68 protein-coding genes, 3 tRNA genes and 1 pseudogene (1 of these 72 running past the window's edge) are annotated in these 87,718 nt (G+C 72.8%); 37 read left to right on the top strand and 35 right to left on the bottom strand.

Going from position 1 to position 87,718, the window contains the following annotated elements; translation table 11 throughout:
* A partial coding sequence (locus QNO07_RS13680; RefSeq protein ID WP_349636831.1) for a DUF3662 domain-containing protein occupies positions 1–444 on the bottom strand: 444 nt, incomplete at its 3' end.
* A 254-nt stretch (positions 445–698) separates the two neighbouring features.
* Here QNO07_RS13680 and QNO07_RS13675 point away from each other — a divergent pair.
* Both QNO07_RS13675 and QNO07_RS13670 read left to right on the top strand, forming a co-directional pair.
* A complete protein-coding gene (locus QNO07_RS13675) occupies positions 699–1,034 on the top strand; it encodes a hypothetical protein (RefSeq protein ID WP_283992175.1) in 336 nt (111 codons plus the stop codon).
* 607 nt (positions 1,035–1,641) lie between these two features.
* Positions 1,642–2,025, top strand: a complete 384-nt coding sequence (locus tag QNO07_RS13670) for a hypothetical protein (RefSeq protein ID WP_283992174.1) — start codon at positions 1,642–1,644, stop codon at positions 2,023–2,025.
* 347 nt (positions 2,026–2,372) lie between these two features.
* Here the strand turns inward: QNO07_RS13670 and QNO07_RS13665 are convergent.
* Positions 2,373–2,445, bottom strand: a tRNA-Arg gene (locus tag QNO07_RS13665).
* Positions 2,446–2,752: 307 nt separating this feature from the next.
* On the opposite strand from QNO07_RS13665, the gene QNO07_RS13660 reads away from it, so the two are divergent.
* From QNO07_RS13660 to QNO07_RS13635, 6 genes are all read left to right on the top strand, one after another.
* Complete coding sequence (locus QNO07_RS13660) at positions 2,753–4,438, top strand: dynamin family protein (protein WP_283992199.1); 1,686 nt, start codon at positions 2,753–2,755, stop codon at positions 4,436–4,438.
* A gap of 5 nt (positions 4,439–4,443) precedes the next feature.
* Positions 4,444–6,765: a GTP-binding protein gene (locus tag QNO07_RS13655; RefSeq protein WP_283992173.1), complete on the top strand. Its 2,322-nt coding sequence runs from the start codon at positions 4,444–4,446 to the stop codon at positions 6,763–6,765.
* Positions 6,766–7,289: 524 nt separating this feature from the next.
* Positions 7,290–8,723: a Cys-Gln thioester bond-forming surface protein gene (locus QNO07_RS13650; RefSeq protein WP_283992171.1), complete on the top strand. Its 1,434-nt coding sequence runs from the start codon at positions 7,290–7,292 to the stop codon at positions 8,721–8,723.
* 139 nt (positions 8,724–8,862) lie between these two features.
* Positions 8,863–10,527 (top strand): energy-dependent translational throttle protein EttA, encoded by a 1,665-nt coding sequence (ettA, locus tag QNO07_RS13645; protein WP_283992170.1) that lies wholly within the window; start codon positions 8,863–8,865, stop codon positions 10,525–10,527.
* A 2-nt stretch (positions 10,528–10,529) separates the two neighbouring features.
* Positions 10,530–10,967 carry an acyl-CoA thioesterase gene (locus QNO07_RS13640; protein ID WP_283992168.1) on the top strand — a complete coding sequence of 146 codons (438 nt, stop codon included), beginning with the start codon at positions 10,530–10,532 and terminating at the stop codon, positions 10,965–10,967.
* Positions 10,939–11,598 carry a DUF8185 domain-containing protein gene (locus QNO07_RS13635; RefSeq protein WP_283992165.1) on the top strand — a complete coding sequence of 220 codons (660 nt, stop codon included), beginning with the start codon at positions 10,939–10,941 and terminating at the stop codon, positions 11,596–11,598. Before QNO07_RS13640 ends, QNO07_RS13635 begins: the two co-directional genes overlap by 29 nt.
* 65 nt (positions 11,599–11,663) lie before the next feature.
* Here the strand turns inward: QNO07_RS13635 and QNO07_RS13630 are convergent, their stop codons facing one another.
* The 3 genes from QNO07_RS13630 to QNO07_RS13620 all read right to left on the bottom strand — a co-directional run bounded on the left by QNO07_RS13630 (position 11,664) and on the right by QNO07_RS13620 (position 14,042).
* Positions 11,664–12,068 (bottom strand): globin, encoded by a 405-nt coding sequence (locus tag QNO07_RS13630; protein ID WP_283992163.1) that lies wholly within the window; start codon positions 12,066–12,068, stop codon positions 11,664–11,666.
* A 70-nt stretch (positions 12,069–12,138) separates the two neighbouring features.
* Positions 12,139–13,311 (bottom strand): ABC transporter permease, encoded by a 1,173-nt coding sequence (locus tag QNO07_RS13625; RefSeq protein ID WP_283992161.1) that lies wholly within the window; start codon positions 13,309–13,311, stop codon positions 12,139–12,141.
* Positions 13,308–14,042, bottom strand: a complete 735-nt coding sequence (locus QNO07_RS13620) for an ABC transporter ATP-binding protein (RefSeq protein WP_283992159.1) — start codon at positions 14,040–14,042, stop codon at positions 13,308–13,310. Before QNO07_RS13620 ends, QNO07_RS13625 begins: the two co-directional genes overlap by 4 nt.
* A gap of 117 nt (positions 14,043–14,159) precedes the next feature.
* Here QNO07_RS13620 and QNO07_RS13615 point away from each other — a divergent pair, with 117 nt between their 5' ends.
* Entirely contained in the window at positions 14,160–15,110 is a 951-nt protein-coding gene (locus tag QNO07_RS13615; protein WP_283992158.1) for a methyltransferase domain-containing protein, read from the top strand.
* Positions 15,111–15,133: 23 nt separating this feature from the next.
* On the opposite strand, the gene QNO07_RS13610 is transcribed toward QNO07_RS13615, so the two are convergent.
* The 4 genes from QNO07_RS13610 to QNO07_RS13595 all read right to left on the bottom strand — a co-directional run bounded on the left by QNO07_RS13610 (position 15,134) and on the right by QNO07_RS13595 (position 21,775).
* On the bottom strand, positions 15,134–16,375 hold the full coding sequence (locus QNO07_RS13610) for an FHA domain-containing protein (protein ID WP_283992157.1): 1,242 nt from the start codon (positions 16,373–16,375) through the stop codon (positions 15,134–15,136).
* A gap of 23 nt (positions 16,376–16,398) precedes the next feature.
* A complete protein-coding gene (locus QNO07_RS13605) occupies positions 16,399–17,763 on the bottom strand; it encodes a vWA domain-containing protein (protein WP_283992155.1) in 1,365 nt (454 codons plus the stop codon).
* A 104-nt stretch (positions 17,764–17,867) separates the two neighbouring features.
* Complete coding sequence (locus QNO07_RS13600; RefSeq protein WP_283992196.1) at positions 17,868–19,304, bottom strand: protein phosphatase 2C domain-containing protein; 1,437 nt, start codon at positions 19,302–19,304, stop codon at positions 17,868–17,870.
* A 2-nt stretch (positions 19,305–19,306) separates the two neighbouring features.
* Positions 19,307–21,775, bottom strand: coding sequence for a serine/threonine-protein kinase (locus tag QNO07_RS13595; RefSeq protein ID WP_502961837.1), 2,469 nt, complete (start codon positions 21,773–21,775; stop codon positions 19,307–19,309).
* On the opposite strand from QNO07_RS13595, the gene QNO07_RS27685 reads away from it, so the two are divergent.
* Positions 21,678–22,034: a hypothetical protein gene (locus tag QNO07_RS27685; RefSeq protein ID WP_502961839.1), complete on the top strand. Its 357-nt coding sequence runs from the start codon at positions 21,678–21,680 to the stop codon at positions 22,032–22,034. The genes QNO07_RS13595 and QNO07_RS27685 overlap by 98 nt on opposite strands.
* Positions 22,035–22,080: 46 nt before the next feature.
* Here QNO07_RS27685 and QNO07_RS13590 read toward each other — a convergent pair whose 3' ends face one another.
* The 8 genes from QNO07_RS13590 to QNO07_RS13555 all read right to left on the bottom strand — a co-directional run bounded on the left by QNO07_RS13590 (position 22,081) and on the right by QNO07_RS13555 (position 31,782).
* A complete protein-coding gene (locus QNO07_RS13590; RefSeq protein WP_283992152.1) occupies positions 22,081–23,382 on the bottom strand; it encodes a hypothetical protein in 1,302 nt (433 codons plus the stop codon).
* A 79-nt stretch (positions 23,383–23,461) separates the two neighbouring features.
* Positions 23,462–24,460, bottom strand: coding sequence for a glutamate ABC transporter substrate-binding protein (locus QNO07_RS13585; protein WP_283992150.1), 999 nt, complete (start codon positions 24,458–24,460; stop codon positions 23,462–23,464).
* A 14-nt stretch (positions 24,461–24,474) separates the two neighbouring features.
* Positions 24,475–25,878 carry a GlnX family signal transduction membrane protein gene (locus tag QNO07_RS13580; protein WP_283992148.1) on the bottom strand — a complete coding sequence of 468 codons (1,404 nt, stop codon included), beginning with the start codon at positions 25,876–25,878 and terminating at the stop codon, positions 24,475–24,477.
* 305 nt (positions 25,879–26,183) lie between these two features.
* Positions 26,184–26,915: a TSUP family transporter gene (locus QNO07_RS13575; RefSeq protein WP_283992147.1), complete on the bottom strand. Its 732-nt coding sequence runs from the start codon at positions 26,913–26,915 to the stop codon at positions 26,184–26,186.
* A gap of 9 nt (positions 26,916–26,924) precedes the next feature.
* Positions 26,925–27,968, bottom strand: a complete 1,044-nt coding sequence (locus tag QNO07_RS13570) for an N-acetylglucosamine kinase (RefSeq protein ID WP_283992195.1) — start codon at positions 27,966–27,968, stop codon at positions 26,925–26,927.
* 44 nt (positions 27,969–28,012) lie between these two features.
* Entirely contained in the window at positions 28,013–29,347 is a 1,335-nt protein-coding gene (locus tag QNO07_RS13565; RefSeq protein WP_283992146.1) for a 6-phospho-beta-glucosidase, read from the bottom strand.
* Positions 29,348–29,522: 175 nt separating this feature from the next.
* A complete protein-coding gene (locus tag QNO07_RS13560) occupies positions 29,523–30,737 on the bottom strand; it encodes an ROK family transcriptional regulator (protein ID WP_283992145.1) in 1,215 nt (404 codons plus the stop codon).
* A 91-nt stretch (positions 30,738–30,828) separates the two neighbouring features.
* Positions 30,829–31,782 (bottom strand): mechanosensitive ion channel family protein, encoded by a 954-nt coding sequence (locus QNO07_RS13555; RefSeq protein ID WP_502961836.1) that lies wholly within the window; start codon positions 31,780–31,782, stop codon positions 30,829–30,831.
* A 205-nt stretch (positions 31,783–31,987) separates the two neighbouring features.
* Here QNO07_RS13555 and QNO07_RS13550 point away from each other — a divergent pair, with 205 nt between their 5' ends.
* The gene (locus QNO07_RS13550) at positions 31,988–32,536 is read left to right on the top strand and encodes an HNH endonuclease (protein WP_283992143.1); all 549 of its coding nucleotides are present in this window, start codon (positions 31,988–31,990) and stop codon (positions 32,534–32,536) included.
* Between the two features lie 110 nt (positions 32,537–32,646).
* On the opposite strand, the gene QNO07_RS13545 is transcribed toward QNO07_RS13550, so the two are convergent.
* Complete coding sequence (locus QNO07_RS13545) at positions 32,647–35,967, bottom strand: beta-N-acetylglucosaminidase domain-containing protein (protein ID WP_502961835.1); 3,321 nt, start codon at positions 35,965–35,967, stop codon at positions 32,647–32,649.
* A gap of 441 nt (positions 35,968–36,408) precedes the next feature.
* Here QNO07_RS13545 and QNO07_RS13540 point away from each other — a divergent pair, with 441 nt between their 5' ends.
* The 3 genes from QNO07_RS13540 (at position 36,409) to QNO07_RS13530 (ending at position 39,048) form a co-directional block, all read left to right on the top strand.
* Complete coding sequence (locus QNO07_RS13540; RefSeq protein WP_283992142.1) at positions 36,409–36,696, top strand: hypothetical protein; 288 nt, start codon at positions 36,409–36,411, stop codon at positions 36,694–36,696.
* Positions 36,696–38,807: a 4-alpha-glucanotransferase gene (gene malQ / locus QNO07_RS13535; protein ID WP_283992141.1), complete on the top strand. Its 2,112-nt coding sequence runs from the start codon at positions 36,696–36,698 to the stop codon at positions 38,805–38,807. Before QNO07_RS13540 ends, malQ begins: the two co-directional genes overlap by 1 nt.
* Before the next feature lie 61 nt (positions 38,808–38,868).
* Positions 38,869–39,048, top strand: coding sequence for a hypothetical protein (locus QNO07_RS13530; protein WP_502961838.1), 180 nt, complete (start codon positions 38,869–38,871; stop codon positions 39,046–39,048).
* Between the two features lie 289 nt (positions 39,049–39,337).
* Here QNO07_RS13530 and pepN (QNO07_RS13525) read toward each other — a convergent pair whose 3' ends face one another.
* Positions 39,338–41,914: an aminopeptidase N gene (pepN, locus tag QNO07_RS13525; RefSeq protein WP_283992139.1), complete on the bottom strand. Its 2,577-nt coding sequence runs from the start codon at positions 41,912–41,914 to the stop codon at positions 39,338–39,340.
* Positions 41,915–42,196: 282 nt separating this feature from the next.
* Between pepN (QNO07_RS13525) and QNO07_RS13520 the strand changes: the two genes are divergently transcribed.
* Entirely contained in the window at positions 42,197–43,927 is a 1,731-nt protein-coding gene (locus QNO07_RS13520; RefSeq protein WP_283992138.1) for a TIGR03767 family metallophosphoesterase, read from the top strand.
* 82 nt (positions 43,928–44,009) lie between these two features.
* Here the strand turns inward: QNO07_RS13520 and QNO07_RS13515 are convergent, their stop codons facing one another.
* Together QNO07_RS13515 and pepN (QNO07_RS13510) are read right to left on the bottom strand one after the other, a co-directional pair.
* The gene (locus QNO07_RS13515) at positions 44,010–45,017 is read right to left on the bottom strand and encodes a putative endonuclease domain-containing protein (RefSeq protein ID WP_283992137.1); all 1,008 of its coding nucleotides are present in this window, start codon (positions 45,015–45,017) and stop codon (positions 44,010–44,012) included.
* Between the two features lie 102 nt (positions 45,018–45,119).
* Positions 45,120–47,720, bottom strand: coding sequence for an aminopeptidase N (pepN, locus tag QNO07_RS13510; RefSeq protein WP_283992136.1), 2,601 nt, complete (start codon positions 47,718–47,720; stop codon positions 45,120–45,122).
* A 149-nt stretch (positions 47,721–47,869) separates the two neighbouring features.
* On the opposite strand from pepN (QNO07_RS13510), the gene QNO07_RS13505 reads away from it, so the two are divergent.
* Positions 47,870–48,499 (top strand): mycothiol-dependent nitroreductase Rv2466c family protein, encoded by a 630-nt coding sequence (locus tag QNO07_RS13505; protein WP_283992134.1) that lies wholly within the window; start codon positions 47,870–47,872, stop codon positions 48,497–48,499.
* Positions 48,500–48,660: 161 nt separating this feature from the next.
* On the opposite strand, the gene QNO07_RS13500 is transcribed toward QNO07_RS13505, so the two are convergent.
* Positions 48,661–49,302 (bottom strand): superoxide dismutase, encoded by a 642-nt coding sequence (locus QNO07_RS13500; RefSeq protein ID WP_283992132.1) that lies wholly within the window; start codon positions 49,300–49,302, stop codon positions 48,661–48,663.
* 201 nt (positions 49,303–49,503) lie between these two features.
* Complete coding sequence (locus tag QNO07_RS13495; RefSeq protein ID WP_283992131.1) at positions 49,504–50,862, bottom strand: FAD-dependent oxidoreductase; 1,359 nt, start codon at positions 50,860–50,862, stop codon at positions 49,504–49,506.
* 163 nt (positions 50,863–51,025) lie between these two features.
* Here QNO07_RS13495 and QNO07_RS13490 point away from each other — a divergent pair, with 163 nt between their 5' ends.
* Entirely contained in the window at positions 51,026–51,397 is a 372-nt protein-coding gene (locus QNO07_RS13490; RefSeq protein WP_283992130.1) for an ArsR/SmtB family transcription factor, read from the top strand.
* A 40-nt stretch (positions 51,398–51,437) separates the two neighbouring features.
* Here QNO07_RS13490 and QNO07_RS13485 read toward each other — a convergent pair whose 3' ends face one another.
* A complete protein-coding gene (locus QNO07_RS13485) occupies positions 51,438–52,853 on the bottom strand; it encodes an amino acid permease (protein WP_283992129.1) in 1,416 nt (471 codons plus the stop codon).
* Positions 52,854–53,108: 255 nt separating this feature from the next.
* Between QNO07_RS13485 and QNO07_RS13480 the strand changes: the two genes are divergently transcribed.
* On the top strand, positions 53,109–53,708 hold the full coding sequence (locus QNO07_RS13480; RefSeq protein ID WP_283992128.1) for a biotin transporter BioY: 600 nt from the start codon (positions 53,109–53,111) through the stop codon (positions 53,706–53,708).
* 77 nt (positions 53,709–53,785) lie between these two features.
* Here the strand turns inward: QNO07_RS13480 and QNO07_RS13475 are convergent, their stop codons facing one another.
* Complete coding sequence (locus QNO07_RS13475; RefSeq protein WP_283992127.1) at positions 53,786–56,425, bottom strand: valine--tRNA ligase; 2,640 nt, start codon at positions 56,423–56,425, stop codon at positions 53,786–53,788.
* Positions 56,426–56,561: 136 nt separating this feature from the next.
* Here QNO07_RS13475 and QNO07_RS13470 point away from each other — a divergent pair, with 136 nt between their 5' ends.
* The gene (locus QNO07_RS13470; RefSeq protein ID WP_283992126.1) at positions 56,562–57,575 is read left to right on the top strand and encodes a hypothetical protein; all 1,014 of its coding nucleotides are present in this window, start codon (positions 56,562–56,564) and stop codon (positions 57,573–57,575) included.
* 101 nt (positions 57,576–57,676) lie between these two features.
* Here the strand turns inward: QNO07_RS13470 and clpX are convergent, their stop codons facing one another.
* The 5 genes from clpX to QNO07_RS13445 form a co-directional block, all read right to left on the bottom strand.
* Entirely contained in the window at positions 57,677–58,963 is a 1,287-nt protein-coding gene (gene clpX, locus QNO07_RS13465; RefSeq protein WP_283992124.1) for an ATP-dependent Clp protease ATP-binding subunit ClpX, read from the bottom strand.
* Between the two features lie 170 nt (positions 58,964–59,133).
* On the bottom strand, positions 59,134–59,808 hold the full coding sequence (locus tag QNO07_RS13460) for an ATP-dependent Clp protease proteolytic subunit (RefSeq protein WP_283992123.1): 675 nt from the start codon (positions 59,806–59,808) through the stop codon (positions 59,134–59,136).
* 64 nt (positions 59,809–59,872) lie between these two features.
* The gene (locus QNO07_RS13455) at positions 59,873–60,490 is read right to left on the bottom strand and encodes an ATP-dependent Clp protease proteolytic subunit (RefSeq protein ID WP_283992120.1); all 618 of its coding nucleotides are present in this window, start codon (positions 60,488–60,490) and stop codon (positions 59,873–59,875) included.
* A 237-nt stretch (positions 60,491–60,727) separates the two neighbouring features.
* Positions 60,728–62,161, bottom strand: coding sequence for a trigger factor (tig, locus tag QNO07_RS13450; RefSeq protein WP_283992118.1), 1,434 nt, complete (start codon positions 62,159–62,161; stop codon positions 60,728–60,730).
* Between the two features lie 110 nt (positions 62,162–62,271).
* Positions 62,272–62,348: transfer RNA gene (locus tag QNO07_RS13445), tRNA-Pro, on the bottom strand.
* A gap of 119 nt (positions 62,349–62,467) precedes the next feature.
* On the opposite strand from QNO07_RS13445, the gene QNO07_RS13440 reads away from it, so the two are divergent.
* Positions 62,468–62,541, top strand: a tRNA-Gly gene (locus tag QNO07_RS13440).
* Positions 62,542–62,686: 145 nt separating this feature from the next.
* On the opposite strand, the gene QNO07_RS13435 is transcribed toward QNO07_RS13440, so the two are convergent.
* The gene (locus QNO07_RS13435; protein ID WP_283992116.1) at positions 62,687–62,881 is read right to left on the bottom strand and encodes a hypothetical protein; all 195 of its coding nucleotides are present in this window, start codon (positions 62,879–62,881) and stop codon (positions 62,687–62,689) included.
* A gap of 578 nt (positions 62,882–63,459) precedes the next feature.
* On the opposite strand from QNO07_RS13435, the gene QNO07_RS13430 reads away from it, so the two are divergent.
* Positions 63,460–64,626, top strand: a complete 1,167-nt coding sequence (locus QNO07_RS13430; RefSeq protein ID WP_283992115.1) for an acyltransferase family protein — start codon at positions 63,460–63,462, stop codon at positions 64,624–64,626.
* 51 nt (positions 64,627–64,677) lie between these two features.
* Here the strand turns inward: QNO07_RS13430 and QNO07_RS13425 are convergent, their stop codons facing one another.
* Entirely contained in the window at positions 64,678–65,832 is a 1,155-nt protein-coding gene (locus QNO07_RS13425) for a SpoIIE family protein phosphatase (RefSeq protein ID WP_283992114.1), read from the bottom strand.
* Positions 65,833–65,944: 112 nt separating this feature from the next.
* Between QNO07_RS13425 and QNO07_RS13420 the strand changes: the two are divergent.
* Positions 65,945–67,111, top strand: a pseudogene (locus QNO07_RS13420) (GNAT family N-acetyltransferase); the annotation flags it as partial.
* Here QNO07_RS13420 and QNO07_RS13415 read toward each other — a convergent pair.
* From QNO07_RS13415 to QNO07_RS13405, 3 genes are read right to left on the bottom strand one after another with little or no spacing between them, the layout of a single operon-like run.
* Positions 67,042–68,085 carry an Fpg/Nei family DNA glycosylase gene (locus QNO07_RS13415; RefSeq protein ID WP_283992113.1) on the bottom strand — a complete coding sequence of 348 codons (1,044 nt, stop codon included), beginning with the start codon at positions 68,083–68,085 and terminating at the stop codon, positions 67,042–67,044. The pseudogene QNO07_RS13420 and the gene QNO07_RS13415 overlap by 70 nt on opposite strands.
* 51 nt (positions 68,086–68,136) lie before the next feature.
* Positions 68,137–68,625: a ribose-5-phosphate isomerase gene (locus QNO07_RS13410; protein ID WP_283992112.1), complete on the bottom strand. Its 489-nt coding sequence runs from the start codon at positions 68,623–68,625 to the stop codon at positions 68,137–68,139.
* A gap of 42 nt (positions 68,626–68,667) precedes the next feature.
* The gene (locus QNO07_RS13405; protein ID WP_283992111.1) at positions 68,668–70,287 is read right to left on the bottom strand and encodes a serine/threonine-protein kinase; all 1,620 of its coding nucleotides are present in this window, start codon (positions 70,285–70,287) and stop codon (positions 68,668–68,670) included.
* Positions 70,288–70,618: 331 nt separating this feature from the next.
* Here QNO07_RS13405 and QNO07_RS13400 point away from each other — a divergent pair, with 331 nt between their 5' ends.
* The 15 genes from QNO07_RS13400 to QNO07_RS13325 form a co-directional block, all read left to right on the top strand.
* Positions 70,619–71,308, top strand: coding sequence for a hypothetical protein (locus tag QNO07_RS13400; RefSeq protein ID WP_283992110.1), 690 nt, complete (start codon positions 70,619–70,621; stop codon positions 71,306–71,308).
* A 95-nt stretch (positions 71,309–71,403) separates the two neighbouring features.
* Positions 71,404–72,942, top strand: coding sequence for a bifunctional tetrahydrofolate synthase/dihydrofolate synthase (gene folC / locus QNO07_RS13395; protein ID WP_502961834.1), 1,539 nt, complete (start codon positions 71,404–71,406; stop codon positions 72,940–72,942).
* Positions 72,942–73,277: a DUF4233 domain-containing protein gene (locus QNO07_RS13390; RefSeq protein WP_283992109.1), complete on the top strand. Its 336-nt coding sequence runs from the start codon at positions 72,942–72,944 to the stop codon at positions 73,275–73,277. The genes folC and QNO07_RS13390 overlap by 1 nt, the downstream gene beginning before the upstream one ends.
* A gap of 156 nt (positions 73,278–73,433) precedes the next feature.
* A complete protein-coding gene (ndk, locus tag QNO07_RS13385) occupies positions 73,434–73,847 on the top strand; it encodes a nucleoside-diphosphate kinase (RefSeq protein WP_283992108.1) in 414 nt (137 codons plus the stop codon).
* A gap of 293 nt (positions 73,848–74,140) precedes the next feature.
* Positions 74,141–75,160 (top strand): rod shape-determining protein, encoded by a 1,020-nt coding sequence (locus tag QNO07_RS13380; RefSeq protein ID WP_283992190.1) that lies wholly within the window; start codon positions 74,141–74,143, stop codon positions 75,158–75,160.
* A 107-nt stretch (positions 75,161–75,267) separates the two neighbouring features.
* Positions 75,268–76,338 carry a rod shape-determining protein MreC gene (gene mreC, locus QNO07_RS13375; RefSeq protein ID WP_283992107.1) on the top strand — a complete coding sequence of 357 codons (1,071 nt, stop codon included), beginning with the start codon at positions 75,268–75,270 and terminating at the stop codon, positions 76,336–76,338.
* A gap of 4 nt (positions 76,339–76,342) precedes the next feature.
* On the top strand, positions 76,343–77,041 hold the full coding sequence (gene mreD / locus QNO07_RS13370; RefSeq protein ID WP_283992106.1) for a rod shape-determining protein MreD: 699 nt from the start codon (positions 76,343–76,345) through the stop codon (positions 77,039–77,041).
* Positions 77,042–77,054: 13 nt separating this feature from the next.
* Complete coding sequence (mrdA, locus tag QNO07_RS13365) at positions 77,055–79,190, top strand: penicillin-binding protein 2 (protein WP_283992105.1); 2,136 nt, start codon at positions 77,055–77,057, stop codon at positions 79,188–79,190.
* Positions 79,187–80,371, top strand: a complete 1,185-nt coding sequence (locus tag QNO07_RS13360) for an FtsW/RodA/SpoVE family cell cycle protein (protein WP_283992104.1) — start codon at positions 79,187–79,189, stop codon at positions 80,369–80,371. The genes mrdA and QNO07_RS13360 overlap by 4 nt, the downstream gene beginning before the upstream one ends.
* A gap of 269 nt (positions 80,372–80,640) precedes the next feature.
* Positions 80,641–82,206: a CYTH and CHAD domain-containing protein gene (locus QNO07_RS13355; RefSeq protein ID WP_283992103.1), complete on the top strand. Its 1,566-nt coding sequence runs from the start codon at positions 80,641–80,643 to the stop codon at positions 82,204–82,206.
* Positions 82,207–82,349: 143 nt separating this feature from the next.
* The gene (locus tag QNO07_RS13350) at positions 82,350–84,278 is read left to right on the top strand and encodes a TIGR03960 family B12-binding radical SAM protein (RefSeq protein WP_283992102.1); all 1,929 of its coding nucleotides are present in this window, start codon (positions 82,350–82,352) and stop codon (positions 84,276–84,278) included.
* 449 nt (positions 84,279–84,727) lie between these two features.
* The gene (locus tag QNO07_RS13340; protein ID WP_283992101.1) at positions 84,728–85,252 is read left to right on the top strand and encodes a DUF6879 family protein; all 525 of its coding nucleotides are present in this window, start codon (positions 84,728–84,730) and stop codon (positions 85,250–85,252) included.
* A gap of 18 nt (positions 85,253–85,270) precedes the next feature.
* The gene (locus tag QNO07_RS13335) at positions 85,271–86,119 is read left to right on the top strand and encodes a helix-turn-helix domain-containing protein (protein WP_283992100.1); all 849 of its coding nucleotides are present in this window, start codon (positions 85,271–85,273) and stop codon (positions 86,117–86,119) included.
* A gap of 267 nt (positions 86,120–86,386) precedes the next feature.
* Positions 86,387–87,571, top strand: a complete 1,185-nt coding sequence (locus tag QNO07_RS13330; RefSeq protein ID WP_283992099.1) for a methyltransferase domain-containing protein — start codon at positions 86,387–86,389, stop codon at positions 87,569–87,571.
* 87 nt (positions 87,572–87,658) lie between these two features.
* On the top strand, positions 87,659–87,718 hold the beginning of the coding sequence (locus QNO07_RS13325; RefSeq protein WP_283992098.1) for a GNAT family N-acetyltransferase. Its footprint extends 516 nt past the window's final position; the window shows 60 of its 576 coding nt (coding positions 1–60); the start codon lies at positions 87,659–87,661; its stop codon lies beyond the right edge, outside the window.

The following is an 87,718-nucleotide window of genomic DNA, read 5'->3' as shown; positions in this document are numbered from 1 at the left end:
CGGGAAGGCGAGGCGGAGGGGCGGACACCCGCGGGTGTCCGCCCCTCCGCCTCGCCTTCCCGCCTCGCCGGCCCGCACGTTCGGCGTCGCGCTGCTGCGGATCCGGTACCGGCCGTTCGCCGCCTCGGTGCAGCGCGCCACGTGGACGGTGAGCGGACCGGCCCACTCGTAGCGCTTCAGCTCGCCGTGGCGAGCAAGTACGTCCGTCAGCTCCTGGCCCACCTCGCCGCCCTGCCGGACCAGTTCGTCGTGCACCTCCTCCACGAGTTCCACGTCGTAGCAGTTGGGCACGACCACGCGGCTCTGGCTGCACACGACCGCGCGGTCGTCGCACTCCTGCCGGAGGGCGTCCAGCAGTTCGATCGGATCACTGCCGGTGATCCGGGCCACCACGGCGTCCTCCCAGCGTTCCACTGCCTCTTCCCATCGCTTCAGTGTTCCCATCACCTCCGCCTGCCCGACGGCACCGGTGCCATGCCGCGAGCCCCCGCCACCGCACGGCCGCCGATCCCTCGCCGACCTCCTGAGCCCCACCGGACCTCTGGTGCCACCCGGGCGGCCCGCAGACCCGGGCCTGCCACGACTGCTCGGCGGCGCGGCGCATGGGTGGCGGCGGGGCGGATAGGCGTTACCGCAGACCCGTACGCGCGCCCGGCCAGGGGTGTCAGCGGCGTACGCACAGAAGGAGGGCGGGAGAGATGGTGGGGGTACGAGACCGGAACCAGGCCGAGGAGGCCTTCCGGCGGCTTGAGACGGCATCGGCGGGACCGGACCGGCAGACGCAGTACACACGGGGTGCGATGGCGGGGCTGCTGTGGGCGCTGGGACGAGGCGACCCGTCGCCCGTCACCGCCTGGACCACGGAGGGCGAGCCCACCATGGAAACGCTCACCGCCGAGGCCGACGCCGCGACCGTGCAGATGGAGGACGCGACCCAGCGCAATATCCCCCGCGACTACCTCCGGGGAGTGAGCGACGCTCTCGCCTGGGTCTGCGGCCACACCGACAACCGGCCCTCCCACCCCGTCCACTGACCCGGCCCCGGGGGTGCCCCTCCCGCCAGGGTCATCCTGGCTTGGTGGCCCGTACGGGAAGCACGCGCGCGAGCTGGGTATCCAGCGCGCTCGACAGCGGGGACGCAGAAAGCGACTACTGACCGCGGAGGAGATCGACGCGGTCGGGGGTATCGAGGAGTGAGCGGACCGGTCCCGCTGTTACCGGCCCGCCCGACGCTGCGCTGCCCGCGCGAGGATCTGGGCCTCGCGGTGCCGCCGATCACGGCGCCTCTGGACGAGGTCGACCACCCGGTCCTGGCCAAGGCTTCCGAGCAGTTTGCGGACGAGGGCCGCAAGCACGGGCGCATTCGTTCCGTGGACGACAGGGTGCTGTTCAAGGTCAAGGTGCAGCGGTGGCGCGGCGCGGTATGGCTGGACGCCGACCTGCCGTGGCTGGTCGCGGCGGGTCGGCGCGAGGACGGTTCGGGCGATGACTTCTACGCAGCCCTGGAGGCCGAGGGACGCGCCGCCCGGGCGCGCTACAACGCGGGACATGGTGACGGGCTGAAGACGCGACGCACACCGCTCACCTCCTCCCGCACGCGAGGACCACGTCCGGTACCGCGCCGAGGCCGGTGTCCGCTTCGTGCGCCGCCTGCGGACGGCTCTGCTGGACCTGGCGCATGCCACGCTGCGCGACGGCCGTGAGCACACACGCGAGTTCGACACCTTCGACCTTGGCCTTCAGGTGCGTGCGGATGACGGCCACGAAACCTACCTCGCCGTCCGGATCACCGGCTCCGGCTCCGTACCGTCGAACCTGACTGTGCTGATCCTGCGCAACGTCCCCGGCTGCGAGGCTGAAGGCTGGTACCCGGAGTACGCCCTGCCCGAGCGGGACCTGCTCCCGGCCGAACAGGCTTGGTCCAATCTCATGGACCCACGTGCGGCTGCCCAGGTGTTGGACGAGGACTGGCAGCCAGGCATCCGTCAGTCGAGACTGGAACCCCGCTGTCGAGGGTGTCTGTGAACGATCGTGGACAGCAATGGGCGCTTGCCTGGCGATGATGTGCACAGGGGCAGCGCGGAACGCTCACGCGTTTGCGTCGAGCGCGGGCTCGTCATCGTCCGGAACCTTCATGTATGCCCCCACGGGCCACGAGTAGGGCTGCCAGCTTCGCCGCATCGTTCCGGCACACGAACCCTGGCCGGACTTGAACCTGCGGCCAAGCGCTTGCCGGACAGTGCCGGACCGGTCTCGTGGTCGCCCGGGGCCGGTCCGGCGCTTACGCGGCTGCTACGCCGGGTTCGCTAACGTGCCGCTGACCAGCAAAAAGACCCTCCGGGACGGAGGGTCGCCGGGTGCTGCGGTGTGGGCGCCCCCGGCAGGACTCGAACCTGCGGCCAAGCGCTTAGAAGGCGCCTGCTCTATCCACTGAGCTACGGGGGCTGGTCTCGGTCGCGGACGGGCGGAGCCCCCGGGAGGACCTTGCTCGCAACAGGATAAGGGTCTGTGCGGTCGCTCCCGTTTGCTTCACGCCCGCGACGACCTGTGGAGGTTCAGTGAAGCGCTCCGATAATCGCAGGCTAGTGCGAGCGGTGCACCGGTTTGCGCGGCGACCCGGGCGGGTGTTGTGCACTCGTTATGCCCGCAGCCGCTACGGCCCCATCTGCCGCACGGGGCAAAACGGGTCGTTCTTGCCGGAATGCGCTTCAAAAACGCCTCATTATTGGGCATTCTTCACTATGTGGCGATCTTGGAAGCACGCACCGAACTGCTCGACGCGCTCGTCGCGCTCCACGACCGCGTCGCCGCTGCCCGCTTTCCGCTGCCGCTGACCGGCGCCGGACGTGCGCGCCGGACCCGGGCCGAGCTGCTGGCGCAGCTCGACGACTACCTCGTTCCGCGGCTGAGGGAACCTGACGCGCCGCTGCTCGCGGTGATCGGCGGGTCCAGCGGCGCCGGCAAGTCGACGCTGGTGAACTCGCTGGTGGGCAGGCGGGTCACGGCAGCCGGCGTGCTGCGGCCCACCACCCGTACCCCCGTACTGGTGTGCCATCCCGACGACCGGCACTGGTTCACCGGCGGCTGGCTGCTGCCGCGCCTGGAACGGGTGCGCACTCCACTGCCCGAGGACGGCCACCCGGTCGGCGGGGACGAGCAGGGCGCGCACGGCGACCCCCGCGACCTCGACCCCCGCGACCTCGACCCGCGCCGGACCGGCCTCGACACCGAACCGGCGGCCGACGGGGAGGAGTCCACGCTCGCGCTTCGAGTGGAGACCGACGAGTCGGTGCCCGCCGGGCTGGCCCTGCTGGACGCGCCTGACATCGACTCGCTCGTCGCCGACAACCGGGACCTGGCGGCCCGGCTGATCTGCGCCGCGGACATCTGGGTGCTCGTCACCACCGCCGCCCGGTACGCCGACGCGGTGCCCTGGCACCTGCTGCGGTCCGCGAAGGAGTTCGACGTCACCCTCGCCACCGTGCTCGACCGGGTCCCGCACCAGATCGCGGTGGAGGTGGCCCGCAGCTACGCGGCGCTGCTCGACCGGGCCGGTCTGGGCGACATCCCGCGCTTCACCGTTCCCGAGCTGCCCGAGTCGGCGAGCGGCAACTCCGGTCTGCTCCCGGCCAGCGCGGTCGGGCCGCTGCGGGTGTGGCTCACCCACCGGGTGACCGACCCCAACGCACGGGCCGTCGCCGGCAGCCGCACCGCCTACGGCGTGCTGGACTCGCTGGGCCGGCGGGTGCCCGCCCTGGCTGCGGCGGTCGCCGCCCAGCACGCGGCGGCGCTGCGGCTGATGCAGCACGTCGACGAGGCATACGACGAGGCCACCGTCCGGGTCCGCCGCCAGCTCGCCGCCGGCGAGCTGCTGGCGGGCGAGGCCGACGCGCACTGGCGGGGGTTCCCCGTCGACAGCGGCGGCGACGAGCTGCTGCGGGCCTGCACCGACGGCCTGGTGGCCCTGCTGTCGGGTGCCGTGTCGGCAGCCGAGGAGCGCATCGCGGTGGCCTGGCGGGACGAGCCGGGCGCCGCCGGGGTGCCGGACGACGTGTGCGGGGACGTCGTCACCACGCAGGAGCGCATCGGCCTGCTGGTGCGCCGCTGGCACCGCTGCGTCGAGGAGTTCGCCGAGGAGGCGTACCGGGAGAGCTGCGGGGGTCCGGAGACGGCCGAGGAGACGGCGGCGCTGCTGGCCGCGGCGCTGCTCGGCGGGCCGCGCCGGCTCGGCGCGACGCAGGCACTGACCGAGGCACTCGGCTCGACCGCCGCCGCCCGGCTGTGCGCCCGCGGCACCGAGGTGCTCAACGACTGTGTGGCCCAGGTGCTGCAGGCCGAGCGGGACCGCCGGCTGGCCCCCCTGGAGGAACTGGAGACCGGCCCCGAGCAGCAGGTGGAACTCATCGCCGCGCTGTCGCGACTGCAGAAGGAGAGGTGACCGAGGTGACCGGAACGCCGGGTGACGTCCGTGCCGGTAACACGCCCGAACAGGCACCGGAGGGCGGAGACCGTACCTGGGACGACGGCCTCATCGCGCGCCGGTCACGACCGCGGGAACGCGCCGAGGAACCGGTTCTGCCGCTGCTCCCGCCGGACGGCCGGGGAGCGGTCGCGGAGCCGGAGCTGTCCGGCCCGCAGGCCGACGGCGACCAGGACGCGGTACTCGCCGCGCTCGACCTGGTGCCGCCGCTGCACCCCGTGGCCCCGCCGCCCACGCCACCGGAGCTGTACCCGCCGCCCGTACCGCACGCGGGAGCGCCCCCCGCCCACGCCGACCCACTCGGCCGCTCCGGCACGCTCGACCACACGGGCACGCTCGACCACGTACGCAGGCTCGACCACACCGAGGCGCCGGCCGGTACCGGGCCCCGCCTGCCGGAGTTCGCCGCGTTCCCCGACGCGCCCCCCACCGGAGAGCCCGAGTACCTACTGGACCCAGCCCCGACGCCAGCCCCAGCCCCGACCCCAGCCCCGGTCCCGGTGGCCCCCGACCCCCTGCCGCCGCCCACGCCGTCGGCCCCCGCACTGCCCGCCCCCGCGCCGTCGCGCACCGCCGAGCCGTCCCCGCTGCTCCCGCCCCTGCCCGTGGCGCCTCCGCCGTCGGTGGCTCCGGGCCGGGAGGTCGGGCTGGGGGAGCGGCTGACGGCACTGCGGGAACTGGTCGGCCTGTCCCGCACCCGGTTGTCGCCGGAGACGCTCCAGGAGGCGACCCGGGTCCTGGAGGAGGCCGCGGCGCGCGGCCGGCTGTCCCGCGCGCACACCACCGTCGCCATCGCGGGCGCCACCGGCAGCGGCAAGTCGACCCTGTTCAACGCGCTGGCCGGCGCCCAGCTGTCCGAGGCGGGCGTGCGGCGGCCGACGACGGCCGCACCGGTGGCCTGCGTCTGGGAGGCCACCGAACGGTCCGGTGGCGCGGACGGCCTGCTGGAACGGCTCGGTGTGCCGCCGCGCTCGCGGCGCCGGGCCCACCTGCGCGACTCCCACCACCTGGGGCTGCGCGGACTCGTCCTGCTGGACCTGCCCGACCACGACTCGACGGTGGCCGACCACCGGGTGCAGGTCGACCGCATGCTGAGGCTGGTGGACGCGGTGATCTGGGTGGTGGACCCGGAGAAGTACGCGGACGCCGCCCTGCACGAGGACTACCTCAAGCCCTACGCGGGCCACGCCGAGGTCACCCACGTGGTGCTCAACCAGATCGACCGGTTGCCGGGGGACGCCACAGACGAGGTGGTCGCGGACCTGCGCAGGCTGCTCGACGAGGACGGCATGGCGCTGGGCGAGCACGGCGAGCCGGGCGCCCAGGTGCTGGCGCTGTCCGCACTCACCGGCGACGGGGTGCCGGAGTTGCGGGACGCCCTCGCGGAGCTGGTGGACGGCCGGGTCGCGGCGGCGCGGCGACTGGCCGCCGACGTGGACGCGGTACTGGCCGAACTGCGCCCGGTCTACGTCAAGGACGATCCGCACGGCCCCGAAGGGCTGACCGAGGAGGTCCGCGAGGCGTTCGAGGACCGGTTGGGCGACGCCGCCGGGGCCGGTGCGGTCGGGCAGACCGCGGAACGGCTCTGGCTGCGGGAGGCCGACCGGGCCTGCGGCACGCCGTGGTCTGCGTTGGTCCGGGGCCACGCGCGGCGGCAGGCCGCCCGGCGCGGTGAGCTGCCGGCACCGGCAACTGCCACCGACCCCGACCCGCAGGCCCCGCACCCCGCAGCCCGCCCGGTGGTCGAACAGGCGGTGCGGACCCTGGCCTCCGACGCGACCCGGGGACTGCCCGAGCCGTGGGCGCGGGCGGTACGGGAGGCGGCGTGGCGGGGCGCGGCGAGCCTGCCGACGGCACTGGACGAGGCGATCGCCGGCGCCGCCCAGCCGCAGGGCCCGCCGCGCCCGCGCTGGTGGGCGGCGGCAGCCGCCGGGCAGGCGGCCCTGACCGCCCTGCAACTGCTGGGCCTGGGCTGGCTGCTGACGATCCTGCTGGGCGTGGTCGGCTCCGGGCCGTGGCTGCCGTTCACGCTGCTGGCCGGCGGCGCGGTGGTGTCGCCGTTGCTCGCGTGGGGCTGCCGGGTCGCCGCCGGGGCGCCCGCCCGTGCCTACGGGTGGGAGCAGGAACTGCGGCTGCGGCGCCGGGCTGCCGGGTGCGGGCGGGCCCGGGTGCTGGAGCCGGTGGCGGCGGAACTGATGCGCTACGGCGAGGTGCGCGGCCAGTACGTCGTGGCGGTGGGCGGCCCCGAGCGCGGCATGAGCCCCTGCGGCGGCGCCTCCGGCTGACGCGTACGTCGGGCCGCCCGCGACCGGCCGTGCGCGGCCCCCGGCACATCCGGGCGGCTGCGCACGGCCGGTCGCCAACAGCCGGACGGTTGCCAACAGCCGGTCGCGCACGCGCATCCGGTCGCCGAGTGCCGAGTGCCGAGTGCCGAGTGCCGAGTGCCGGGTGCCGGTCGCCGGGTGCGTCCGAGCATGGACGCGTCCGGGCGCCGACTGGGTCCGGGCGCGGCACGTCCGCTTGAACAGGCATCCTGTGCAGGCCCGTTGCCTGTCCGGTGTCGCACGCCAGGGCACAACCACCGCGAAGGCGGGTGGCGGTGAACACCGCACTGCCGGGTACACGTATCCCCATGGTGTGACGGAGCGTTTCGACGAGTGCCGCAACTGGTCCCCGATGTCCGGCTTCTGGCCATTCGACGATAACGATTCCGAGTCGGTACGCGTGGCAGCTGTGAAAGTTGGGGATCGTGGTCCGCCTGCCTCCATACGATCCCGAGCAGACTCACGGGGTTGACGAGGAGACACGCATGATCTTGATACGCGGACGGGCGACCACCCGGCGCGTGGCTGCCGCGCTGGCCTCGGGGCTGCTGGCGGCGGCCGCGATGGCTGTGGGCGCCGCGCCTGCGTCGGCCGGCCCGTCGACGGGTGCCGGGCCGCAACCCGGTGGCGCGCTCGCCACCCTGGACGGTCTCAGGATCTACGACCAGGCGATCATCCGTGAGGGCGGCGAGACGACCGAGACGGGCGCCGGCCTGTTCGAGATGTCCGTCGCCGGTGGTGGCAGCCTCCAGTCGTACTGCATCGACATGCACAACCCGACGCAGGAGCAGGCGCGTTACCAGGAGGTGCCCTGGAAGACGTCCTCCCTGCACGACAACCCCGACGCGGGCAAGATCCGCTGGATTCTCCAGCACTCCTACCCGCAGGTGAACGACCTCGCCGCGCTCGCCAAGGCGTCCGGCGCCCGCCACCTGACCCCGCAGACGGCCGCGGCCGGCACGCAGGTCGCCATCTGGCGCTACTCCGACGGCGCCGACGTCTCCGCCGCCGACCCGAACGCCGAGAAGCTCGCCGACCACCTGCACGAGGCGGCCCGTGACACCGCCGAGCCGAAAGCGTCGCTGACCCTGGACCCGCCGGCCGTCTCCGGGCAGCCCGGCGGCAGGCTCGGCCCCGTCACCGTCCGTACCGGTGCGCGCAGCGCCGGCCTCACCCCGGCGCCCGACGCCGCCGCCCGCGGGGTGCGCGTGGTCGACGCGGACGGGGAGCCGGTCACCTCGGTGCGCAACGGCACCCAGGTGTGGTTCGACGTCCCCGAGGACACTCCCGACGGCTCCACCTCCGTCACCGTGGAGACGGTCACCCCGGTGCCGGTCGGCCGGGCCTTCACCGGCATCGGCGAGAACGCCACCAGCCAGACGCAGATCCTCGCCGGGTCGAGCGACGCCACCGTCACCGCGACGGCCACCGCGAACTGGGCGGCGAGCGGCCCGGTCCCGGCCGTGTCGGCGCAGAAGAACTGCGCCGCGCAGGGCCTGGACCTCACCGTCGCCAACCAGGGCGACGAACCCTTCACCTTCACCATCGGCGAGGACGACCACACCGTGGCCGCCGGTGAGACGGGCACCGTCACCGTGCCCGTCGGGGAGGACCAGGCGTACCGGATCACGGTCGAGGGACCCGGTGGCTACCAGCAGACCTTCGCGGGTGTGCTGGACTGCGCCACGGTCAGCACCGGGACCGGCGACGCCGAGGGGGAGGGGCCGTCGGTGCAGACCGCGCCCGTCACCGTCGGCGGCAACACCGGGCCGGTCAACCTGGCGGAGACCGGCGGGGGCAGCGACGCACCGCTGCTGATCGGTGTCGCGGTCGGCCTGCTGGTGCTCGGTGCCGGCGCCGTCTACATGGTCCGCAGCAACCGCGGCGGGGAGCCGCAGGCGGCGTCCGACCAGGAGTGAGTGGCGGCTGAGCGGCGGCGGTGCCGGGTTCCGGTGCCGCCGCCCGGCCGCCGCCGGGCGGCTCCCGGTTTCCGCCGGAGGCGTCCGGTACGGCAGGATGGGTTCATCTGCCCACCTCCACATAGCCGGACGGTTTCTCTTGGCTGAGTACATCTACACCATGCGCAAGACGCGCAAGGCGCACGGCGACAAGGTGATCCTCGACGACGTCACCCTGAGCTTCCTGCCCGGCGCGAAGATCGGTGTGGTCGGACCCAACGGCGCGGGCAAGTCCACCGTGCTGAAGATCATGGCCGGTCTGGAGCAGCCCTCCAACGGCGACGCCTTCCTCTCACCCGGTTACAGCGTCGGCATCCTGCTGCAGGAGCCGCCGCTGGACGAGTCGAAGACGGTCCTGGAGAACGTGCAGGACGGCGTGGCCGGCATCAAGGGCAAGCTCGACCGGTTCAACGAGATCGCCGAGCAGATGGCGACCGAGTACACCGACGCGCTGATGGAGGAGATGGGCAAGCTCCAGGAGGACCTGGACCACGCCAACGCCTGGGACCTCGACGCCCAGCTGGAGCAGGCCATGGACGCCCTGGGCTGCCCGCCCGGCGACTGGCCGGTGGTGAACCTCTCCGGTGGTGAGAAGCGCCGCGTCGCGCTGTGCAAGCTGCTGCTGGAGGCCCCGGACCTGCTGCTGCTGGACGAGCCGACCAACCACCTGGACGCCGAGTCCGTGCAGTGGCTGGAGCAGCACCTGGCGAAGTACGCCGGCACCGTCGTCGCCATCACCCACGACCGGTACTTCCTGGACAACGTCGCCGAGTGGATCCTGGAGCTGGACCGCGGCCGTGCCGTCGGCTACGAGGGCAACTACTCGACGTACCTGGAGAAGAAGCAGGCCCGGCTGAAGGTCGAGGGCCAGAAGGACGCCAAGCGGCAGAAGCGCCTCAAGGAGGAGCTGGAGTGGGTCCGCTCCAACGCCAAGGGCCGCCAGGTCAAGTCCAAGGCGCGCCTGACCCGCTACGAGGAGATGGCCGCCGAGGCGGAGAAGACCAGGAAGCTGGACTTCGAGGAGATCCAGATCCCGCCGGGCCCGCGCCTGGGCAGCGTCGTGGTGGAGATCGACAACCTCTCCAAGGCGTTCGGTGACAAGGTCCTCATCGACGACCTGTCCTTCACCCTGCCGCGCAACGGCATCGTGGGCGTCATCGGCCCCAACGGCGCCGGCAAGACCACGCTGTTCAAGATGATCCAGGGCCTGGAGGAGCCGGACTCCGGCTCGATCAAGGTCGGCGACACCGTCAAGATCTCCTACGTCGACCAGTCCCGCGCCAACATCGACCCGAAGAAGACGCTGTGGGCCGTCGTCTCCGACGAGCTGGACTACATCAACGTCGGCCAGGTCGAGATGCCCTCCCGCGCCTACGTCAGCGCCTTCGGCTTCAAGGGCCCGGACCAGCAGAAGCCCGCAGGTGTGCTCTCCGGCGGTGAGCGCAACCGCCTGAACCTGGCGCTCACCCTGAAGCAGGGCGGCAACCTGCTGCTGCTCGACGAACCGACCAACGACCTCGACGTCGAGACGCTGTCGTCACTGGAGAACGCGCTGCTGGAGTTCCCGGGCTGCGCTGTGGTCGTCTCCCACGACCGGTGGTTCCTGGACCGCGTGACCACGCACATCCTCGCCTACGAGGGCGAGAGCCGGTGGTTCTGGTTCGAGGGCAACTTCGAGTCGTACGAGAAGAACAAGGTCGAGCGCCTCGGCCCGGACGCGGCACGTCCGCACCGGGCGACCTACAAGAAGCTGACCCGGGGCTGAGCGTGCGGCATCTTTACCAGTGCCCCCTGCGCTGGTCGGACATGGACGCCTTCGGGCACGTCAACAACGTCGTCTTCCTGCGGTACCTGGAAGAGGCGCGCATCGACTTCATGTTCCGGCTGGCGCGGGACGCCCGGTCCGACGCGTTCACCGGCGGGTCCGTCGTGGCCCGGCACGAGATCGAGTACCTGCGCCCGCTGGTCCACCGCCACGAACCGGTGACGGTGGAGTCGTGGGTCTCCAAGATGGGTGCGGCGTCCCTGACGATCTCCTACGAGATCAAGGACGCCGACACCGTCTACGTCCGAGCGGCGACGGTCGTCGTGCCCTACAACCTGAAGGAGGAACGTCCCCGCCGGCTCACCGCCGAGGAGAAGTCCTTCCTGGAGACGTACCTGGATGACACGGTCCATGAGCGCCCAGCGACTCGTATTCGCTGACCCCGGGGGCGCGGCGGGCCTCGCCGCGTTCCTGGAGCGGCTGCTGCGCTGGGAGAAGAACGCCGCAGTGCGCATCCAGGCGGGCGGGCAGGTCGCGGGTGTCTTCGCGCGGCCCGCGCGGTTCGAGGTGCTGGCCATCCGGACCGCGCGGCTGCGCACGCCCGTCGAGCTGGACACCACCGTGTCGGCGGGGGAGCTGCTGGAGGCCGTCGACGAGCGGCGCGGCACGCTGACCGCGCCCGCCGCCGTCACCGGCCCGCCCTGGGCCGGGGTGCTGCCCCCGCGCAGCGGCTGGAGCCGGGTCGGTGAGCTGCCCGCGGACGCGGTCCGCACCGTGGCGACCGCCGCGGTGGCCGAGTTCCGCGAGCGCACCGAGCAACTGGACGCCGAGGACCGCACCCGGGACCGGCTGGACGCACTGGCCGAGGAGATCTGGTCCCGCCCGCTGGGCCGCACCGGGCTGCCGCTGCGCGCGGTGCACGCGGCGCACGCCCTCGGTTTCCTCACCGGCGACGAGCCTGCCGGACTGTTCGCCACCGGCACCTGGCTGCGGCTGCACACGCCCTACGGCTCGGTGGCGGTGCGCTCCGCGCCGTCGCCCGCCGCGGGGCTGTCCGTCACCCCGCGCTGACCGCGCCTGCCGCGCCGATGCGGGGGCGGGCGCCGGAACCGTGAGTTCCGGCGCCCGTCCCCGGATCAGCCGTCAGTGTTGATCATGGAGGCCGCCGCGTAGACCAGGTAGTCCCACAGCTGCTTCTCCAGCGCCGGTTCCAGACCGAGTTCACCGACGGCGTCGCCCATGTGCCTCAGCCAGGCGTCGTGCGCGGCCCGGTCCACCCGGAACGGGGCGTGGCGCATGCGCAGCCGCGGATGGCCCCGGTCGTCGCTGTAGGTGCGCGGGCCGCCCCAGTACTGCATCAGGAACAGCGCGAGGCGCTCCTCGGCGGGCCCGAGGTCCTCCTCCGGGTACATCGGGCGCAGCACCGGGTCGCCCGCGACCCCCTCGTAGAAGCGCCGGACGAGCCGCCGGAACGTCTGCTCGCCTCCGACCTGCTCGAAGAACGTCTGCTGGGACAAGCTTCCGCGCGGAATCTCCATCACGTCCCCCATGGTGTCAGATCGCCGGGCGGTCCCGGGGCCCGCCGGCGGACCGCCGGGACCACCCGGCCGCTCAGGCGTCGTTCCAGCGGAACAGCCACCGGGCGACGGCCGTGAGCACAGCGGCGAACAGCAGCAGCCCGCCCATCACCGGCAGAGCGGTGCCCCAGCCCTCCCCGCGGGACATGACCCCCTGCATGGCCTCGGCGAGGTACTTCAGCGGCATGAAGCCGGCAATGGTCCGCAGCCACTCGGGGGCGGCGTCGAACGGGATGAACGCACCGGACAGGAACGCCATCGGCAGGACGACAAGCTGCGCGGCGCCGTTGGCCGCCTCCTCGGTCCTGGCCCAGGCGCCGATGACCAGTCCGATCGACAGGAACGCCAGGGTGCCGCACATCACCAGCGGGACCACCAGCCACCACGACCCGCTCAGCCGCAGCCCGTAGAAGGGCAGCGAGGCCACGGAGAGGAAGAGCGCGGTCTGCACGAGCGCCAGCGCCAGCGCGGTGCCGACCTGTGCCGAGATCACCGAGGTGGCACCTACCGGTGCCAGCCGGAGCCGGCGCAGGACACGCTTGCGGCGCCAGCCGACGAGGGTGATCGCGGTGCTGAAGACGGCACCCATCGCCACCGCCCAGCCGAGCAGGCCGGGCGTGAGGAACTGGATCGCCTGCACCGACTCGTCCTCGACCTGGCCGGTGCTGAGCCGGAACGCGGGCGGCTGGCCGGTGGCGGCCTGGTTGGCCTGCTGCACGACCGAGTTCAGCAGGCCCTGCACGGTGCCCGCCCGCACCTGGTCGGCCACCGAGACGCGCAGCACGACCTCGTCGCCGCGCTGGAAGACCACCGCGTGGGTGTCGCCGGCCCGCAGTTCGTCGAGCGCCTCGCGCATCGCGGTGCCGGAGTCGTCCGTGCGGTCGATCCGCAGCACCTCCCGCAGCCGCTCCCGCTCGCTGCCGGGCAGCTCGTCCAGGACGGCGACGCCGCCGACCTGCACCACCTTCGCCTGCGGGGCCCCGGAGTCCTTGAACAGCGCCCCGAACAGCAGCAGGAACATCAGCGGGAACAGCAGCATGAAGAAGACCGCCGCCCGGTCCCGCGCCATTCCCAGCGCCATCGCCCGGGACAGGCTGAGGAACGGGCCCAGCCGCGCGGCCACCGTCCGCCGCGGCGGAACCGGCCGGGCCGAAGGGCCGGAGGCGGCGCCGGCGGCCTTCCCGCTGTCCTTCTGCGCGGCCGTCATTCGCGGTACTCCCGTCCGGTCAGCTGGAGGAAGACGTCCTCCAGGGACGCGGCGCCCAACTCGTCCCGCAGCTCACGCGGCGGACCGGTGCGCAGGATGCGGCCCCGGTCCATCACCGCGACGCGGTCGCACAGCGTCTCGGCCTCGTCCATGGCGTGCGTGGTGAGGACCACGGTCCGCCCGTCGGCCTGGATGTCCCGCAGCAGGTCCCACAGGTTGTGGCGGGCCTGCGGGTCCAGGCCCGTGGTCGGCTCGTCGAGGAAGACCAGCTCCGGGTCGTGCACCAGGGCGCAGGCGAGGGACAGCCGCTGCGCCTGCCCGCCGGACAGCTTGTCCACCCGCACGCCCGCCTTCTCGGTCAGGCCGACCCGCTCCAGCATCGTGTCGGCCCGGGCTGCGCCCACGCCGTACAGCGAGGCGAAGGTGCGGATCTGCTCGCGGGCGGTCAGCTTCTCGAAGAACGCCGAGGTCTGGAGCTGCACACCGATCCGCGAGAGCAACCGCGTGTCGCGCGGCCACGAGGGGCTGCCCAGCATCTCGGCCCGGCCCCCGTCGGGCTCGCGCAGCCCTTCGACAAGTTCCAGAGTGGTCGTCTTCCCCGCGCCGTTGGGCCCGAGAATGCCGAAGAACTCGCCGTGCCGGACCTCGAACGAGACCCCGTCGACCGCCTGCACATCCCCGTACCGTTTGCGCAGCTTCGAAACCGCTATCGCGGCGCTGCTCAAGGTCATGCCACCTGACGCTACCCGCCGTTCCGGCAGCGGCACAGGGGCGTTCGCGCCCGTATCCGATCATCGGACGCCTCGTGGCCCGTCGCCCGTGGGCCGGGGGTGAGAGAGAGTGGAGACATGCGACGCGATGCCTTCCTGCGGGAACTGGTGGCAGCCGGCGCGCTGCCGGACCCGGCCTGGCGGGCCGCCTTCGCCGAGGTGCCCCGGGAGACGTTCGTGCCGTACTACTTCGTGCCCACCCGGACCGCGTACGAGCGCAGATGGCGGGAGGACCCAGATCCGGAGGCGCGGCGGCGCTGGCTCGACGGGGCCTACGAGGACGTGCCGCTGGCCACCCGGCGGCGGGACGGTGAACTGATCTCGTCCAGCAGCCAGCCCTCGCTGATGGCCGGCATGCTGCACGCACTGGACGTCGAGGACGGCATGTCGGTGCTGGAGATCGGCACCGGCACCGGCTGGAACGCGGCGCTGCTCTCGCACCGCCTCGGCGACGACCGGGTGACCACCGTCGACCTCGACCCGGACATCACCGAGCCGGCCCGCAGGCACCTCGCCGAGGCGGGGTACCGGCCGGTGGTCGTCACCGGGGACGGCGCCCGGGGCTGCCGGTCCCGGGCGCCCTTCGACCGGATCATCGCGACCTGCGCGATCAGCTCGGTGCCCCGGGCCTGGGTCGAGCAGTGCGTCCCGGGCGCGGTGGTGCTGGCGCCGCTCGCCACCGGGCTCATCAGACTGCGGGTGGCGGACGGCGTCCGCGCCGAGGGCCGGTTCCTCGGCACACCGGCGTTCTTCGTGCCGCTGCGCGGCACCCCCCGGCAGGACGAGGCGCCGCAGCAGCCGGCCCCCGCCGGGCGCGTGCCGGAGGAAGCGCTGCGGTACGACTCGTTCCGGTTCCTGCTGGAGCTGGCCGCCGGACACCAGGACCCCTGGGACGCCTACGCCCTGTGGCGCCGGGAGGACCGGCCCGCCCGCACGCGGTACGGCGTCACGGTCGGCCCGGACGGCCAGTGGGCGTGGCTGGACGACCCCGGTGGCCCCCACCGCTGGCCGCTGCCGGGCGCCTGGTGAGCTGCCGGTGAGCTACCGGCGCGTCAGGCCCGGTGGACGGTGAGCGTGGTCCAGGCGCCGACGTGCACCCGGTCGCCCTCGTTGAGCGGGACCGGCACGAAGGGCTGGATGGGGTCCTCGGCACCGTTGAGCGTGGTGCCGTTGGTCGACTCCTGGTCCATCACCGCCCAGCCGCCGTCCTCCTGCTGGACGAGCATGGCGTGCTGGTGCGAGACGCCCGGGTCCTCCGGCGGACGGGACAGGTCGATGGTCGGCGCCTCCCCGGTGGAGTGCCGGCGGCGCCCGATGGTGACCTGGTCGCCGGTGAGCGGCACCTGCAACTCCGGTGAGTAGGCGGGCAGGTTCAGCTCGGCGCCCTCGGGGCCGCTGCGCTGCATCATCGCGGTGAAGTACTCGCGGTCGGTGGCGACCGTCACCGACCAGCTCCCGGCCCGGGAGGAGGTCTCCGGCTCCCCGCCGCCGGCCTGAGGGCCCGGCGGGTACGACGACTGCTCGGGATAGGACTGGTGGTCCGGGTAGCCCTGCTGGTCCGGGTAGGGCCGGTGCTGGTCCGGGTAGGCGGGCGCGCCCCCGTAGGGCTGCTGCTCCTGCTGCCCCTGGTAGGACTGCGGTCCGCTCTGGTAGGCCTGCGCGCCCTGGTAGCCCTGCGGGCCCTCGGCGTAGGGCTGCTGCTGGTCGGGGTAGGACTGCTGCTGCTCGCCGTAGGGCTGCGGCCGGCCGGAGTACTGGCCCTGCTCGTCGGGGAACGACTGCGGACGGCCCGGGTAGGACAGGTGCTCGCCGGGGAACGACTGCCCGCTCCCTGGGTAGGGCTGCTGGCTCTGCGGGGACTGCTGGCCGTGCTGGGACTGCTGGGACTGCTGGTAGCCGTTGCTTCCGCCGGGCGGCGCGAGGTTCCAGTCGTCGTCACCGGACGGCGTCGGTATCGGCTCCGCCGGGCGGTTCACCTGCGACGGCCGGGAGCCCTCGAAGCCGAGTGAGGCGCCGGCCGGCCGGGGCTGCTGCCCGAACGTCGGATACGAGGTGGGGGACTGGGTGAGGAAGTTGTAGCGGCACTCCTCGCAGAACGGGCCCTGCGCCTCGCGCGGGGTGTGGCACTGCGGGCACAGCTCGGCCTGCTGGGTGGGAGGGCCGGGGTAGCCGTATCCGGAACTGGGCGCACCGGCCGAGGAGGGAGCCGTACCGGACGTGCCGGACATGCGGTGGCCGCACACCTCGCACCAGTCGTCGGCCGCCGACCGGTGGCCGTTCGGGCAAGTCGGCATCTCGGGCTTCCCCCTCCGTACAACTACTTCTTCACTCGGACCGTCTTGGTGGAGCGTGTCTCCAGCGTCATCTCGTCGGCGTCGGTGACCCTTGCCTTCAGCCGAACAGTACCCGCCGCCGCGTCGACCACGTCCACCACCTTGGCGAGCAGTTTCGCGGTGTCCGCGTTGCCCGAGACGGCGGCCAGCTGCACCGCGCGGCCGAGCCGGGCGGTCGCCCCGTCCTCGTCCCCGGCCTTGCGCAGATCGAGGCCCTGCTGGATGGCCCGGGCCAGTTCCGCCTGCCCGGTGTAGTGCGCGACCTGGGGGTTGATGGTGGTCGTGGCGCTCATGTCGTCCGTCCACACCGCCCGCACCAGGCCCTGGGACAGCGGCAGCGAGCCGCCGTCGGGCTGCGGCAGCACCAGTGACACCCTGGCCGCCAGCATCTCCTGGCCGACACCGGCCGCCGGCACCTCCACACACACGTGGTAGTCGCGCGACTCGTCACCCCAGGAACCCGTCGGGTAGTCCCCGGACCGCGGCCCGGCCTCGGTACGGCGGCCGGTGAGGTCCTCCACCGCCGGCGCGACCTGCTTCACGAACCGCACCCGGGCGCCCTGCGGTGTCCACAGCCGCAGCGCGACGTCGGCGACGGCCTTGCCCAGCGCCGCGGCCATCATGGCGGTGAAGTCCGCCGACAGGCCGGACGGGTCGGCGACGATGTCGGCCGTCCCCAGCAGCGCGGAGGCGACGCCGGTGACCTCCTCCACCTTCCAGTCGGTGCCCACCCCGCGGGCGTCGCAGGTGAAACGGCCGGCGCAGGCGTCCAGCGCCTCGCGGAGGGCCTCGGGGGTCTCGTGCTCGTTGCGCCCGTCGGTGAGCAGGATGCCGTGCCGGATGGGGGCGTCGGCGGTCGCCAGCAGCCGGTCCGCCGCTATCAGCCAGGTCCCGATCGCGGTGCCGCCGCCGGCGGTCAGCCGGCGCAGCGCCTCCTTGGCCTCCTTCCTGGTGGTGCCGTCGGCGACCGCGAGCCGGCCGCCGCGCGGATAGACCTCCCGGGCCACGTGGGTGCCGGCCACCACGGCGAACGCCGTCCCGTCCGGCAGGGTCTCCACCGCTGCCGCCGTCGCCTCGCGGGCGGCGCGCATCTTCGTCGCCGGGTAGTCCATCGACCCGGAGCAGTCCACCATCAGCACCACGGCGGCGCCCGGCCCGGCGGGCAGGGCGCCGCCCGCACCCGGGTCGGTGACGGGCGCGGGTATGCCCTCGGGCCGGCCGGCGGTGCCCCCGCCGGTCGAGGTGACGGTCACGATGGCGTCGACCTCCCGGCCGTCCTCCGGGAGGAACGGGTTCTGGTAGACCTCGACCGAGAACCGCGGCACGTTCGTCTTGGCGAATCTGGCCATCGTCTGCTTCCACTCGTCTCCACGGCGGTGCCTGCCGGCGGCGGGACGCCGCCGGCAGGACAGCAGGCCGTGCGGAGCTGACGCGTCCCCCGGCCCCGCCTTCGTCAGGCCGATCCTGCCCGCGCGGCGGTGGCCGGGAACGGGATGACGGCCACTGTTACGTTGTCGTGGCCCCCGCCGGACAGGGCGTACTCGACGAGGAAGCGGGCCGCCGCCATCGGCCGCGCCCGCGCGTCCGCCGGTACCACGGCCGCCAACTGCTCTGCGGCCTCGGCGTAGTTCCACAGCCCGTCGGTGCACACCAGCACGACACCCGCCCGGTCAGGGGTGAACGAGGCGGTGTGCGGGTCGAGTTCGTAGGAGTCGGCGCCCAGCCAGCCGGTGATGGCGTGCGCCCGCGGATCGGCGTACGCCTCGGCCTCCTCCATCAGTCCCGCGGCGACCATCTGGGCGGCCCAGGAGTCGTCCTCGGTGAGCCGTGCGGCGGGCGCGGCCCGGTCCTCCGGGATCCAGTAGGCCCGGCTGTCGCCGATCCAGCCCACCGAGAGCAGCCCGCCGGCCACCACCGCGCTCACCATCGTGCAGGCCGGGGCGTTCTGCTCGGGGGAGTGTCCCTCGGCGGCCAGCGCGGACACCGCGCGGGCCGCCACCTCCAGCGACTCGTGCAGTGCCTGCTGCGGCTGCGCGCCGCGCGGCAGCACCACGTTGAGGTGCCCGCACGCGGCCTCCGCCGCCGCCGCGGACGCCTCCTCGGGGCGGCTGGAGGAGGACACGCCGTCGCACACCACGGCGACCACGGCGGGTGAGCCGTCGGCGAGCGGCACCACGTCGACACCGTAGGCGTCCTCGTTGCGGTGGTGCCGCAGCCCGCGGTCGCTGGCCGCGGCCACACCGTGCAGTTCGGTCTCCATGTGGTCCCGCTCCCTGGGTTGTGCGTGCCCGCACGTCTCGCAGTACCCGTCCCGGTCCACCGCACCCGCACCGCAGGCCGCGCATGCGCGCTGCCCGGCGGGCACGGCCGGGGACGGTGCCGCGGCGGCCTGCGCACCGGCGCGGGTGCGCAGCCCGGCCCGCGGGTCCGGCGGGGACAGGGTGAAGTCGGCCAGCGTCGGCGTCGGCACCGGCTGCGCGGGCGCGGGCGGCGGCGGGCCGGGCGGCGGCGGGCCCCCGGCAGCGGCGGGCGGCGTGGGCGGCACCGCGGGCGGCGGGGGCGGCGGGCCGCCGGCCGGGGGGTTCGGCGGCTCGGCGGGCGCGTACGGCCCGTGGGCCGGCGGCGGGCTCGCGGCGGGCGGCGCGGGTGCGGGAGGTGCGGGAGGTGCGGGTGCGGGCGCCGGTGCGGCGGGTGGTGCCGGAGCCGGTGCGGCGGGTGGAGGAGGAGGCGGCGGGACGGGCGCCTGCTCGCCGCAACCGATCACCATGGTGGGCCGGTCCACTCCGGCGGCAGCCGCCAGGTCGGTCCCGCACACGCCGCAGAAGCGGTCGCCGTGCTCCAGCGGCTCGGCGCAGCTGGGGCAGGCGGAGAGTTGGTCGAGCTGCGGCATCGTCACACCCATGTCCTGGGGCGGAGACGGTTCGCCCGCTCCACCCATTCGATCCTCTCGGCAGCCGTCCCGGCGAGCCGGGCCAGCCTGCGGCAGCAGCCCTCCAGGCCGATGCGCAGCCCCTCCTCGGTCAGCGCGCAGCCCAGCAGCGGCCGGATCTGGCCCGGTGCCGGGTTGGGCGGCGCGCCGTGCCGGCCGCGGAGGGTCCAGTCCAGCGCGCTGCCCAGCACCTCGGTGGACAGCAACTCGCGTCGCGGAGCGTCCAGTCCGGCGTCGGCCAGGCGCGTGACCTGGTCGGCGGCAGCGTACAGGTCGTCCAGCAGCGCTTCACCCGGATCGCGGTCGCGCAGCCGGGCCCGCACCGCCGCGACCCGGGCCGCGGTGCAGTGCACCGACGTCTCCGGGACCGACTCCAGCACCTCGACGGCACCGGCGCGGTCGCCGGACGCCAGCCGAACCCGGGCCAGCCCGAACGCCGCACTGACGTGGTTGGGGTCGGTCGCCCAGACCAGGCGGTAGTACTCGGCGGCGTTGTCGAGCTGCCCCAGCACCTCCGCGCACACGCCCAGCGCCAGCTTCGGCGCCGACTCGCCGGGGAACGCGTCGTACACCGCGTCGAAGGCCAGCGCCGCCGTCTCCCGGTCGCCGCTGACCAGGGCGGACAGGCCGCGGTACCAGATGACGCGCCAGTCGTCGGGATAGTCCGCCGCCAGCCGGGCGACGGCCTCCGCGGCGCGCTCGGCCTGCCCGTCGGGCTGCGGCTGCCGGGCGGCGGCCGCGCCGAGGGCCGGTTCCAGCAGGGCCCGCAGCTCCCGCAGCCGCAGTTCCACCGAGTCGGTGGGAGCGGCGCGCAGCGCGGCGGTCAGCTCGGCCGGCTCGACGGCGAGCAGACCGGCCAGGAAGCTGGCGTTGGGGTCACCGGGGTCGACCCGCGGCACCGGTAGGGCGAGTGCCGTCGCCGTCACGTCCAGCGGGGCGATCAGCGTGCTGCCGCCGCCCCCGGCGGGGCCGGCGCCGTCCGGGAGCGGCACCGGCTCGGCGGTGAGCTGAGCGGGCAGCCGCACATGGGTGGGCGTGTGCCCGTAGGTTGCCCCCGCGGTGGGATGCACCGCCGCCGCGACAGCCGACCCGCCGACCGGTCCGGCCGCCGGGACGTTTCCGAGAGCGGGGCCCGCGGGCCCCGCGAGCGCCGGCGCCCCGGCGGACCGGCGCCGGGCGGCCCGGGTGAACCGCCCCGGAGCCGGGACGCGGACGCCCAGCCGTGAGACGGGACCGTCCTGTGCGGGCAGCAGCTCCGAGCCGACGACCTTCGCCTCGGGTCCGAACAGGGTGGACAGGGCCGGCCGGGGCCGACCGGTCTGGAGCGCGACGACCTCCCGCAGCACCCCCGTCAGCTGCTCCGCCATCTCCTCGGCGGAGGAGAACCGGCGCTGCGGGTCGGGGTCGGTGGCCCGCACCAGCAGCCGGTAGAACGACTCGTACTGCTGGAAGACCTCGATGCTGCCCGGGTCGGGCAGGCTGTCGGCGTAGACGTTGGTGTATCCCTGGAAGTCGAAGGTCAGCACGGCCAGTGTGCGCGCCACCGTGTACAGGTCCGACGCGACCGAGGGGCCCGCCTCCGCCACCTCCGGCGCCTGGTAGCCGACGGTGCCGTAGACGGCGCTCACCTCGTCGTCCATCCGGCGCACCGCGCCCAGGTCGATCAGCTTGAGCTGGTCCTGCTGCTGGATGGCGTTGTCGACCTTGAAGTCGCAGTACAGCAGGTTGCGGCTGTGCAGGTGCCCCAGCGCGTCCAGCGCCTCTATGCCGTAGGCGCAGGCCTGCTCCACCGGCAGCGGGTCACGGCGTCCGGTGGGCGTGCGGCGCTCGTTGGCGATCTCCTTCAGCGACTTGCCGCCGACGTACTCCATGACGATGTAGCCGTCGAGACTGCCCGTGCGCTGGTCGAGGTGCTCGACGAAGTTGTAGATCCGCACGATCGTGGAGTGCTCGATCTCCGCGAGGAAGCGGCGCTCGGAGATGGCCGCGGCCATGGCGTCCTGGTCGCCGGTGTCCAGCAGGCCCTTCAGCACCACCCAGCGGTCCGACACCGCCCGGTCCACCGCCAGGTAGACCCAGCCCAGGCCGCCGTGCGCCAGGCACCCGGCCACCTCGTACTGGCCGTGCACCACGTCGCCGGCGGCCAGCTTCGGCGAGAACGAGTACGGCTGCCCGCACTTGGTGCAGAAGCCCTCGGTGCGGCCCGGCCGGTCGCCGCGGGACCGGCCCACCGGGCTGCCGCAGTCGCTGTTGGAGCAGTAGCGCTTGCGCTCGGGCACCTCCGGGTTCGCCAGCACCGCCGACGCCGGGTCGGGGCGCGGCACGGGCGGCACGGTGACGAGCCCGGCGCCCAGCCGGTGCCGCCCCGACGAGGAGGTGCCCCGGTGGGAGCTGCGCACCGACACCGAACGGCCCGAACCGGACCGGGCCATCGACAGCCGCCCCGACACCGACCGCCGCGACGACTGCGAACGCGCCGAGCGTGACGACCCCGAGGACCGCGCCGACCCCGCCGACCCCGACGCCCGCCCGGAAGCCGCCGACGCCGACCCCCGCCCCGCGGTGGAGCCGTCCGGGCCGCGCCGACCGGTCGGCCCGGTGGGCGGTGAGGAGAGCGCGCCGCCGGGCGGCACCACCGGCGACAGCCCGCAGACGTCGCAGTACAACTCACCGCCACCGAAGTCCTCGTAGGTGCCTCCGCAGTCCGGGCGCTGGCACCCCACCTGCTGCTCGGCCATCAACTGCCTTCCCCCCTGCGGTCCTCGGGCTCTCCGCCCCGCTGAGGCACCAGTGCCTCCGCCGCCGCGCGCTGGTACCGCAGCACCGCCTGCTCGGCGGTGCGCAGGTCGCACGGCGCGCTCCACAGCAACCGGCGGGCCGCGTCGTAGCGTTCGACCAGCAGCGGCTCCTCGGCCATGCCGTGCCGTGCCACCTTCGCCCGGTAGGCGTCCAGCCGGCCGCGCAGCTCCGCCCGGACCGCCAGCGGCGCCGTCACGGCCGACAGCGATTCGCGGGCCCGCTGCAACTCGTCGTCGGCGCGCTGCTCCAGACTCTCCAGCAGTGGCGACAACCGGTGCCACTGGGCCCTGCGGCGGTAGTCCGCGGCGGTCGCCAACTGCTCGTGCAGGGCCGTGGGAGGGCCGTTGACGGCGGGCACCTCGAACGCGGCGATCTTCGCCAGCACCTCCCCGCGGGCGGTGCGGGCCTCGGCCAGCGTCCGGTCGGCCCGCGACAGCACGTCCCGCAGCCGCAGCAGCCGCTGCTCGGCGTCCTGCCGCACGCCGAGCACCGCGTCGATCTCCCGCCGGACGTCCTCCAGCGCGCGGGCCGCCCGGTCGTAGCGGGCGGTGTCGGGACGGCCGCCGCCGGGTGCGCTGCTTCCGCCGGCCGGCACCCAGAACGCCAGCGGGTCGGTGATCACCTCGGCGCGCAGCGTGCTCAGTTCGGCTGTGACGCTGTCCAGCTCGTCGCCGGCCGGGTGCTCGCCCGGCCGCACGCCCACGGAGTGCGCCAGGGAGCGGATGCGCTGGAGTTCGGCGGCCAGCAGGTCTATCCGGGCCGGCAGCGCCGACCACACCGCGTCCGCCGCGACCACGACGTCGAGCGCCCGGGCGTAGCCGGTGTTCATGCGCTCGACCAGTTCCTCCAGGCTCAGCTGCTCCGCGAGGCGGCCCGCCGAGCCCGGTCCCTGCTGCCCGGCCGAGATCGTCACCCCCGTGCCGCGCAGCACCTCGGTCAGCTCCGCCAGCTCCTCCCGGCCCGGCCAGCGCCGCGCGCCGCGCAGCTTGCGGGCGGAGTGCAACGCCGCCGTGTACGTGTCGAACTGCGTCCACAGCAAGGTGATGGCCTGCTCGGCGGAGGACCAGCGGTGCCTGGTGGTGCCGGTGAGTTCGGCACCCTCCAGCAGCCGGCGTCCGGCGTGGTCCTGGAGCGCGAGCAGCGACGACTCGATCGCCTCGTGCTCCGCGCCGAGCCGCGCCAGGGCACGGTCGACCTCATCCCGGCTCATCACCGGACGACTGGACCCGACGGACCCCATCGATCACCTCGCTGCTCTCGTTCGTGCGCTGTCCGGCTGCCGGGGGCGGCGCCGCCGACTCGGGTGGGACGTGCCCGGGTCAGTCCCGGTACTTCGGGGCCGGCGGGCGCGGGTCGGTGTCGGTCATCACCGGGGCGAGCCACTTGTCGAACGAGGAGCGCCACTGACCGGCACGGCCGCCCTTGCGGAAGTCGTCGAGCACCTTGTTGACCCGGCGCACGAGGTCGGTGTCCCGCAGGTTCATGGCGACACCGTACGACTCCCTGGTGAACGGCTCGCCCACCAGCCGCACCGACGGGTCCTGGGCGGCCTGGCCGGCCGCCAGCGCGTTGTCGGTGACGACCGCGTCGACCTGGCCGAGCTGCAACCGCACCAGGCAGTCGAGCTGGTTGGGCACGGTGACGATGCTCGCACCATGGCTCTCCCCGCGCAGTGACGTCTCCCCCGTGGAACCCTTCGCCGTGCACACCTTCCTGCCCCTGAGCGAGGCGTCGTATCCCTCGATCGTGGACCGGCGGGGCGCCAGCACCTGCTGGCCCGCCTCGAAGTAGGACGTGGAGAAGGCCACTTCCTCGCGGCGCTCGCAGTTGATGGTCATCGTGCGCACCACCATGTCCACCTCGCGCCCCTGGATGGCAGGGATGCGCTGGTCGGTGGGGATGGTCTTGTAGACGATCTTCGCGTCGGCGCCCAGCAGGTCCCGGGCGACGGCGCCGACCAGGTCGATGTCGAAGCCGTCGATCTCGCCGGTGTGCGGGTTGCGGTAGCCCCACAGGTAGCTGTTCTGGTCGACGCCCACCACCAGGTGCCCGCGCTTGCGGATGCGTTCCACCGCCGTGCCCGCCGCCCCGGACGGCCGCAGGCTCGCCGCCGGGTCCTCGCCGTCGTCGCACTTGGCGGGCGCCGGCGCGGCCGGTCGCACGGCCGCCGGTTCGGCGCGGGCCGGCGCCTCCACGGCCTCCGCCGTCACGTGCGGGGCGTCGCGCACGGACAGCAGCACGGAGGCGAGGACGGCGAGGACGAGTCCGAGCCCGGCCAGCGCCGTGACGAGCGAACGCCGTTCGTGTGTGCGTGACATGCCCCTGGCCCCCGTCACCGGTACTCCGACAGTCTTCGGCCGATGCCGCCCACCACACCGGCGGCACCGAGCAGCACGGCGACGCCCGCTCCGGCGGCCAGCCCGGTGAGGGCGGCCCGGCCCGCGCGGGCCGACTCCTGGAACTGGCGCTGCTCGTGCGCGATCGCCTTGCGCAGACCGGCGTCCAGCCGGTCGAAGATCTCCCCGGTGCTGCCGGTGGAGCCGATCGCCAGGTCCACGGCGGTGGCGTACTCGCCGGTGTTCTCGGCCTCGCGGACCTCACCGTGCCGGGCGTGCCAGTGGCCCGCCTCGCGCTGCGCCGCCAGCACCGGCTTCCGGCCGCCGGAGTCGTCGGCCAGTTCCACCGCCCGCTGCAGCAGACCGCCCTCGGCGGCCTCGGGGTCCTCGCCGGCCAGCTTGCGCATCCCGGCGAGGTACGCCTCCTCGTATCCGGCGCCCGCCCCGCGCGCCACCAGCGTCATGTTCTCGTCGCCGCGCGCCTCCAGCGCGGCCACCAGCGACTCGTTCAGCGTGTGCAGTGAGCGGGCGGCGTCCCGGTCGGCGGCGCCCAGCTGCGCCCGCGCGACGGCGTGCCCGCCGGCCAGCCACAGCACCAGCACCCCGGCGGCGGCGGTGGCGGCCAGCAGCCCGCGGTTGAACACCCGGTTGGTGCGCAGGTAGTGGCGCCGCTGCGCCCAGCCGAGTGCGGCGAGCGTCAGCACGCCCAGCGCCAGCGCCGCCCAGGGCCAGGTGCCGGCCTCGCGGTGGTCGCGGTCGAGCTGCGCCGACTCGGTGTCGTACAGGGCGCGGGCGGCGGGCAGCAGCTTCTCGCGCATCTGCTCGTCGGCGTAGCGCAGGTAGGCGCCGCCGATCGGCAGCCCCTGCCGGTTGTTGGTGCGCGCCGACTCCACCAGCCCTGTGTACACCGGGAGTTGCTCGTTGAGGACGGCCAGGTGCCGCCGGGCGGCGGGGGAGCCCTCGCTGTTGCCGGCGGCCTTGGTGATCAGACGGGCGGCGGTGCGGATGTCGTCCTCGTAGCGCTTGCGCACCTCGGGGGACTCGTCGTCGCCGGCCAGGAACCCGACGGCGGCCGTGGTGTTGGCGTCGGCGAGCGAGCGGTGGATGCTGGCCGCGTCGGCGCTGAGCGGCTGGCTGCGGTGCAGCACCGCGTCGGCGCCCGCCGCCCGGTCGGACACCTGCCACACGGTGACCACGCCGAGAGCGAGCAGCAGCGCGACCAGCACGGCGCCGATGACCCGCAGCCGGCCCGGCTCGGTGACGACGGCGGCCCTGAGCCTGTCCACGCCCTCCGCCCACGCGGTACGCCGAGGCGGCGAGGCCTGCTCCCGCACGGCCGGTGGTGCCGGTGGCGGCGCCGGCACGGCGGACGGCGGCGGCACGGTCGACGGCTGCGTCACGGGCACGGACCTCCCCCTCGGTCACTGACCGGAACCGTCCCCCGTACCCGGGAACGACCCCTCGGCCAGCAGTATGGCTGCCGGGGAGCCGCGCCGTACGTCTTTGGCCGGGATCTTGTTCGGATCGCGATCTGCCGCCGCACCCCGCGGCGGGTGGCGCCTCCCCGGTCGCCCGCCGGTGCCCTGGGCGGGCGCCGGACGGGTGGCGGACCCGCCGTGCGCGGACCCGCTGCCTACCGACACGCCTGCCGCCGCCGAACGGTTCCCCCCGCCCCGGGCCGGCTGCGCACCTTGGCTCAGAACGCTCAGAACGCCAGTAGGCCCTTCGTCGCGGTGAGCAGGCCGCCGCCCATCGCGAGACCGAGGACCACCTGGCGGGCGCGGTGCTCGGGGGTGCGGGCGGCGAGCAGGTGGCCGGCGACCAGGCCGACGGCCATGGCGGCGGCGCTCAACGCCCACGCCGGTGCGGGCAGGTGCGGCACGCCCTTCGCGGCGAGCGAGAACAGGTTGACCAGCAGCCCGTAGAACTGGGCGTTGGGCAGGAACTCCCGGGCCGTCCAGCCGGCGTTCACGGCGTACAGCGACACGGCCGGGCCGCCGAGCCCCGCCGAGGAGTTGAGGAAGCCGCTCGCCGCGCCCGCAGCGGCGGCACCGCCCCGGCCGCGCAGCGCCGGCACCCGCACCCCGCGCACCAGCAGCAGGACGGCGACCGTCACCAGCAGCCCGACGGCGGTGAGCAGCACCGGTTCGGGCAGCCGGCGGGCCACGTGGGCGCCGAGCGGCACGGTCAGCGCGGCGGCGGCGACCAGCGGCACCATGGACCGCAGCCGTACCCGCCGCCAGGTGGCGAGCAGCCCGACGCCGCTGATCGCGATGCCCGCGCAGTTGGCGAGCGCCACCCCGTCCAGCGGCCCCACCAGCAGCACCAGGCCGGGCGCCGCGACCAGCCCGAACCCGATGCCGACCATGCGCTGCACCGACGAGCCGAGGAACACGACGCCGCCGAGCAGGGGCAGGAAGTACCAGGTCGACGTCACCGGTCGAGGCTATGCCGTGGCCGCGCCGCCCCGGGCACCCGCCCTGCCCGGGTGCTCCGGCCGGCGCCCGGGGCGGCCGTAGTGCCGCCGCAGCGCGCGGTGCGCCGACGCGGGCGCGCCCAGGCCGTCCAGGGCGAGCAGCGCCGCGCCGAGCACCGGTGGCTCGGTGATCACCGAGACGGCCGCGTGCGGCGCGCAGGCGCCGAGCCCGCCGACGATCCGCCGGTGCAACTGCGGGTGCAGGGCGGCGACGACGCTGCCGCCGAGCAGGACCGGCACCGGCTCACCAAGCAGCCCCAGCCGGTCCAGGGTGACCCGGGCCAGCGCCACGATCTCGTCCGCCTGCCGGTCGACGAGCCCGCGGGCGACCGGATCGCCGTCCGCGGCGACCGCGAACAGCACCGGGGTGAGTTCGTGGCAGCGCGACTCGTCGAGGTCGCCCAGGTGCAGGGCCTCGATCAGCGCGTACATCGAGGGCAGCCCGAAGTGCGCGGGGAGCGCCGCGGCGAGGGCCGTCGGCTCGCCGCGGCCGTCGGCCGCACGGGCGGCGTGCCACAGTGCCTCGGCGGCCAGCCCGCCGCCACCGCCCCAGTCGCCGGAGAGCCGGCCGACGGCGGGGAAGCGGTGGGTGCGGCCGTCCGCTGCGAGGCCCACGCAGTTGATGCCCGCACCGCACACCACGGCAACGCCCTGCCTGGCCGAGCCGTCGTCGGGCAGCCCGGCACGCAGGATCGCGAAGGTGTCGTTGGCGACCTCGGTGACGCGTCCCCACTCCCGCTCGCGCAGCGCGGCGGCCAGCTCCCGCTCCTCACGCGGCAGGTCGGCGTTGGCCAGGCACGCGGTGACGTGCCCGACGGCGGGGGAGCCAGCCGCCTCCAGCGCCCGGCGCACAGTCCCGGCCAGGGCGGTGACAGCGGGGCCGACGCCGACCCGCGGCGGCTGGAAGCCGCCACCGCGCGCCGCGCCGAGCAGCCGGCCGTCGGCGGCGACCACCGCCACGTCGGTCTTGCTGTTGCCGGCGTCCACCGCCAGGCAGGCGCCCGTCCCCTGCACGCCGGCGGTCCCGGGTGTTCCGGCGGTCCCGGGTGCGCCGGACGTCAGAGCCACGCCAGGTGCTCCCGGTTGTGGGCGAGCAGCCGGTCGGTGAGCTGGTCGGCCAGGTCGTACTGCCCGACGAGCGGGTGGGCCAGCAGCGCTCGGAACACCCGTTCCCGGCCGCCGTTCAGGGCCGCGTCCAGTGCCAGCTGCTCGTAGGCGGTGACCCCGGAGATCAGGCCTGCGTACAGCGGGTCGACGGTCGGTGCGGGCAGCGGCCGGGCTCCGGCGCGGGTGATCCGGGCGGGCACCTCGACCACGGCGTCCTCGGGGAGGAACGGCAGGGTGCCGTTGTTGCGGATGTTGACCACCTGCACCTCGCCCTCGTCCGAGCCCGGTTCGCCGACCGCGCCGAAGTCGTCGCGGGCCTCGGCGTCCGCTGCGGCGTCCCCGGAGGCGCCGCGCAGCAGCGAGGCGGCGAGGTCCACGGCCGCCTCCGAGTAGAAGGCCCCGCCGCGTTCGGCGAGCAGGGCCGGCTTCTCCGCCAGCGCGGGGTCGGCGTACATCTCCAGCAGTTCCTTCTCCATGGCGGCGACCTGTGCGGCTCGCGAGGGCTTGCCGCGCAGCTCGTCCACGACCGCGTCGTGCGCGTAGAAGTACCGCAGGTAGTAGGACGGCACCACACCGAGCCGGTCGAGCAGGTCCCGCGGCAGCCGCAGGTCCTCGGCGATCCGGGCGCCGTGGTCGGCGAGCAGGCCGGGCAGCACGTCGATGCCGTCGGGCCCGCCCAGCCGCACGCCCAACTCCCAGCTGAGGTGGTTGAGCCCGTAGTGGTCCAGGTGCACCTGGTCGGCGGGCACGTCCAGCAGCGCGGCGAACCTGCGCTGCAGGCCGATGGCGACGTTGCACAGGCCGACGGCCCGGTGCCCGGCGTCGAGCAGTGCGCGGGTCACGATGCCCACCGGGTTGGTGAAGTCGATGATCCAGGCGTCGGGGTTGCTGCGGCGGACCCGCTCGGCGATGTCCAGTACCACCGGCACGGTCCGCAGCGCCTTGGCGAGTCCGCCGGCCCCGGTGGTCTCCTGGCCGACGCAGCCGCACTCCAGCGGCCACGTCTCGTCGCCGTTGCGGGCCGTCTGGCCGCCCACCCGCAGTTGGAGCAGGACCGCGTCGGCGTCGGCCACCGCGGCGTCCAGGTCGGAGGTGGTGGTGACCCGGCCGGGGTGGCCCTGCTTGGCGAAGATCCGCCGGGCCAGGCCGCCCACGAGTTCCAGCCGGTCGGCCGCCGGGTCGGCGAGCACCAGCTCGGACACCGGCAGGGTGTCCCTCAGCCGCGCGAAGCCGTCGACGAGTTCGGGGGTGTAGGTGGATCCGCCACCCACCACTGCGAGTTTCACGGGTTTGACTCCTGTCCGAGTGACGTTTTCGACGAAGGCCCGGTTGAGCGAGGAGCGGGAAGTGCTCCGGGGGACGGGTGCCCCCGGGACGGTCGGGGAACGCTTCCGCGGGCGGGTGGCTCCAGCGGCGTGAGGCGGGGCGGCGAGGGGGAGCGGCGACCGGGCGCGGGCCGGGTCAGCGGGAGGTGTCGAACACCTCGTCGCGGGTGGTGGCCAGGGCGCTCTCCAACGCGCCGATCAGCACGGGGTCCTCGGTGACCTCGCCGAGCAGCAACCGGGGCCGCGGCACCGCGAGTTCGGCCAGTTCCTCCTGGACGAGGGCGCGCAGCGGCTCGCCACCGGTGGTGAGCAGGCCGCCGGCGGTGACGATCAGCTCCGGGTCGAGTGCCGCGACAAGCGCGGCCAGCCCGGTGGCGAGACCGGTGGCGAACTGCCGCAACAGCTCGCCGTACGGGCCGCCGGCCGGCTCCTCGCCGCTCACCGCGCGGGCCAGCAGCGCGGCGGCGACCTCGGCGTGCGGGCCGGGCGGCGGGCGCAGCCCCAGGTCGCGCGCGAGGCGGACCAGGGCGTGCGCGCCGGCGAGTTCCTGGAACCCGCCGCCGCCGGAGCGCGCCACCCGGCGGACCAGGGGTGCGCCGGGCACCGGCATGAAGCCCACCTCGCCGGCGCCGCCGGTCCAGCCGCGGTGCAGCCGCCCGCCGAGCACGAGGGCGGCGCCGATGCCCTCCTCGTTCCACAGCAGCACGAAGTCCTGGTGGTCGCGGGCCGCGCCGCGGCGCTGCTCGGCGACGGCGGCGAGGTTCACGTCGTTGTCGTAGCCCAGCGGCATGGGCAGGGCGGCGGCCAGTTCGTCGAGCAGGGTCGGCGAGTGCCAGCCGGGCAGGTGTGAGGCGTAGCGCAGGCGGCCGGTGCCGGGGTCGAAGGCGCCGGGCGTGCCGATGACCACGCGGTGCAGTCCGTCGCGGGTCAGGCCCGCCTCCTTGGTGGCGCCGTCCACGGCCGACACCACGTGCTCCAGGGCCGATCCGTCCGGTCGCTGGCGACCTGGGGTACCGATCTCGCAGGTGCCCACGATCCGGCCGGTGAGGTCGGCGACGCCGGCCCGGACCCGGGCCGGGGTGACGTCGACGCCGGCCACGTGGGCGGCTGCCGCGTTGACGGCGTAGAGCTGGGCGCTGGGCCCGGGGCGGCCCTCGCTGGTGCCGGTGCCGACCACGAGCCCGGCGGCCTCCAACCGGGCCAGCAGTTGGGAGGCGGTGGGTTTGGACAGCCCGGTCAGCTTGCCGATCCGGCCGCGGGAGAGCGGGCCGTGGGTGAGCATCAGGTCGAGCGCGGCGCGGTCGTTCATGGCCCGCAGCACTCGCGGCGTACCGGGTGTGGTGCCGGCCATCACTCATCCTCGGCTACTGTTAGGAAGCTTTCCTGTTGCTGGTGGGTGACAGTAGACCCCGCAACACCGCACGTCAATGCAAGGCACAGCGTCAGGCGGGCGCCGACTTCGTCAGCTTCACGTCGCCGTCGGCACCGGCAGTGGCAGTGGCGGTGTCGTTGTCGACGAGGCGGATGCCCTGGGCGTCCAGCGCGCTCTTGATGCGCCAGCGCAGCTCCCGCTCGGCGGGCTTCGCCGCGCCCGGCATCGTCTTCACCGCGACGCGCACGACCATCGTCTCCATGGTCACCTCGTCCAGGCCGAGCACCTCGACCGGCTCCCACAGCTGCTCGTCCCACGGGGAGGACCGCGCCATGTCCGCGCCGGCCGCGGCCAGCGTCTCGCGGACCTTCTCCAGGTCCTCGTCGGCGCCGACCCGCACGTCCACCGCTGCCGTCGCCCAGCCCTGGCTGAGGTTGCCCACCCGCCGGATCTCGCCGTTGCGCACGTACCAGATCTCGCCCTCGTCGCCGCGCATCTTGGTCACCCGCAGCCCGATCTCCAGCACCGTGCCGGTCGCCGGACCGGCGTCGATCCGGTCCCCGACGCCGTACTGGTCCTCCAGCAGGATGAACATCCCCGTCAGGACGTCCATCACCAGGTTCCTGGCGCCGAAGCCGATCGCCACACCCGCGACACCCGCGCTGGCGAGCAGCGGGCCCAGGTTGATGTTCAGCACGGACAGCACGGTCAGCGCCGCGGTACCGAGGATGAGGAAGGAGGCAACACTGCGCAGCACCGACCCCAGGGCCTCCGTGCGCTGCTTGCGCCGTTCGGCGTTGACCAGCAGTCCGCCCAGCGGTCCGGTGGCGGAGACGGCCTCGGCCGAGCGGTTCATGCGGGAGATGAGTCTGCTGATGGTCCGGCGGACGACCGAGCGCAGCACCAGCGCGATCACCACGATGAGCAGCATGCGGAGCCCGGCGGCGAGCCAGCTCTCCCAGTTGTTCTGCACCCATCCGGCGGCGTCGCCTGCCCGCTGGTGCGCGTCGTCCACGGCGTCCACGGCCCACACACTAATGGCGGACAGGCCCTCACCACGGCCGGGTGACGGTCAGTCCGGCCCTGAGCTGGCGCGGATAGCGCGGGTGTGGCCGAAAACACGCGAAGCGCGTTACGCGATCGTGGTGGCGCGGCGGGCGGGGCCCGGGACACACTGAAGGAGATCGTCCCGGCGCGAGCCACGCGCCGCAGACGTACAAGGAGGCACCGTGCCGCATGTCCTGGTCCTCAATGCGTCGTACGAGCCGCTCGGCGTCGTACCGCTTCGCCGCGCGCTCATTCTCCTCCTCAACGACAAGGCAGTCAGCCTCGAGGAATCCGGCGCCCTGATGCACAGCGCGACCCGCGTCATGGCCGCACCCAGCGTGGTCCGGCTCAAACGCTTCGTCCGAGTCCCCTACCGCGGCCCCGTCCCGCTCACCAGGCGGGCGCTGTTCGCCAGGGACGGCGGTCGCTGCGCCTACTGCGGGCAGACGGCCACCAGCGTGGACCACGTCATCCCGCGCAGCCGCGGAGGCCCGCACGCGTGGGAGAACGTGGTGGCAGCCTGCCGCCGCTGCAACCACGTCAAGGCCGACCGGCACATCACCGAACTCGGCTGGCGGCTGCGGCACAAGCCCGCGCCGCCCTCCGGGCTCGCCTGGCGCATCATCGGCACGGGCCATCGAGATCCGCGCTGGCTGCCCTACCTGCAGCCGTACGGGGCGGATGACGACTTGGTCAGGCTCGCCAGGATCAACGGCAGGACGCCTGCCTGAGGTCGTTTTTTTTCTGCCCGGTGCACGCCGTACGGACGTCCCTGCGGTCGCGACCAGCGGGCCCGGTGGGCCCGCTGGGACGTCGGCACGGTTTCGCCGGACCGGGGTGCTCAGGGAGTGGCGCCGTCCGGGCGTGCCCGGTCGTAGGGCAGCACCGGGTACTCCGGCGCGTCCCCATCCCGGTCCGCGTTCGGCCCGCCCGGGCCCGCGTTGCGGCCGTCCTGCGGCGCCGTCGCGCCGTCGGCCTGTCCGCGGCCGTCGCGCGCTTCCCGGCCGGCTCCGTCCGCCTCGTCGTCCCCGGCGTCGTCGCCGTCCCGGTCGGCCGGGGCGGCGACGGGGAAGACCTCCACCGACCAGAGCGAGTAGCCGAACCGGGTCGCCCGCCGCTCGCCCTGCACCCGGACGAACCGGGTGTCGCCGGGCGCGTCGAGGCGGACCGTCTCCCGCCCGCCGCTGCTCTCGCCGACCACCGCGGCGGTACGCCAGCGCCTGCCGTCGCCGGAGACCTGCACCCGGTAGCGCGCGGCGTGCGCCTCCTGCCAGTGCAGCGCCACCGCACCCACCTCGGCCGGGCGGTCCAGCTCCACCTGCACCCAGGCGTCGTCGCGTTCCGTCGACGACCAGCGCGTCTCCGGGTCGCCGTCGGTCACCGCGGACGCCGGGAAGTCCGGCGTCTCCTCCCCCGAGGACTCGGCGCGGGCACCACGGGCCACGTCCCGGTCGGTGGTCGCCGGGGCCGCACGCACCAGCAGGGTCTGCTCGTGCCGGTCGCCGTCCGAGGACGTGAACACGATCGGCACCCGGTGGCTGCCGGGCGCCACGTCGGGACCCGCGGTGATCTCCACCCGCGCGGTCGCCTGGGCGCCGCGCGGCACCGTCACCCGGCGTGGCGCGCGCACGGTGAAGCCCTCCGGGGCGCGCACGGTGAGCCGGCCCGGCACGTCCTCGGTGCGGTGGGCGGTGAGCCGCACCTCCGCGCGGGTGGACCCGTCGATGACCACGTCCCGCTCGGTGCGGTCCAGTTCCATCGCGGTGCCCGGCGTGTCCGCGTACCAGGGCGTCACCTCGTGCACGACCGGCGCCGCCGAGTCCGGCAGCCAGCTCAGCCGGACCGCGTCGGCCCGTACGCCGTCCGTGCGCAGCTGCGTCCAGCCGCCCTCGGCCAGTTCGCCGACCGTGCGCCAGCCGCCGCCCGCGACCCGCACCTGCACCGAGGCGCGGGTGCGCGAGCCGGGGCCGGTCTGCACGGTCACCGCCTCCAGTTCCCTGGCCTGCGGCAGCCGGACCGTCATCGCGTGGGCCGCGCCGTCGTCGCCGGGTGCGCGGCGCGCCCGGTAGGCCGTCGCAGGGTCGCCGTCGGTGGCGGCCGACGCCGGGGCGCCGCGCTCGGCCGCCGGGCCGCCGGTGGCCTCGGTGCGCTCGGTGTCCTCGCGCCGGTCCTTGTCCGCGGCCAGGCCCGACCACGCGTCGGCGGCCTTCGCCGACCGCTTCAGGAACTGCGGCAGCACCCCCTTGCCGACCGTCACCGTGCTGCGTCCGGCGTCCTCGTCCAGGCGCTGGAGTTCCAGCCGGGCCTGCCAGGCGGCGGAGCCGTCGCCGCGGCGCTGGGCCAGCAGCATGTCCAGCGCGTGCTCGCCGGCCTCGCCCAGCCGCGCCAGCTGCCGCACCCACGGGTCCACCTCGGCGGCCAGGGCGCCCCCGGCGACCTTCTCCAGTCCCTCGGGCGCGTCCCGCAACTGCCGGAACGCCTTGCGCAGGTCGTTCGCCGCCGCCGTGAGCCGCTTGGTGTCACCGGAATCGCGGGCCGCCCAGAACTCGGCGATGACCGGCCGCAGGTACGCCGACTCCCGGTCGTCGAGCACCGAGGACGCGCCGTTGCGGGCGAACACCGACAGCGCGGTCCGGGCCTGCGGGTCGGGCCCGGCGAGGTCGTCGATCGCGGCCTGCCAGGAGGCGTCGGGCCGGTAGCCGCGCGGGTTCCAGGCGAAGTCCGCCGCGGTGAACAGCGGGATGCGGGACGCGGTGGGCTGCTCCATCGCGTTGGTCAGCACCGCGGCCGAGCCGGCCGCGACCGCCGGCTCCCGGCCGGTGTACGGGCCGAGGAAGACCCGGTCGTCGGCGAAGTCGTTCACCGGGTAGTTGTCCTGGGTGACCAGCCGGTGCCCGAACGCCTCGGTGGCCCGGGCCAGCTCGCGCCCGGTGATGGTCCGCGGCACCACGCCGACCCCGGTCCAGGCCACGTCCACCCGCCGGTCCAGCTTCGCGGCGAGCGCCGTGCGGTACTCCGTCTCGCCCTCCTGGTAGAACTCCGTGGGCAGCACCGACAGCGGCGCCGACCCCGGCCGGCGGGCGAGATGCGCGGCCACCGCGCCCGCCAGCTCCGCCTGCGCGGTGGCCGCCGCCTGGGGCCCGCGGCCGTACTCCGCGACGTCCGCGCGGCAGTGCCACTCGGTGTAGCTGACGTCGTCGAAGCGCAGCTGGAAGGCACCCACGCCCAGCGCCCGCATCGCGTCGAGCTTGCGCAGCAGGTCCCGCCGGTCCTTCGGGTCGGAGAAGCAGAACGACTGGCCGGGGGACACCGCCCAGCCCAGCACCACGTGGTTGGCGCGGGCCCGCTCGGCCAGCTCGCGGAACGCGGTCCGCTGCCCGGCCGGGTACGGGTCCCGCCAGCGCGTCTGCCGGTAGGGGTCGTCACCGGGCGCGTAGAGGTAGCGGTTCTGCTTGGTGCGCCCCAGGAAGTCGATCAGGTCCAGGCGCTGGCGGTGCGTCCACGGCTCGCCGAAGAAGCCCTCGGTGGTGCCGCGCACCGCGGCCGTCGGCCAGTCCCGCACTACCACGCCGGGCAGCCGGCCGTCCGCGGCCAGCTGCCGCAGCGTCTGGGCGGCGTGGAAGAGGCCGGCGCCGTCCGTCCCGGACAGCGCCACGGTGTCGCGCCCGCGCCCGTCGGGCCCGTCCACGCGGCCCACCGCGAGCCGGTAGCCGCCCGGCGGCAGGTCGGTGCGCTCCGGGGCGCGCAGCGCCCGCAGCGCGCGCTCGGCGTGGTCCGCCCGGCCCGCGCCCGCGGACACCACCAGCGCCCCCTCGGGCAGGTCCGCGCCGGGCCGCACCTCGGTGATGGTGCGTACCCCGGCCTCGTGCAGGGCCGAGCGCAGCGCCACCAGGGCGTCGGCGTCGGTGCCGCGCTCGGCGACGAGCACCGCCTCCGGCGTCACCCGCACGGCCGCACCGCCACGCTGCATCGACTGCGGGCGGGGCCAGACCGCGGGCAGCGCCGCATCGGCGTCCCGGTCGTCGCGGGTCGCCGCGGGGGAGGTCCCGTCGGGCTGCGGCGCCGCCTGCGCCACCGGCGCCCCGCCGAGCAGACCACCGACCACGGCCGCGACCAGGGCTGTCGCCCCGGCCCGCCGTCCGCTGTGCGCCACTGCGCCCACCCGGTCCCTCCCTGGTAGTCCTCGGGGCGCCCGGTCGGACCGGACGCCCGCCCGCCCGGCCGAGAGCGAACCGGTCGCCGCCCTCGTGCCGCCGCCGGGAGCCCCCGGGGCCGCCCGCACGCCCCACACGTCGGGCACGACCACACCACCGGTGTCCCGGGGTGTCAACGCGCGGGGGCGATATGCGCGGTACGTCCCGCCCGGCCCCGCCCTGGGCGCCTCGCGGAGGCCCTCGCGGGGTCCTGCCGGAACGCAAAAAACTGGTGTACGAATCGTCCTTCACCGCAGTCACTGGCGTCCCGACCCCGCCCCGGCCGACGATTCGCCGGTGCAATCGCCTCCGTGAGCTGGCTCACGTTCTGGTGGCGAACACGGATGGAGAAGCGTGCAATGGGTATGGCATCACCTGTCTCAGCCCTCTTCCAGGAACGGAGGCCGCCCGTGGCCGCGTCCGCAGAGCTGCTCATGTCCGCCCTCACCCCCCTGCCCCAGCAAGTCGGCCGAGCCGAGGACGGCGACCCGTCCAAACAGATCCTGGCCGGCCTCTCCGGTCCCGACTCGGGTCTTGACGGCTCCTTCTCCTGCGGCTGCTTCGAGGCGCCGCTGACCAGTGAGCCTCCCCTCGCCGACGTGGCACCGCTCACCAGCGAGTCGCCCATCGCCGCACAGCTTCCGCTGACCAGCGAGCCGACAGGTACCGGCTTCGGCACGGAGTCCTCGGAGATCTGATGAGTCGCCTGGCGCGGCTCGCCGCGGCTCACGGTGTCTCCACCTCCTACGAACCCTCCCCGGGCCGGCACGTGCCGGTGCCGGAGGAGACGGTCGTCTCGGTCCTCGGCGCGCTCGGCGTCGACGCCTCCACCCCGGCGGCGTTACGCGCGTCCCTCGCCGCGGCCGACGGCCCGTCCGCCCGGCTGCTCCCGGCCACCGTCGTCCAGCGCGACAGCCGCCCACCCGACCTGCCGGGCCTGCCCGAGGGCACCGCGCTGCGGGTCACCACCGACCGCGGCGACCACCGCGACCTCGGCCCCGGCCTGCCCGCCGGCGCCCACACCCTGCAGGCGTTCACCCCCGACGGCCGCTCCGCCCACGCCACGCTGCTCGTGGTGCCGGACCGCTTCCCGGCGCCAGCAGGCCGCTGCTTCGGCCTGCTGGTGCAGCTGTACTCGGTGCTGTCGCAGCGCTCCTGGGGTATGGGCGACCTGGGCGACCTCGCCGACCTCGCCGCCTGGGCGGGCCGCACCGGGGGCGCCGGCTTCGTCCAGCTCAACCCGCTGCACACGGCCGCCCCCGCGCCGTCCGGTGAGGCCACCGACCCGTCCCCCTACCGGCCCTCCTCCCGCCGCTTCACCGACCCGGTGCACCTGCGGATCGAGCAGGTACCGGAGTTCGCCTACCTCACGGGAGCGGCCCGCGAGCAGGCCGCCGAGCTGCTGTCCTCCGCCGCCGCGCTGCGCGAGGACGTGCTGCGCGGACACGCCCACATCGACCGGGACGCCGTCTGGCAGCTCAAGCGCCGCGCGCTGGAACTGCTGCACGCCGTGCAGCTCAGTCCCGGCCGGCAGGCCGAGTACGACGCCTTCGCCGCCCGGCAGGGCACCCCGCTCGACGACCACGCCCTGTGGTGCGTGCTGGCCGAGCTGCACGGCCCCGACTGGCGGCGGTGGCCCTCCGGCCTGGACGACCCGCGCTCGGCCCGCACCGCCCGCGCCCGCGCGCAGCACGCCGGGCAGGTGGAGTTCCACCGCCGCCTCGCCTGGCTGACCGACGCACAACTCGCGGACGCCCAGCGGACCGCACGCGAGGCGGGCATGCCGCTCGGCCTCGTGCACGACCTGGCGCTGGGCGTGCACCCCAGCGGCTCCGACGCGTGGGCGCTCCAGGACGCGCTGGCCACCGGCATGTCCATCGGCGCACCGCCGGACGCGTTCAACGCGGCCGGGCAGGACTGGGGGCTGCCGCCGTGGCGGCCCGACGCGCTCGCCGAGTCCGGCTACCTGCCGTACCGCGAACTGCTGCGCGCGCTGCTGCGGCACACCGGCGCGCTGCGCATCGACCACGTGATGGGCCAGTTCCGGCAGTGGTGGGTGCCCGAGGGGCGCCCGCCCACCGAGGGCACCTACGTGCGCTACGACGCCGAGGCGATGCTCGGCTCGCTCGCCCTTGAGGCGTGCCGGGCGGGCACCCCGGTGATCGGCGAGGACCTGGGCACGGTCGAACCCGGCGTCCGGGAGGAACTGGCCGACCGCGGCGTCCTGGGCACCTCCGTGCTGTGGTTCGAACGCGACTGGGGCACCGCCGGCTCACCCGGCAGCGGTGCACCGCTCGCGCCGCGGCAGTGGCGTGAGGGCTGCCTGGCCACCGCCACGACCCACGACCTGCCCAGCACCGCCGCCCGGATCAGCGGCGACCACGTGGAGCTGCGGCACCGCCTGGGCCTGCTCGACGGCGAGGTGGACGCCGAGCGGGCCGCCGACGCCGCCGAGACGGCCGAGTGGCTGGCCCTGTTCCGCCGGGACGGCCTGCTGCCCCCGGAGGGCCCCCGCGACGAGGAGGCCGAGGTCAGGGCCGCCTACCGGTTCCTCACCCGCACCCCGGCCCGCATGGTCGGCGTGTGGCTGCCCGACGGCGTGGGCGACCGCAGGCCGCAGAACGTGCCCGGCACCTGGCGGGAGTACCCCAACTGGCGGCTGCCCGTGGCGGACGGTTCCGGGCGTCCGGTGACGCTGGAGGAGCTGGCCTCCTCCCCGCGGCTCGCCGCGCTGCTGGCAGCCGTCCGCGAGGGGCTGGCCGGGCCGCAAGGCGACCCCGGACGCGCGGCCCGTCAGGACGTTCGCTAATTTGGTGCCCGTGGTCAAGAAGAACGCAGTGCGAGCCGGAGTCATCGCCGTCGGTACGGCCATGACGCTGATGATGACGTCCCCCGCCTTCGCCCTCATCCGCGACGACGGCGACGATCCGGGCCCCGGCCTGAGTGTCGCCCAGACGCTGGGCCTGTACGTGATCGCCCCGATCGCCCTGTTCGTGGTGATCGCCGGGCTGGTCATGATCGGCGACAAGTCCCGCAAGACCGGCAGCTGATCCGCCGGCCGGCTCCGCGCCGGCCACGGCGGACCGCGAGGCGCCCGGGCCCCCGTGCCCAGGGCGCCCTTCGCCATGTCCGCCCCCGTCTGCCAGGGCCGGGCCGGCAAGGACCCCGTCTGCCAGAACCCTGCCTGCCCGGGCCCGGGCAGGCCCGGGCTCGCGCCCCGGGACCGCGCCCGGAATCGCAGCGGCCCCGCCGCCGGCGCGTCCGCGGAGGGCGGACGGCCGGTGACGGGGCCGCTGCCGGCGCCGGGGCGCCGGGTGCCGGGCGCGCCCGGCGGCCGGGTCAGCCGGCGGCTGCGGCGTCGGCCGCCCGCGCGCGCAGTGCGCGCTCCACACCCGCGCGGGACTCCGTCACCAGGCGGCGCAGGCCCGCGCTGACGTCGGAGGTGTCCCGCAGCCACGCGTCGGTGGCGTCCAGCGTCTCCTGCGACACCTGGAGCGACGGGTACAGGCCCACGGCGATCTGCTGGGCCATCTCGTGGCTGCGGGCCGCCCAGACGTCCTTGAGCACGGCGAAGTAGCGCGCGGTGTAGGGCGCGAGCAGGTCGCGCTGGTCGGTCTGCACGAAGCCGCCGATCACCGCTTCCTGCACCGCGTTGGGCAGTGAGTCCGACTCCACGACCTGCGCCCACGCCTCGGCCTTGGCCTCGGCGGTCGGCCGGGCCGCGCGGGCCGTCGCGGCGTGCCGCTCACCGGCGGAGGTGGCGTCGCGGGCCAGTTCCGCGGCGATGGCCTTCTCGTCGGCCCGGCCGGTGGCGGCCAGCCGCACCAGCAGCGCCCAGCGCAGCTCGGTGTCGACCGTCAGCCCCTCGACGGTCGCGGTGCCCTCCAGCAGCCCGGCGAGCAGGTCCAGCTGCTCGGGCGTGCGGGCCGTCGCGGCGAACGCCCGTGCCCAGGCCAGCTGGTGGTCGCTGCCGGGGGCCGCCGCCCGCAGCTGCTCCAGGGCGGCGTCCGTCCAGGTGGCCAGCCCCTGCTCCCGCCACTCCGGCGCCGCGTACAGGTCCAGGGCGAGCTTCACCTGCCGGTGCAGGGACTGCACCACGCCGATGTCGGACTCCTTGCCGATGCCGGACAGCACCAGCGCCAGGTAGTCGCGGGTGGCCAGTTCGCCGTCCCGCGTCATGTCCCAGGCCGACGCCCAGCACAGGGCGCGCGGCAGCGACTCGGTGAAGTCGCCCAGGTGCCGGGTGACGGTGTCCAGCGACTCCGCGTCCAGCCGCACCTTGGCGTAGGAAAGGTCGTCGTCGTTGAGCAGCACCACGGCCGGGCGCGCCCGGCCGGTTAGCTCGGGCACCTCGGTGCGGGCCCCGTCGATGTCCAACTCGATCCGGTCCTCGCGGACCAGGCGGCCGTCCTTGAGGCCGTACAGGCCGACGGCGACGCGGTGCGGGCGCAGCGTCGGCTCGCCGCGGGCGCCGGACGGCAGCGCGGGCGCCTCCTGGAGCACGGCGAAGCCGGTGATCACCCCGTCCGGGCCGGTGGTGATCTCCGGACGCAGCACGTTGATGCCGGCCGTCTCCAGCCACGCCTTCGACCACGCCTTCAGGTCCCGGCCCGAGGTCTCCTCCAGGGCCGTCAGCAGGTCGGTCAGGCGGGTGTTGCCCCACGCGTGGCGCTTGAAGTAGGCCTGCACACCGCGGAAGAACTCGTCCTGGCCGACGTACGCCACCAGCTGCTTGAGCACCGAGGCGCCCTTGGCGTAGGTGATGCCGTCGAAGTTGACCAGGACGTCGTCCAGGTCGTTGATGTCCGCCATGATCGGGTGGGTCGAGGGCAGCTGGTCCTGCCGGTAGGCCCAGGTCTTCATCTGGTTGGCGAAGCTGGTCCAGGCGTGCGGCCACCGGCTGCCCGGGGCGTGCGCCTGGCAGGCGATCGAGGTGTAGGTGGCGAACGACTCGTTCAGCCACAGGTCGTTCCACCACTCCATGGTGACGAGGTCGCCGAACCACATGTGGGCCAGCTCGTGCAGGATCGTCTCGGCCCGGGTCTCGTACGCCGCGTCCGTCACCTTCGAGCGGAAGACGTACTGGTCGCGGATGGTGACCGCGCCGGCGTTCTCCATCGCGCCCGCGTTGAACTCCGGCACGAACAGCTGGTCGTACTTCTCGAACGGGTACGGGTGGTCGAACTTCTCCTCGAACCAGTCGAAGCCCTGCCGGGTCACGTCGAAGATCGCGTCCGCGTCCAGGTGCTCGGCCAGTGACGGGCGGCAGTAGATACCCAGCGGCACACTGCGCCCGTTGCCCTCCCAGGTGCTGTGCACGCTGTGGTACGGGCCGGCGACCAGCGCGGTGATGTACGTGGAGATGCGCGGCGTCGGCGCGAACTCCCACACGTTCGAGCCCTCGGCGGGCGCCGGCGTCGGGGAGTTGGAGACGACCGTCCAGCCGGCCGGTGCGGTCACGGTGAACCGGAACGTCGCCTTCAGGTCCGGCTGCTCGAACGAGGCGAACACCCGGCGCGCGTCCGGCACCTCGAACTGGGTGTACAGATAGGCCTGCTCGTCGACCGGGTCGACGAAGCGGTGCAGCCCCTCACCGGTGTTGGTGTACGCGCAGTCCGCCGTCACCGTCAGCTCGTTCGCGCCCTTCACCACGGACGGCAGGGCGATCCGGGAGTCGGCGAACACCTCGGCCGGGTCCAGCCGCTCGCCGTTCAGCTCCACGGTGAGCACCGAGGGCGCCACCAGGTCGATGAACGTGCCCGCGGCCTCCGCCGCGGAGAAGCGCACCCGCGTCACGGAACGGAACGTGCCGCCCTCCTGCGCACCCGAGAGGTCCAGCTCGATCTCGTACGAGTCCACCGTGAGCAGCCGTGCCCGCTCCTGGGCCTCGTCGCGGGTCAGATTCGTCCCAGGCACCTGTGTGTCTCCCTCATCCGGTATTCCAGCGGTCCCGCCATCCTTCCACGCCGCCGGTGCCGGGCCCGGCTTCCCCGGAAGATGAACGGCGGATGAGCGCGACGGCACGCGGCGGGGAGGGATGCGTGGCGGTTGCGAAGCCGGCTGCGGCCATCGGGGTGATGGCAGCGCGGCGTTTCTGTGTCGTTCAGCCGCAGGTCACCGCCGCTGCCAAGGATTCCGGTGGGGAGCGGCCCGCTCCCCGAGCCAGGCGCCGCGTTCGCACTCGGGGAGACCACCCACATGGCCCGCAGTCGTCAGCCCGCCCCTGTACCCGCCGCCACCCGTGCCGCCTCCCAGATCCCGGTCCGCACCCGCAGGGCGGTGCTCGCCGCAGCGGGCGCTGCGGCCGCCACCGGGGGCCTGGCGCACCTGCTCGGTCCCGGCAGCAGCTCGGCCACCGCCCAGGGTCCGGTCGCCCGCGCCGCCACCGGTAGCCCGCAGCGCGCCACCGGCCCGCACGCGGCACCGGTCGCCGCGGGCACCACGCTCACCGCGGCGAGCACCCCGGCGGGCGCGCCCGCCGGCTACCGCCGGCTCACCGAGGGCCCCGGCTGGCCGCGGGTACTGCGCACCGAACTGGCGGCAGCCGACTCCCGCCGGGCGGACCGGCGCACGGTGCTCGCCTCGTTCGTCCAGTTCACCGACCTGCACGTGGTCGACGTGCAGCACCCGCTGCGCTACGAGTACCTGCGGGCGCAGACCAACAGCGCCTGGCGCCCGCAGGAGACGCTGTCGGCGCACGGCACCGTCTCGCTCGTCGAACGGGTCAACGCGCTGCGCGGCGGCCCCGCCACCGGCGCGCCCATCGGCTTCGTGATGACCACCGGCGACAACACCGACAACAACTGCCTGGCCGAACTCGACTGGTTCCTCACCGCGATGAGCGGCGGACGCCTCACCCCCGGCACCGGCGACCCCGCCCGCTACGAGGGCGTCCAGGACAGCGGGCTGCCGCTGTACTGGCACCCGGACGCCCCGCTGCGCGACGCCGACAAGAAACTCGGCTTCCCGCAGCTGGACGGCTTCCTCGCCGCCGCCACCCGCCAGGTCAACAGCCCCGGCCTGCACGTGCCGTGGTACTCCACCGTCGGCAACCACGACGCCCTGCCCGGCGGTTGCTACGCGGCGGTCGACGGGCGGCTGGCGGAGATCGCCGTCGGCGACCGCAAGCTCATGGAGTTGCCGCAGTCCGAGGGCGCCGCGCTGTGGAAGGCGGTGAAGGAGGGCCGCGACCCCAGGGCCGAGGCGTTCACCGCGATGCTGCGCCGCCACGCGGCGAAGGCCAGGACGGTCACCCCCGACGCGTCCCGCGCGCCGCTGTCCCGGGCCGACTACCTGCGGGCGCACCTCGATCCCGCCCACGAGGGCCCCGGGCCGCTCGGCCACGGCTACACCCAGGCCAACGTCGCCGAGGACCGGCTCTACTACACCTTCCGGATCAGCGACGAGGTGGTCGGCATCAGCCTGGACACCACCCGCCGCGGCGGCCACTACAAGGGTGCCATCGGTGCGGCACAACTGCGCTGGCTTGAGAAGGAGTTGAAGAAGCACCGGGACGACCGGGTGCTGGTGTTCAGCCACCACACCAGCGGCAGCACGCCCGAGGGCGGCGAGGCGCTGGTGGCCCTGCTGTGCCGGCACCCGCAGGTGGTGGCCTGGATCAACGGCCACAGCCACCGCAACCGGATCACCCCGCACGGCACGTTCTGGGAGGTCTCCACCGCCTCCCACATCGACTTCCCGCAGCTCGCCCGGGTCGTGGAGGTCACCGACAACCACGACGGCACGCTGTCGCTGTTCACCACGCTGGTGGAGTCCGCCGCGCCCGCCCGCACCGACTTCGGTGACCTCTCGCAGACCGGACTGGCCTCGCTCTACCGCGAGTTGGCCTTCAACGCGCCCGGTGCCCGCACCACACTCGCCGGCGCCCCCGGCGACCGCAACACCGAGCTGCTGCTGCCCCGTCCGTAGCCCGCCCCCGAGCCGGCCTGCTTCGCCCGCTCGGGCCGTGGACAGCGACCATGACGCAACGTTACTGCATGGAAGCGCAACGTTACTGCGGCAGGACCACCAGGTGGGCGGCCGGGTCGCGCTCGTCCCACGTCACCAGCGCGGTGCGCAGCACGGCCGCCTGCTGCTCGGGGTTGTTCCGCAACTTCTCCGGCGTCACATGCAGCACGGTGACACCCAGGCGCTCCAGCGTCTCCCGCTTGCGTGCGCACTCCGCCCAGTGGGCGTCGGCGTCCGCCGGAGCGGGCTCCGTGTCGCGCCAGTCCAGCTCCAGCGCCACGCCGTGCTCGGGCCAGTACGCGTCCACGCCGCCCAGGTGCGGGCCGGCCGGCAGCCGCAGGTCGACGTGCCAGCACGGCTGCGGCAGGTGGTGGGAGCGGACCAGGTCGTAGAGCCGCCCCTCGGCCGTGGCGCGCCCCTCGGCGGTGAGCGTGCCGACCACGTCCGCGACCTGCGGCCGGGACAGCAGCCGGGCCCGCCGCAGCTCCTCCACCACGGCCTGTGCCTCGCAGTGGCCGCCGCGGACGGCCTCGGTGAGGAGCCGGCGCACCAGCACCTCGTCGGTGATCCGGGCGACGGCGTCGGCCAGCGCCCGGGCCACCGGCGCCACCGGCAGTCCGGTGACCTGCTCCGCGTGCGGCAGAGCCTGGCCGCGCACCACCCTGACCCACCCGGTGGACCGCAGCCGGCGGGTGCGCGGCACGAGCAGGTCGATGTGCTCCAGCGCCCGCAGGCCGGGTGCGGAGGTGAGACCGTGCAGCGCCAGCGCCGCCATCCCGGTGATCATGCCGGGGCCGCCCTGGGCGGGCACCGGCCCGCGGTCCGCCCACAGCAGGACGGCGTGCAACCGCTCCTCGCTGGTGGCCGGCCCGGGGTGCAGCAGGCAGACCCCGGGCAGCAGCAGCTGCCAGGGGCCGCCGGGACGGCAGCGCTCCTGGACGGTGCCGGCGGTCACGCCCCGGGAGCGCAGGGACCGCAGGGTCGCCACCTGTCGCGGGGCGTCACGGAGGTGGCTCAGGGGGCGGGGGGAGAGCGGGGTGTTGTGAGTCATGATCCGCAGATTCCCGCACCAGGCCCTCCTCCTAACCGCTGTTACGCGTTCGTCGACAAAACCGGACAAGCTCGTCCTAAAGTACGGACGTTCGAATGCCGATCAGTGCGCCGCCGCGTCGCAGCGCTGGGCCCGCAGCGCGCGGCTGAGGTCGTCCCTGGCCTCCAGCACCAGGCGCCGCAGCGACGGCGCGGCCCCGGGGTGGTCCGACAGCCAGGCGTCCGCGGCGTCCAGGGTCTCCCGGCTGCTCTGCAGCGCGGGGAAGAAGCCGCGGACCACGGCCATGCCGATCTCGATGGACCGCTCGGCCCACACCCGTTCCAGCGCGGCGAAGTACCGGCCTGTGTAAGGCGCCTGCAGCTCACGCTGGTTGGCCTGGACGAAGCCGGAGATGGTCGCCTCCACCAGGGCGTTGGACAGCCGGTCGGACTCGACGACCGCCGCCCACGCCTGGGCCTTCACCGCCGCCGACGGCCGTGCCGCCAGGCAGCGCACATGGTGGCGGCGTCCGGACGCGGTGTCGTCCCGGGCGAGTTCGGCCGCCAGGGCCTGCTCGTCGGCGATGCCCTCGGCGGCGAGCGTACCCAGGAACGTCCAGCGCAGCTCCTGGTCGATGTTCAGCCCCTCGACGTTCTCCGACCCGGCCAGCAGGCCCTGGAGCAGCGCGAAGTCGTGCCCGGAGTGCGCGACCGAGGCGAAGAAGCGCGCCCAGGCGAGCTGGTGGCCGCTGCCCGGCGGTGCCTGCCGCAGCTGGCCGAGTGCGCCCTCGGCGAGGTCGCGGGCCGCCTGGTCGCGGTGCTCGGCGGCGGTGTAGTGCACCAGCGCGGAGTACGCCCAGGCGTGCAGCATCTGCAGCACGCCGATGTCGGTCTCGCGGTCGGCGAAGCGCAGCAGCATGGCGAGGAAGTCGCGGGCCGGCATCAGTCCGTCGCGGGTCAGGTTCCACAGCGCCGACCAGCACAGGGCGCGCGCCAGCGGGTCGTCCAGCGCGCCCAGGTGCGCGCGCAGCGTGGCCAGCGACGCGTCGTCCAGGCGGGTCTTGCAGTACGTGAGGTCCTCGTCGTTGACCAGCACCAGCTCGGGGCGCTCGGCCCCGGCCAGGGCGTCGACGACCGTACGGGCCCCGGCGACGTCCACCTCGGCGCGGGCGTACCGGACCAGCCGCCCGTCCTGCTCGGAGCGGCGGTAGAGGCCGACGGCCACCCGGTGGGGACGCAGCACCGGGTGGGTGGCGGGGGCCTCCTGCAGCACGGCCAGCTCGGTGACGCGGCCGTCGGCGCCGCAGGTGTACTCGGGGGTGAGGGTGTTCACGCCGGCCGTCTGGAGCCAGGCGGCGGACCACTGGGCCATGTCGCGGCCGGAGGTCTCCGCCAGGACCGACAGCAGGTCGCCGAGCGTGGTGTTGCCGAAGGCGTGCCGCTTGAAGTAGCGCCGGGCGCCCTCCAGGAAGGCGTCCCGGCCGACGTACGCCACGAGCTGCTTGAGCACCGAGGCGCCCTTGGCGTAGGTGATGCCGTCGAAGTTGAGCTTGGCGTCCTCGAGGTCGTGGATGTCGGCCGTCACCGGGTGGGTGGACGGCAACTGGTCGGCGCGGTAGGCCCAGGCCTTGCGCCGGTTGGCGAAGGTCACCCAGCCGTTGCGGAAGCGGGTGGCCTCCACCAGCGACAGCGCGCCCATGAAGTCGGCGAAGGACTCCTTCAGCCACAGGTCGTCCCACCACTCCATGGTGACCAGGTCGCCGAACCACATGTGCGCCATCTCGTGCAGGATGACGTTGGCCCGGCCCTCGTAGGACGCCTCGGTGACCCGGCCGCGGAAGACGAACTCCTCGCGGAAGGTGACGCAGCCGGGGTTCTCCATCGCGCCGATGTTGTACTCCGGCACGAACGCCTGGTCGTACTTGCCGAACGGGTACGGGTAGTCGAAGTGGTCGTGGAAGAAGTCCAGGCCCTGCTTGGTGACGAGGAAGACGTCCTCGGGGTCGAAGTGCTTGGCCAGGCCCTTGCGGCACAGTGCGCCCAGCGGGATCTCCAGCTCGCTGCCGTCGTCGAGCGTGCGCCGGTAGACGTCCTCGACGTGGTGGTACGGGCCCGCGACGACGGCGGTGATGTACGTGGAGATCGGCAGGGTGCGCGCGAAGCGCCACACGCCGCTGCCGTCGGCGAGCAGTTCGCGCTCACCCTCGCGGGCGCCGTTGCTGAGCACCGTCCAGTGGCCGGGTGCGGTGACGCGCACGTCGAACGGCGCTTTCAGGTCGGGCTGTTCGAAGCAGGCGAACACCCGGCGGGCATCGGCGGGCTCGTACTGGGTGTACAGGTACGTCTCGCCGTCCTCGGGGTCGACGAAGTGGTGCAGCCCCTCACCCGAACGGCTGTAGGTGCAGCGGGCGTCGACGGTCAGCTCGTTGACGGCGGCGGGGGACTCCAGCTGCACGCGGGTTCCGTCGAACACCTTCTCCACGCTGAGCGACTCGCCGTTCAGCGTCACCGAGTGGACGTGCGGTGCCACCAGGTCGACGAAGACCGGCGTGCCGGGTGCCGAGCAGCGGAAGCGGATCGTGGTCGTGGAGCGGAACGTGCGCGGCCCCTCGGCCGGCGGCGGGGCGACCGCTGAGCGGACGTCGAGCACGACCTCGTACCCGTCCACGACGATCAGCCGGGCTCGCTCCCTGGCTTCGTCACGGGTCAGGTTGTCTCCGGGCACAGCGCGACTCCCTCGTCACTCGTCTCGCATATCGAACACCGGGAGTCAGCATGCCATGGCGCCTGCGGGCCCGGTACGGGGAATGCCGCCACCCCGCGAGGCGTTACCCGCTGAGTACCCACCCGTCCCTTGCGTCACGAGGAGGACCCGTGTCCGACACGACACCGGCCGATTTCTGGTTCGACCCCCTGTGCCCGTGGGCGTGGATGACGTCCCGGTGGATGCTGGAGGTGGAGAAGGTCCGTCCGGTCGAGGTCCGCTGGCACGTGATGAGCCTCGCGGTGCTGAACGAGGACCGGCTCGACGAACTCCCCGAGCACTACGGCGAGCTGATGCGTTCCGCCTGGGGCCCGGTGCGGGTGTGCGTCGCCGCCGAGCAGAAGTACGGCAGCGAGGTCCTCGGCCCGCTCTACACCGAGCTGGGCACCCGGGTGCACCCGCAGGGGCAGCCGCTGGACCGGGCGACGATCGAGGCCGCCCTGGAGGCCGCGGGCCTGGACGGCTCGCTGGCCGGGGCGATGGACAGCGAGGAGTTCGACGACGCCCTGCGGGCCTCGCACCGCGCGGGCATCGACCTGGTCGGCCAGGACGTCGGCACCCCGGTGATCGCCGTGCCCGGATCGGACGGCGAGCAGATCGCGTTCTTCGGCCCGGTGGTCACGCCCGCGCCGCGCGGCGAGGCGGCCGGCCGCCTGTGGGACGGCACGCTGCTGGTGGCGTCCACCCCCGGCTTCTACGAGATCAAGCGGACCAGGGACGCCGAGCCGGACTTCGGCTGAGCCCGCACCCCGCAGGTCCGGCCGGTCCGGCCGGTCCGGCCGGGTGTGCAGAAGGGCCCGTGCCGGGAGTCACGTCCTCCCGGCACGGGCCCTTCCTCTCAGCTCCCCTGCCCGGTGAGCGGTGAGAAGACGATCACGAGGGCAGGAGGTTCACGGGCTGCTCAGGGGGCGAGCAGCAGGTTGTTCGCGCGCTCCCTGGCGGCCGTGTAGCGCTTGGCCACGTCCTGCCAGTTGACGACGCGCCACATGGCCTCGACGAAGTCGACCTTCTGGTTGCGGTACTGCAGGTAGAAGGCGTGCTCCCAGGCGTCGAAGACCAGGATCGGCACGGTTCCCTGGCCGACGTTGCCCTGGTGGTCGTAGACCTGCTCCACGATCAGACGGCCGCTGACCGGCTCGTAGGCCAGCACACCCCAGCCGGAGCCCTGCGTGGTGGCGGAGGCCTTCGACAGCTGGGCCTTGAACTTGGCGAAGGAGCCGAACGACTCGGCGATGGCGTCGGCCAGTTCACCCGTGCCGTCCGCGTCCAGCGGCTCGCCGCCGCCGTCACCGGTCATGTTCTGCCAGTAGATGGAGTGCAGGATGTGGCCGGAGAGATGGAAGGCCAGGCTCTTCTCCAGGCCGTTGATCGCGCCCCAGGCGTCCTTGTCGCGAGCTTCGGCCAGCTGCTCCAGGGTGTCGTTCGCACCCTTCACGTAGGCCGCGTGGTGCTTGTCGTGGTGCAGCTCGATGATCTCGCCGCTGATCACCGGCTCAAGCGAGGAGTAGTCATACGGGAGTTCAGGCAACGAGTAAAGGGCCATGCGCGTGTTCCCCTCCGAACGTTATTGCACATCGCTTGCAAGTAGACGTTATCAGCAGCAAGGGCGCACGCCGGGGAGGCGGGGGCCTGTCCGGCCCTCGGGGGCGGGTCCCGACGGGCCGGGCGGGCGGCATGGCGAAGGGCCGCGACCGGTCCCCCGTACCGGTCGCGGCCCCGATGTGCACCGGGCTGCCCGTTGTCCTCAGCAGCCGCCGCGGGCGTCCGCCGGCCCCTGCTCGGCGGGCTGCGCGGTGCCGCAGCATCCGGCGTCGGCGCCCGCCGTGTCGGCAGCCGGCTCGTCGAACAGTCCGGCGCCGCCGCACACGCCGGTCTCCGGCAGCGTCAGCTCCACCCGCTCGGCGCCCTCGCGGTCCCCGGCGAGCGCCGCTGCGATCGACCGCACCTGCTCGTAGCCGGTCATGGCGAGGAACGTCGGCGCGCGGCCGTAGGACTTCATGCCGACGAGGTGCACGTCCGGCTCGGGGTGGGACAGCTCCCGCACGCCGTGCGGATAGACCGTGCCGCAGGAGTGCACGTTGGGGTCGATCAGCGGGGCGAGCGCGGTGGGCGCCTGGAGGCGCTCGTCGAGGCCCAGCCGCAGCTCGGAGAGGAAGGACAGGTCGGGACGCAGACCGGTGAGCACCACGGCCTCGTCCACCGGGTCAAGTCGGCGGCCCTCCTGCGACACCAGCACCAGCCGCTCGCCGTCCCGCTCCACGACCGCGGTGCGGAAACCGGTGACGGCCTCGGCGTGGCCCCGGTCCACGGCCGCCTTGGCGGCCAGGCCCAACGCGCCGCGCGCAGGCAGCTGGTCGGCCTCGCCGCCGCCGAAGGTGCCGTCACCGATACCGCGCCGCAGCACCCACACGGCCCGTGTGTCCGGGACCTCCTCGGCGAGGGCGGCCAGCTGGGCGAGCGCGGTGAAGGCGGAAGCACCGGAACCGACCACGGCGGTGGTGCGGCCCGCGTGGCGGGCGCGTACCGCCGGGTCCCGCAGGTCGGGCACCCGGTAGGAGATCCGGTCGGCGGCGGCCCGCTCGCCCAGCGCCGGCAGGCCGTCCGCGCCGAGCGGCGCCGGGCCGTACCAGGTGCCGGAGGCGTCCAGGACCGCGCGGGCGGTGAGCCGCTGCTCGGTGCCGTCGGCGCCGCGCAGGTGCACGGTGAACGGCTGGTGCTCCCGATCGGCGTCCACCACCCGGTCCCGGCCCAGGCGCGAGACGCCGGTGACGGTGGTGCCGTAGCGGACCCGCTGCGGCCCGAGCGCGTCGGCCAGCGGCTGGAGGTAGCGCTCGGCCCAGTCGGCGCCGGTCGGGTAGGAGGCGCCGTCCGGCGCCGACCAGCCGGTGGGGGAGAGCAACTTCTCCGCGGCCGGGTCGACGACCTCGGCCCACGGCGAGAACAGGCGCACATGGCCCCACTCGCGCACGGCGGTACCGGCGGACGGGCCCGACTCCAGCACCAGCGGCTCCAGGCCGCGGTCCAGCAGGTGTGCGGCGGCGGCCAGGCCGACGGGCCCGGCTCCGATCACCACGGTGGGCAGGTCCGCTGCGGACGTGTTCACGGCGACTCCTCTGGTTCGACGGTTGTCGATGACGTGCCGCCCAGCATGGCACCTGCTTCGACGAGCGTCAACATAGACATGTATCGAATCAAAGAGTGTGGGTGGGCGGGGAGGCCGCGAACGTTGGGGGCGCGGCTGATTCGACGTGTGTCAACATGGATGCATGTCGAACGCGAAGGTGCTGCCGCTGCTGGAGTCCGGCGGGACGGCCGTGGTCGAGCCCTGCTGCCCGCCGCTGAACGAACGCCCGCTCACCGCCGAGGAGGCGGTGCGGACCGCCGCCATGTTCAAGGCGCTCGGCGACCCCGTACGGCTGCGGCTGTTCTCCGCGGTCGCCTCGCACGAGGGTGGCGAGGCGTGCGTCTGCGACATCTCCGACGTCGGCGTCTCCCAGCCGACCGTCTCCCACCACCTGAAGAAGCTCAGGGAGGCCGGGCTGCTGGCCTCCGAGCGCCGCGGCACCTGGGTGTACTACCGGGTCGAGCCGGCCGTCGTGGCCGCCATGAGCCAGCTGCTCCGCCAGTCGGCGGACTGACGCCCGCCCCCGCAGACCACCGCCGGGGACGGGCGCGCGGTCAGCGGACGGCGGCCGCGGGGCGCTGCCGCCAGAGGCCGGTCGCCGCGAGTGCCAGCGTCAGACCGCCGGTGAAGTAGAGCTGTACCCGGGTGTCGCCGTCCCGCAGCATCAGCAGCAGGATGCCCGCGATACCGGCGAGCGCCAGCCAGGTGAGGAACGGGAAGAGCCACATCCGCACCACCAGCCGCTCCGGTGCGTCCCGTTCCAGCGTCCGGCGGCTGCGCAGCTGCGACACGGCGATGAAGCCCCACACGACCAGCACCGCGGCGCCCACCATGTTGAGCAGCCAGGAGAACACCGTCTCCGGCCACCACAGGCTCAGCAGCACCGCGAAGAACCCGAACGCCGACGAGGCCAGCACGGTCCGGCGCGGCACGCCGCCGCTGACCCGCCCCAGCAGCGCCGGACCCTCGCCCCGGACCACCAGCGAGTACGACATCCTCGACGCACCGTAGATGTTGGCGTTCATCGCGGACAGCAGCGCGATCAGCACCACGACCTTCATCACCTCGCCCGCCGCCGGAATGCCGAGGTGGTCGAGGACGGCGGCGTACGGGCCGGACAGCACCGACGGGTCGTTCCACGGGATCAGCGTGACGATCACCAGCATGGAACCGACGTAGAAGACGGCGATTCGCCACATCGCGGTACGCACCGCCGACGCCACGCCCCTCACCGGGTTCTCCGACTCCGCCGCGGCGATGGACACCGTCTCCAGACCGCCGTAGGCGAAGACCGAGGCCAGCAGGCCCACCACCAGGCCCTCGGAGCCGTTGGGGAAGAAGCCGCCCGCGCCTGTGAGGTTGCTCCCGCCCGGCGCGTCGGTGCCCGGCAGCAGGCCGGTGATCGCCAGCACGCCCAGCGCCAGGAACGCCACGATCGCCAGCACCTTCAGTGCCGCGAACCAGAACTCGTACTCGCCGAAGTTGCGCACCGAGGCCAGGTTGGTGCCGCAGAACACCGCCATGAACAGCGCGACCCACATCCACGACGCGCTGCCCGGGAACCAGGTCAGCATGATCGCGGCGGCGCCGATCGCCTCGGCCGCCACCGCCACGCACAGCAGCACCCAGAAGATCCACCCGGCGGTGAAGCCCGCCCACGGCCCGAGTGCCCGCTCGGCGTGCACCGAGAACGAGCCCGACGCCGGGTGCGCGGCCGACATCTCGCCCAGCATCCGCATGACCAGCATCACCAGCAGGCCCGAGGCGGCGAACGCCAGCACGATCGACGGCCCGGCCGCGGCGATGCCCGCGCCGGAGCCCACGAACAGCCCGGCACCGATCACCCCGCCCAGCGCGATCATGGAGAGGTGCCGCTGCTTCAGCCCGTGGGTGAGCTGGGCGGGGGAGGTGCCGGAGTGCGGCGGAACGCTCGGCGCTGACGCCTTGGAGGCGACCTGCGGAGAAGGCATGACCGTCCTGGGGTGGAGGAACGAGGGAGAACCGGAGAGGGTCACTCCGGGCCATCGGACAGTGTGAGCGGACATAAGCGGCACATCAACGACGCAGGTCACAGTCCCGCCATTCGGACACCTCGGTCACGCTGCGCCGATGCAGCGAACCCGATAAGTGCATAGGGCAAGCTTTGTCGCCGGTGCCACCACCACCGCACCACCGCGTTCGGATAGCGTCGAACGGTCCCGTTCCCCCTCGTCAACGGAGTCCTGATGAGCACCGCTGCCGCACCGGTCCGACCCGGCGCCGTCCTCGCCGACGTGCTGCCCGCCTCCACCGCAGCCAGGGCCCGGCTGCGCGACGTGGCACTGGTCCTCGGCGGAGCGGCCCTCACCGGCGTCGCCGCGCAGATCGCCGTGCCCGTGCCCGGCTCGCCGGTGCCCGTCACCGGCCAGACCTTCGCCGCCCTGCTGATCGGTGCCGGCCTCGGCGCGCAGCGCGCCCTGCTGTCCCTCGGCCTCTACGTGGCCGCCGGAGTCGCGGGCATGCCCTGGTTCGCCGAGATGAAGCACGGCGTCGGCATGCCCTCCTTCGGCTACCTGCTGGGCATGCTGCTCGCCGCCGTCCTGGTGGGCGCGCTGGCCCGGCGCGGCGGCGACCGCGGCCTGCTGCGCACGGCCGGCACCATGGCCGCCGGTACCGCCGTCATCTACGCCGTCGGCGTGCCCTACCTGGCCCTCGCCACCGGCATGACGTTCGGCCAGGCCGTGGCGGCCGGGCTGGTGCCGTTCCTCATCGGTGACGCGCTGAAGGTCGCGCTCGCGATGGGCGCGCTGCCCACTGCCTGGCGGCTGGTGGGCCGCCGCGACTGACGCCGCCCCGGGCACACGACAGGGCCGCTGGAACCCCCGTGCGGGTTCCAGCGGCCCTGCCGTGTGTGCCGCCGTTCTCAGGCCTGCGGCAGCGACTCCAGCTGCGCGCCGATGCGGGCGATGTCCGCCTCGGCGGCTGCCCGGCGGTCGCGGATCTTGTCCACGACGTGGTCGGGTGCCTTCGCCAGGAAGCCCTCGTTGCCCAGCTTGGCGGTGGTCTGCTGCAACTCCTTCTCGGCCGCCGCGAGGTCCTTCGACAGCCGCTTGCGCTCGGCCGCGAAGTCGATCGCACCGGACAGGTCGAGCTCGACCGTCGCACCGGCCACCGGCAGCGCCGCCGTCGCGGTGAAGTCCGCACCGGCGGGCTGGAGACGCAGCAGCGACCGCATCGGCTCCTCGTGCGCGGCCAGCGGCGACGTGCCCCAGATGATCCGGGCCGGGACCCGCTGGCCGGGCTGCAGGCCCTGGTCCGCGCGGAACCGGCGGACCTCGGTGATCACCTGCTGGAGCGCGGCGATCTCCTTCTCCGCCGCCGCGTCCCGGAAGCCGCTGTCCTTCGGCCAGTCGGCGACGACCAGCGACTCACCACCGGTCAGCGTGGTCCACAGCGTCTCGGTGACGAACGGCACGACCGGGTGCAGCAGCCGCAGCATGACGTCCAGGACCTCACCGAGGACCCGCCCGGACACCTCGGCCCCGCGCCCACCGGCGAAGAACGTCGTCTTCGACAGCTCCACGTACCAGTCGAAGACCTCGTCCCACGCGAAGTGGTACAGCCCGTCGGAGAGCTTGGCGAACTGGTAGTCGTCGTAGAACGCGTCGGTCTCGGCGACCACCGTGTTCAGCCGGGACAGAATCCAGCGGTCGGTGGCCGACAGCTCGTCCGCCTCCGGCAGCGGCCCGTCGACGTTCGCGCCGTTCATCAGGGCGAACCGGGTGGCGTTCCAGATCTTGTTGGCGAAGTTCCGCGACGCCTGGACCCAGTCCTCACCGATCGGCACGTCCACGCCGGGATTGGCGCCCCGGGCCAGGGTGAAGCGCAGCGCGTCAGAGCCGTAGCGGTCCATCCAGTCCAGCGGGTTGACCGCGTTGCCGAAGGACTTCGACATCTTCTTGCCGAACTGGTCGCGGACCATGCCGTGCAGCGCGATGGTGCGGAACGGCGGCGTGCCGTCCATCGCGTACAGACCGAACATCATCATCCGGGCGACCCAGAAGAACAGGATGTCGTAGCCGGTCACCAGGACGGAGTTCGGATAGAACTTCTCCAGGCTCTCCGTCTGCTCCGGCCAGCCCATCGTGGAGAACGGCCACAGCCCGGAGGAGAACCAGGTGTCCAGAACGTCGGTGTCCTGGTGCCAGCCCTCGCCGCTCGGCGGCTCCTCGTCCGGGCCGACGCAGACGACCTCACCGGCCGGGCCGTACCAGACCGGGATGCGGTGCCCCCACCACAACTGCCGCGAGATGCACCAGTCGTGCAGGTTGTCGACCCAGCCGAAGTAGCGGGACTCCATCTCCTTGGGGTGGATCGCCACCCGGCCGTCGCGGACCGCGTCACCGGCGGCCTGCGCCAGCGGGCCGACCTTGACCCACCACTGCATCGACAGCCGCGGCTCGATCGTCGTCCTGCAGCGGGAGCAGTGCCCGACGGAGTGGCTGTACGGGCGCTTCTCCGCGACGATCCGGCCCTCGGCGCGCAGCGCGGCGACGATCGCCGAGCGGGCCTCCAGCCGGTCCTGGCCCTGGAACGGGCCGTGCGCGGTGATCACCGCGTGCTCGTCCATGACGGTGAGGTTGGGCAGGTCGTGCCGGCGGCCGATCTCGAAGTCGTTCGGGTCGTGGGCCGGGGTGACCTTGACCGCGCCGGTGCCGAACTCCGGGTCGACGTGGGTGTCGGCGACGACCGGGATGGAGCGCTCGGTCAGCGGGAGGCGGATCTCCCGGCCGACGAGGTGCGCGTAGCGCTCGTCGTCGGGGTGGACGGCGACGGCGGTGTCACCCAGCATCGTCTCCGCCCGCGTGGTCGCCACGACCAGGCTGTCCTCGCCCTCGCCGTAGCGGATCGAGACCAGCTCGCCGTCCTGGTCCGCGTACTCCACCTCGATGTCGGAGATCGCCGTCAGGCAGCGCGGGCACCAGTTGATGATGCGCTCGGCCCGGTAGATCAGCTCGTCGTCGTAGAGCCGCTTGAAGATGGTCTGGACGGCCTGCGAAAGGCCCTCGTCCATGGTGAAGCGCTCACGAGACCAGGCGACGCCGTCGCCCAGACGCCGCATCTGCCCGGAGATCTGCCCGCCGGACTCCGCCTTCCACTGCCAGACGCGTTCGGTGAACGCCTCCCGACCCAGGTCGTGCCGGGACTTGCCCTCCTTGCCGAGCTCCCGCTCGACGACGTTCTGGGTGGCGATGCCCGCGTGGTCCATGCCGGGCTGCCACAGCGTCTCGAAACCCTGCATGCGCTTGCGGCGGGTGAGCGCGTCGATCAGCGTGTGCTCGAAGGCGTGCCCCAGGTGCAGGCTGCCGGTGACGTTCGGCGGCGGGATGACCACCGTGTACGGCGGCTTGTCGCTCTTGGCGTCCGCCTCGAAGTAACCGCGCTCTACCCAGCGCTCGTACAGCTTCCCCTCCACCTCGGCCGGTGCGTACTGGGTCGGCAGGTCTGCGGGGGCGCTGTGCGGCCCGGTCTGGTCCGGGCTCTGCTGAGTCTCTTCGGTCACGACGGTCAGTGTACGGGCGGCCGTGTACCGGTCTCGAACCGGTTTTGTGCCCGGTGCACCGGCAGGTGACGGCGTCCGCGAGGATGTACGGGACGCGAGAACGCATGCCCGAGGCATGCCCACGGAGGGAAGCGCCTTGAGCCACAACCAGCCGCCGCCGCAGGGCCCGTACGGCCAGCAGCCCCAGCAGCCCGGACCCTACGGAGCCCCGCCGCCGCAGGGCTACGGCCACCCCGGACAGGGCGGCGCCCCGGGCCAGCCCGGCTACGGCTACCCGCAGCAGCCGCCGCCCGTCGGCCCCGGCCAGCCCCCGCCGCCGAACCCCTACGGCCAGCCGCCGCAGGGCGGACCGTACGGCCAGCCGGGCCAGGGCGGTTACGGCCAGCCTCCGCAGGGCGGACCGTACGGCGGGCCCCCGCAGCAGCCCGGCGGCTACCCGCAGCAGTCAGGGCCCTACGGCGGGCCGCCGCCGGCCTCCCCGGGAGGCGGTAAGAAGAAGATCATCGCCATCTCCGCGGTGGCGGTCGCCGTGGCAGGCGCCCTCGTGGTCGGCGTGCTGCTGATGGGCGGCGGGGGCGGCCTCGAGGACGACGGTCCGCACACGCTGACCGCCCCCGAGGAACTGCTCACGGAGTACAAGAAGATCCCGGAGGACGAGGAAGGCGCCGGGAGCGACGCCGAGTTCGAGGAGGCCATCGGCGCGCTCGGGGTGCAGGACGCCGAGACGCTGGACGTCAGCTACTCCACGGTCGACTTCAAGGATCCCGCCGCTGCCGCCCAACTGCCCACCGCCAAGATCATGATGGTCGCCGGAGCCTGGGGCAAGGTCGACGACCCGGAGAAGACCGTCAACGACTTCTTCACCTTCATGGCGGCCAAGGAGGCGGAGGACGAAGGCGGAAGCAGCGAACTCGTCGGCGAGCCGGAGGAGTTCACGCCCGACGGCCTGGACAACGCGGTCATGAAGTGCCAGCGAATGAAGTCGGACGACGGTCCCGGCAACTCCACCATCGAGCTGCCGTTCTGCGTGTGGGGGGACCACAGCACCGTCGGGGTGATCGCGCCGATGCAGTTCACCGGCAGCACCTCCACCGAGCAGGCGGCCGAGATCACCGCCAAGGCCCGCAACGAGATGCGCGTCAAGAAGTAGCCCGGCGCCCGGTCCGCACGTACGACCGGTCAGCACGTGCGAAGGGGGCCCGGGGAGTGATGCGCTCCCCGGGCCCCCTTCGCACGTGTGCCGCTGTTCGTTCAGGCGCTCTTCTCGTGCGGACCCTGCTCGTTGCCGCGGGTGCGGGGCACCAGCGTCGGGTTCACGTTGGAGTGCACGACCTCGGCGGTGATCACGACCCGGGCCACGTCCTTGCGGGACGGCACCTCGTACATGACCGACATCAGCACCTCCTCCATGATCGCGCGCAGGCCCCGGGCCCCGGTACCGCGCAGGATCGCCTGGTCGGCGATGGCCTCCAGCGCCGCGTGGTCGAACTCCAGCTCCACGCCGTCGAGTTCGAACAGGCGCTGGTACTGCTTGATGAGCGCGTTGCGCGGCTCGACCAGGATCTGCAGCAGCGCCTCGCGGTCCAGGTTGTGCACCGAGGTGATCACCGGGAGCCGGCCGATGAACTCCGGGATCATCCCGAACTTCACCAGGTCCTCCGGCATGATCTCCTCGAACTGGTTCGACTCCTCGATCTCCCGCTTGGAGCGGATGGTCGCGCCGAACCCGATGCCCTTGGCGCCGGCCCGCGACTCGATGATCTTCTCCAGCCCGGAGAACGCCCCGCCGACGATGAACAGCACGTTGGTGGTGTCGATCTGGATGAACTCCTGGTGCGGGTGCTTGCGCCCGCCCTGCGGCGGCACGGAGGCGGTGGTGCCTTCCAGGATCTTCAGCAGGGCCTGCTGCACGCCCTCGCCGGAGACGTCCCGGGTGATCGACGGGTTCTCGCTCTTGCGGGCGACCTTGTCGATCTCGTCGATGTAGATGATGCCCGTCTCGGCCTTCTTGACGTCGTAGTCAGCGGCCTGGATGAGCTTGAGCAGGATGTTCTCGACGTCCTCGCCGACGTAGCCGGCCTCCGTGAGCGCGGTCGCGTCCGCGATCGCGAACGGCACGTTCAGCATCCTGGCGAGCGTCTGGGCGAGCAGTGTCTTGCCGGAGCCGGTGGGCCCCAGCAGGAGGATGTTGGACTTCGCCAGCTCGATGGCGTCGTCCTTGCCCTGGGCGCCGCCGTTCTCACCGGCCTGGACCCTCTTGTAGTGGTTGTACACCGCCACTGAGAGGGCCTTCTTCGCGGTCTCCTGACCGACGACGTACCCCTCGAGGAACTCGTAGATCTCCCGCGGCTTGGGCAGCTCGTCCCAGCGCATCTCGGAGGTCTCGGCGAGCTCTTCCTCGATGATCTCATTGCAGAGGTCGATGCACTCGTCGCAGATGTAGACGCCCGGACCCGCGATGAGCTTCTTCACCTGCTTCTGGCTCTTCCCGCAGAACGAGCACTTGAGCAGGTCGCCGCCATCACCGATGCGTGCCACGAGGTGCTTCCCCTTCGCCTGCGCACCGCCGACTGGCGACGGTGCCTGGTCCTTGCTCTCCGAAGGTACCTTGCCGGGCCCCCGGTATGGGCCCCCCTTGTGACTGTTAGGACAAAGGGGGATGCCCGAACCGGTTCGCGAAGCCCGCGAACCGGCCCGGGACGGCGGGGTCAGACCCCGACGGACGACTTGCGGTTGGAGACGATCTGGTCGATCAGACCGTAGGCGAGGGCGTCCTCGGCCGTGAGGATCTTGTCGCGCTCGATGTCGTCGCGGATCTTCTCGATCGGCTTGGTGGAGTGCTTGGCCAGCATCTCCTCCATCTGGAGCCGCATGCGCTGGATCTCGTTGGCCGCGATCTCCAGGTCGGAGACCTGGCCCCGGCCCGTCTCGCTGTAGGGCTGGTGGATCAGGACCCGCGCGTTCGGCAGCGCCATGCGCTTGCCGGGCGTGCCCGCGGCGAGCAGCACGGCCGCGGCCGAGGCCGCCTGGCCCATGCAGACCGTCTGGATGTCGGGCTTGACGAACTGCATCGTGTCGTAGATCGCCGTGAGCGCCGTGAAGGAGCCGCCGGGCGAGTTGATGTAGATCGAGATGTCGCGGTCCGGGTCCATCGACTCCAGGCACAGCAGCTGGGCCATGACGTCGTTGGCGGAGGCGTCGTCGACCTGCACACCGAGGAAGATCACGCGCTCCTCGAAGAGCTTCGCGTACGGGTCGTACTCCCGGACGCCCTGCGAGGTGCGCTCGACGAAGCGCGGGATGACGTAGCGAGCCTCGGGGGTCGGACCGGAGTACCGGGCCTGGGGGCCTGTGGGAAGGCCGGATCCGGAGAGGTTTTTCATCGAGGTGTTCACCGTCCTGGTGATGAGCGTGCTGGCTGCGGGCAGGAAGAGCTTCGTGGCGGGCTCAGGCGCCCGTGCCGCCACCACCGGGGATGTCGGCGGCGTTGGAGATGACCGAGTCCAGCAGGCCGTAGTCGCGGGCCTCCTCGGCGTTGAACCAGCGGTCGCGGTCGGCGTCGCGGGTCCACTGCTCGACCGTCTGGCCGGTGTGGAAGGCCGACAGCTCCGACATCTTCTTCTTCGTGCGGAGCAGCTGCTCCGCGTGGATCTTGATGTCCGAGGCCGAACCGGCCAGGCCGGCCGACGGCTGGTGGATCAGGATCTCCGCGTTCGGCAGCGCGAAGCGCTTGCCCGGGGTGCCCGCGCTCAGCAGGAACTGGCCCATCGAGGCGGCCAGGCCCATCGCGATGGTCACCACGTCGTTCTTGATGAACTGCATGGTGTCGTAGATCGCCATGCCGGCCGTGATGGAGCCGCCGGGGGAGTTGATGTAGAGGTTGATGTCCTTGTCCGGGTCGGCGGCAAGGAGCAGCAGCTGTGCGGTGATTCGGTTGGCGATCTCGTCGTCCACCGGCTGGCCGAGGAAGATGATCCGCTCGTTGAGCAGTCGGTTGTAGACCTGGTCGCCGAGGCCACCACCAAAGTTGGGCTCAGCGGCGGCGGAAGGCATCGGAAGCGTCACGTGTCCACCTGCTCGTGTCCGGACGGCTGGGACCTCGCTGGATCTCCTGTGGGCCGTCGCTAGCGTCTTCGTGTACAAGGACCCTAACGCGCAAGGGGGGTCAGGCCATCCCGCTCCGAGAACTGTTCGCTGTGAGCGCAGGCAGCGTTCCCGCAGGTGGGACCGGGGAGTTCCGCCGGGCGCGAACGGGCCCGTACACGTATCTGTGTACGGGCCCGTTCGTTCGGCCGATGTGGATCAGGCGTCGGACTTGCCGGAGTTCTCCGGCGCCTCCGCCTTGGCGGTGCTCTCGGTGCTCTCGGTGCTCTCGGTGCTGTCAGCACCCTCGGAGGAGGCCTCGACCGTCTCGCCGGTCTCGTCCTCGTCGTCGAGGTCGACGACCTCGCCGTTGCCGTCCTTGACGGTGGCGGCCTCGACCACCACGGCCAGTGCCTTGCCGCGGGCGACCTCGCCGACCAGCATCGGCACCTGGCCGCCCTCGACGACCGCCTGCGCGAACTGGTCGGGGCTCATGCCGGAGGACTGCGCGCGGCGCATGAGGTGCTCGGTGAGCTCCTCCTGGCTGACGTTCAGCTTCTCCTTGGCGACCAGCTCGTCCAGGATGAACTGGGTGCGGATGCCCTTCTCGGCCTGCTCCTTGAGCTCGGCCTCGAAGTCCTCCTCCGACTTGTCCTGCATCTTCAGGTAGGTCGCGAGGTCCATGCCCATCTGGCCCAGCTGGTGGTTGACCAGGTTGTGCTTGCGGGTGTTGACCTCGTCCTCGAGCAGCTTCTCGGGGATCGGCACCTCGGTGAGCCCGATCAGCTCCTCCAGCACCTTCTCCTGAGCCTGCGTCGCCTGGTCGTACTTCTTCATGCGGGCCAGGCGGGTGCGGCTGTCCTCACGGAGCTCGGCGATGGTGTCGAACTCGCTGGCGAGCTGCGCGAAGTCGTCGTCCAGCTCGGGCAGCTCCCGGGCCGAGACGCTGGTGACCTCGACCTTGACCTCGGCCTCGCGGCCGGCCGCGGAGCCGCCCTTGAGCTCGGAGGTGAAGGTGGCGGACTCGCCGGCGGACAGGCCGGTGACGGCGGCGTCGATGCCTTCCAGCAGCTCACCGGAGCCGATGGTGTAGTCGATGCCCTCGGCGACGCCGTCCTCCAGGACCTCGCCGTCCACCTTGGCCTCGAGGTTGACCTTGACGACGTCACCCTCGGCGGCGGCGCGCTCGACGGCGTTGGTCGAGGCGAAGCGGTCGCGCAGCTGGTCGACGGACGCGTCCACGTCCTCGTCGGTGACCTCGACGACGTCGACGGTCACCTCGATGCCGGAGTAGTCCGGGATCTCGAGGGACGGGCGCACGTCCACCTCGGCGGTGAAGGCCAGCAGCTCGTTGTCCTTGAGCTCGGTGATGTCCACCTCGGGCTGGCCCAGCGGGTTGAGGTCGCCCTCTTCGACGGCGCTCTGGTACAGCTTCGGCAGGGCGTCGTTGACCGCTTCCTCCAGGACCGCACCGCGGCCGAACCGCTGGTCGATCACTCGCGCAGGGATCTTGCCCTTGCGGAAGCCAGGCACCTGGACCTGCTGGTTGATCTTCTTGTACGCCGCGTCGAGGCTGGCCTTGAGCTCCTCGAAGGGCACCTCGACAGTGAGCCGAACCCGGGTGGGGTTCAGGGTCTCCACGGCGCTCTTCACGGTCGGTCTCCTTGGGGCTGACTTCTTGGGGATTCAGACGTTTGGGGCGCCCGGTATGTGCGTTTCGAGTGTGCGGACACGACTCAGACACGCGCGTCATTCATAGTACGTGGTCGGGGTGGCCGGATTCGAACCGACGACCTTCCGCTCCCAAAGCGGACGCGCTACCAAGCTGCGCCACACCCCGCCGGTGCGACACGTACAGTACATGCCGTACGATGCGTTGCGTGCCGCACGGCGGTCATGATCACTCGGCTCCGGCCGACCGGTTATGATCGAGGGGCACGAGCGCCGTTCAGCGGCAGCGCGGGCGTAGCTCAATGGTAGAGCCCCAGTCTTCCAAACTGGCTACGCGGGTTCGATTCCCGTCGCCCGCTCCACACAGGTCCCCCGTGAGGGGGCCGCATCACGGTCCGGCCCCGAGAGGGCCGGACCGTTTCTGCTTGTCCCGAGCCGCCCGGGGTGCTGTGAGGGCGGGTGCCAGGCCCGGTCGAACGGGTGAGGCCGGGCCGGGGGCCGGGCGGGTCAGAAGTTGATCTGGTTGATCGACCTGGCCAGGGAGTCGAAGAAGTTCTGGATGGTCGGCGCCATGCCTGTCGAGGCGAGGAAGAAGCCGAAGAGGGCGGCGACGATGGCGGGGCCGGCTTTGATGGAGCCTCCCCTGATCATCACCACCAGGATGATTGCGAGCATCAGGACAACGGACAGCGAAATCGCCACAACTGATCACACCTTCGGTCGGAACCTCACCACCGGCCGGGGGAGCTCTCGCAGCGTGCCCGCCCCCTGCAGCCTCCATCGTGCCACCAACCGCAGCCCGGGTGGACCCGGCTGACCGATGGTCGGCACTCGTTCTCCGCGCGCCCTGCGGCCCTTCGCCTCCCCCTCCCGTCGCATGGCTGCCGGCCCTCCGTCCGCGCGGCGGCCGCAACCGCCCTTGCGGTCCGGCGCGACCGGCCCGGCGCGGTGCCTGAATTCCCTGACCGCCGGATCCCCCATAACCGTGCGGTTATGCGCACGTTCGCGTGTCCGGGGACATTCGTATTCACTGTGGGGAGAGCCACATGTGCGATGCACCGTCCTGAATTCGGACACAAACTCCCGTATCGCACGCACGCATACGTCGTTTTTAGGGCGGGCATACGCGGTCAAAGGCGGTCGAACCAACGGCTCAAGGCGCTTTGTCGACACGGCTGTCGGGGTGATTCGCCCGAGTGGGCGATCGACTGATCGAACAGGGGAGGCAACCCTGCGGCGGAATTTCACGTCTACCAAGTTTCGGCGCTATCGTCAGGTAGATGTTCCCCGCTGGATATGAGCGCGCCCCACTGCCCCCGGCCCGGTTGCAGAAGACCGAGGAGGCGGCCGAGGAGGCGTCGCGGACGCCGGATCGGACCACGGCGCAGGGAACGGGCAAGGGCAGAGCGAAGCCGCGGGACCCCTTCTTCGACAACGCCAAGTACCTCACCATCGTGCTGGTCGGCATCGGTCACGCCTGGGAGCCGCTGCGCAGCGACAGCCGCGCCGCCGAGGCGCTGTACTTCGCGCTCTACACCTTCCACATGCCGGCGTTCATCATCATCTCCGGCTACCTCTCCCGTAGTTTCGAGGCCCGTCCGGGGCAGATCAAGCGGCTCGTCACCGGCGTCGCGGTGCCGTACCTGGTCTTCGAGATCGCGTACACGCTGTTCATGCGGCAGATCGACAACCCCGACCGGCCGTTCAGCCTGCTCAGCCCCGGCTACGCCCTGTGGTTCCTGGTGGCCCTGTTCGTGTGGCGGCTCACCACGCCGATCTGGAAGGTGCTGCGCTGGCCGCTGCCGACGGCCCTGGCCATCGCCGCGCTGGCCAGCACCGGGCCGGGAATCGGCAGCGAACTGAACCTCCAGCGGGTCCTGCAGTTCCTGCCGTTCTTCGTGCTCGGCCTGCAACTGCGCCCCGAGCACTTTCAGTTGCATCGGCGCGCGCTGCGGGCGGTGGCGGTCCCGGTGGCGCTGCTCACCCTGCTCTTCTCCTACTGGGCCGTGCCCCGGATGAACAAGCAGTGGTTCCTGCGCAACAACGCGGCCCAGGAACTGGGTGTGCCCTGGTGGGTCGGTGTGGTGATGACGCTGGCCCTCTTCGGCTGCGCGCTGGTCCTCACCGCGTGCTTCTTCGCCTGGGTGCCGCGCCGCGCCACCTGGTTCACCAGCCTGGGTGCCGGGACCATCTGCGGGTACCTGCTGCACGTCTACCCGATCCAGATGGCCCGCCAGTTCGACTGGTACGACATGGCGTGGGTGGACTCCCCGCTGGGCCGGGTCATGGTGACGGTCCTCGCGGCGGTGATGATGACCGTGCTGTGCACCGCGCTGTTCCGGTGGGCCTTCCGCAGCGTGACGGAACCGGAGATGAAGTGGGCCTTCAGGCCCGACCGGGCCGACGCGGTGGACGGCGCCCGCCGCCGGGTGGGCTCAGCGCGCTGAGCCGGCTTGCGAAGCCGCTCGCTGAGCCGCACCGCTGAGCCCGTCCGACTGTCAGTCGCGGCAGATGAGCAGCAGGGCGCGGTCGTCGTTGACGTCCTTGGCGACCTTCTCGATGAGGTGCCAGGCCGCTCCCCGGAACCCGGTCGCCACATAAGTCTCGGCGGTGCCGGTGAGCCGGTCGATGCCCTCGCTCAGCTCCCGCTCGGCCGTCTCCACCAGCCCGTCGGTGAACAGCATCAGCACGTCGCCGTGGCGCAGCCGGCCCTTCACCGCGTGGAACTCCGCGCCGTCGTAGACACCGAGCAGCGGGCCCTCCGCCGTCTTCTCCTCCCACCTGCCGGAGCCCGCGCTGAGCTGCAGGCCCGGGACGTGCCCCGCCGACAGCAGTTCGTAGTCCCCGGTGTCCAGGTCCAGCACCAGGTGCACCGAGGTGGCGAAGCCCTCCTGCCAGTCCTGCCGCAGCAGGTAGGCGTTGGCGGCGGGCAGGAACTCGTGCGGCGGCAGCGACCCCAGCAGGCCGCCGAACGCGCCGGACAGCAGCAGGGCGCGGGAGGCCGCGTCCATGCCCTTGCCGGAGACGTCGGTCAGCACCACCTCCAGGGTGCGGCGCCGGGGGCCGGTGCGGGCGCCCACCACGAAGTCGCCGGAGAACGACTGCCCGCCGGCCGGGCGCAGCGACATCTCCCGGTGCCAGCCCTTGGGCAGCGGCGGCAACTGGCTCTGCACCCGCAGCCGTTCCCGCAGGTCGAAGAGCATCGTGCCGCCACCGGTCCACGGGACGCCGACCCGGGTGCGGAACTGGGCGATCAGCAGACCGACCAGGCCGACCGCCGCCACCACCAGGATCGTGCCGGGGGTGACGCGCCCGGCCCCGTCCGTGTACGGGCCGAGCACCACCGACTCCACGACCAGCGCCACGGCGGAGGCCGCGTAGAGCACCAGCAGGCTGGCGGGCCGGAGCAGCAGGCCGCCGGCGATGACGGGCAGCACCAGGGCCTCCGGCGCGCACCACGTCGGCTGCGCCATCGTGGCCCACGCGAGGGCCGGCACGCTGAGCAGCAGCACGCTGAACGCACCCCAGTCCGAGCCGTGTCCGCGGAAGTAGTCCACCGCGGAACGGCGCAGCTGCGTGCGGGCCCGGTGCAGCGACTTGTGAGCTCGGTGCAACCGGGCCGCCTGTGGAGCCGTACCGCTGCGACCAGCCATGCTTCCGGACCTTACCTGTGCCTCAAAAGGCGCGTCGATTCCCCGCGTCACACCACGGCCCGCCGTTCGAAAACCGGTCGAGATGTCTGCACGGGCCTGGTAGGCATGGCGTATGACTGCGGAACTGCGGGTGCTGCGACCCGAGGAATGGGACGACTGGTACGGCAGGCTCCTCCTGGCCTTCGGCGGAGGGGCCGAGCAGCCCGAGGAGGTCGAAGCGTGGCGTTCCGTCACCGAGTTCGACCGCTCGCTGCTGGCCGCCGACGGTGACGACATCGTCGGTACCGCCGGCACGTTCTCGTTCCGCATGGCCGTGCCCGGCGGCGCGCTGGTGCCCACCGGCGGGCTGACGATGGTGAGCGTGGCCGCGACGCACCGGCGGCAGGGCCTGCTCACCGCGATGATGCGCCGCCAGCTTGACGACGTACGGGCGGCCGGGGAGCCGCTGGCGGTGCTCACCGCCTCGGAGCCGGCCATCTACGGGCGGTTCGGCTACGGCACGGCGACCCGGCAGCTGAGCGCGGCGATCGACACCACACGCGTGCGCTGGGCCGTGCCGCCGGGCGCCGACGACGTGCGGCTGCGGCTGGTGGACCCGGTGAAGTCGCTGCCGGACTGCGAGCAGGTGTACGCCGCCGCGGTGCCCGGCCGCCCCGGCATGCTGGAGCGCCGCCCCGGCTGGGAGCCGATCCAGGTCCTGGACCCGCCGGGCGACCGGGAGGGCGCCTCCGCCCTGCAGTGCGTGCTGGCCGAACGGGACGGCCGGGTGCTGGGCTACGCCCGCTACTCCGTGAAGGCCCAGTGGGACGATGCCGGGCCCACGGGCGAGGTGCGGCTGCGGGACCTGGAAGCCCCCGACCCGGCCGCCTACGGCGCGCTGTGGCGCTACCTGGCGGGCATCGACCTGACATCGAGTGTGGTGGCGCGCAACCGGCCCGAGGACGACGCCTGGCAGCACCTGGTGTCGGACGTGCGGCGGTGCGCGGTGCGGCTGCGGGACAGCCTGCACCTGCGCCCGGTCGAGGTGGGCGCGGCGCTGGCCGCCCGGACCTACCGCACCCCGCTGGACGTGGTGCTCGACGTCACCGACCCGTTCTGCCCCTGGAACACCGGGCGTTGGCGGCTGTCGGGAGACAGCGGCGGCGCGGTGTGCGAGCCGACGCGGGACCCGGCCGGGCTGGCCCTGTCGGTGGCCGACCTGGGCGCCGCCTACCTGGGCGGTACCTCGCTGCGCTCGCTGGCGGCGGCCGGCCGGGTGCGGGAGCTGCGTCCCGGGGCTCTGGACGGCGCCTCCCGGGCGTTCGGCGCGGACGTCGCGCCGTGGCTGCCGCACGGCTTCTGACAGCCGGGGCACCAGAAGAGGTTGCGCCCGCCGAGTTCGGCGGTGCGCACCTCGGTGCCGCAGACGTGGCAGGGCATGGCGTTGCGGCGGTAGACGTACACCTCGCCGCCGTGGTCGTCGGCGCGCGGCGGGCGGTTCATCGCCTCCGGCGTGTGCTCGGGCCGGACGGTGTCGATGCGGTTGTGGCGCACGCCCTCGCGCATCAGCGCGGCCAGGTCCGTCCACATCGCCTGCCACAGGCCGCGGTCGAGGTCGCGTCCGGCGCGGTAGGGGTCGACGCCGTGCCGGAAGAGCACCTCGGCGCGGTAGACGTTGCCGACGCCCGCGATCACCTTCTGGTCCATCAGCAGCGCGGCGATGCTGGTGCGGCTGCGGGAGACGCGCGCCCAGGCGCGGTCGGGGTCGGCGTCCGCACGCAGCGGGTCCGGGCCGAGCCGGGCGGACACCGCCTGCTTCTCCGCCTCGTTGAGCAGGGCGCAGGCGGTGGGGCCGCGCAGGTCGGCATAGGCCGTGGAGTTGAGCAGCCGCAGGCGGACCGTCTCGGTGGGCGGCGGCGCGGGCGCCGGGCCGAAGCCGAGCTTGCCGAACAGCCCGAGGTGGATGTGCACCCAGTCCAGGTCGGCGTCCAGGTCGGCGTCCGGATCGGCGGATTCCGCCTCTGCGCGGCCGGACGCGGCGGGAGTGGGCCCGGTGGGCCCCTGGCAGCGCTGGAAGCCCTGGAAGGCCTGGAAGGCCTGGAACCCCAAGAACAGGTGCTTGCCGACGGCGTCCGTGCGGGCCAGGACCCGTCCGTCGACCAGGGCCGCGCCGTCGCTGAACTTGCCCTGCGGGCTGGACGCCCGGGCCGGACGCCCGGCGAAACGTTCACTCAGGTCGGCGGCGAGCCGGTGGATGGTGTGCCCCTCGGGCATGGCGGCTCCTGCGGGTGGCCGGGCGCGGCGGCGCGCCCGGCCGGGTGGTGATCAGTCCTGCTGGGGGTGGTGGGCCGGGATGTCGGGCAGCTTGCCGGAGGCCTCGTAGATGCTCAGCATGTCGATGCGGCGCTGGTGGCGCTCCTCACCGGTGAACGGCGTGTCCAGGAACACCTCGACGAAGCGCTGCGCCTCCTCGGTGGTGTGCATCCGGGCGCCGACGCTGAGCACGTTGGCGTTGTTGTGCTCCCGGCCGAGCTGGGCGGTCTGCTCGCTCCAGGCGAGCACCGCGCGCACGCCCCTGACCTTGTTCGCCGCGATCTGCTCGCCGTTGCCGGAGCCGCCGATGACGATGCCCAGGCTCTCGGTGTCGTAGGCGGTGCGCTCTGCCGCGCGCAGGCAGAACGGCGGGTAGTCGTCCGCCGCGTCGTAAAGGTGCGGACCGCAGTCGACGGGCTCGTGCCCGTTCTCCTGCAGCCACTCCACCAGGTGGTTCTTGAGTTCGTAGCCAGCGTGATCGGAGCCCAGGTAGACGCGCATGCGACGAGTGTGACACGGCGCGGGTGGGGGTCCGGCGCCGGGTCACTCAGCGATGAAGGTGCGCTGGGCGCGTTCGTGCACGGCGGACGCGTCGGCCTCGGCGTCGACCGGGTACCACACGTTGATCTGGTAGGACGTCTGTCCGAAGTGGAAGCCCAGCTGCCGTCCGCGGTAGTCCTTGCCCCGGTCGGTGAAGGCGTACTCCCACAGCACCGCCTCCCGGCCGCGGAAGCTGGTCCGCTCCAGCCGGAGCTTGCGGTAGCCGGCGACCGAGCCGCGCAGCTCCGCCTCGTGCCGGTTCCACTGGTCGAGCAGGCCGGCGCCGTCCTTCGGGTCGGCCGCGGCGGACAGGTCGATCGAGCCGTCGGGGGAGAGGTAGTGCACCTCCGCGGCGGGCCCGGACGGGGTGCGGGTCCACCCCCCGGGGGGCGACCAGCGGAAGCCCACCTCCTGCCGCCGCCCAGAGCCGCCCGCGTCCGAGCCGCCCTCCCCGCTGCCGTCCTCGCCGCCGTCGGTGCCGGTGTTCTTGCCGCCGTCCTCGCCGGTGCCTTCGTCGGCACCCTTGTCGCCGCCCGCCTCGGCGGTCAGCGGCGAGGAGCCGGGCCCTGATGGTGAGCCGGCACCGTCCGCCTGCCCGCCGCGCCCGGGACGGAACGGCAGCACCACGGCGCTGGCCAGCCCGCCGGCGGCGGCCACCGACAGCGCGGCAAGCAGCACCGTGCGCCGGCTGTGTCTCCCGCCCGCGCCGCCCGCCGAGCCGCCCCCGCCGTCCCCGGAGCCGGTCCGCGCCGGGTCGTTCCGCGCCGGGTCCGGCGGGCCCGGGGCGGGCTGGACGGGCGGGGCGGCGAGTGGGGCCAGCAGCGCCTCCGTGCGGTCCAGCGACAGCCGGCGGTCGGGGTCCTTGCGGAGCAGCCCGGCCAGTACCGGGACCAGCGGCCCGTCCGCCGGCAGCTCGGGCTCCTCGTGCAGCACGGCGTGCAGGGTGCCCAGGCTGTTGCCGCGAGAGAAGGGGGAGCGGCCGGTGAGGGCCGCGCACAGGGTCGCTCCCAGCGACCAGAGGTCGGACGGCTCGGCGGGGTGCTCACCCCTGACGCGTTCCGGTGCCATGTAACCGGGGGAGCCGATCAGTGTGCCGGCCATGGTGAGGCCCGAGGTGTCGGCGATGGCGGCGATGCCGAAGTCGGTGAGGACCACCTTGCCGTCCTGCTCGACCAGCACGTTGCCGGGCTTCACGTCGCGGTGCAGCACGCCGCAGGCGTGCACGGCACGCAGGGCGGCGATCAGCGCCAGTCCGGTGCGGGCGGTCGCCGCCGTGTCGAGCGGCCCGTCGGTGTCCAGGATCTGCTGCAGCGACCTGGCCTCGACCAGCTGCATGACGATCCACAGGCGCTCGTCCTCCTCCAGCACGTCGTGCACCCCCACGACGTTGGGATGCTCGATGCGGGCGATCGCCCGGGCCTCGCGCAGGCTGCGTTCGCGCTGGACGGCCTCCTCCTCGTGGCCCACCGCGTCGATGCGGATCTCCTTGACCGCCACCTGCCGGTGCAGCACCTCGTCCCTGGCCCGCCACACCCGGCCCATTCCACCCCGCCCCAGAGGTGCCGTCAGGTGGTACCGGCCGGCCACTGTTCCGCCCTGCACCTCGCCGCTCGTATTGCCCACCGTTCCCACCCTCCCCGTTGCCGCTGTGGCAGCCATCCACCAGAGTACGGAGAATTGCCGGTGTCCAGAACGGAAAAGCGGTGCCGTTCTCCCTCCGTCGTCACAGGAGTCACTTCTGTCCCATCAAACCTGTCTGACCAGGTATTCCGTACACATCTGTGACACAGTCAGGACGTTCGGAGGACGGAATTCCTGCTATTTCTGAAGGGAGGGTCGAGTACACCGTTCAGGGGGTCGGGTCATGGCGCACCGTTATCACCGAGCAGATCGGAATTCTGTTCCAAAAAGGGGGCGTGTATCGAATTCCGCGCGCCGCCGCGCACTCTGGTTCGTGCCTGGAGTGGCGCTGGCCGCAGCCGCCGGCGTGCTGGCCCTGCAGACGGGCAGCGTCGCCGCTCCGCAGCCGCACAGCGACGAGGGCGGCAAGCGCGGCCCCGACGCGCCCGCCGGTCTGCACCTGTCCACCGAACTGCCGGCCGGGATCTCGGTGGACAACGCCACCGGGCACACCGCAGTCGAGGCCCGGGTGCACAACAGGGGCAAGGCCCGCACCACCGGCGACACCCTGAGCGTCTTCGCCTTCGACGGTCTGAGGCTGCGCGGCGTCGACGGCTGCGAGAAGCTGCCGAAGGACCAGCTCGCCGAGGGCTCCAACAGCGGCTACCGCTGCGCGGTGGACGCACTCGACGCTGGCGGCGTGCAGAGGGTCGGCGTCCGGGCCTCCTACGACCTGTCCAAGGGTGGGCGGATCTGCCTGGTCGTCACCCAGGGCACCGGGGACACACTCGTCTGGCAGCAGGGCCCGGTCGCCTTCGGCACCGAGAACCCGCAGCCCAACGCGCCGCGTACCCCGCTGCTGCTGGGCACCGCCCACCAGCCCGACGCGAAGCCGGGCCGCCCGGCCCTCGCCGACACCGGCTCGTACACCAGGCCGCTGGCCCTGTTCAGCGGCGCGCTGGTGCTGATGGGCGGCGCGGCCGTGCACACCGCACGCCGGCCCCGCGAAGCCCGCGCCGGCTGAGCCCCGGCCGTCCCGCGCCCCGGTCCCCGGGGCGCACCCGCCCGGACGGGCGACACCACCGGGTGGCGTCCGTCCGGGCTCCGTAGACTGGGTCCGTGAGCGACACCTCCGGCACCCCCGGCCCCCAGGACCCCGACCCCGGGCCCCTCGACGACGGCGACGCGTTCGCGGACATCGTCGGGGAGGAGACCACCCGCGACCCCGATCTGGCCGTGATCGAGGCGGGCAGCCGCACCCTGCGCACCCAGGCGTCCCCGCAGGCGGACGTGGTGCCCACCCGGCCGTCCGACCCCGAGGTCGACCGGGGCCTGCGGGAGGTCGAGAAGGAGCTGGCCGCACGCTGGCCCGAGACGCGCCTGGAGCCGTCGCTGGACCGCATCAGCGCGCTGATGGACGTGCTCGGCGAGCCGCAGCGCGCCTACCAGTCCATTCACATCACCGGCACCAACGGCAAGACCAGCACCGCTCGCATGATCGAGGCCCTGCTAGGCGCCTTCGACCTGCGCACCGGGCGCTACAGCAGCCCGCACGTCCAGTCCGTCACCGAGCGCATCAGCATCGACGGCGCCCCGGTCCCGGCGGAGAAGTTCATCGAGACCTACCACGACCTCAAGCCGTTCGTGGACATGGTCGACGCGAGCCAGGAGCACCGGCTCTCCTTCTTCGAGGTGCTCACCGCGATGGCCTACGCCGCCTTCGCCGACGCACCCGTCGAGGTCGCCGTCGTCGAGGTCGGCATGGGCGGCAGCTGGGACGCGACCAACGTCATCGAGGCCGGTGTCGCGGTCGTCACGCCCGTGGCGCTGGACCACACCGACCGGCTCGGCGGCACTCCCGAGGAGATCGCCACCGAGAAGTCCGGCATCATCAAGCAGGACGCCACCGTGGTCATGGCGCAGCAGCCTGTCGGCGCCGCGTCCGTGGTGCTGAAGAAGGCCGTGGAGGTGGACGCCACGGTGGCCCGCGAGGGCATGGAGTTCGGCGTCGTCAGCCGGGAGGTCGCCGTCGGCGGCCAGCTGATCACCCTGCGCGGGCTCGGCGGCGAGTACCCCGACATCTTCCTCCCGCTGCACGGCGCCCACATGGCCCACAACGCGGCCGTGGCGCTAGCCGCGGTGGAGGCGTTCTTCGGCATCGGGTCGGAGCACGACCGCACCCTGGACATCGACGCGATCCGCGGCGCGTTCGCCTCCGTCACCTCGCCCGGCCGCCTGGAGCTGGTCCGCTCCAGCCCGTCGGTGCTGCTGGACGCCGCGCACAACCCGGCCGGCGCCCAGGCCGCCGCGGCCGCCATCGGCGAGGCGTTCGCGTTCAGCCGCCTCATCGGCGTGGTCGGCCCCAGCGGCGACAAGGACGTGCGCGGGCTGCTGGAGGCGCTGGAGCCGCTGCTCGCCGAGGTCGTCGTCACCCGCAACACCACGCCGCGCGCCATGGACGTGGACGCGCTCGCCGCGCTGGCCGTGGAGGTCTTCGGCGAGGAGCGGGTGGTGGTCGAGCCACGGCTGGACGACGCGCTGGAGGCGGCGATCACGCTCGCCGAGGAGGAGGACGAGTACGCCGGGGCCGGTGTGCTGGTGACCGGTTCCGTGATCACCGTCGGTGAGGCCCGCCTGCTGCTGGGGAGGGACCGCTGATGCGGACGCTGTGCGCCTCCACCCTGATAGGGGAGTTCTTCGTCATCGGCCTCGCCGGACTGGTCGCCATGCAGCTGTCGGACCACTCGACGGGCACCGTCTGGCTGGTGTGCGGCATCGCGATGGGCCTGTGCCTGCTGCTGTGCGGGATGATCACCCGCCGCGGCGGGCTGCAGCTCGGCTGGGCGCTGCAGGTCGCGCTGGTCGCCGCGGGGCTGGTGCTGCCGGTGATGTTCTTCCTCGGCGTGGTCTTCGGCGGCCTGTGGTGGGCGTCCATCCACTTCGGGCGCAAGATCGACGAGGCCCGGGCCCGGTTCGCCGCCGAAGCGGCCTGAGCGGCCCGCTCCGCCCGGGGCGGGCGTGAGCGGCCCCACACGGCCGCGTCCGCTCACGCCCGCCCCGGGCGGAGGGGCCGGGTCCGGATACCGGTCGGGTGTTCGCTCCCTGTAACCTCGGCGCATCCACACCCGTTTGCAGCAAGGAGCCGCGACATGAGCCAGCGCACCCTCGTCCTTCTCAAGCCTGACGCGGTGAGGCGCGGCCTGGTGGGCGAGATCCTCCGCCGCGTCGAGAGCAAGGCCGGCTGGACGATCACCGCGCTGGAACTGCGCACCCTGGACCGCGCCATCCTGGAGCAGCACTACGCCGAGCACCAGGGCCGCCCGTTCTACGAGCCGCTGGTGGAGTTCATGTCCTCCGGCCCGTCGGTGGCCATGGTCGTCAGCGGCGAACGGGTGGTGGAGGGCGTGCGTGCGCTGGCCGGCCCCACCGACCCGATCCAGGCCACGCCCGGTTCCATCCGCGGCGACTACGGCACCATCGTGCGGGAGAACCTCATCCACGCCTCGGACTCCGAGGAGTCCGCGGAACGGGAGATGAAGATTTTCTTTCCCGGCCTGATCTGACGGTCTGTCACCGTCCGGCCGGTCTGACCTGGGGCGACCGAGGGAACTCGTTCGCCCTTTGGTATATCCGCGGACGGCCCGGGAACGAATCACCCGGACACGACGTCACCGATAAGGAGGACGGTACGTGTTCTGCTGACAATGGTGTAGGAGCCCTCGCGCCGCGTTCGAACGGACGCGACTACGATGGGGGCTTCTGGCGGACACTGCTTCCGCGCCCCGCAGCGCACTCCTGCCTCCCCCGTACACATCGCTTCTGCTGGAAGGCCAGACGTATCCTCATGGCGAACAACATGTCGTTCATCGGCCGTGACATGGCAATCGACCTCGGGACTGCCAACACGCTGGTGTACGTCAGGGGTCGCGGGATCGTCCTCAACGAGCCATCGGTCGTCGCCATCAACACCAACACCGGGGGCATCCTCGCGGTCGGTGCCGAGGCGAAGAAGATGATCGGACGCACCCCGGGCAACATCGTGGCGGTCCGCCCGCTCAAGGACGGCGTGATCGCCGACTTCGAGATCACCGAGCGGATGCTGCGGTACTTCATCCTCAAGATCCACAAACGGCGCTACCTCGCCCGCCCGCGGGTGGTCGTCTGCGTGCCCTCCGGCATCACGGGGGTCGAGCGCAGGGCCGTCATCGAGGCGTCGACGCAGGCCGGTGCCCGGCAGGTGCACATCATCGAGGAGCCCATGGCCGCCGCCATCGGCTCCGGACTGCCGGTCCACGAGGCCACCGGCAACATGGTCGTCGACATCGGCGGCGGCACCACCGAGGTCGCCGTGATCTCCCTCGGCGGCATCGTCACCGCCCAGTCCATCCGGGTGGCCGGCGACGAACTGGACAACGCGATCATCCAGCACATCAAGAAGGAGTACAGCCTGCTGCTCGGTGAGCGCACCGCCGAGAACATCAAGATCACCATCGGTTCGGCGTACGACCTGGAGAAGGACGAGCACACCGAGATCCGCGGCCGGGACCTCGTCAGCGGCCTGCCCAAGACGGTGGTCATCTCCGCCGCCGAGGTGCGCAAGGCCATCGAGGAACCCGTCAACTCCATCGTCGACGCGGTCAAGACGACCCTGGACAAGTGCCCGCCGGAGCTGTCCGGCGACATCATGGACCGCGGCATCGTCCTGACCGGTGGCGGCGCGCTGCTGCGCGGCCTCGACGAGCGGCTGCGCCGCGAGACGGGCATGCCGATCCACATCGCCGAGGAACCGCTGGACTCGGTCGCGCTGGGCTCCGGCAAGTGCGTCGAGGAGTTCGAGGCGCTCCAGCAGGTGCTGGACTCGCAGCCGCGCCGCTAGCCCGAACGAGGGATCCACCTCGGTGGCGACTGCCCGTCCGGCGCCGGCTCGTTGTACACCCGGCACAGGAAAACGGTTCTACAAGGGGAAAGGCACGGCCGTCACACGTGAGGGACACACGAGAGAGCCGGCTGCTGCTCGTACTGCTGGTCGCCGTAGCGTTCGCACTCATCACCATGGACCTGCGCGGTGGTGAGTCGTCGCCGCTGGACCGGGCACGGTACACGGCCGCCTCGGTGTTCGGCCCGGTCGAGAAGACCGTCGCCACCGCAGTCGACCCGGTGGGCAACGCCATCGCGGCAGTCCGCGACTCCGGCGACCGGCACAGCCGCATCGCGGCACTGGAACGGGAGAACGCCGAACTCAAGCAGCGCCTCGGGTCCGACGACCGCACGAAGACCCGCACCGCCGAACTCGACAAGCTGCTGAAGACCGCCGCCGCCGGCCAGTACGGCGTCAAGGGAGCCCAGGTCATCGCCATCGGCGCAGCCCAGGGCTTCTCCTGGACGATCACCATCGACATCGGTGAGCGGGACGGCATCACCCGCGACATGACGGTGCTCAACGGCGACGGGCTGGTCGGCCGCGTCACCACCGTCGGACCCAGCACCTCCACGGTGCTGCTGGCCACCGACCCGGACTTCACCGTCGGCACCCGCATGGAGAAGACCGGCGAGATCGGCTTCGCCAACGGCCGCGGCGACAGCGCGCTCACCGTGCAGCTGCTCAACTCCAAGGCGTCCGTCAAACGCGGCGACCGCATGGTCACCTTCGGTTCCAGCAACGACAAGCCGTTCGTGCCCGGCGTGCCCGTCGGCGAGATCATCCAGGTCAGCCCCAGCAGCGGCGACCTGACCCGCACCGTCCGCGTCCGCCCCTACGTCGGCTTCAGCAAGCTGGACATCGTCGGCGTCGTCGTCGAACCGCCGCGCAAGGACCCGCGCGACACCGTGCTGCCCGACCCGCCCAAGGCGCGGCCCACGCCGACAGTCACCGTCACCGTCACACCCGGTGCCGAGAACGCAGCCGACGGCCAGGACCCCGCCGCCGACCCGCAGGGCGGGATCGGCCCGCAGGATCCCCAGGATCCCCAGGGCCCGCAGGACCAAGCCGACCCGCAGGACCAGGCCGGCAACCCGCAGGGCGCAGACGCCCAAGACGCCGAGCAAGGGGACTAGACCGATGCGGTTCAACCGGACGCTGCTGTCCGTCACCCTCGTGGTGGTGGCCCTGGTCGTGCAGGTCACCGTGCTCGCCCGGCTCCAGCTCCCCGGCGCCACACCCGACCTGCTGCTGCTCACCGTGCTCGCCCTGGCCCTCGTCTACGGCCACACCAGCGGTGCCCTGATCGGCTTCGGCGCCGGGCTGCTCGCCGACCTGGCACCGCCCGCCGACCACGCCGTCGGCCGCTACGCGCTGGTGCTGTGCGTGGTCGGCTATGCCGCCGGCCTCACCAAGCCCGAGACCGGCCAGCACCGCAGCGCCACCGCCCCCATGCTGGTGGTCGCCGCAGCCGCCCTGTCCTCCACCCTGCTCTACGCCGGCGTCGGCGCGCTCGTAGGTGACACCGCCGGCCGCCACGTCGGACTCGGCGGACTGCTCTTCACCGCCACCCTCTACGACCTGCTGCTGGCCCCCTTCACGGTGCCGCTGATCATGGCCCTGGCCCGGCGGGCCGACAACGACCCGCTGGCCGAGCCGGCCCCCGGCTCGGCCGCCTCCGGCGGCGAGGGCGCCTTCGGCCTGCTCGGCGCCGGAGGCGGCCGCTTCGCCAAGAGCGGCAGCCGGCGCAACGGCGGATTCGGCGGGCGCGGCGGAACCCTGCTCGGCCGCCAGGAACGCGGCAGAACAGGCCGGATCAAGGGAGTCAAACGACTGTGACCAAGGGGGCGTTGTGAGCAACATTCCGGAGACCGGGCGCACCACCCGGGTCACCATCCGACTGATCGCCATCCAGATCCTCGTCTTCTCGCTGCTGCTCACGCTCGGCGGGCGACTGTGGTACCTCCAGATCCGCAACGGCGAGGAGTACGAGAAGGAAGCCGCCGGCAACCACGTCCAGCAGGTCGTCCAGCCCGCCACCCGCGGCGCCATCCTCGACGCCCGCGGCGTGCCGATCGCCGACAACGAGACCCGCCTGGTCGTCTCCGCCAGCCGCACCGAGCTGATGAAGATGAAGGACGCCGGGCAGGGCGTGCTCACCCGGCTGGCCGACGTCCTGGACGTGCCCTACAAGGACGTCGCCGACAAGGTCCGGCTGTGCAACGCCGAGACCCCCCAGCCCTGCTGGAACGGCTCGCCCTACCAGCCGATCCCCATCACCGACGAGGCCACCACCCAGCAGGCGCTCCAGATCCGCGAACGCGCCGAGGACTTCCCCGGCATCACCGCCGAACCCACCGCCGTGCGCCGCTACCCCGCCCCCTACAAGGCGGGCACCTCCCAGGTCCTCGGCTACCTCTCCCCGGTGACCGACGAGGAGGTCAGCCAGGCCCAGGACACCGACTCGCCGCTGCTGCGCTCCGACCAGATCGGCCGATCCGGCCTGGAGCGGACCTACGACAGCAAGCTGCGCGGCAGCGCCGGCGTGACCCGCTACGAGGTCGACAAGCTCGGCCGGGTCCTCGGCGAGGCGGACAGCGACAAGGCCGTCGCCGGGTCCTCCGTCGTCACCAGCATCGACTCCCGCGTGCAGGCGATAGTGGAGAAGCAGCTCGACAAGGCGATGAAGGCCGCCCGGCAGGAGACCGACAAGATCACCGGCCGGCCCTACGAGGCCGACTCAGGGGCCGCCGTCGTCATGGAGACCAAGACCGGCCGCATCGTCGCCATGGCCTCCAACCCGGACTACGACCCCAACGCCTGGGTGGGCGGCATCAACGCCAGGATGTACACCAAGCTGACCGGCAAGGACTCCAACTTCCCGCTGCTGAACCGGGCCATCCAGGGCCAGGCCGCACCGGGCTCGATCTTCAAGGTCGTCTCCACCGCGGGCGCGGTCAACGCCGGCTACCCCTTCAACAGCAACTACAACTGCGGCGCCTCCTACAGCCTGGGCAACCAGACCTTCAAGAACTTCGAGTCCCAGGGGCACGGCCCGATCAGCCTCGGCCGGGCCCTGGAGGTCTCCTGCAACACCGTCTTCTACGAACTCGGCCACCGCGAATGGCGCAAGGACGGCGGCCTCAACCCGAAGAAGCCCAACGAGTACCTCTACCAGGCCGCCAAGGGCTTCGGCTTCGGCAAGGAGACCGGCATCGACCTGCCCAACGAGGTCACCGGCCGCATCCCCGACCGCCAGTGGAAGAAGGACTACTGGGAGGCCAACAAGAACGGCTGGTGCAAGCAGGCCAAGTCCGACTCCGACGACTACGTCACCCGGCTCGCCCGGGAGAACTGCGTCGAGGGCATGAACCTGCGGGCCGGCGACAGCATCATCTACGCCATCGGACAGGGCGACACCCTCGTCACCCCGATACAGATGGCCAGCGCGTACGCAGCCATCGGCAACGGCGGCACGCTGTACAAGCCCAGCGTCGGCAAGGCGGTCATCAGCCCCGACGGGCGCACCGTCGATGAGATCAAGCCCGAGAAGCGCGGCAGGGTGCCCGCCACCAAGGCCACCGTGCGCCAGATGGACGCGGCCCTGCGCGGCGTCGCCACCCGCGGCACCGCCGCCTGGCGTTTCGGCGCCTGGCCGCACGACACCATCCCGATGCGGGCCAAGACCGGTACCGCGCAGGTGCAGGGCAAGCAGACCACCTCCTGGCTGGCCACCTACACCGACGACTACACCATCGTCATGACCATCTCGCAGGCCGGTACCGGCTCCGGAGCCTCCGGACCCGCGGTCCGCAACATCTACGACGCGCTGTACGGGGTGCAGGAGGACGGCTCCATCAAGAAGAGCCAGGCGCTGCTGTTCACGCCGCAGAAGAAGCTGCCCGTCATCGCTGAGGACGGCAACATCAAGGCCCAGCGCACCAAGACGTCCGTGGTCAAGGCCTGGCGGGACGCGGAGTTCTCATGAGCACCCATTCCTTCGACACCACCCGCTACGGTCCCAGGACCACCTGGGCCAAGCTGACGGCCAGGGACTCCCTGGCACGCCGCCTGGACTGGACGCTGCTGCTCGCCGCGCTCACCCTGTGCGCGCTCGGCGCGCTGCTGGTCTGGTCGGCCACCCGCAACCGCACCGACCTCACCGGCGGCGACCCGCAGGCGTTCCTGGTCAAGCACGCCGTCAACACCGGCATCGGCATCCTCATGGGCGCCGGCGTGCTGTGGCTCGGCCACCGGCGGATGCGGTCCGCGATGCCGGTGCTGTTCGTGCTGTCGTTGGTGCTGGTCGCGCTGGTCTACACCCCGCTCGGCGCCACCATCAACGGCGAACGCGCCTGGCTCAACCTCGGCGGCGGCTTCTTCCTCCAGCCGTCGGAGTTCACCAAGGTCACCATCATCCTGGCCATGGCGGTGGTGCTCTCCGCCAAGGTGGACGCCGGGGACCGCGTCCACCCCGACCAGCGCACCGTGCTGCACGCGCTGGCGCTCGGCGCACTGCCCATCGCGGTGGTCGCCGACCTCGGCCAGGTCATGGTGATGTCCGTGATCCTGCTGGGTGTGCTGCTGGCCTCCGGCGCGTCCAACCGCTGGATCATCGGACTGGTGACCGCGGCGGTCTGCGGCGCCGTCGCGGTGTGGCTGCTCGACCTGCTCGACGAGTACCAGCTCAACCGGTTCGCGGCGTTCGCCAACCCCGCCCTCGACCCCTCGGGCGTCGGCTACAACACCAACCAGGCCCGCATCGCCATCGGCTCGGGCGGCCTCACCGGCAAGGGCCTCTTCGAGGGCAGCCAGACCACCGGCCAGTTCGTGCCCGAGCAGCAGACCGACTTCATCTTCACCGTGGCCGGCGAGGAACTGGGCTTCCTCGGCGGCGGCCTCATCATCGCGCTGATCGGCGTGGTGCTGTGGCGGGCCTGCCGGATCGCGCTGGAGGCCACCGACCTCTACAGCACCATCCTGGCCGCGGGCATCATCGCCTGGTTCGCCTTCCAGTCCTTCGAGAACATCGGCATGGCGCTGGGCATCATGCCCGTCGCAGGCCTGCCGCTGCCCTTCGTCTCCTACGGCGGCACGTCGATGTTCGCGGTGTGGATCGCCGTGGGCATCCTGCAGTCCATCCGCATACAGCGCCCCATGTCCGCCTGAGGACCTCGCCCCACCCACCTCCGCCGGCACCCCGCGGCTGAACGGCGGGCCCGCCCCCGTCCGCCGCCCCGCGCCCCGGCCGACCACAGCGGCCGGGCGGTATCCCACCCCCGCCCGGCCGCTGTCGCCCGTACCTGCCCTGCTGCCCCCACCCGGCCCGCTCTCCTGCTCCCACCCGGCCCGCCCTGCTGCTCCCACCCGACCCGCTCTCCTGCTCCCACCCGGCCCGCCCTGTTGCGACCTACCCGAGCCGCTACTACGGTCCCCTCATGGTGGCAGTGGTGCGCGAGACCGAGCGGAAGTACGAGACCGAAGCGGGGCGGGAGATCCCCTCGGCGGAGCTGGCCGGCCTCGCCGGCGTGGCCGGCACCACCGACAGCGGCAGCACCTCCCTTGACGCCCTCTACTACGACACCCGCGACCGCAGACTCGCCGCCGAGGGCATCACCCTGCGCCGCCGCAGCGGCGGCCACGACGCCGGCTGGCACCTCAAGATGCCCCTCGAACCCGGCGTACGCGAGGAGATCCAGGCCCCCGACCAGGAGGAACTGCCCGCTGCCCTCGCCGGCCTGGTCCGCTCCCGGGTACGCGACCACGCCCTGGAACCCGTGATGCGACTGCGCACCCGCCGGGCCGTCACCCTGCTGCACGACACCGCCGGCGACACGCTCGCCGAAGTGGCCGTCGACGAGGTCGAAGCCGAGCACCAGACCACCGGACGCACCGCCGGCTGGACCGAGACCGAGGTGGAACTCGTCAGCGGTGACCCGGCCCTGCTCGACACCGTCGAGGAGCGGCTGCTCGCCGCCGGCCTGCGCCCCGCCTCCCACACCTCCAAACTCCAGCGCGCCCGCGTCGAGACCGCCGACCCCGGGCACCAGCGCGGCAGCAGCGGCAGCAGCGGTGGCGACCAGGCCGAGCAGGTTCCGCCGCCGGCCACCGCGGGCGAGGCCGTGCTCGGCTACGTCCGCGCCCAGGTCCGCGCCCTCGTGGAACTGGACCCGGCGGTGCGCCGCGACGCACCCGACTCGGTGCACCGCATGCGCGTCGCCACCCGCAGGCTGCGCAGCGCCCTGCGCACCCACCGGGCCGTACTGGACGCCACCGCCACCGCACCCGTGGTCGAGGAACTGCGCTGGCTCACCGGGGAGCTGGGCGTCGACCGCGACCGCGAGGTGCTGGCCGACCGCCTCCAGACGGCCGTCGACGACCTCCCCCGAGCCCTGCGCACCGGTCCGGTCCGCGGCCGGCTGCGGCTGTTCGACCGCGCCCGCCGCTCCGGCACCCGGCGCCGGCTCGTCACCGTGCTCGACAGTCGCCGCTACCTGGACCTGCTCGACTCCCTCGACTCACTGCTCGCCGAACCGCCGATGCTGGCGGCCGCCCACCGGCCCGCGGCCAAAGTCATGGCCAAGGCCGTGCGCCGGGACTTCGACCGCCTCGCCGCCCGCGTCGGCGAGGCGCTCGCCGCCGAGCCCGGCCCCGAACGCGACGAGGCCGTGCACACCGCGCGCAAGGCCGCCAAACGCACCCGGTACGCCGCCGAGGCGGCCCGACCCGTCCTCGGCAAGCCCGCCAAGCGCTACGTACGCCACATGAAGGCCCTGCAGAGCCTGCTGGGCGAGCACCAGGACAGTGTCGTGGCCCGCGGCGCGCTGCGGGAACTCGCCGCCCAGGCGCAGGCAGCGGGCGAGCCCTCCTTCACCTACGGCGTGCTGCACGAACGGGAGGCGCAACGCGCCACCCGCTGCGAGGAGGAACTGCCCCGGGAGTGGAGCCGCATCACCGCCTTCACCGCCTCCGACCGCGCCGGCCGCCTCACCACCTCCCGCTAGGGAAGCCCACCCCCACGCCCCCGGGGCAGGGGCCGGTCCGGGGCCCGCCCGCAGCGATCGGGGGGCCGTGCCGGAGGCGTTAGGCTGGATGACCACCCACAGTCCACCCACGGTCGATCCGCCCCCGCACACGAGGACACCCCATGCCTGTCGAATCGGTCTTCCCGCGCCTGGAGGCTCTCCTCCCGCACGTCCAGAAGCCGATCCAGTACGTCGGCGGAGAACTCAACTCCCAGGTCAAGGAGTGGGACGACTGCGACGTGCGCTGGGCGCTCATGTACCCGGACGCCTACGAGGTCGGGCTGCCCAACCAGGGCGTCATGATCCTCTACGAGGTGCTCAACGAGAAGCAGGGCGTGCTCGCCGAGCGCACCTACAGCGTGTGGCCCGACCTCGAGAAGCTGATGCGCGAGCACCGCGTGCCCCAGTTCACCGTGGACGCCCACCGCCCGGTCGGCGCGTTCGACGTGCTCGGCGTCTCCTTCTCCACCGAGCTGGGCTACACCAACCTGCTCACCGCGCTCGACCTGGCCGGCATCCCGCTGCGGGCGGAGGACCGCACCGAGGACCACCCCGTGGTGATGGCCGGCGGGCACGCGGCGTTCAACCCGGAGCCGATCGCCGACTACATCGACTGCGCCGTGATCGGCGACGGCGAGCAGGCCGTGCTGGAGGCCACCGAGATCATCCGCCGCTGGAAGGCCGAGGACCGGCCCGGCGGGCGTGAGGAGCTGCTGCTCCGCCTGGCCAGGACCGGCGGCGTGTACGTGCCCGGCTTCTACGACGTGGAGTACCTGCCCGACGGCCGGATCGCCCGCATGGTGCCCAACCGCTCCGGAGTGCCGTGGCGGGTGTCCAAGCACACCGTCATGGACCTCGACGAGTGGCCCTACCCCAAGCAGCCGCTGGTGCCGCTGGCCGAGACGGTCCACGAGCGCATGTCGGTGGAGATCTTCCGCGGCTGCACCCGCGGCTGCCGCTTCTGCCAGGCCGGCATGATCACCCGACCGGTCCGCGAGCGGTCCATCACCGGCATCGGCGACATGGTCGAGAAGGGCCTCAAGAGCACCGGCTTCGAAGAGGTCGGCCTGCTCTCGCTGTCCTCCGCCGACCACACCGAGATCGCCGACGTCGCCAAGGGACTCGCCGACCGCTACGAGGAGGACAAGATCGGCCTGTCCCTCCCGTCGACCCGGGTGGACGCCTTCAACATCGACCTGGCGAACGAGCTGACCCGCAACGGCAGGCGCTCCGGCCTGACCTTCGCGCCCGAGGGCGGCAGCGAGCGCATCCGCAAGGTCATCAACAAGATGGTCTCGGAGGAGGACCTCATCCGGACCGTCGCCACCGCCTACGGCAACGGCTGGCGGCAGGTGAAGCTGTACTTCATGTGCGGCCTGCCCACCGAGACCGACGACGACGTGCTCCAGATCGCCGACATGGCGACCCGGGTCATCGCCAAGGGACGCGAGGTCTCCGGCTCCAACGACATCCGCTGCACCGTCTCCATCGGCGGGTTCGTGCCCAAGCCGCACACCCCGTTCCAGTGGGCGCCGCAGCTCAGCTCGGCCGACACCGACGCCCGCCTGGCGAAGCTCCGCGACCGCATCCGCGGCGACAAGAAGTACGGCCGGTCCATCGGCTTCCGCTACCACGACGGCAAGCCCGGAATCGTCGAGGGCCTGCTCTCCCGCGGTGACCGCCGCGTCGGCGACGTGATCCGCGCGGTCTACGAGGCAGGCGGCCGGTTCGACGGCTGGCGCGAGTACTTCAGCTACGACCTGTGGATGGAGTCCGCAGCCAAGGCCCTGCCCGCGCACGGCGTGGACGTCGACTGGTACACCACCCGCGAGCGCACCTACGAGGAGGTCCTGCCCTGGGACCACCTCGACTCCGGCCTGGACAAGGACTGGCTCTGGGAGGACTGGCAGGACTCGCTCGACGAGACCGAGGTCGAGGACTGCCGCTGGACCCCCTGCTTCGATTGCGGGGTGTGCCCTCAGCTTGACACTTCCATTCAGATCGGCCCGACGGGCAGGAAGCTGCTGCCGCTCAGCGTCAAGAAGTCGTAGGCTCCGGCGGGGACCCCGTCCGGCGGATGGCCGGGACGCTTGCCGGTTCGGGCGAGAGGGAGCGTGACGAGTTTCCTCGGAGGCTCGGAGCGACGGAGCGTGGACAGGCCACTCACATCGACGAGCGGCACCGGCTTCCGGCTGGATCAGAGTGAACACGCCCACTTGACCCGCAGGTTCCGACAGGGTGAAGGTCGAGCAACCAGGCGCAACATGCTCCGCGGGGAGGGACTCCATGGCCTTACGGTTCGTCGGGAAGGATCCAGAGTCCGGAGATCACGGATCACCCGCTGTGTGGGTGGACCAGGAGTCGAAGGATCTTGTGATCCAGGGGTGGACGGCAGACGAGCAGACCACTGACGAAAGCTCGCGGGACGTGCCGATCCCTGGGTACGAGTCTGTGATCAGGGTTCCGGTGCGGATGATCCCGCTCCTCAGGGAGGCGCTCCGTGTCGCAGAGTCTGACTGACTTCTCTGACCTCATCAGGTCAGCGCGGGAGTCAGCTGTGCATCTTGAGATGCGCGACACGTACGGCGTCGAGAACGAGATCGAGGGCTTCGCAGCGTGGAAGCAAGGCCGTCGGCTCGATCCGGAGGACCGGGGTTCCTGGTGGCGCCCCTGGCTTGACCTGGTGCAGGAGGTCACGGCGAAGGGCGTCGTCATCCGACGTGCCCGCGTCGTCTCGGAGCCCGTCAGCGACTACATCGCCTTCGAGCACTCCGGCACCTTCACGAACGTGGCGGCCGGAGAGCAGATCCGCTGGCTGCCCCGTCGAAGGGCTTCGGGTCTAGCCCTGCCGGGCAACGACTTCTGGCTGTTCGACGGACGACTGGTGCAGTTCAACATCTTCGACGGGGTCGGCCGGTGGGTTCACACGGACCAGACGGAAGATCCGGCCGTGGCTGAACTGTGCGCGTCGGCGTTCGAAGCAGTGTGGGAACGAGCTGTCCCGCACGAGAAGTACGTCGTCTGATCTCTGACCGGTCAACCCGTGCCTTCCTCCCCACTCTCCAGCGCCCAAGCGGCGCGAGCCGCCGTGGCTGCCCGCTTGCAGGGCCTTATGAAAGACGCTGGTCTCACGGGGCATGAGCTGGCCGCTCGGTGCGGCTGGCACAAGTCGAAGTCATCGCGGATCGCACGCGGCAAGACGCCGCCCTCGGACGCTGACATCCGTGCTTGGTGTGCTGCCTGTGGGGCCGCCGACCACGCAGCCGATCTGATCGCCGCGTCTCGCAACGCAGAGTCGATGTACGTGGAGTGGCGGCAGATCCATCGCGACGGGATGCGGCGGGTCCATGAGCAGACTGTCCCGCTGTACCAGCGGACGCGCTCCTTTCGCGTGTACGCCTCGAATGTCATGCCGGGGATGCTCCAGACCCCCGGCTACGCGACAGGACTTCTGCGGTCCATCACGGCCTTTCAGGGAACCCCGGACGACGTGGCCGAAGCGGTTCAGGCTCGGACCCGGCGATCCCGCGTGATCCGGGAGGGGGACCACCGGTTCGCCCTGGTGCTTGAAGAGACGGTTCTCTACTACCGGGTGAGCGACGACGCCGCGATGGCGGCCCAGCTCGAGCACGTGCTCTCGGTGATGGGGCAGCCGAACGTGTCGCTCGGTGTCATCCCCGCGCGCGCGTGCCGAACCGTCTGGCCGCTCGAAGCCTTCTACGCCTTCGACGACCAACAGGTGGCGGTGGAGACCCTGACCGCAGAGATCAACCTGACCACACCCGGCGAGATCAGCACGTACCTTCGGGCGTTCTCCGAACTGTCCCGATCGGCCGTGCGCGGAGCCGAAGCCCGCGCCCTGATCGTGAGGGCACTCGACACCCTCGGGTGAATCTGTGCAACCGCGTGCAACCGTGTGGACCTCTCGCAACTGCGCTCCCTACGGTCTTGTGTATCGACTCACTGACGTGATCTTCGAAGTGGTCGCCTCAGATGAGGCCACATTCCGACCCAAGGAGAAGCACATGACCGCGATGCCCAGCACGACCCCCGGCCAGCCCTGGCCCGGCCCCACGGAACCCCCGTCCCCGGACGGTGGCCCGCGCACCATGGGCAAGGCCCGCAGCGCGGCCCGATCCGGTGGCGGGACGCCCCTCAGATGACGGTCCACTTCGCGCAGGTGGCGCGTCCCAGCCGCAGGGAGTTGGGGCGTGTGCTGTTCGAAGCGGGAGCGATGTCGTCGGACTGGGCTGCGGCGTTCGCGGTCGTCGACCGAGCCGACTTCCTCCCGGACCTCATGTGGCCCTACGACACGGAACGAAGGGTGAGCGTCCCCGTCGACCGGGCGGTTGCCCGCGCCGCCTGGTACGCGGCTGCGGACCGCGACCTCCCCATCGTGACGCAGTGGGACGACGGCAGGCACAGCGGTAGCGAGCCGGGGAAGGTGCCCACCAGTTCGTCGTCCATGCCCTCCGTGGTCTACACCCTGCTGCGGCCCCTGGACGCCGAGCACGGCATGCGGGTGCTCGACGTGGGCACCGGCACCGGGGAGACGGCCGGGCTGCTGACCCACCGTTGCGGGCGCGGGCGCGTCACCACGATGGACGTCGACCACTCCGTCTCGCTGCGAGCCCGCGGGCGGCTGTATGCGAGGGGTCTGTATCCGGAAGTGGTGGCGGGGGACGGCTTCATGGGGCACGTGGCGACCGCGCCGTACGACCGGGTGCTGGCCACGGTCGGGCTGCGAAGGGTCCCCGGTCCCTGGATCGAGCAGACCCGTCGCGGCGGCCTCGTCGTCGCCCCCTGGGGAACGCACTTCTCGAACGCGGACGCCGTCGCCCGCCTGGTGGTGGGCGACGGCGCGGCGTCCGGTCGGTTCACGCGGCCCGTGGAGTTCATGAAGCTCCGCTCCCAGCGGCTCACCCCGCCCCGGCACGACGTCTACCTCGCCGCGGGCCCGATGGACGACGCCGACACCTCGGCCACGGCGATCACCGAGGCGGAGTTCCTCCCCGGCCGGTACACGGCACTGCCGTTCGCCCTGGGGCTGCGGGTCCGTGGCTGCCTGCAGACCGTTGCTGCGAAGCGCGACGGCGCACGGCCCGTCTGGTTCTACGGGCTGGGGGACCGGTCATGGGCGGCCGTCATGTTCGTGGACGGCGAGGAGGAGGCGCGTGTCTGGCAGTCGGGACCGCGCCGGTTGTGGGACGAGGTCGAAGCGGCCTACCACTGGTGGGTGGATCAGAGCAGGCCGGATCACACCCGGTTCGGCCTGACCGTCACTCCGGAGGGCGAGACGGCCTGGCTGGACGAACCTCGGAACGCCTGGCGGCTGCACTGCTGACGCTCCTCGACGCCGGACAGGTCCTACCACCGGGGAAGGCCGGCAGACGCTACCCGAGGGAGCGCGGGTGCGTGGCATGCTGGCCGGATGCCGCAGCTTGTCACCCCCACCGTGCACGTGCACCGGTCCTTCGTGGCCGCGATGGAG

Source organism: Streptomyces sp. 549 (assembly GCF_030124175.1).
Taxonomy (GTDB): Bacteria; Actinomycetota; Actinomycetes; order Streptomycetales; family Streptomycetaceae; genus Streptomyces.
Note: the sequence above shows the minus strand (reverse complement) of the source record. Positions and strands in the feature narration are given on the sequence as shown.

Excerpts from the sequence above, each read along its gene's own strand:
- QNO07_RS13675 (WP_283992175.1), top strand. The coding sequence starts at position 699 with ATGGTGGGGGTACGAGACCGGAACCAGGCCGAGGAGGCCTTCCGGCGG.
- QNO07_RS13650 (WP_283992171.1), top strand. The coding sequence starts at position 7,290 with ATGATCTTGATACGCGGACGGGCGACCACCCGGCGCGTGGCTGCCGCG.
- QNO07_RS13635 (WP_283992165.1), top strand. The coding sequence starts at position 10,939 with ATGAGCGCCCAGCGACTCGTATTCGCTGACCCCGGGGGCGCGGCGGGC.
- QNO07_RS13625 (WP_283992161.1), bottom strand. The coding sequence starts at position 13,311 with ATGACGGCCGCGCAGAAGGACAGCGGGAAGGCCGCCGGCGCCGCCTCC.
- QNO07_RS13620 (WP_283992159.1), bottom strand. The coding sequence starts at position 14,042 with ATGACCTTGAGCAGCGCCGCGATAGCGGTTTCGAAGCTGCGCAAACGG.
- QNO07_RS13615 (WP_283992158.1), top strand. The coding sequence starts at position 14,160 with ATGCGACGCGATGCCTTCCTGCGGGAACTGGTGGCAGCCGGCGCGCTG.
- QNO07_RS13610 (WP_283992157.1), bottom strand. The coding sequence starts at position 16,375 with ATGCCGACTTGCCCGAACGGCCACCGGTCGGCGGCCGACGACTGGTGC.
- QNO07_RS13605 (WP_283992155.1), bottom strand. The coding sequence starts at position 17,763 with ATGGCCAGATTCGCCAAGACGAACGTGCCGCGGTTCTCGGTCGAGGTC.
- QNO07_RS13600 (WP_283992196.1), bottom strand. The coding sequence starts at position 19,304 with ATGCCGCAGCTCGACCAACTCTCCGCCTGCCCCAGCTGCGCCGAGCCG.
- QNO07_RS13595 (WP_502961837.1), bottom strand. The coding sequence starts at position 21,775 with ATGGCCCGGTCCGGTTCGGGCCGTTCGGTGTCGGTGCGCAGCTCCCAC.
- QNO07_RS13590 (WP_283992152.1), bottom strand. The coding sequence starts at position 23,382 with ATGGGGTCCGTCGGGTCCAGTCGTCCGGTGATGAGCCGGGATGAGGTC.
- QNO07_RS13585 (WP_283992150.1), bottom strand. The coding sequence starts at position 24,460 with ATGTCACGCACACACGAACGGCGTTCGCTCGTCACGGCGCTGGCCGGG.
- QNO07_RS13560 (WP_283992145.1), bottom strand. The coding sequence starts at position 30,737 with ATGGCCGGCACCACACCCGGTACGCCGCGAGTGCTGCGGGCCATGAAC.
- malQ (WP_283992141.1), top strand. The coding sequence starts at position 36,696 with ATGAGTCGCCTGGCGCGGCTCGCCGCGGCTCACGGTGTCTCCACCTCC.
- QNO07_RS13530 (WP_502961838.1), top strand. The coding sequence starts at position 38,869 with ATGACGCTGATGATGACGTCCCCCGCCTTCGCCCTCATCCGCGACGAC.
- QNO07_RS13520 (WP_283992138.1), top strand. The coding sequence starts at position 42,197 with ATGGCCCGCAGTCGTCAGCCCGCCCCTGTACCCGCCGCCACCCGTGCC.
- QNO07_RS13515 (WP_283992137.1), bottom strand. The coding sequence starts at position 45,017 with ATGACTCACAACACCCCGCTCTCCCCCCGCCCCCTGAGCCACCTCCGT.
- QNO07_RS13500 (WP_283992132.1), bottom strand. The coding sequence starts at position 49,302 with ATGGCCCTTTACTCGTTGCCTGAACTCCCGTATGACTACTCCTCGCTT.
- QNO07_RS13490 (WP_283992130.1), top strand. The coding sequence starts at position 51,026 with ATGTCGAACGCGAAGGTGCTGCCGCTGCTGGAGTCCGGCGGGACGGCC.
- QNO07_RS13485 (WP_283992129.1), bottom strand. The coding sequence starts at position 52,853 with ATGCCTTCTCCGCAGGTCGCCTCCAAGGCGTCAGCGCCGAGCGTTCCG.
- QNO07_RS13480 (WP_283992128.1), top strand. The coding sequence starts at position 53,109 with ATGAGCACCGCTGCCGCACCGGTCCGACCCGGCGCCGTCCTCGCCGAC.
- QNO07_RS13460 (WP_283992123.1), bottom strand. The coding sequence starts at position 59,808 with ATGAAAAACCTCTCCGGATCCGGCCTTCCCACAGGCCCCCAGGCCCGG.
- QNO07_RS13430 (WP_283992115.1), top strand. The coding sequence starts at position 63,460 with ATGTTCCCCGCTGGATATGAGCGCGCCCCACTGCCCCCGGCCCGGTTG.
- QNO07_RS13425 (WP_283992114.1), bottom strand. The coding sequence starts at position 65,832 with ATGGCTGGTCGCAGCGGTACGGCTCCACAGGCGGCCCGGTTGCACCGA.
- QNO07_RS13415 (WP_283992113.1), bottom strand. The coding sequence starts at position 68,085 with ATGCCCGAGGGGCACACCATCCACCGGCTCGCCGCCGACCTGAGTGAA.
- QNO07_RS13410 (WP_283992112.1), bottom strand. The coding sequence starts at position 68,625 with ATGCGCGTCTACCTGGGCTCCGATCACGCTGGCTACGAACTCAAGAAC.
- QNO07_RS13390 (WP_283992109.1), top strand. The coding sequence starts at position 72,942 with ATGCGGACGCTGTGCGCCTCCACCCTGATAGGGGAGTTCTTCGTCATC.
- ndk (WP_283992108.1), top strand. The coding sequence starts at position 73,434 with ATGAGCCAGCGCACCCTCGTCCTTCTCAAGCCTGACGCGGTGAGGCGC.
- QNO07_RS13380 (WP_283992190.1), top strand. The coding sequence starts at position 74,141 with ATGTCGTTCATCGGCCGTGACATGGCAATCGACCTCGGGACTGCCAAC.
- mreD (WP_283992106.1), top strand. The coding sequence starts at position 76,343 with ATGCGGTTCAACCGGACGCTGCTGTCCGTCACCCTCGTGGTGGTGGCC.
- QNO07_RS13360 (WP_283992104.1), top strand. The coding sequence starts at position 79,187 with ATGAGCACCCATTCCTTCGACACCACCCGCTACGGTCCCAGGACCACC.
- QNO07_RS13355 (WP_283992103.1), top strand. The coding sequence starts at position 80,641 with ATGGTGGCAGTGGTGCGCGAGACCGAGCGGAAGTACGAGACCGAAGCG.
- QNO07_RS13350 (WP_283992102.1), top strand. The coding sequence starts at position 82,350 with ATGCCTGTCGAATCGGTCTTCCCGCGCCTGGAGGCTCTCCTCCCGCAC.
- QNO07_RS13330 (WP_283992099.1), top strand. The coding sequence starts at position 86,387 with ATGACGGTCCACTTCGCGCAGGTGGCGCGTCCCAGCCGCAGGGAGTTG.